This window comes from Thiothrix caldifontis, assembly GCF_900107695.1.
Classification (GTDB): domain Bacteria; phylum Pseudomonadota; class Gammaproteobacteria; order Thiotrichales; family Thiotrichaceae; genus Thiothrix; species Thiothrix caldifontis.
The window spans coordinates 57,672-172,099 of the sequence record NZ_FNQP01000005.1; the positions used below are offsets into that span (position 1 = coordinate 57,672).

At 52.6% G+C, this 114,428-nt stretch carries 114 protein-coding genes, 1 tRNA gene and 3 pseudogenes (2 of these 118 cut by a window edge); 62 read left to right on the forward strand and 56 right to left on the reverse strand.

The features are described 5' to 3' along the window. The 10 genes from tolA to BLV87_RS05355 form a co-directional block, all read left to right on the forward strand. Positions 1-560, forward strand: the final stretch of a protein-coding gene (gene tolA, locus BLV87_RS05310) for a cell envelope integrity protein TolA (RefSeq protein ID WP_093066158.1). Its footprint begins 625 nt before the window's first position; the window shows 560 of its 1,185 coding nt (coding positions 626-1,185); its start codon lies beyond the left edge, outside the window; its stop codon occupies positions 558-560. 11 nt (positions 561-571) lie between these two features. Continuing rightward, complete coding sequence (gene tolB / locus BLV87_RS05315) at positions 572-1,804, forward strand: Tol-Pal system beta propeller repeat protein TolB (RefSeq protein WP_245706923.1); 1,233 nt, start codon at positions 572-574, stop codon at positions 1,802-1,804. A 20-nt stretch (positions 1,805-1,824) separates the two neighbouring features. Further along, positions 1,825-2,403, forward strand: coding sequence for a peptidoglycan-associated lipoprotein Pal (pal, locus tag BLV87_RS05320; RefSeq protein ID WP_139282124.1), 579 nt, complete (start codon positions 1,825-1,827; stop codon positions 2,401-2,403). Positions 2,404-2,407: 4 nt separating this feature from the next. Further along, entirely contained in the window at positions 2,408-3,337 is a 930-nt protein-coding gene (gene ybgF, locus BLV87_RS05325; RefSeq protein WP_175517847.1) for a tol-pal system protein YbgF, read from the forward strand. 102 nt (positions 3,338-3,439) lie between these two features. Beyond that, positions 3,440-3,658, forward strand: coding sequence for a hypothetical protein (locus BLV87_RS05330; protein WP_093066166.1), 219 nt, complete (start codon positions 3,440-3,442; stop codon positions 3,656-3,658). A gap of 5 nt (positions 3,659-3,663) precedes the next feature. Continuing rightward, positions 3,664-5,520, forward strand: a complete 1,857-nt coding sequence (locus BLV87_RS05335) for an ATP-binding protein (RefSeq protein WP_093066168.1) — start codon at positions 3,664-3,666, stop codon at positions 5,518-5,520. Positions 5,521-5,584: 64 nt separating this feature from the next. Continuing rightward, on the forward strand, positions 5,585-6,850 hold the full coding sequence (locus BLV87_RS05340; RefSeq protein WP_093066170.1) for a YeeE/YedE family protein: 1,266 nt from the start codon (positions 5,585-5,587) through the stop codon (positions 6,848-6,850). 59 nt (positions 6,851-6,909) lie between these two features. Then, positions 6,910-6,985 (forward strand) — tRNA-Lys (locus BLV87_RS05345). 82 nt (positions 6,986-7,067) lie between these two features. Further along, positions 7,068-7,418: a DMT family protein gene (locus BLV87_RS05350; protein WP_093066172.1), complete on the forward strand. Its 351-nt coding sequence runs from the start codon at positions 7,068-7,070 to the stop codon at positions 7,416-7,418. Positions 7,419-7,527: 109 nt separating this feature from the next. Next, complete coding sequence (locus tag BLV87_RS05355; protein ID WP_093066471.1) at positions 7,528-7,872, forward strand: metalloregulator ArsR/SmtB family transcription factor; 345 nt, start codon at positions 7,528-7,530, stop codon at positions 7,870-7,872. 81 nt (positions 7,873-7,953) lie between these two features. On the opposite strand, the gene BLV87_RS05360 is transcribed toward BLV87_RS05355, so the two are convergent. The 14 genes from BLV87_RS05360 to BLV87_RS05425 form a co-directional block, all read right to left on the reverse strand. Next, positions 7,954-11,757, reverse strand: coding sequence for an HAD-IC family P-type ATPase (locus BLV87_RS05360; protein WP_093066174.1), 3,804 nt, complete (start codon positions 11,755-11,757; stop codon positions 7,954-7,956). Between the two features lie 163 nt (positions 11,758-11,920). Continuing rightward, entirely contained in the window at positions 11,921-14,554 is a 2,634-nt protein-coding gene (locus BLV87_RS05365; protein WP_093066176.1) for a PAS domain S-box protein, read from the reverse strand. Positions 14,555-14,658: 104 nt separating this feature from the next. Continuing rightward, on the reverse strand, positions 14,659-16,185 hold the full coding sequence (locus BLV87_RS05370; protein ID WP_093066178.1) for a complex I subunit 5 family protein: 1,527 nt from the start codon (positions 16,183-16,185) through the stop codon (positions 14,659-14,661). Continuing rightward, positions 16,185-17,708, reverse strand: a complete 1,524-nt coding sequence (locus tag BLV87_RS05375) for a complex I subunit 5 family protein (RefSeq protein ID WP_093066180.1) — start codon at positions 17,706-17,708, stop codon at positions 16,185-16,187. The genes BLV87_RS05370 and BLV87_RS05375 overlap by 1 nt, the downstream gene beginning before the upstream one ends. Beyond that, a complete protein-coding gene (locus BLV87_RS05380) occupies positions 17,705-19,159 on the reverse strand; it encodes a complex I subunit 5 family protein (protein WP_093066182.1) in 1,455 nt (484 codons plus the stop codon). Before BLV87_RS05380 ends, BLV87_RS05375 begins: the two co-directional genes overlap by 4 nt. After that, positions 19,152-19,451 (reverse strand): cation:proton antiporter subunit C, encoded by a 300-nt coding sequence (locus tag BLV87_RS05385; protein WP_093066184.1) that lies wholly within the window; start codon positions 19,449-19,451, stop codon positions 19,152-19,154. Before BLV87_RS05385 ends, BLV87_RS05380 begins: the two co-directional genes overlap by 8 nt. Then, positions 19,451-20,389, reverse strand: a complete 939-nt coding sequence (locus BLV87_RS05390) for a hydrogenase subunit MbhD domain-containing protein (RefSeq protein ID WP_093066186.1) — start codon at positions 20,387-20,389, stop codon at positions 19,451-19,453. The genes BLV87_RS05385 and BLV87_RS05390 overlap by 1 nt, the downstream gene beginning before the upstream one ends. After that, positions 20,376-20,675, reverse strand: coding sequence for a monovalent cation/H(+) antiporter subunit G (locus tag BLV87_RS05395; RefSeq protein ID WP_093066188.1), 300 nt, complete (start codon positions 20,673-20,675; stop codon positions 20,376-20,378). The genes BLV87_RS05390 and BLV87_RS05395 overlap by 14 nt, the downstream gene beginning before the upstream one ends. Further along, a complete protein-coding gene (locus BLV87_RS05400) occupies positions 20,672-20,932 on the reverse strand; it encodes an MrpF/PhaF family protein (protein ID WP_093066190.1) in 261 nt (86 codons plus the stop codon). The genes BLV87_RS05395 and BLV87_RS05400 overlap by 4 nt, the downstream gene beginning before the upstream one ends. Further along, the gene (locus BLV87_RS05405; protein ID WP_093066192.1) at positions 20,929-21,417 is read right to left on the reverse strand and encodes a Na+/H+ antiporter subunit E; all 489 of its coding nucleotides are present in this window, start codon (positions 21,415-21,417) and stop codon (positions 20,929-20,931) included. The genes BLV87_RS05400 and BLV87_RS05405 overlap by 4 nt, the downstream gene beginning before the upstream one ends. A gap of 163 nt (positions 21,418-21,580) precedes the next feature. Beyond that, on the reverse strand, positions 21,581-22,732 hold the full coding sequence (locus tag BLV87_RS05410) for a hypothetical protein (protein ID WP_093066194.1): 1,152 nt from the start codon (positions 22,730-22,732) through the stop codon (positions 21,581-21,583). Between the two features lies 1 nt (position 22,733). Then, the gene (locus tag BLV87_RS05415; RefSeq protein ID WP_093066196.1) at positions 22,734-23,033 is read right to left on the reverse strand and encodes a hypothetical protein; all 300 of its coding nucleotides are present in this window, start codon (positions 23,031-23,033) and stop codon (positions 22,734-22,736) included. Positions 23,034-23,065: 32 nt separating this feature from the next. Next, positions 23,066-23,695, reverse strand: a complete 630-nt coding sequence (locus BLV87_RS05420) for a hypothetical protein (RefSeq protein WP_093066198.1) — start codon at positions 23,693-23,695, stop codon at positions 23,066-23,068. Next, positions 23,688-24,677, reverse strand: coding sequence for a LysR family transcriptional regulator (locus BLV87_RS05425; protein ID WP_245706924.1), 990 nt, complete (start codon positions 24,675-24,677; stop codon positions 23,688-23,690). Before BLV87_RS05425 ends, BLV87_RS05420 begins: the two co-directional genes overlap by 8 nt. A gap of 118 nt (positions 24,678-24,795) precedes the next feature. On the opposite strand from BLV87_RS05425, the gene BLV87_RS05430 reads away from it, so the two are divergent. From BLV87_RS05430 to BLV87_RS05515, 19 genes and pseudogenes are all read left to right on the forward strand, one after another. Further along, complete coding sequence (locus BLV87_RS05430) at positions 24,796-25,032, forward strand: hypothetical protein (RefSeq protein ID WP_093066202.1); 237 nt, start codon at positions 24,796-24,798, stop codon at positions 25,030-25,032. Positions 25,033-25,053: 21 nt separating this feature from the next. Continuing rightward, positions 25,054-25,620 (forward strand): L-threonylcarbamoyladenylate synthase type 1 TsaC, encoded by a 567-nt coding sequence (gene tsaC, locus BLV87_RS05435; RefSeq protein WP_217629942.1) that lies wholly within the window; start codon positions 25,054-25,056, stop codon positions 25,618-25,620. A 182-nt stretch (positions 25,621-25,802) separates the two neighbouring features. Beyond that, the gene (locus tag BLV87_RS05440) at positions 25,803-27,221 is read left to right on the forward strand and encodes a form I ribulose bisphosphate carboxylase large subunit (RefSeq protein ID WP_210219275.1); all 1,419 of its coding nucleotides are present in this window, start codon (positions 25,803-25,805) and stop codon (positions 27,219-27,221) included. A gap of 18 nt (positions 27,222-27,239) precedes the next feature. Further along, on the forward strand, positions 27,240-27,569 hold the full coding sequence (locus BLV87_RS05445) for a ribulose bisphosphate carboxylase small subunit (RefSeq protein WP_093066206.1): 330 nt from the start codon (positions 27,240-27,242) through the stop codon (positions 27,567-27,569). A gap of 421 nt (positions 27,570-27,990) precedes the next feature. Further along, positions 27,991-28,449: pseudogene (locus BLV87_RS20050) on the forward strand (alpha-carboxysome scaffolding protein CsoS2); the annotation flags it as partial. A gap of 363 nt (positions 28,450-28,812) precedes the next feature. Continuing rightward, positions 28,813-30,120, forward strand: a pseudogene (locus BLV87_RS20055) (alpha-carboxysome scaffolding protein CsoS2); the annotation flags it as partial. 12 nt (positions 30,121-30,132) lie between these two features. Further along, positions 30,133-31,689, forward strand: a complete 1,557-nt coding sequence (locus BLV87_RS05455) for a carboxysome shell carbonic anhydrase (RefSeq protein ID WP_093066210.1) — start codon at positions 30,133-30,135, stop codon at positions 31,687-31,689. Continuing rightward, a complete protein-coding gene (csoS4, locus tag BLV87_RS05460) occupies positions 31,686-31,937 on the forward strand; it encodes an alpha-carboxysome shell vertex protein CsoS4 (protein ID WP_093066212.1) in 252 nt (83 codons plus the stop codon). Before BLV87_RS05455 ends, csoS4 begins: the two co-directional genes overlap by 4 nt. A gap of 10 nt (positions 31,938-31,947) precedes the next feature. After that, positions 31,948-32,193 carry a carboxysome peptide B gene (locus tag BLV87_RS05465; protein ID WP_093066214.1) on the forward strand — a complete coding sequence of 82 codons (246 nt, stop codon included), beginning with the start codon at positions 31,948-31,950 and terminating at the stop codon, positions 32,191-32,193. Between the two features lie 48 nt (positions 32,194-32,241). Beyond that, positions 32,242-32,559: an alpha-carboxysome major shell protein CsoS1 gene (csoS1, locus tag BLV87_RS05470; RefSeq protein WP_093066216.1), complete on the forward strand. Its 318-nt coding sequence runs from the start codon at positions 32,242-32,244 to the stop codon at positions 32,557-32,559. 28 nt (positions 32,560-32,587) lie between these two features. Then, positions 32,588-32,878: an alpha-carboxysome major shell protein CsoS1 gene (csoS1, locus tag BLV87_RS05475; protein ID WP_093066218.1), complete on the forward strand. Its 291-nt coding sequence runs from the start codon at positions 32,588-32,590 to the stop codon at positions 32,876-32,878. Between the two features lie 65 nt (positions 32,879-32,943). Beyond that, positions 32,944-33,213: pseudogene (locus BLV87_RS05480) on the forward strand (4a-hydroxytetrahydrobiopterin dehydratase); the annotation flags it as partial. A gap of 26 nt (positions 33,214-33,239) precedes the next feature. Then, positions 33,240-33,464 carry a hypothetical protein gene (locus BLV87_RS05485; protein ID WP_093066222.1) on the forward strand — a complete coding sequence of 75 codons (225 nt, stop codon included), beginning with the start codon at positions 33,240-33,242 and terminating at the stop codon, positions 33,462-33,464. Positions 33,465-33,480: 16 nt separating this feature from the next. Beyond that, positions 33,481-33,948 carry an SgcJ/EcaC family oxidoreductase gene (locus BLV87_RS05490; RefSeq protein WP_093066224.1) on the forward strand — a complete coding sequence of 156 codons (468 nt, stop codon included), beginning with the start codon at positions 33,481-33,483 and terminating at the stop codon, positions 33,946-33,948. A 19-nt stretch (positions 33,949-33,967) separates the two neighbouring features. After that, the gene (locus tag BLV87_RS05495; protein ID WP_093066226.1) at positions 33,968-36,301 is read left to right on the forward strand and encodes a nitric oxide reductase activation protein NorD; all 2,334 of its coding nucleotides are present in this window, start codon (positions 33,968-33,970) and stop codon (positions 36,299-36,301) included. Next, positions 36,298-38,097 (forward strand): SulP family inorganic anion transporter, encoded by a 1,800-nt coding sequence (locus BLV87_RS05500; RefSeq protein WP_093066228.1) that lies wholly within the window; start codon positions 36,298-36,300, stop codon positions 38,095-38,097. Before BLV87_RS05495 ends, BLV87_RS05500 begins: the two co-directional genes overlap by 4 nt. Further along, positions 38,090-39,424: a proton-conducting transporter transmembrane domain-containing protein gene (locus BLV87_RS05505; RefSeq protein WP_245706925.1), complete on the forward strand. Its 1,335-nt coding sequence runs from the start codon at positions 38,090-38,092 to the stop codon at positions 39,422-39,424. Before BLV87_RS05500 ends, BLV87_RS05505 begins: the two co-directional genes overlap by 8 nt. Positions 39,425-39,473: 49 nt before the next feature. Next, complete coding sequence (locus BLV87_RS05510) at positions 39,474-42,581, forward strand: DUF2309 domain-containing protein (RefSeq protein WP_093066230.1); 3,108 nt, start codon at positions 39,474-39,476, stop codon at positions 42,579-42,581. Next, complete coding sequence (locus BLV87_RS05515) at positions 42,578-42,910, forward strand: P-II family nitrogen regulator (RefSeq protein ID WP_093066232.1); 333 nt, start codon at positions 42,578-42,580, stop codon at positions 42,908-42,910. Before BLV87_RS05510 ends, BLV87_RS05515 begins: the two co-directional genes overlap by 4 nt. A gap of 58 nt (positions 42,911-42,968) precedes the next feature. On the opposite strand, the gene BLV87_RS05520 is transcribed toward BLV87_RS05515, so the two are convergent. Then, complete coding sequence (locus BLV87_RS05520; RefSeq protein WP_093066234.1) at positions 42,969-44,435, reverse strand: sensor histidine kinase; 1,467 nt, start codon at positions 44,433-44,435, stop codon at positions 42,969-42,971. 256 nt (positions 44,436-44,691) lie between these two features. On the opposite strand from BLV87_RS05520, the gene BLV87_RS19250 reads away from it, so the two are divergent. From BLV87_RS19250 to BLV87_RS05545, 6 genes are all read left to right on the forward strand, one after another. Then, positions 44,692-44,838, forward strand: coding sequence for a hypothetical protein (locus BLV87_RS19250; RefSeq protein ID WP_175517848.1), 147 nt, complete (start codon positions 44,692-44,694; stop codon positions 44,836-44,838). Positions 44,839-44,962: 124 nt separating this feature from the next. Then, the gene (locus BLV87_RS05525) at positions 44,963-46,036 is read left to right on the forward strand and encodes a 4Fe-4S dicluster domain-containing protein (protein WP_093066236.1); all 1,074 of its coding nucleotides are present in this window, start codon (positions 44,963-44,965) and stop codon (positions 46,034-46,036) included. Beyond that, a complete protein-coding gene (locus BLV87_RS05530) occupies positions 46,033-46,869 on the forward strand; it encodes an FAD/NAD(P)-binding protein (RefSeq protein WP_093066238.1) in 837 nt (278 codons plus the stop codon). The genes BLV87_RS05525 and BLV87_RS05530 overlap by 4 nt, the downstream gene beginning before the upstream one ends. Before the next feature lies 1 nt (position 46,870). Continuing rightward, a complete protein-coding gene (locus BLV87_RS05535) occupies positions 46,871-47,530 on the forward strand; it encodes an NADH-quinone oxidoreductase subunit B family protein (RefSeq protein ID WP_093066240.1) in 660 nt (219 codons plus the stop codon). Then, complete coding sequence (locus BLV87_RS05540) at positions 47,514-48,812, forward strand: Ni/Fe hydrogenase subunit alpha (RefSeq protein ID WP_093066242.1); 1,299 nt, start codon at positions 47,514-47,516, stop codon at positions 48,810-48,812. Before BLV87_RS05535 ends, BLV87_RS05540 begins: the two co-directional genes overlap by 17 nt. Beyond that, positions 48,809-49,261: a hydrogenase maturation protease gene (locus tag BLV87_RS05545; protein ID WP_175517849.1), complete on the forward strand. Its 453-nt coding sequence runs from the start codon at positions 48,809-48,811 to the stop codon at positions 49,259-49,261. Before BLV87_RS05540 ends, BLV87_RS05545 begins: the two co-directional genes overlap by 4 nt. Here the strand turns inward: BLV87_RS05545 and BLV87_RS20060 are convergent. Continuing rightward, positions 49,186-49,464 carry a helix-turn-helix domain-containing protein gene (locus BLV87_RS20060; protein ID WP_139282125.1) on the reverse strand — a complete coding sequence of 93 codons (279 nt, stop codon included), beginning with the start codon at positions 49,462-49,464 and terminating at the stop codon, positions 49,186-49,188. The genes BLV87_RS05545 and BLV87_RS20060 overlap by 76 nt on opposite strands. Positions 49,465-49,799: 335 nt before the next feature. On the opposite strand from BLV87_RS20060, the gene BLV87_RS05550 reads away from it, so the two are divergent. Then, positions 49,800-51,008 (forward strand): RNA-guided endonuclease InsQ/TnpB family protein, encoded by a 1,209-nt coding sequence (locus BLV87_RS05550; protein WP_093066246.1) that lies wholly within the window; start codon positions 49,800-49,802, stop codon positions 51,006-51,008. On the opposite strand, the gene BLV87_RS05555 is transcribed toward BLV87_RS05550, so the two are convergent. Both BLV87_RS05555 and BLV87_RS05560 read right to left on the reverse strand, forming a co-directional pair. After that, positions 51,005-51,652 carry an autoinducer binding domain-containing protein gene (locus BLV87_RS05555; protein WP_093066248.1) on the reverse strand — a complete coding sequence of 216 codons (648 nt, stop codon included), beginning with the start codon at positions 51,650-51,652 and terminating at the stop codon, positions 51,005-51,007. The two genes, BLV87_RS05550 and BLV87_RS05555, sit on opposite strands and share 4 nt — an antisense overlap. Positions 51,653-51,669: 17 nt before the next feature. Next, positions 51,670-52,281 (reverse strand): NBR1-Ig-like domain-containing protein, encoded by a 612-nt coding sequence (locus BLV87_RS05560; protein ID WP_093066250.1) that lies wholly within the window; start codon positions 52,279-52,281, stop codon positions 51,670-51,672. Positions 52,282-52,423: 142 nt separating this feature from the next. Between BLV87_RS05560 and BLV87_RS05565 the strand changes: the two genes are divergently transcribed. The 3 genes from BLV87_RS05565 to BLV87_RS05575 are packed head-to-tail and all read left to right on the forward strand — an operon-like array spanning position 52,424 to position 54,798. Beyond that, complete coding sequence (locus BLV87_RS05565; protein ID WP_093066252.1) at positions 52,424-52,696, forward strand: helix-turn-helix domain-containing protein; 273 nt, start codon at positions 52,424-52,426, stop codon at positions 52,694-52,696. Next, a complete protein-coding gene (locus BLV87_RS05570; protein ID WP_093066254.1) occupies positions 52,693-53,946 on the forward strand; it encodes a type II toxin-antitoxin system HipA family toxin in 1,254 nt (417 codons plus the stop codon). The genes BLV87_RS05565 and BLV87_RS05570 overlap by 4 nt, the downstream gene beginning before the upstream one ends. A gap of 36 nt (positions 53,947-53,982) precedes the next feature. Further along, positions 53,983-54,798, forward strand: a complete 816-nt coding sequence (locus BLV87_RS05575; RefSeq protein ID WP_093066256.1) for a hypothetical protein — start codon at positions 53,983-53,985, stop codon at positions 54,796-54,798. On the opposite strand, the gene BLV87_RS05580 is transcribed toward BLV87_RS05575, so the two are convergent. Beyond that, a complete protein-coding gene (locus BLV87_RS05580) occupies positions 54,799-56,325 on the reverse strand; it encodes a B12-binding domain-containing radical SAM protein (RefSeq protein ID WP_093066258.1) in 1,527 nt (508 codons plus the stop codon). It abuts the gene before it with no gap. Positions 56,326-56,746: 421 nt separating this feature from the next. On the opposite strand from BLV87_RS05580, the gene BLV87_RS05585 reads away from it, so the two are divergent. Further along, positions 56,747-57,100: a 3D domain-containing protein gene (locus tag BLV87_RS05585; RefSeq protein WP_245706926.1), complete on the forward strand. Its 354-nt coding sequence runs from the start codon at positions 56,747-56,749 to the stop codon at positions 57,098-57,100. Positions 57,101-57,182: 82 nt separating this feature from the next. Then, a complete protein-coding gene (locus BLV87_RS05590; protein ID WP_093066262.1) occupies positions 57,183-58,373 on the forward strand; it encodes a BaiN/RdsA family NAD(P)/FAD-dependent oxidoreductase in 1,191 nt (396 codons plus the stop codon). Between the two features lie 23 nt (positions 58,374-58,396). Here BLV87_RS05590 and BLV87_RS05595 read toward each other — a convergent pair whose 3' ends face one another. The 15 genes from BLV87_RS05595 to BLV87_RS05665 form a co-directional block, all read right to left on the reverse strand. Next, the gene (locus tag BLV87_RS05595; RefSeq protein WP_093066264.1) at positions 58,397-58,696 is read right to left on the reverse strand and encodes a TusE/DsrC/DsvC family sulfur relay protein; all 300 of its coding nucleotides are present in this window, start codon (positions 58,694-58,696) and stop codon (positions 58,397-58,399) included. A gap of 114 nt (positions 58,697-58,810) precedes the next feature. Then, positions 58,811-60,832 (reverse strand): lipase, encoded by a 2,022-nt coding sequence (locus BLV87_RS05600; protein ID WP_093066266.1) that lies wholly within the window; start codon positions 60,830-60,832, stop codon positions 58,811-58,813. Positions 60,833-60,844: 12 nt separating this feature from the next. Next, positions 60,845-62,248 carry an OmpP1/FadL family transporter gene (locus BLV87_RS05605; RefSeq protein WP_245706928.1) on the reverse strand — a complete coding sequence of 468 codons (1,404 nt, stop codon included), beginning with the start codon at positions 62,246-62,248 and terminating at the stop codon, positions 60,845-60,847. 79 nt (positions 62,249-62,327) lie between these two features. Then, entirely contained in the window at positions 62,328-65,090 is a 2,763-nt protein-coding gene (polA, locus tag BLV87_RS05610; protein ID WP_093066268.1) for a DNA polymerase I, read from the reverse strand. A gap of 73 nt (positions 65,091-65,163) precedes the next feature. Further along, positions 65,164-65,415, reverse strand: coding sequence for a hypothetical protein (locus tag BLV87_RS05615; RefSeq protein ID WP_093066270.1), 252 nt, complete (start codon positions 65,413-65,415; stop codon positions 65,164-65,166). Positions 65,416-65,425: 10 nt separating this feature from the next. Then, positions 65,426-66,247 carry a DNA/RNA non-specific endonuclease gene (locus BLV87_RS05620; RefSeq protein WP_093066272.1) on the reverse strand — a complete coding sequence of 274 codons (822 nt, stop codon included), beginning with the start codon at positions 66,245-66,247 and terminating at the stop codon, positions 65,426-65,428. Positions 66,248-66,316: 69 nt separating this feature from the next. After that, the gene (locus BLV87_RS05625) at positions 66,317-67,378 is read right to left on the reverse strand and encodes an amidohydrolase family protein (protein WP_175517850.1); all 1,062 of its coding nucleotides are present in this window, start codon (positions 67,376-67,378) and stop codon (positions 66,317-66,319) included. A 4-nt stretch (positions 67,379-67,382) separates the two neighbouring features. Then, positions 67,383-68,477 carry a M48 family metalloprotease gene (locus BLV87_RS05630; RefSeq protein ID WP_093066276.1) on the reverse strand — a complete coding sequence of 365 codons (1,095 nt, stop codon included), beginning with the start codon at positions 68,475-68,477 and terminating at the stop codon, positions 67,383-67,385. Between the two features lie 40 nt (positions 68,478-68,517). Then, entirely contained in the window at positions 68,518-68,937 is a 420-nt protein-coding gene (locus BLV87_RS05635; RefSeq protein WP_093066278.1) for a hypothetical protein, read from the reverse strand. A 26-nt stretch (positions 68,938-68,963) separates the two neighbouring features. Further along, positions 68,964-69,242 (reverse strand): SH3 domain-containing protein, encoded by a 279-nt coding sequence (locus tag BLV87_RS05640; protein ID WP_093066280.1) that lies wholly within the window; start codon positions 69,240-69,242, stop codon positions 68,964-68,966. Further along, positions 69,243-69,827 carry a hypothetical protein gene (locus BLV87_RS05645; RefSeq protein WP_093066282.1) on the reverse strand — a complete coding sequence of 195 codons (585 nt, stop codon included), beginning with the start codon at positions 69,825-69,827 and terminating at the stop codon, positions 69,243-69,245. A gap of 64 nt (positions 69,828-69,891) precedes the next feature. Further along, entirely contained in the window at positions 69,892-70,716 is an 825-nt protein-coding gene (locus BLV87_RS05650) for a hypothetical protein (RefSeq protein WP_093066284.1), read from the reverse strand. An 11-nt stretch (positions 70,717-70,727) separates the two neighbouring features. Further along, complete coding sequence (locus BLV87_RS05655; protein WP_093066286.1) at positions 70,728-71,114, reverse strand: hypothetical protein; 387 nt, start codon at positions 71,112-71,114, stop codon at positions 70,728-70,730. A gap of 129 nt (positions 71,115-71,243) precedes the next feature. Beyond that, positions 71,244-72,203: a sensor histidine kinase gene (locus BLV87_RS05660; RefSeq protein ID WP_093066288.1), complete on the reverse strand. Its 960-nt coding sequence runs from the start codon at positions 72,201-72,203 to the stop codon at positions 71,244-71,246. Between the two features lie 19 nt (positions 72,204-72,222). Continuing rightward, positions 72,223-72,876 carry a response regulator gene (locus BLV87_RS05665; protein ID WP_093066290.1) on the reverse strand — a complete coding sequence of 218 codons (654 nt, stop codon included), beginning with the start codon at positions 72,874-72,876 and terminating at the stop codon, positions 72,223-72,225. A 234-nt stretch (positions 72,877-73,110) separates the two neighbouring features. Here BLV87_RS05665 and BLV87_RS05670 point away from each other — a divergent pair, with 234 nt between their 5' ends. Beyond that, the gene (locus BLV87_RS05670) at positions 73,111-74,283 is read left to right on the forward strand and encodes an ATP-binding protein (RefSeq protein ID WP_093066292.1); all 1,173 of its coding nucleotides are present in this window, start codon (positions 73,111-73,113) and stop codon (positions 74,281-74,283) included. On the opposite strand, the gene BLV87_RS05675 is transcribed toward BLV87_RS05670, so the two are convergent. Genes BLV87_RS05675 through BLV87_RS05690 form a run of 4 tightly spaced genes read right to left on the reverse strand, consistent with a single transcriptional unit; the run spans position 74,280 to position 77,570 of the window. After that, complete coding sequence (locus BLV87_RS05675) at positions 74,280-75,158, reverse strand: fumarylacetoacetate hydrolase family protein (protein ID WP_093066294.1); 879 nt, start codon at positions 75,156-75,158, stop codon at positions 74,280-74,282. The genes BLV87_RS05670 and BLV87_RS05675 overlap by 4 nt on opposite strands. Beyond that, positions 75,155-75,925, reverse strand: a complete 771-nt coding sequence (locus BLV87_RS05680; RefSeq protein WP_093066296.1) for a sulfite exporter TauE/SafE family protein — start codon at positions 75,923-75,925, stop codon at positions 75,155-75,157. The genes BLV87_RS05675 and BLV87_RS05680 overlap by 4 nt, the downstream gene beginning before the upstream one ends. Before the next feature lie 18 nt (positions 75,926-75,943). Further along, positions 75,944-77,125 (reverse strand): hypothetical protein, encoded by a 1,182-nt coding sequence (locus BLV87_RS05685; RefSeq protein ID WP_093066298.1) that lies wholly within the window; start codon positions 77,123-77,125, stop codon positions 75,944-75,946. Between the two features lie 43 nt (positions 77,126-77,168). Continuing rightward, a complete protein-coding gene (locus BLV87_RS05690) occupies positions 77,169-77,570 on the reverse strand; it encodes a FliH/SctL family protein (RefSeq protein WP_139282126.1) in 402 nt (133 codons plus the stop codon). A gap of 126 nt (positions 77,571-77,696) precedes the next feature. On the opposite strand from BLV87_RS05690, the gene BLV87_RS05695 reads away from it, so the two are divergent. Then, a complete protein-coding gene (locus BLV87_RS05695; protein ID WP_093066302.1) occupies positions 77,697-77,861 on the forward strand; it encodes a rubredoxin in 165 nt (54 codons plus the stop codon). A 177-nt stretch (positions 77,862-78,038) separates the two neighbouring features. Beyond that, complete coding sequence (locus BLV87_RS05700) at positions 78,039-79,112, forward strand: Fic family protein (protein ID WP_093066304.1); 1,074 nt, start codon at positions 78,039-78,041, stop codon at positions 79,110-79,112. 27 nt (positions 79,113-79,139) lie between these two features. On the opposite strand, the gene BLV87_RS05705 is transcribed toward BLV87_RS05700, so the two are convergent. Further along, positions 79,140-81,860: a DNA methyltransferase gene (locus tag BLV87_RS05705; protein WP_093066477.1), complete on the reverse strand. Its 2,721-nt coding sequence runs from the start codon at positions 81,858-81,860 to the stop codon at positions 79,140-79,142. Positions 81,861-81,988: 128 nt separating this feature from the next. Between BLV87_RS05705 and BLV87_RS05710 the strand changes: the two genes are divergently transcribed. The 4 genes from BLV87_RS05710 (at position 81,989) to BLV87_RS05725 (ending at position 87,488) form a co-directional block, all read left to right on the forward strand. Beyond that, positions 81,989-82,738: a YebC/PmpR family DNA-binding transcriptional regulator gene (locus BLV87_RS05710; RefSeq protein WP_093066306.1), complete on the forward strand. Its 750-nt coding sequence runs from the start codon at positions 81,989-81,991 to the stop codon at positions 82,736-82,738. Beyond that, positions 82,739-83,269 (forward strand): crossover junction endodeoxyribonuclease RuvC, encoded by a 531-nt coding sequence (ruvC, locus tag BLV87_RS05715; RefSeq protein ID WP_093066308.1) that lies wholly within the window; start codon positions 82,739-82,741, stop codon positions 83,267-83,269. 19 nt (positions 83,270-83,288) lie between these two features. Beyond that, positions 83,289-83,888, forward strand: coding sequence for a Holliday junction branch migration protein RuvA (ruvA, locus tag BLV87_RS05720; protein ID WP_093066310.1), 600 nt, complete (start codon positions 83,289-83,291; stop codon positions 83,886-83,888). A 144-nt stretch (positions 83,889-84,032) separates the two neighbouring features. Next, positions 84,033-87,488: a PPi-type phosphoenolpyruvate carboxykinase family protein gene (locus BLV87_RS05725; RefSeq protein WP_093066312.1), complete on the forward strand. Its 3,456-nt coding sequence runs from the start codon at positions 84,033-84,035 to the stop codon at positions 87,486-87,488. Here the strand turns inward: BLV87_RS05725 and BLV87_RS05730 are convergent. From BLV87_RS05730 to purD, 3 genes are all read right to left on the reverse strand, one after another. Continuing rightward, positions 87,485-88,630, reverse strand: coding sequence for a GNAT family N-acetyltransferase (locus BLV87_RS05730; protein ID WP_093066314.1), 1,146 nt, complete (start codon positions 88,628-88,630; stop codon positions 87,485-87,487). The two genes, BLV87_RS05725 and BLV87_RS05730, sit on opposite strands and share 4 nt — an antisense overlap. 77 nt (positions 88,631-88,707) lie before the next feature. After that, positions 88,708-91,182 (reverse strand): DNA topoisomerase I, encoded by a 2,475-nt coding sequence (locus BLV87_RS05735; RefSeq protein WP_093066316.1) that lies wholly within the window; start codon positions 91,180-91,182, stop codon positions 88,708-88,710. A gap of 128 nt (positions 91,183-91,310) precedes the next feature. Then, positions 91,311-92,594: a phosphoribosylamine--glycine ligase gene (gene purD / locus BLV87_RS05740; protein WP_093066318.1), complete on the reverse strand. Its 1,284-nt coding sequence runs from the start codon at positions 92,592-92,594 to the stop codon at positions 91,311-91,313. 119 nt (positions 92,595-92,713) lie between these two features. Here purD and BLV87_RS05745 point away from each other — a divergent pair, with 119 nt between their 5' ends. The 5 genes from BLV87_RS05745 to BLV87_RS05765 all read left to right on the forward strand — a co-directional run bounded on the left by BLV87_RS05745 (position 92,714) and on the right by BLV87_RS05765 (position 95,626). Further along, positions 92,714-93,052, forward strand: a complete 339-nt coding sequence (locus tag BLV87_RS05745) for a hypothetical protein (RefSeq protein WP_093066320.1) — start codon at positions 92,714-92,716, stop codon at positions 93,050-93,052. A 43-nt stretch (positions 93,053-93,095) separates the two neighbouring features. Then, entirely contained in the window at positions 93,096-93,527 is a 432-nt protein-coding gene (locus BLV87_RS05750) for an FKBP-type peptidyl-prolyl cis-trans isomerase (protein ID WP_093066322.1), read from the forward strand. A gap of 133 nt (positions 93,528-93,660) precedes the next feature. After that, positions 93,661-94,455: a metallophosphoesterase family protein gene (locus BLV87_RS05755; protein ID WP_093066324.1), complete on the forward strand. Its 795-nt coding sequence runs from the start codon at positions 93,661-93,663 to the stop codon at positions 94,453-94,455. A 38-nt stretch (positions 94,456-94,493) separates the two neighbouring features. Further along, positions 94,494-95,066: a DUF1415 domain-containing protein gene (locus BLV87_RS05760; protein ID WP_093066326.1), complete on the forward strand. Its 573-nt coding sequence runs from the start codon at positions 94,494-94,496 to the stop codon at positions 95,064-95,066. Continuing rightward, complete coding sequence (locus BLV87_RS05765; protein ID WP_093066328.1) at positions 95,063-95,626, forward strand: rhomboid family intramembrane serine protease; 564 nt, start codon at positions 95,063-95,065, stop codon at positions 95,624-95,626. Before BLV87_RS05760 ends, BLV87_RS05765 begins: the two co-directional genes overlap by 4 nt. 4 nt (positions 95,627-95,630) lie before the next feature. Here BLV87_RS05765 and BLV87_RS05770 read toward each other — a convergent pair whose 3' ends face one another. From BLV87_RS05770 to BLV87_RS05805, 8 genes are all read right to left on the reverse strand, one after another. Next, a complete protein-coding gene (locus tag BLV87_RS05770; protein WP_245706929.1) occupies positions 95,631-96,071 on the reverse strand; it encodes a CBS domain-containing protein in 441 nt (146 codons plus the stop codon). After that, complete coding sequence (gene nqrM / locus BLV87_RS05775) at positions 96,068-96,301, reverse strand: (Na+)-NQR maturation NqrM (protein WP_217629943.1); 234 nt, start codon at positions 96,299-96,301, stop codon at positions 96,068-96,070. Before nqrM ends, BLV87_RS05770 begins: the two co-directional genes overlap by 4 nt. A gap of 188 nt (positions 96,302-96,489) precedes the next feature. Continuing rightward, positions 96,490-97,710 carry an NADH:ubiquinone reductase (Na(+)-transporting) subunit F gene (gene nqrF / locus BLV87_RS05780; protein WP_093066334.1) on the reverse strand — a complete coding sequence of 407 codons (1,221 nt, stop codon included), beginning with the start codon at positions 97,708-97,710 and terminating at the stop codon, positions 96,490-96,492. A gap of 13 nt (positions 97,711-97,723) precedes the next feature. Further along, positions 97,724-98,320, reverse strand: a complete 597-nt coding sequence (gene nqrE, locus BLV87_RS05785) for an NADH:ubiquinone reductase (Na(+)-transporting) subunit E (protein WP_093066336.1) — start codon at positions 98,318-98,320, stop codon at positions 97,724-97,726. A gap of 1 nt (position 98,321) precedes the next feature. Continuing rightward, on the reverse strand, positions 98,322-98,984 hold the full coding sequence (locus BLV87_RS05790) for an NADH:ubiquinone reductase (Na(+)-transporting) subunit D (protein WP_093066338.1): 663 nt from the start codon (positions 98,982-98,984) through the stop codon (positions 98,322-98,324). Further along, the gene (locus BLV87_RS05795; protein WP_093066340.1) at positions 98,981-99,781 is read right to left on the reverse strand and encodes a Na(+)-translocating NADH-quinone reductase subunit C; all 801 of its coding nucleotides are present in this window, start codon (positions 99,779-99,781) and stop codon (positions 98,981-98,983) included. The genes BLV87_RS05790 and BLV87_RS05795 overlap by 4 nt, the downstream gene beginning before the upstream one ends. After that, a complete protein-coding gene (locus tag BLV87_RS05800; RefSeq protein WP_093066342.1) occupies positions 99,778-100,998 on the reverse strand; it encodes an NADH:ubiquinone reductase (Na(+)-transporting) subunit B in 1,221 nt (406 codons plus the stop codon). Before BLV87_RS05800 ends, BLV87_RS05795 begins: the two co-directional genes overlap by 4 nt. A gap of 3 nt (positions 100,999-101,001) precedes the next feature. Beyond that, a complete protein-coding gene (locus BLV87_RS05805; RefSeq protein WP_093066344.1) occupies positions 101,002-102,342 on the reverse strand; it encodes a Na(+)-translocating NADH-quinone reductase subunit A in 1,341 nt (446 codons plus the stop codon). A 279-nt stretch (positions 102,343-102,621) separates the two neighbouring features. Between BLV87_RS05805 and BLV87_RS05810 the strand changes: the two genes are divergently transcribed. The 6 genes from BLV87_RS05810 to BLV87_RS05835 all read left to right on the forward strand — a co-directional run bounded on the left by BLV87_RS05810 (position 102,622) and on the right by BLV87_RS05835 (position 105,969). Continuing rightward, entirely contained in the window at positions 102,622-102,903 is a 282-nt protein-coding gene (locus tag BLV87_RS05810) for a type II toxin-antitoxin system Phd/YefM family antitoxin (RefSeq protein WP_093066346.1), read from the forward strand. Next, positions 102,894-103,355, forward strand: coding sequence for a type II toxin-antitoxin system VapC family toxin (locus tag BLV87_RS05815; protein ID WP_093066348.1), 462 nt, complete (start codon positions 102,894-102,896; stop codon positions 103,353-103,355). Before BLV87_RS05810 ends, BLV87_RS05815 begins: the two co-directional genes overlap by 10 nt. A gap of 68 nt (positions 103,356-103,423) precedes the next feature. Then, positions 103,424-103,666 carry a helix-turn-helix transcriptional regulator gene (locus BLV87_RS05820; protein ID WP_093066350.1) on the forward strand — a complete coding sequence of 81 codons (243 nt, stop codon included), beginning with the start codon at positions 103,424-103,426 and terminating at the stop codon, positions 103,664-103,666. Positions 103,667-103,804: 138 nt separating this feature from the next. Continuing rightward, positions 103,805-104,239: a bacteriohemerythrin gene (locus BLV87_RS05825; protein ID WP_093066352.1), complete on the forward strand. Its 435-nt coding sequence runs from the start codon at positions 103,805-103,807 to the stop codon at positions 104,237-104,239. After that, a complete protein-coding gene (locus BLV87_RS05830) occupies positions 104,226-104,783 on the forward strand; it encodes a DOMON-like domain-containing protein (protein WP_093066354.1) in 558 nt (185 codons plus the stop codon). The genes BLV87_RS05825 and BLV87_RS05830 overlap by 14 nt, the downstream gene beginning before the upstream one ends. Beyond that, entirely contained in the window at positions 104,767-105,969 is a 1,203-nt protein-coding gene (locus BLV87_RS05835; protein WP_093066356.1) for an exo-beta-N-acetylmuramidase NamZ family protein, read from the forward strand. Before BLV87_RS05830 ends, BLV87_RS05835 begins: the two co-directional genes overlap by 17 nt. A 9-nt stretch (positions 105,970-105,978) precedes the next feature. On the opposite strand, the gene BLV87_RS05840 is transcribed toward BLV87_RS05835, so the two are convergent. The 4 genes from BLV87_RS05840 to BLV87_RS05855 form a co-directional block, all read right to left on the reverse strand. After that, on the reverse strand, positions 105,979-107,256 hold the full coding sequence (locus tag BLV87_RS05840; RefSeq protein ID WP_093066358.1) for an MgtC/SapB family protein: 1,278 nt from the start codon (positions 107,254-107,256) through the stop codon (positions 105,979-105,981). Continuing rightward, positions 107,253-108,077, reverse strand: coding sequence for a transglycosylase SLT domain-containing protein (locus tag BLV87_RS05845; protein WP_093066360.1), 825 nt, complete (start codon positions 108,075-108,077; stop codon positions 107,253-107,255). The genes BLV87_RS05840 and BLV87_RS05845 overlap by 4 nt, the downstream gene beginning before the upstream one ends. A gap of 76 nt (positions 108,078-108,153) precedes the next feature. After that, positions 108,154-109,518: a glutathione-disulfide reductase gene (gene gorA, locus BLV87_RS05850; protein ID WP_093066362.1), complete on the reverse strand. Its 1,365-nt coding sequence runs from the start codon at positions 109,516-109,518 to the stop codon at positions 108,154-108,156. Positions 109,519-109,531: 13 nt separating this feature from the next. Beyond that, positions 109,532-110,266, reverse strand: coding sequence for a glutathione peroxidase (locus tag BLV87_RS05855; protein WP_093066364.1), 735 nt, complete (start codon positions 110,264-110,266; stop codon positions 109,532-109,534). A 218-nt stretch (positions 110,267-110,484) separates the two neighbouring features. Between BLV87_RS05855 and BLV87_RS05860 the strand changes: the two genes are divergently transcribed. The 3 genes from BLV87_RS05860 to BLV87_RS05870 all read left to right on the forward strand — a co-directional run bounded on the left by BLV87_RS05860 (position 110,485) and on the right by BLV87_RS05870 (position 112,731). Next, the gene (locus BLV87_RS05860) at positions 110,485-111,582 is read left to right on the forward strand and encodes a hypothetical protein (RefSeq protein WP_093066479.1); all 1,098 of its coding nucleotides are present in this window, start codon (positions 110,485-110,487) and stop codon (positions 111,580-111,582) included. A gap of 56 nt (positions 111,583-111,638) precedes the next feature. Next, the gene (locus BLV87_RS05865; protein ID WP_093066366.1) at positions 111,639-111,872 is read left to right on the forward strand and encodes a hypothetical protein; all 234 of its coding nucleotides are present in this window, start codon (positions 111,639-111,641) and stop codon (positions 111,870-111,872) included. A gap of 106 nt (positions 111,873-111,978) precedes the next feature. Continuing rightward, entirely contained in the window at positions 111,979-112,731 is a 753-nt protein-coding gene (locus BLV87_RS05870; protein WP_093066368.1) for a transglycosylase SLT domain-containing protein, read from the forward strand. 3 nt (positions 112,732-112,734) lie between these two features. Here BLV87_RS05870 and ppk2 read toward each other — a convergent pair whose 3' ends face one another. Then, positions 112,735-113,550 carry a polyphosphate kinase 2 gene (ppk2, locus tag BLV87_RS05875; RefSeq protein ID WP_217629946.1) on the reverse strand — a complete coding sequence of 272 codons (816 nt, stop codon included), beginning with the start codon at positions 113,548-113,550 and terminating at the stop codon, positions 112,735-112,737. A 351-nt stretch (positions 113,551-113,901) separates the two neighbouring features. Next, positions 113,902-114,428 carry the 3' portion of a PspA/IM30 family protein gene (locus tag BLV87_RS05880; protein WP_093066372.1) on the reverse strand. It continues 148 nt past the right edge of the window, so only the last 527 of its 675 coding nucleotides appear in the window; the start codon falls outside the window, past its right edge; it ends in the stop codon at positions 113,902-113,904.

Below are 114,428 nucleotides of genomic sequence, written 5' to 3' on the forward strand. Positions count from 1 at the left end.
CAGCAGAGGCCGCTGCCAAAGCCAAGTCAGAAGCTAAAGCAGCCGCTGCTGCCGAAGCCAAAGCCAAAGCCAAAGCTGCCTCCGAAGCCAAAGCAGAGGCCGCAGCAAAAGCTAAAGCAGAAGCCGACGCCAAAGCCAAGTCAGAAGCCCTTGCCAGTAAAAAAGCGGCTGAAGAAGAAGCCCAACTTGCGGCCGACCGTGAGCGATGGAAAGCGGCTGAAGCCAAACGCAAAGCGGCTGAAGAAGAAGCCCGTCGAGCAGCAGCGGCTGCCGCAGGCCCCAGCAACAGTGACCTCAGCTCCGCTAGGGCAGCTTGGAAATCTGCCGTCAACCGCAAGATTAAAGCCAATTGGAACAAACCAGCCGAACGCTTCGGCATGTCTGCCACGATCCGCCTAATGATCAGCCCATCCGGCGGGATTCAACGCTTTACCTTGTCTTGTGATGGCAGCGCGGCTTTTTGTGAATCAATCAAAGCGGCTGTCCACCGCTCTGATCCGTTTCCACGTCCAGAATACAAAGAACTGTACAACGATACCCACGTTATCAAGATGGATTAACAGCAATGCACATGAAAACAACCACTTTATTGGCCTCCGTCCTGTTAGTCACCGGACTTGGCTTACCACTCGCCTCAATGGCTGAAGAATTACACTCGCGCATTGACATTGATGCCACTGCCGGTGAAACCAGCATCATTATTGCGCCATTCAGCCCGCTCTCCAAAGTGATCGAAGCGGATCTGCAACGCAGCGGACGTTTTGCCCTGATGGATCCCGCCCGTATTGGGGGTAATTTATCCCCCGAAGCCTTGCGGGCGACCGGCGCAGAATACGCAGTGGTCGGCAGTCATAACGGGGATATGAATTTCCAACTGATCAATTTACGCACCGGGCAAGCGGAAGGCGCATTTCGCATTCCGTCACACCAAAACCAGCGCCGCATGGCACACAAAGCCGCCGATCTCGTTTTTGAAAAACTCACCGGTGTTAAAGGCGCATTCGATACCCGCATCGCCTACGTATCCGCCAGTGGCCCTGCAAAAAACCAAACCTACCAACTGATCGTGTCGGACGCAGACGGTTTCACCCCACGCACCATCGTTTCCTCACGCAAGCCGGTCATGTCACCGAGTTGGTCACCCGATGGCAGACAAGTGGCTTACGTCTCCTACGAAACCGGGCGACCGGTGGTATACGCCCAAGATTTAGCCTCAGGCAGTAAGCGCACCATTTCTGACCCGAACCGCTCCAGCATTTCCCCCTCTTGGTCGCCGGATGGGCGCTCCATTGCCTACAGTGTGGCGGAACGTGGCAATTACAACATTGTTGTTGCCGGTGCTAATGGTGGTGGCGCACGCCAGATTACCAATACACGCGGTATCAATGCAGAACCGCAATGGGCAGACAGCAATACCATCGTATTTACCTCTGACCGCAGCGGGCAACCCCAATTGTACAAAACCACTGCGAGTGGTGGCGGTGAAAGCCGCATGTCCTTCAGTGGCGGCTATAACGCTGGAGCCAGCATTGCAGGCAATAGCGTCGCGATGGTACGGCAAACTGGCGGTACATCCAGCATCACCATTATGGATGCTGCGACCAAACAGGAACGCACCATTTCACGCGGTACCCAAGACGATTCGCCTGCCATTTCCCCGAATGGCATGATGGTGTTATACGCAACGGATGCCGGTGGGCGCAATTCCCTAGCCGTCGCCAGTGACAATGGTAAAGCTCACCAAAGCCTGTATTCACAGGCGGGCGATGTACGCGACCCCGCATGGTCCCCCTACCTTGATTAATGAATAGCGAGATGAGTGTTATGAATAGGAAAACATTAGCAATTTCAGTATTGGTTGCTGCATTAAGTATCACTGGCTGCCAACAAGTTCCGCCGAATGGTGCAGGCACGGGCGGTACAACCGGTGGTGGCTACGGCACTGGCAGCACAACGGGCGGTGGCTACGGTACCGGCGGTTACGGCACGGGTGGCACTTACGGAAACGGCTACGGCACAGGTACTGGGCAATACACACCCGCAGAATTGCGCAACCCCAACAGCATTCTGGCGCAGCGGGTCATTTACTTCGATCTTGACCGCTCGGAGATCAAACCGGAGTACATGAATATCCTCAATGCTCACGCCTCCTTGCTTGCCGCCTACCCTAACCTGCGCGTGCGTTTAGAAGGCCATGCCGACGAACGTGGCTCACGCGAATACAACGTCGCCCTGTCTGAGCGACGTGGCTATTCGGTACTCGACTACATGCAAGTCAAAGGTAGCAGTAGCAACCAGATGGAAGTCATCGGTTATGGCGAAGAAGTTCCTGCGGTTTTCGGGCATAATGAAAGCGCGTGGGGTAAAAACCGCCGTGTCGAAATCAAATATGCCGGAGAATAATGTCATGCAAAACAAGCTAAACCGCAGCGTCCTAGCCGCTTTGGTAGCTACCTTACTGATTGCTCCCGTCGGGGCGCAACCCATGTCAGATGAAGCGGCTGTCCAGTTACTGCAACGGGTGAATGAGCTGGAGCAAGAACTGCGCAACCTGCGGGGTGATAACGAAACCCTGCAAAATGAGCTGGAAACCATCCGCAAAAGTCAGCAGGATACCTTTCAACAAGTTGACGAACGGATTGAAAAGCTGCAAAGCGAGACTCCCGACACCACGAACAGCGGCACTTCTGCTGACAAAGTGCTGGACAATACGGACGCCGCTGCTCTTAAAGCCAAGGAATCCGCCACTGACGCTACCGACAAGGTAACTAAAACAGATCCCAACGGCTTCTACAGCTACGGCACTGGCAAGTCAGATGACAAAAATCCACCTGCGAATAACGCGGCTGCTCCTCCAGCAGAGGCTAAAACAGATGCATCCACAGACGTCAAAGCAGATACGGCGAATAGCAGTGAGATAAAAACGCCTGACAAAGCAGCGCTACCCGAACAGGAAGAGCGTTCTGTTTATGACCATGCTTTCCAAACCTTGCTGCAAGATCCTAAGGAAGCGGTTCCAGAATTTCGCGCTTTCCTCAAGGATTACCCCAAAAGCCCACTGGCTGCCAGTGCACAATACTGGGTAGGTGAAGCGTTATACGCTGAAAAAGATTTCAAAGCAGCTATTGAAGAGTTCTTGGTGGTACTCAAAGAACACAAAGGTAGCGACAAAGCCCCGGATGCTGCACTCAAGTTAGGCTACAGCTTCTACGAACTCAAAGACTGGGAAAAAGCCCGCAAGACCTTGGAAGACGTGATTAGCTTCTTCCCGGATAACGCCGAAACCAGCAAATTGGCCAAAGCACGGCTCGACCAAATGCAGACTGAGGGGCACTAAGCCCCTCTTTTTTAATCAGACTGACAGCTTCTTCTGCAAAATTCTGCTTCTTTGCATATAGTTATTGGGCATGGATGACCATTAAAAATAGCGGAGATACGCATGTTCGGCAAAAAAAGCCCCAAATCCCCACCGACTCTTGATCTAACACAAGTATTACCACCCACGCCGTTAAAAACCGCCGCAGCGCGACGTTTCATGGAGTTTTGCCAACAAGACTTTCCTCGCCATACCCATGCGGATGGCTTTGATCCACACGTGTATGCGGATGCTGTCGCACTGGTGATCAGCCGCCTTGAAGCCACTCGGCATATGGAGTAAGTCAGATGATCATCACTGCCATTAACGCCGAAAACTTCCGTAAATACACCAGTCTGCAACTGGATAATTTGCCTGATCGTGGCCTTATCGCCCTGATTGGTGGCAATGAATCGGGCAAAAGCAGCATTGGTGATGCCATCCAATTCGGTTTGTTCGGGCGCACCGATCAAGTCCCCCCCGAAGAAGCAGCCAAATTGATTCACTGGGGAACCAACCAAGCCAGCGTTGCCCTACGCTTACAACACCGGGGGCACGAATACCGCCTAGTGCGCTCGATCGACACCGAGGGCAATGTTGCCGCGACGCTGTTTTCCACTGAGGAAGAAGTCACGCTTGCCGATACCCCGGAAAGTGTGGAGCGTCAGATCAAAGCGCTATTCGGCTATTATTACAGTGCATTTTCCAAAGCCTTTTACTGGGGACAACAAAGCAGCAACACCAAGGAAGGTGACAGTGATAATCTACGCGCCATTGCTGGCCTTAGAGAACACGCCAATTTAAGTAAACAACTCGAACGCGAACAACAAGAACGCCTCGATACCCTCAAGGAAATGGAAGGCCGCAGCCGCCATACACTGAATGCCATCAACACCTTGCATATTGATGACACTCAACTGCCACGCCTCAACACGATTGTTGCGGATATTGAAGCGCGTCAGCAACAACTCACCTTAATGGGACAACGGCTAGACAAGGAATCACTAGCCTACCCCGCCAATCTCGAGGCTTTTAAAGGTGTTGAGCGCAACACCCGTAAGATCGGGCTATGGACTAAAATCACCTTGCTTGTGTTTCTCGTTGCGCTACTCGTTGGCTTATTTCTGATGTTTACCCCAGAATGGGGCAGCAAACTATTGGGCAATATCTCTGCGCCCGCGCAAGACTTATTGGGGCGTGGCGCTATTCGACTCGCCTCGATTGCAGCCTTGGTCGGGGCAATCCTCTTAGTTTATGGTTGGTATGTAGAAGTCCGGCGCTTGCGTCCGCTGCAAACCCAAGCCAACCACCTTGCAGCGGCATTGGAAGATAGTTACCAAGCTTGTACCCAACCCATCAGCCGCCACTTACAAACCGATAGCATCGATTATTTAGTGGAAAAACACTTGGATTTCCCCGCAACCAGCACCAACCACCCCGATATGGTTGCCATACCAGAGTGGACACAATCAGCACGCCGGTATCAATCCAAAGCGCTATACGTGCACAGTGCCGCTGACACCCTGAATGTTGGACTGACCAACCGCCGTCAAGAACTGGCACAACACCATGAAACCGTTAAAGCCGATATTCTGACTGCCCAACAGCAACTGGAACATCGTGCTCATTTGCAAACATTAGCAACCGAGCAAGAAACCACGCTAGAAAACGAACGTCGCCAACAAGTTGTCACCAGCACAGCCATCGACCTGTTGCAACGTGACGCCAGCCATTCTATCGAACGCTTCAACCAGTTGGTCAAAACCCGTTGCCCAGAGTTGTTACAACGTTTCACCCAAACCCACTACAAATCCCTAGAAATCTTGCCTGACTTCAGCCTAAAGGTATTGTCAGAAGAAAAAGGTGATTACCTCGATTTCAATGAAATCTCCACTGGTACACAACGGCAAGTCGCTTTGGCTATGCGCATCGCACTGGCGAATGCATTAGCAGATGCCACTAAAACTGACAAACAAATGCTGTTTTTGGATGAGCCCTTTGCCTTTTTTGATCCCGAACGCACGCAAAACACCCTAGAAAGTTTGGCAGAAACCAGTAAAGGTGTAATGAGCCAAATCTGGTTGACAGCCCAAACCCAACCGGAAGGGGTCAAACTGGCACAAAGCATCCATTGCCAGCAAGGGAACCATACCCTGAAGGTATAGAGGCTTTCTTCTTTGCGATTTGTCAAACTATAATCGCCTCTGCACTACAGCTAGAGGAGTTAATATGACATTTGATAATTTTGCATCCGCACAGTCGTTTTTGCTGATCGCGGGGTTTGTGATTGCCTTCATCATGGGGGCAATCGTCAACAAGACACACTTTTGCACAATGGGCGCAGTATCGGACTGGATCAATATGGGCGATACCGGGCGTTTCCGTGCATGGGGTTTAGCCATTGGTGTTGCCCTATTAGGGGTGGTGTTACTGGAAATGGTGGGGCTGGTGAATGCCAACGGCTCTTACCCGCCCTACCGTAATGGGCAACTGATCTGGGCTGAAAATCTACTCGGTGGTATTCTGTTTGGCATCGGCATGACAATTGCTGGCGGCTGCGGCAATAAGTGCTTAGTGCGCATTGGGGCGGGCAATCTCAAATCCATTTTCGTGTTTCTGATCATTGGGGTTGTCGCCTATTTCATGTTAAACCCATTCCCCGGCTCGGATAAAACCTTGTACTCTTTATTATTCTACCCATGGCTTAATCCTTTAGCCGTGAATATGGGCAATTCACAAGACTTGGGCAGCGTCATTGCAGGCGAAGACAATGCCTTGAGCGCACGGCTGGTCATTGGTTTGATTATTGGACTATTTCTAGTATGGCTGGCATTCAAATCCAAAGATTTCCGCAGCAGTAGCGACTTCGCACTTGGCGGCATTGCCGTCGGTTTATGCGTTTTAGCGGCGTGGTATGTCACCAGCAATATCGTCGTAACCATCGACGAGCAACCTTACCCCCTTACCCAATATTACAGTGAATGGGACATGCTGGCAGAATCTGAGGAGGGCAAACCGGCTATCGGTGCAGCACTCAGCTCACAATCGTTTACCTTCATCAATCCAATGGCGCAAGCGGTGGGCTACGCAGCGGGTGGTTTCAACAGCAGTTTGTTAACCTTTGGTGTGATGGCTTTCTTTGGTGTGATGGCAGGCTCATTAGCTTGGGCATTGGTCAGCCGCACGTTCCGCATCGAATGGTTCGCTTCTGTGGGCGATGTGATTAACCACGTCTTAGGTGCAACCCTAATGGGTATCGGCGGGGTATTAGCAATGGGTTGCACAGTCGGGCAAGCAATTACCGGTGTTTCTACCCTCGCGATTGGCTCATTTATCGCCTTTGCTGGCATCGTACTGGGTAGTGCACTGACGATGAAAGTACAGTTCTACAAAATGATGTACGAAGAAGAAGCCAGTTTTGGCAAAGCGTTAATTACCGGCTTAGTCGATTTGAAACTACTGCCTGAATCTTTGCGTAAACTGGAAAAAGTTTAACCGAACCTGAAAAAAGACTTGCAAGCCAAAAGTCTTTCCTTATAATAGCGCTCTCTCACGGGCCGTTAGCTCAGTCGGTAGAGCATCTGACTTTTAATTAGGTGGTCGTGCGTTCGAGTCGCACACGGCCCACCATACAAAACAAAGGGTTGCACCCATAAAAGTGCAGCCCTTTTTTGTTTCTGACGTTCTATCGTCTTATGGAACAACTCCTACCATGCAACACCCCATTATCATCAGCATCCTACTACTGCTATGCAGCAACGTGTTCATGACGTTCGCTTGGTATGCCCATCTGAAGGAACTCAATCACAAACCATGGCTCATCGCTGCATTATTCAGTTGGGGCGTTGCCCTGTTTGAATACTTGCTGCAAGTACCCGCCAACCGCATTGGCTACACAGCACTCAGTGTCGGGCAACTCAAAATTATGCAAGAAGTGATCACCTTGACAGTATTTGTACCTTTTGCAGTGTTCTACTTGAAAGAACCACTCAAACTAGACTACCTGTGGGCAGGGGTATGTATACTGGGAGCCGTGTATTTTATTTTTCGCGATAAGCTGTAGCTGGACATTAAATCTTAGCTGTCACAAAAAGTTCATCTTTCTGCACATCTGCGCAAGCGGGGCAACCGCGCTATACTTGACTATGTTCTTCTATCGCTATCAAAATATTATGCAATTGGAAATTTTCACCAAAGCCCTTGCCGACCAGACCCGTCTACGCATCCTGTTATTACTAGCAGTAGGGCGGGAACTATGTGTCTGTGAACTGACCCAAGCATTGGAGCTAGCACAGCCGAAAATTTCCCGCCATTTGGCAGTTTTGCGTGAGAGCGGTTTACTACAAGACCGCAAAACTGGGCTATGGGTGTATTATCGCCTGCACCCGGACTTACCCCAGTGGGCAACTGCTACCTTGGACAACCTGCATTCAGGCAGCATGACTGAAACACTGTTCCTGTCAGACCGACAGCGTTTAGATAATGCCAACCGTATCGGGGAAAGCTGCACAAGCTGAAGTTACCAACTGCTTGCTTCAATCGCATGTTTTCTTCAGCAACGCGGTCAATGCCCCCAAAACACGGCACAAGTGCTCCCCCTAACCTTCCCGTAACAAAGTACCCAAATCAATCAATGCCGCATTCGCCCGTGAAATTTGCGATGCCATCACCAAAGAATGGTTAGCCACAAAACTGTAACCACTGCCATTGAGGATAACCGGACTCCAGATCATCGCTTGCGTATCTTCCAGCTTATTAATGATTTGGCGCAAACTCACCAAGGCATTTTTCTGGCGCAACACATCCTCAAAATCCGCCTCAATCGCTTTCAATAAATGCAACAGCGCCCAGGTTTGTCCGCGTGCTTGATAAAACACATCGTCAACCTTTAAACGCGGGGTTTTGACGATCACTTCATTAGGGTCATCGCTTGCCGGTAACACTTCGGGTTGCAACTCAATCCCCGGCACTTTGGCAGCACTGCCATCGCTTTCCATTGCCGCGCCTTCCTCTTTCACCTGCCGAATACCAACACTGGCACTCAAAGCAATGGATAAGGACCCCATTTGGCGCTGCACCTTGTTCAACCAGTTATTCAAGTTATCCGACCGTGAATAAAACTGTGCCTGACCTTGCTGCAAACGCTGCAAATACGCCTCCAATGCCTCTGCCCCTTCATTGAACTGGCTTTCTGCCGGAGGAAACAACCACAGCTTACCATCGGTATTGAACCGCAATTGCGCCCTCACCAAGTCCGGGTCGGCGGCTGACTGTGATTGCGAACGGCTCAAATCATCCCGCATTGCCAGCGACATATCCCGCAGTTGGGTCAATACACCCAATTCCCAGTTCGGAATATTGTCCATCACAATACCCGGCGGGGTCACATCATTACTCAAATAACCACCGGGCTTATCCAATAAGGTATTGGCAATGTGCGCCAAAGTAGCTGTGGTAATAACACCGGGGCGCAACGGCTCATTGGCACTAACACCCACCATCTGCCGCGCATTGGCACGCACGTCAAAGGTATCAGGGTCACGGCTCCACAAAAACATCAACAGCGCCTGCGTGACCAAGAAAATAATCAGGAAAAATTGCAGCGTCCAACGCAAGCCTTTTTCCCGCCAGAAACGCGGGTCAAAATACCGTAACAGGTAAATCAAAACGGCACGCCCCCAACCTTCCACATTACGTTGCATTGCCTTTTCAAACTCCACGACCACAAAGACCAATGAACCAACGCCGACTATCCAGAACCACGCATACAAATCAATTGCATCCGTGCCAAATACGCCCTGAAAAGCAGGCATATACGTGAACAAACCCTGTAACACCAACACCACGGCAATCGCGGCTAATAACCACGGATTTTCACGCAAGCTTGCCCATTGCCACCCCGGTTCACTCGCATGGCGCACACTCAACAAGTAGAAAATCTGCCCGATTACCAAGGTATTCAGCGCTGCCGTGCGAGCCGCCTCCAAGGTTTCACCGCGCTGCAATTCCCACTCGAAAATGGCTAACACGCTTACCAACAGCAGCCCCGATACCAACAACAGCCGCCACACCAAGAAGCCGCTGATTAACGATCCCACCGGCTGTGCGATGGGTTGCCCGCGAGCAACCGGTAACGCCGCTTTCTCAAACGCCAAGGTCAGCGCCAAAATACCCGCTGTCACCAAATTGACCCACAACACTTGCACCGGCATAAGCGGTAACGCCAAACCAAACCATGATGCCAACAGAATGGCAGCGGCTTGTGCGCCATTGGTCGGCAACATGAATTGCACCATTTTGTAAAAATTCTGAAAGACCTGACGACCTTCCTGCACTGCCGTCATCAGCATGGGCAACTGATCACGCATCAACACGATTTCCGCTGACTGCCTAGCGGCTTCCGTGCCATGAATACCGGGAGCCACCCCAACATCCGCCTGTTCCAGTGCGGGCGTATCGTTCACCCCACCGCCAAGCATTACTACGCGCTCACCATGTGCTTGCAAGGCTTTGACTAAACGTAATTTTTGTTCCGGGCGTAACCGCGCAAACACATCAACGTGCATCACCGTTTCTCGCAAGGCATCCTCATCCAATGCGTCCAAATCGGCTCCCGTTAACACGGTTTCACCATCACCAATCCCCACTTGCTTGGCTAATGCGCAAGCGGTCAGCGCGTGATCCCCCGTCAGCATTTTGACGGACAATCCCGCCTGCTGGCAGGCTTGTACCGCTGCCAATGCTGACGCTTGCGGCGGGTCGCCGATGCCCACCACACCCAATAGCACCATCCCGTACCCCACATCCTGATGCGTTAGGGTTTGCAACGGTGCATCGGGTTGGCGGCTGGCAATCACCAACGGCTTCATGCCCTCTTCGGCAAGCTTTTTCAGCTTGTCTTCCCAGACGTCTTGTTGCAGTGGCTCAAGACCCGTATCGGTTTGCACATGACTGCAACGCGGCAAAATGGCTTCGGGTGCGCCTTTCAATGCCACATACTGCACCCCTGTTGCGTCTTGACTTAACGTCGCAGCATAACGGTAACTGCGATCAAACGGGATACTGGCTAACCGGGTAAACTGCTGCCGCAATGCATCAGGATCAACCCCACATTTATGCGCCATCACCAGCAATGCCCCATCCAAGGGGTCGCCCAGCACTTGCCAGTGTTTCTCCAACTGCTGCAACTGTGCGTCACTGGCTAATACAGCAGCTTGAGCAAGCCGTTGCAAATCAGCGCGGTCATCGTGTTCGGGCAGCTCAAAATTTTCCCTCAAGATAGCGCCTTGTGGGGCATACCCCGCTCCCTGCAAGCGCACTCCACCACGCGGGGTAATCACCTTTTGCACGGTTAATTCATGGCGGGTCAGGGTATGGCTTTTATCCGTACACACCACGCTCACCGTTCCCAAGATTTCCACGGCAGCAAGCTGGCGCACCATCACATCTTGTCGCGCCAAACGCCTGACACTGATCGCCAACATAATCGCAAACAATGCCGGTAAACCTTCCGGCACAATCGCGACTGCAAAACTCGCCATCGCTTGCAACAACCCCTGTGGGCTATGCCCACTGACCCCTGGCGTCAACCAGCCAATGAGTAGAATCAAAGCCGCCGCGCCTGCCAATACCAAAGCCACCACATTCATCAAACGCTTTAATTCATCGCCTAACGGGGTTGCATACGGCTCATTATTGTCCAGCAAGGCATTCAGCATCCCCAATTCGGTACGTGACCCCGTAGCGACCACCACACCCCGCCCTTGTCCTGCCAACACCAGCGTTCCCGCATACGCCATATTGTTGCGGTCTGGGAGTGCGGTATCAGCGTCCAAGCGGCTAATGCCTTTCAACACTGGGGCGGAATACCCCATTAAGACCGATTCATCCAACTGCAAACCGTCGCTGTGCAGCAAACGCACATCCGCTGGCACTTGATTCCCAGTTTCCAATAACACCACATCACCCGGCACAAGCTGCTCAGCGGGCAACGCTTGTACTTGCCCATCACGCAATACCTGTGCAGTGGGGGATAATAAACGTTGCACCGCTTCCAGCGTTTTCGCCGTGCGCCGCTCTTGCAACAAACCCAAGATAATATTGAGAACGACCACCCCCAGAATCACCACGGTATCCAGCCATAACTGCAACATCAGCGTCAGGGTCGCAGCCAACAGCAAAATGTAAATAAAATGGTGGTGAAATTGGCGTAGCAAGCGCTTGAAGAAACCAGCGTGTTGCAGCGGTGTAAAGCGATTAAAACCGTGTTGGCGCAAGCGTACTTTAGCGGCTGCACTGCTCAAACCTTGATCTTGGGTATCAAGCTGTTGCAACGCTGTTTGCGGGGCAACGCTATGCCACGCCATTGAATCTGTTGTGCTTGGGGTGTCGTCGGTAGACATCAGCGTACTCCTTACAAAATAACCCTACACAAGTTCGCCTAACTCCTACCTTTTTACTAGGAATTAAATTTACTATAAATAGAGAAAAAAGTACTTTCAACAAACCCTTTGTTTGTGGTGTTTGCTAAAACATTGCACCGCTTTGGGAGATTTTTTGAGTAAACTAGGATTGTCCAAGTGAATTCATGAGTGTCTGCAATAACGCAGTGGGTTCAAACGGTTTCGCCACATGCGCATTCATCCCCACTGCCAAACAACGTTCTCTTTCTTCGCTCATGGCATTTGCCGTCAACGCGATAATCGGCATGGCAGCGTAACGGGCATCCGCACGAATCATACGGGCGGCTTCGTAACCATCCATCACCGGCATTTGAATATCCATCAATACCACGTCATACGCGGGCGATTCGCTGGCAAAGATTTTGTCCACACCCTCCTGACCGTTATCCGCGCACGCCACTACCGCCCCATATTGCGTGAGAATTTCATAAGCAATCAATTGGTTAATCGGGTTATCTTCCACCACCAAAATACGCTTACCCGATAACGGTAGCGCGACAGCCGGGCGAGTGGCTTCTAGCGCAGGTGTTTGGCTAAGCGCAGATGAAAGCGCATGTGCCAAGGTAAGCGTGACGGTGAAACGCGAGCCTCGCCCCGGTTCACTGCTCACCGTGACCTCACCGCCCATCAAATCCAGCAAGCGTTTGACAATGCTCAAACCCAAGCCCGTGCCACCGTAACGGCGCGTGGTCGAATCATCCGCTTGCGAAAATTCCTGAAACAAACCATTCACCGCCATGCTATCCATGCCGATACCGCTATCTTCGATGCAAAAGCGCAAGTGACTGCTGTTCGCCCCACGTTCCAACTCGTCGACGTACAACGCCACATGCCCTTGACTAGTAAATTTCACCCCATTGGTGAGTAAATTGGTGAGTATTTGCTCTAAACGCAAGGCATCGCCTAAGAAAAAGCCCTGTTCGCCCTCCAGATGTGGGCTACGCAGCTCAAATAACAACGCAATGCCTTTTTCCTGCGCTTGTTGACGCTGCAAGGTTAGCGCATTACTCACCACATCCTCTAAACGAAAAGGCGTCATTTCCAGCGTTAATTTACCTGCTTCGATCTTGGAAAAGTCGAGAATGTCGTTGATGATGCGTAACAATGATTGGGCAGCGTGCTGTATTTCAACCACATAATCGTGCTGCCGCTGGTTCAAGTCACTGCCCAATGCCAGGTGGCTCATGCCAATAATCGCATTCATCGGGGTGCGGATTTCGTGGCTCATATTGGCGAGAAACAGGCTTTTGGCTTTGCTGGCTTCTTCCGCTTTCGCCGCCATCGCGAGGGAATGTTCGGTGGCTTGCGCCAGCTTCAGATTGGTTTCACGCAACGCTACTTCTGAGCGATGGCGTATTACCGCCGCACCGACCGATGCTGCCATCGACGTGAGGATTGCCTGATCCTCCAGCCCCCATTGGTAATCAATGTAGCAGTTATCAAAACCGATAAAGCCCCAGAAACGCCCCTCCACATTCACGGGTACAACCATCAACGACACAATATCCTGCGCTTCGAGAATCATACGTTCCGTCTCAGGAAACGTAGCCACTAAACCCGATACCGCTCGCCCCTCTGACAATGTGTCAAACCAACGCGGAAACAAGCCGTCAAACGACAAGTTTTGTAACTCAGGGTTATCAATTTGGATGCTAATACCGTCACGTACCCATTCGTAACGCTGACTCATGAAACGTTCACCCGTGAACGGGTCAACGTGGTATTCAAATAAATACACCCGATCTTGTTTGGTCGCATTTCCCACCGCAGCCAGAGCCTGTTGCATGGCTTCATTGATGCAAGGCTCAAACAACAATGCCTGCATCGCAATCGCCACCGCTTCAAACAAGGCATCCTTGCGCAGCAATAACTCTTCGGCTCGTTTGCGTTCCGTAATATCGCGCCCAGTTTCGAGAATGTATTCGGGTCGCCCTTGCGCATCCCGAATCAGGCGGTGACTGCTGTTACACCAATAGTGGGAGCCGTCTTTGCGGATAACATCCAGATTCACCTCGAAAGCAATGTCACGCTGCGGGTCGGCTAATTTCTCTGGGGTTAAATTGTCTGCCACCAATTGTTGGAGCCGCGTCAGGGATTCGGGCGTCATCAAGTGCTCAAACGGCAGACAACGAAATTCCTCCACGCTATAGCCCGTGCGCTGATACAGCGAAGGCGTGGCGTACAATACACTCATATCGAGATTGAGCACGCCGATGTAGTCGTGCATGTTCTCGGTAATCAAATTGAACAGGCGGGTTTGCTCGCGGGCTTCCGCTTCATCTTGTTTACGCTGGGTAATGTTGCGAACATCAACCACCAATTTACCACCGTCTTCATGGCGGTTCAGTGAAGCCATAAACCAGCGTGTTTCGCCCTGAAGTACCAAAGGGTATTCGTAACGACGGTTTTCCCCCGTGCGGCGCACATGGTCGGCGCATTCCAAGTAAGGCTCACTGGCATCAGGGGGCAATACTGCGGTAATGGGTTTGCCGAGAAATGCAGCGGGGGACATCAGTAACAATTCTGGGGCGCGACACTGAACATCTAACAAGCAGTTTTCGGCATCTATCAGGAAAATCAGATCACTCATGGACGATACCAAGGTCTGGTAACGTTCCTCGCTGCGTTGAAGTGCCTGACGGGTTTGCACTAACAACTCCCGCAAGACATGCGGATCATCGGGCAAATCATCTACCACCAAGGACTTGGCAGTATGAGTATCTGAATAACAATTCATGCAGTTCCCTAGCAGGGCTTATGATTTTAATGGGTAACAGCACGTAGCATATCGCCCTAAACGCTAGGTTTCCATTTCATCTGATAAACAAGCTAACAATTGCATCAATTCGATAAGAAACGTCTGTGTTTATGCCGCCATTGCCGCACCCAATGCCACCCACGGTAGCCCGTGTGCGCTACCAACACCGGCACATCTCCCGCAGGAATACGCGGCAATAATGCTAAGGCAACCATCCCAAGACCCAGCAAAATCGGCGATACATCCCACCACTTAAACACAGGCAACGCAAACAGAAACGGCCACCACAACACCCATTCCACCAAAATCGCCCAGCCCAACCACTGCGTCAGACCGGGGGAAGTGCTGGTGTGATGGCTGGCAGCGCCCCCATGCTGGCGGCGATAACGCCACAAACTCCACACAAAACGCCCCATCAGCAAAGTGGTTGCCAAGCTACTCAGCCATAAACCCAGTGCCAAGTGTTGCCAAGCGGCTGGCAATGCCGCTTTCACACTGCCTTTTGCCAACGCCCCACTGGTCAATGGCACGCCGATCAACACCAACGCCAAGACCACCAGCACGCCCAACAACCACCAAGACAAGGTTTGCTTAAACAAGCCCACCCCAAGGAATAATGCCCCTTTTACCCAAGCGTGGTGTGCCACATACAATAACAACGCCATTGCCAACGCCGCATCCGCAGGGGCTTGCAAACCCAATCCCGTCAATAAGGTCAACACCCCCAACTGACTCATGGTCGAATACGCCAGAATCACTTTCGGCGCAGTTTGCCGCAAACCAAACACCACCCCATAAAATGCGCCCACCAATCCCAGCCACACCAACCACTCTGCCACCCATACCGTGCTGGCTGCACCCGCAGGCAGAAAGCGCAGCAAACCCAGTATCCCCGCTTTCACCATCACGCCGCTCAACAATGCCGACACCGCCGGAGGGGCAGCACCGTGCGCAATCGGCAACCACACGTGCAAGCCCGGCAATGCCACCTTAATTCCCAAGCCCAGCGTCACCAATATCACCGCAGCGAGAGGCAACTCCTTGCCCACCACCTCACTGAAATACACACTCCCGATTGCACCCGCCGTGAACACTGCACCGGCAAACAACAACACCTCACCCAACACCGTCCAAATCAGGTAAATGCGCCCAGCACGGCGCGTCGTCACCGACGCCTGTTGCGCAATTAACCCATACGCCGCCAGCCCCATTAAGGCAAACCCCAGAAAAAAGCTCCCCATGTCCTGCGCAATCACCAACAACACATTGCCGCTCAAGGTCAACAGGAAAAACACCCGAAAACGCCACCAACTTGCCCCCGCAGGCGTACCACTCACACTGTACAAACCTGCTAACAACCACAATAGTGCTGTCACCAGTAAAAATACCTGCCCTGTAGCATCAAGCCCCCATTGCGCCCCCAATAATACCCAAGGCAACGCCACCGACGTTCCCACTGGCAACACAAACGCTGCGACTAACGCAGGCAATGCTGCCACTGGCAAAAGCCATTGCCCAATACGGTCATTCCCCACCAAGGCAAAGCACAGCGGTAACAAGGGTGCTAACAGCAATAAGAACGGTAACTCCAGCAGCACAGGTTGCAGCATTATTTGTACTCCCTAGCGGTGATCAATTGCGCCCACTCTAGCGGACTAAACGGCAAAGACGCGAACAAGCCTGCCAATAACGCCAAACTCGCAGTAATCACCGGCGGCCACAACAACATGCCATGCGTTTCCCAACGCTGTGCCTGAATGTGTTCGTCTGGCCAAGAGTCGGCAGGCAAAAACCACGCGCGGTACAAAATGGGCAGAAAATACGCCGCATTCAGCAAGCTACTGGCAATCAACACTGGCATTACCCACAGCAATACCCCCGCTTCCAACGCCCCCAACCCCAAATACCATTTGGAAATAAACCCCGCCATTGGTGGAATCCCGATCATTCCCAACGCCCCCAAGGTAAACGCCAACGTGGTTAACGGCATTCGTTTGCCCACCCCATTCATCTGACTGACGCGATGAATCCCCAAGGTTTCCGCGTAATTACCGGCGGCAAAGAACAAGGTAATTTTCATCAAGCCTTGGTGAACCAAATGCACAATACCGCCCACGGTTGCCAACGGCCCTAGGATTGCCGTTCCCAACACGATGTAAGACACCTGACTCACCGTCGAATACGCCAAGCGTTTTTTCAACTCGTCCTGAAACAATGCCAAGGTCGATCCGTACACAATCGTGAACGCCGCCACTATTCCTAATGGCACTAATACCCCCAAAACATCGGCAAATTCCACCCCATACACATCGTAAACTACACGCACAATCCCAAATGCCCCCGCCTTCACCACCGCCACCGCGTGCAATAACGCACTGACCGGCGCGGGCGCAACCATTGCTTTGGGCAACCAACCGTGCAACGGCACCAAAGCGGCTTTGACCCCCAGACCCACGATCATCAGCAAGAAAATCCAACGCAAGGCACTGTGCGTTTCCGCAGGCAAGGTATCCAGAATCCCCCCTTGCACAAACGTCAACGGCCCGGCAATCGACTTCAACCACACCACTGCCACCAGCAACAGCAATCCACCCGTGAAGGTGTAAGCCAGATACAAACGTGCGGCTTTGCGGGCTTCATCCGAGCCTTTGTGCGCCACCAAGGGGTAAGTCGCCAAGGTCAAAAACTCGTAAAACATCACAAACGTCACCAGATTGCCCGCCAACGCCAAGCCCACGGTTGCCGACACGCACAAGCTGAAAAATCCAAAGAAGCGGCTGCGGTGCGGGGAATGTTCCAGATACCCAATCGCATAAACCGTTGTCACCAACCACAGCAAGGCAGATAAGGTCACAAACAACATCGACAGCGCATCGGCGTGCAACAGCAATTCCAGATTGGGCGCAATCACCCAGCGCACTTCGTACACCTGCCCGTGATACACCCCCCACAGCAAGACCCCAACCAATGCCAACTTCACCACTGCCGCCAGCAAATTCAAGGTGGTACGTAAGCGATGGCTGCTTTCTTGCACAAAGAAAATCACCAAACCGACGCTAAACGAACTCAGCACAATCCACAGCGGTAAATTTTTTCCCAGCGCTTCGGTAAGAACATTCAATAACTCGTTCATAGCCCTGCCCCCGTGCCAGTGTGCGCCAACCATGACCACAAACTCATAGCGCCTAAGCCCAGCCCAAAAGTTGCCAGCAATGCCAACGCCAAGGCAGGTATTTCCTGAGTAGCCGCCACGACTGGGCGCTTAACCGCTGGCAAATGCCCGAAAGCGTGCCCCAACAAACGGAACACATAAGCCGTTGCCAATAACGACCCCGCCACCAAGACCAGCACCCACCACCATTGCCCCGTCTTAAACGCCGCATCCAACAAATACCACTTACCCAGAAACGCCCCACTCGGCGGCAAGCCCACCAAGGCAATGCCCGCCAACGCAATCACAAACGTGGTCAATGGCAAGGCTTGCGTCGTCCCACTTAACTCGCGGATACGGTCATGCCCGGCGTATTGCAGCAAAATCCCCGCTGCCAAAAACAATGCCGATTTCGCAAACGCATGAGACAGCGCAAACAACACCATTGCCCCGAACAACCATTGCCGTGCTTCGCCTTCCAACACTGCCAACAGGGGAAAAAACATCACCAAATAGCCCAATTGCGCCACACTGGAATACGCCGCCAATAATTTCAGGCGTTCTGCCCGCAACGCTGACCAAGACCCCCACAACACCGCCATCGCGCCTAATGCGCCCAAAGCATTCGCCAGCAGCGGCGTTGTCAACGGTGCAAACACCTCAAACCACAGCCGTACCACCAAGTAAAATGCCGCTTTCACCACCAACGCCGACAATGCCGCACTCACCGGCGCGGGCGCATTAGAATGCGCTGGAGGCAACCAGAAATGCAGCGGGAATAACGCCATTTTCAACGCCAACCCTGCCAACATCAGCAACAGTGCTGCCCAGCCCAAGGGGTCAACTTGCAATGCCTCGGCAATTTGCACAGCGTTCAGCGTGCCATACGCGGCATACAGCAAAGTGATAGCCATTAGATACAGCATCGATCCCAATAGCCCCACCACCAGATAGCGCAAGGCTGCTCGCAATGCCGCCCGTTTCGCCCCTAACGCGGTGAGTGCCGACGCTGAAATTCCCAACAATTCCAAGGTGACATACACATTGAACAAATCACCCGCCAAAAACAATGCATTCAACGCCGTGGCTAACAACAACCATAACGGCCAAAACAATTCGTGCTGACGCTGCGCCCGAAAATAGTGCCGCGCATACACACTGCACCCCAACACCACCAGACTGCTCATCAGCACCATGACTGCCGCCAAGCCATCCGCATACAAACTGATGCCCAGACCGATTTCCCAGCCACCCAGCGCCAGCTCTTGCACCCCAGCGCGTTGCACCACCCACAACAGCCAGACCGCACACCCCGCCGTTAACGCGCTGCTAACCCAACCAATCGTCGCCGCGTATTGCCGCCACACCGTTGCCAGCAATGCGCCCAGCAACGGCAGGCTAATCACCCAAACGACACTTGCGGCTTCATTCATCGGTTGCATCCTCCAAACGGCGGATAATCACCAATGCCAGCGCTGTCGCACTGACAGCCACCACAATACCGGTCAACACCAAGGCATGAGGCACAGGGTCGGGGGGCAAATGCTCACCGCGATACGCCACCGCAATCAAGGTCAGAAACACCCCCGCACCCATCACATTCAAGCTAATAATTTTGCGCACATAATGGGCATGTAACCATGTTCCCCACAAACCAATAGCGAATAGGAAAATGCCTGCGCACACGTATAAAAATTGCGGATTGATTGCACTTAAGCCCACCATTACGCTGCCTCCTTCTGCGGTATTCCACCCATGAAAGCCAAGGTCAACGTCATCCCGATCGACACCGTAGCCAACATTTCAATCAATAATATCCACCATTTTGCATAAGCGATCGGGTAATGTAGGAAACCCTGCCCCCATCCCAACAGCCCCAAACCCACCAGCAAAAACACACCCGTTCCCGCCACCAAGCCCAAACGCACCAACCAGCGTGTGGTCGGTAAACCCGCATGGGAATACCCCGCCAAGCGCAATAAAATGCCCGCGCCCGCCAGCAATGCTCCCGCCTGAAACGCCCCACCCGGCGAATGCGCTCCCGCCCACAGCACATAACCCGCCATTAGAATCAATAAGGGCACTAACCACACCGCCAATTGGCTGAACGCGACTTCCGTCACATATGCCGAACGCACATACCCCAAGGCACGAATCCCAAAAATGGCCGCCAACAACACCGCCAATTCCAACAAGGTATCCCACGCTCGGAAATTCAATAACACTGCTGTTACCGGGTGGCTAACCCCGCTGAATGCCAATTGCGCATCCACCGCCGCGCCTTTGCGCCAGGTTTGTTCCACCGTGGGCAATACCGAGAACAAGCCCCACGCAATCGCCGTCCCCAGCACCATTACCAACACGCCCACGCCCCATAACACCACTGGGTGTTGTGGAAACTGATCGGTTTGCTGATGCGTATCGCGCCGCAAGGTTGCCATTAACAACGCTCCGCCCAACCCCGCCCCAATCGCGGCTTCCGCCAGCGCAATATCCGGGGCGTGTAACCGCGCCCACACCAACGCCAACACCAAGCCAAACACGATAAACAGCATCATGCTACGCCGCCGATCACTGCTAAGAACCGCCGCCATTGCCAATAACAGCAACACCGCCACCAGCAACAGATCCAAAACACCCCATAAGCCATCAAGCAGATTCATCGTGTCCCTCCTGTTGCCGGTGCAGGAATACCGCAATCAAATGCGCATTCACCGCACTCGCCACCAATGCCAGCAACCACACCAAGATGAATTTAATCGCCCACAACACATCGGGTACTTGGAATAGCAAGCCGGTCATCACCAACCCCAAGCCCAAATTATCCGCCTTCGTCAGGGCATGAAGCCGCGCAAACGTATCGGGAAACCGCCACAACCCCAACAAACCGGACACAAAGAAAAACAAGCCCAGCAACAGCAATAGCACGGAAAGCGCGTCAAGGATCATGATTTGCCTCCCCGCTGCCGGTGGGTAAAGACTGCTGTCACCACAACCGCCAACAACACCAGAACCAAGGCGGTATCCAAAAACGCCCGTTGCTGCATCACCACCGCCAGCATCAACAATATCGCGACCCCCAAAGTTCCCAACAATTGCACCGCCAACAAGCGGTCAGTCAACCGCGTCCGCGATAACATAATCAGCAAACTGATGAGTAACACCAGCGCCAAGACCACCACCACCGCCAATAGCACCGTATTCATAACGTCCTCTTATAACAAGGAAGTGCAAACAACTCACAAACCCGCTGTTCCAAACGGGATAAATCCTCCGCTACCGCGCCACGATCATCGAGCACATGCAAACGCAAGGTATCCTTTTCTGACACGCACACACTCAAGGTTCCAGGCAATAAACTGATGCAATACATAAAAAACGAGCGGATTGGCCCTTGAGGAAAAATAAGACGGTATTCATAGAAGGCCACCGACAATGACACGCGCGGTTGCCACACCCGCAACGCAATATCCAAACCACCACGCAAAGATTCGCGTAGGAAAAATCCCACAAAGCGCAATGCACCAAGGAATGAAAACGTTAACGGATAAGGGGCATGGCGCTGCAACCGATAACTCCACAGCGCCAGCATAATGAACGGCAGCCCGACCAGCAAAGAACCGAGATCACCGCTGGTCAGTAATAACCAGAGTGCCAGCAATAATATAAATACTATGATAATCAACGGCATAACATGTTACCCTTTGCTGGATTATTTCCTACAAAAACAATCAAGAATGGGATTAATATAGTAAACGTATTGAATAGCCGCTAATTTACGTAAGATTGCTTAACTGTCTTGACAAACCGCATTGGCTTAGTTATAGCAACACGATTGCCTTATGCGGATAACACTAATAAGGCAAATGCAGGTAAATCTCTTCCTCGTCTTCCATCATCTGAATCGCCGCATCCAAGCCCAATTGCTGCGGGTTATCCGCGCTACACGCCTGCAAACGCGCAAACAGCGCTTCTTGTTCCAGCACATAGCGCTCACCGTTTTTCAATTGCACATAAGCTGCCCACGGAATGAATTTGGTTAACACAAACGCCTGTTCCGGCGACGGTGAAATATCCACATGCAAGCCTGCAATGTAGAGCAAATTACGCCCCCGATAAGCGCTATCTTGTGAGATGCTGCGGTAAGCACGGTCGAATTCGGCTTGCGTATTGGCTTGCGCTGCCGTCAGCATTGGCTCAGCAGACGTCACAATCCAAGGCATTGCGCCGATTAGGTTTTGCTCCAATTGGCGCGACCCGTCGGTGTCTTCCCGCAAGCTGGTGTGGTAGGTGAAATATTCCGGCAACAAGGCATCGCCAAGCGGCTGCTTGCCAGTGCCTTCGTTGAAAAACCAGCGCATGTGCTGAAAAAAAGCGTCGGTCGCGATGAAAGTGCGCGACGTGCTTTGCATGGCAATCGGTAACATTTCACCGTCATGCTGGTGTTCCACCATTTTTTCCAGATGCAACACCAAACTGCGTTCCCTGCTACGCGACAAATATTGGTTGTCCAAGGTCAAGCGGCAATGATCCGCCCGCATATCCACGAAAATGTTTTGGCAAGCAAACTCGTATTCGCGCAAATACCATTCTAACGTGGCGTGGATTTTGCCGCAGTTACTGGAACAGCGATGATTCGCCGTCTGGATGCGCCGATAGGAACCAAAGGTCATGGCTTCGGGGTCATAACCGACGTGGCTGGAATGCACAATCACCAAATCTTTACCGTGATGCGCGTGCGGGCCATGCCTGTCACACGCCATAATCCCGCCCACTTGCCCGTGATTGAATGGAAATATCCCAAAATGTTTTGCCAGCAAAATCACCGGGTAGCCTTGACTCTCATCCGAACAAAACGCCCGTGAGGGCATGATTTTTCCCGGCTCAAACCCCAGTTCCACACACCAGTTAAACAAACGCGGCACGAAATTACTGTAACGAAACCAGTAATTTTCCATGCGAAAATGCCCCAAACTGGCTTGCACATTGTCACGGACGTTGTACATGTTAGTCGCCCTCACCCAACTCCGCATCCCACCCCTTGGCTTTCGCCTCACGAATCGCACGACTATGCATGTCGCTGTGCCGCTGCTGCAATTCCGGTGGCAAACGGCTGGGCAAATGCCCGTATTTCATCCACTCCGCGTGGACTTTTTCATACAGGTTTTGCAGCATTCCAGCACTCCAGCCTGCGCACTGTTCGGTATCGGGCAGTAAACCAAACACCCACGCATCGCGAATCAGTCGCCCGACCGGACTCATGCCAAATTGTTTATCGTTATGCAAACCTTCGTATTTTCCGCTCATGGTATTCCTCTGTATTCAATTTATCAGTGACATTACGCCGTCGCCCGCGCATTAATGTTGGCAATGGCGCGTTCTGCCGCTTGCATGGCTTGGGCGGTTTCCGCCTCACTGCCCATCATAATCAACCGCCCGAATGCGCCGTAAGCTTTCACATCCACCAAGGTGACGTGCGCGGCTTTTTCGGCTTCGTTGGCAGCGTACACAATATAACCGGCGGGTTCGGTTTCAAAAATAAACATGCTTTTGCCCGGTAACAACATCGAACCGTGCCGCAACTGGCGGTTGATCAGGGTCGCATGATCGGGGGTAATGGCACGGATAATTTCTTTCCATGCCACCCGACACGCCATGCGGTTTTCGACATCAGCGTAAATCTCACGCAATACCGCTTCGCCCGCCGAGGTGACTTCACTTTGGTTACGGTAATGAACCTCCATCGAACCGAAGGCGCGTTCTACCACCTGTTGACCGAGGCGCACATTGGTAGCTTTGAGCGCAATGTCACTGAGGCGGTGGACTGCCATGCCGGGAGCCACTTCAATCCACAAACAGGCATCGCCAGGGATCGGCAAAAACCCCTGCGAAGAGGTCGCTAAGTACGAAGCAAGCTGAGGTTGCAACGAATCAATGAAGGAATACACGCGCAAAGTGACATTATTCATCGGCATCAGGCTCAAGTTTTGGGTTCAAAAGCGAGGTTGGCAGGTGCAAGCGCTTAACGTTGATGTCTTCCCACATCCGCGCCCCGTCTTGCAACAGAAAATCGAGAAAGCGTTTGGAAGTATTGGAAAGCTTTTTCCCCTTCAAATGCACCGCGTGCCAACGGCGCATGAGCGGAAAATGTTGCACGTCCAAGATGGCGAGCAAACCCGCCTCCAGTTCAAGGCGCAAATTGTGAAACGACAGCACCGAAATGCCCAACCCGGCCATGACCGCTTGCTTGATGGCTTCGCTGCTGCCAAGTTCCATGTAGATATTGGCTTCCAGCCCATGTTCGGCAAACAGCCGCATACGGGCTGCACGTGTGCCAGAACCCTCTTCCCGTGACAAAAAGCGTTCTTGGGCAATGCGTTCCAAGGTAATGTTGCGTTCCCCAACCAAGGGGTGATTCGGCGGGGCAATCACCACAATGGGGTTATCAAGGAAATATTCAGCGGCGAGTTCCAGATTACCGCTGGTGGGAATCGTCCCCATGATCACCAAGTCATCCAGATTATCCTCCAAACGGCGGATCACTTTCGCTTGGTTGGTAATGGTGAGACGTGGCTCCACCCGTGGGTAATCCTTGAGGAAGGTGCCGAGTAAATGCGGCATGAAATACTTCGCGGTGGTAATCGCTGAAATATTCAAAGGGCCTTTGACGCCCCCTTCCATACCAATCATGTCGTCGTTGAGCACCCGCAAACGGTCTAAGACATCGCGACATGCCTCAAACAGTTCACGCCCGGCTTCGGTGAGGAATAAACGTTTGCCGATTTGTTCCGTCAGCGGGATGCCGACACTTTCCTCCAAGCGTTTAATCTGGATAGACACCGCCGGTTGGGTCAGGTGCAATTCCTCCGCTGCCCGCGTAAAGGACAAATGCTTGCCTACGCTGTAAAACAGGCGCAACTGGTGCAGGGTAATGTGGCGCAGGTTCATCATTAAGTCCGCTTTATCAAGAGCATTTACATTTACTTAGGTTAATCTAAGTAATATTAATGATTAACTTTAGTTGATTGTCAAGCTAATTTATAGTGCGCCTCAATTCGAGGAATTTACTATGTCGCAACCACAGCACGATGATCAACACGAGGCAAAACCGATGGAACATACATCCCCACCCAAGCAGTCGATCTTAAGCTGTGACCCCGCTGTATTGGCGATTTTATTGGTATTTGTATTGTTCTTTTCTGCGCTGTTACCCAGTGCATGGCCATTGATTGTTGGGGCGACCGTGGTGGGTTTAGCCATCCGCTGGGGAGTTCTTTGGTATGATCGACACCGGGAAAAACGCTAACGCCAACACGAGGAAATCGCCTTGCACCATTTTGTAAGCAATAACATTGCAGCGGCCTGCCAAGCAGTGCAACAGGGTAAAGTGATTGCTTACCCAACCGAAGCGGTGTTTGGCTTAGGCTGCAACCCGGCTAATCTTGAAGCGGTGCAGCGTATTCTTACGCTTAAACAACGCCCCGCACACAAAGGGCTGATTCTGATTGCTGCCGACTTGCAACAGCTTGCCCCTTGGTTGTTACCGCTCGAAGCGGCATTACTGCAACAAATCTTACCCACTTGGCCGGGGGCGGTGACGTGGTTGTTACCCGTGCGCCCTGAGGTTTCCCCGCTCATTCGAGGCGAACACGACACACTGGCGGTGCGGGTCACAGCGCATCCTGTTTGCCGGGAATTGTGCCACTGTCTGGGGCATCCGCTCATTTCCACCAGTGCCAATTTGAATGGGCAAGAACCCGCCCGCAACGTGACAGAAATCCTCCAGCAATTTGACCAGCAACTGGGATTTGTCTTGGATGCGCCCTTGGGCGGGCAATTACAGCCGACCCAAATTCGCGATGGGCGTACCGGGCAGGTGATCCGAGCCAGTTAACTACCAAAGCCCCCACGAACCATTAACTCCCCTTAATTCCTACCATTAACATTAACCAAAGTTTATGAAAACAATTTTTACAATTAACTTTAGTTGATCGTTTGCCTTGCTTATAGTTGCCGCATCTGACGCACCGAGGTCAGAGCAAGATTCCCTAGAGCAACTTCTGCAAGGAGAAGATGATGGCAAAGAAATACGAAGCCGGGGTGAAGGAATACCGGCAAACCTATTGGCAGCCTGACTATATCCCGTTGGATACGGATATTTTGGCGTGCTTTAAAATCACCCCGCAACCGGGTATTGACCGTGAAGAAGCGGCTGCGGCGGTTGCGGCAGAGTCTTCCACCGGTACTTGGACAACGGTATGGACAGACTTGCTGACCGACATGGATTACTACCGTGGTCGTGCGTACATGATCGAAGATGTACCGGGCGACGATGCCTGCTTCTATGCCTTCATCGCTTACCCGATTGACCTGTTTGAAGAAGGTTCAGTAGTCAACGTCTTCACCTCATTGGTGGGTAACGTATTCGGCTTTAAAGCGATCCGCGCGTTGCGTCTTGAAGACGTGCGCTTCCCGATTGCTTACGTGAAAACCTGTAATGGCCCACCACACGGCATCCAGGTTGAACGTGACAAGATGAACAAGTACGGTCGCCCCATGCTGGGTTGCACCATCAAGCCTAAGTTGGGTTTGTCTGCGAAGAACTACGGTCGTGCGGTATACGAATGCTTGCGCGGTGGCTTGGACTTCACCAAAGACGACGAAAACATCAACTCACAGCCATTCATGCGCTGGCGTGACCGCTTCCTGTTCGTGCAGGACGCGATTGAAACTTCAGAAGCGCAAACCGGCGAACGCAAAGGTCACTACCTGAACGTAACCGCACCTTCCCCTGAAGAAATGTATGAGCGTGCTGAGTTCGCTAAAGAAATCGGCTCACCGATTATCATGCACGACTTCCTGACTGGCGGGATGACGGCTAACACCGGTCTGGCACGTTGGTGCCGCAAAAACGGCATGTTGCTGCACATCCACCGGGCGATGCACGCGGTACTCGACCGTAACCCGCACCACGGTATCCACTTCCGGGTACTGACCAAAGCACTGCGTTTGTCGGGTGGCGACCACCTGCATACCGGTACTGTCGTGGGCAAGCTGGAAGGCGACCGCGCTTCTACACTGGGCTGGATTGACCTGTTACGTGAATCTTACGTCCCCGAAGACCGTTCACGCGGCATCTTCTTCGACCAAGACTGGGGTTCAATGCCTGGTGCATTCGCGGTCGCATCCGGTGGTATCCACGTCTGGCACATGCCTGCACTGGTGAACATCTTCGGTGATGAATCGGTGCTGCAATTCGGCGGCGGTACATTAGGGCATCCGTGGGGCAACGCGGCAGGTGCTGCGGCTAACCGTGTAGCACTGGAAGCGTGCGTGGAAGCGCGTAACCGTGGTGTTGAGCTGGAGCGCAACGGTAAGGAAATCCTCACCAAAGCGGCACAATCCAGCCCTGAACTCAAGATCGCCATGGAAACATGGAAAGAAATCAAGTTCGAGTTCGACACCGTTGACAAACTTGATGTTCAGAACCGCTAATCACAGGAGTTGCAAACCATGGCTGATTTTCAGGATTACAAACAAACCGTCAAGTACGAAACCTTTTCTTACTTGCCATCGCTGACGGCTGACCAAACCCGCCAGCAAATTCAATACATTGTGTCACAGGGCTGGAACCCGGCTATCGAACACGTGGAACCCTCACGTTCCCACAAGTACTACTGGTTCATGTGGAAGCTGCCCATGTTCGGTGAGCAAAGCGTTGACCGTATTCTTTCAGAACTCGAAGCGTGCCATCGGGAATACCCCAACCACCACGTGCGTCTGATCGGTTACGACAACTACACCCAAAGCCAAGGCACATCGTTTGTTGTGTACCGCGCTTAACGACTGACAGGGAGGAGACACCATGCCAGCACAACCTGCAAACAGCGCGGATAAAGCCCGCGAAGCAGCCGCCGCGCGTCGGCGGGCTGCTGCCCAGCGCAGTGCCGGTCAGTCACGCCCGGTAGCTGTTAAGGCAGCACCTGCGGCATCCACCCGACCTGAACCTGCACAAGCTGCCCCGGTGGCAGCTTATGCAGCCCCGTCCACCGCTGTTGTCGTTGCCATCAATGCCAGTGCGAACAAAGCGCGTGAAGCGGCTGAACGCCGCCGCATCGCCGCCCAACGCAGTGGTGTGCAAGCTCGGCAACGCTCGCGCCCAACAGTAGCCCCCGCACCTGCGGTTGCCGCTTACCCCACCAGCACTGCTTTGGAAGACAATCTAGGCAGTCTGTTTGGCAGTGAGCCGGTGACAGAAGAAGCGATGGATGCGCTGTGCGAACTGGTCGAAACTGATCCGAACGCTTTGGGTGTGAGTGGTAACAGTGTCCGTGCCATTTGCCGTAACCGTCGCCAACAACTGGCAACGCAAGGCAAAGCCGCCGCACCCCGTCGTCCCGGTAGCCGTCCTGTTGGTCGTAACCCACGCATGGGTGTCGTCCCGCAAGGGCGTGATGCTGCTCGCCAGCACCGTGTACAAGCGGCACGTGGGCAACGCCCCGATGCACCCGCCGCACCGCGTCCCACCGGGCGGATGCGCCCGCAGCGCGTTCCCCCCAAGGTCGAAGTTGACGAGACCCTGTTGGGAAACGCAGTGACCGGCACTCAGGTTAGCCGTATTACGGCTAATACGGTAACGGGAGGCGAAGCCGGTACTTGCCGCGCGGTAACAGGAACGGAATACCTCGGCACCGACCATTTCGACACCATTTGCGGGACACGTCCTGAACCCAACCCGCCGAAAGTCGGGTTAACGGTAACAGGTGGCGGTTTGGCAGTGTCCGGTACGGAAGTCGGTCGTTCCAACAAAGTGACTGGTGATGAAGTGGGCAGTTGCCGCGCCGTAACTGGCACGGAATACCTAGGGCTGGAGCAGTTCTCAGCGTTTTGTGAAAACAAAGGCTTAACAACTCGCGCTCCCAAGGTCGTGGCTGGGACGACGGCACGCAAACAGCTAACGGTAACAGGTGTGGATGAAGCCCGCCTGCAACCTGTCACTGGCAATGAGCCGGGGGCGGGACGCAGCATTACCGGTTCGCAATATTCGGATGCCGGTGCTTCACGCCTGACCATTAATGGGCCGCAGAAGGTTGCCTTAACGCACACCGTCGCGGGTCGTGAAGTGACAGGGACAGAAGTCGGGCGTTCGATCAAGGTAACGGGTGATGAATACGGCAGTTGCCGCCCGGTAACGGGGACGGAATACGTATCCAGCGAGCAATTCCAATCCATTTGCAAGACGCAAGCACCCGCGCGTTCTGCCAAAGTGGGGGAGGATAACAGCCAGAAAGGACAGCGTATTACCGGCAATCTCGTCAATCGTACTGAAAAAGTCACAGGAAACGAGGCAACAGCAGTGGGTAAAGTAACCGGTTCACAGTATGGCGACAGCCAAGTGGCAAATCGTGCGCCACCGAAAGCGTATCCGATGCAAACCCTTGCGGGGCGCAGTCTGACAGGCAATCGGGTGGATCACAGCCCAAAGCTCACCGGTGATGATCGTGGCGGCTGCTTGCCCGTCACCGGTACTGAATACTACGGCAAGGAACATTTTGCCGGGTATTGTGCAAGCGAACCGCCACCAGCGCCTGCCAAAGTGCACGTAGGCATGACCCAGCAAGGGCAACACGTCTCCGGCATTTCGCTGATGACGTCCAAGCATGTCACGGGAAATGAATACGGCGCACAACAACACGTCAGTGGTACACCGTACCTGAGCGTCGTTGAGCAGGCACCACACCACCATGATCATGATCACGGTGACGGTGAACACGGCTTTTGCTGCGATGAATGCGCGGCTGACCATTTGCTGAAAGTGAAAGTGGCGCAGGCACGGCGCATGTTGCCACCGCCGCCGGTGATGTGCCACGGCTGTGCTGACAGTGCCGTGGCAGAAGCGAAACAAGCAGCCCAACAAGCGGCAGCGAGTTTCAGCATTCAATCACCGGCACAAGCCGCACTGGGGCGCGTAACAGGCAATGCCTACGAAGGTGCGGGGCGCATTACCGGCCCTGGCAATCGTGGCAACCAAGTGGTTTCCGGCACACCCGAATTCCGCTACCAGCAGCCAGCAGCAGCCACGGTTGCCAGCGAACCGGTAGCGACCAGTGCCGAACCAGCCGCCTCGCGTGTGACCGGCGATGGGCGTGACAACCTGCGCATCACGGGTGACGACTGGGGTCGTAGCCAACGCATGACCGGTACGGAAGGGCGGTGGGCACAAAACCGCAACCCGACCTTACGCGGAATGCAACCAGCGATGGCCATGGTGAATGCTCACGCCAACAAGTCACTGGAACGCCCCGAAGCACCACCGGTTGCTAACGTGACCGGCAGCAGCGGCAACAGTGGCAAAGGTGCGCTCATCACCGTTTCCGGTGGAGCCAGAGGTTAGGAGGGTCGTTAAGTGAATAGCCGTCAAGCGCAACAAGCACTGCGTGTGACCCGCCAAACCCAAGGCAAGGGACACACGCCGCGCAAAGTGACACACCCCGCAACGCCAGTGGCGTTAAGGGTAGAAACGGGGACGCGCTTAACACCCGTCAACGCGGTGGCGGTGGGTTCTCACCGCCACCCGTTGGCTAACCAACACGCCAATGCCCGCTTGGCGCACTGTGAGGAAACGGTCAAAGGGCGGTTTGAAGCCATCGCCCCCGCGCTGCAAGCCATTGCCGGTTTGCATTTGGGGGCAGGTTTCAGCGCACAAGCACAAGCGATTGCGGAAGCCCAACTCGGCTACCGCTTGCCGGAACGCATCCTCAACGATGCATGGGTCAGCGGTGCGGACATGAAAGCCCTGTATGCGTATTGCACGTTTCAGGCTTTGAAGCTGGCAACCGAACAGTTTGCCAACGATTTACGCCAACAGGTGGAAGCGGTGCAGGATACCCGCAACTTCTTCCTCGACTGTGGCTTTCACGCGGTGGACATCAGCCCCTGTGCCGATGGTCGCCTCAAAGGTTTGATGCGCTACATTTTGCGTCTGCCTTTGACCTCGTTTACCCGGCGCAAGGCGTATGCCGGGGCATTATTCGACGTGGAAACGGACGTGCGCCACTGGATGGCAACCGAATTACGCCGTTTCCGCGAAGGTGTGCCAACCACTGTCGATGCAGGGACTCGTTACCTGAAAATCGCGGTGTATCACACCAGTAGCAGTTCCCCCTGCCATGAGGGATGTGCTGCCCACGGGAGTAACGACCATCAAGCGGTGGCAGCGGCTCTGGATCGCCTAAACCAGTTCCGCCAGGCTATTGAGAATTCGTTCTGTTGTGGTGCCAGCACAGATATTTTGTTGATCGGGGTGGATACCGACACCGATGCCATCCGGGTACATATTCCTGACGGCGAAGGTGAGCTTTCCCCGCAACGTTTTGTGGATAACAAGGTGCTGTTCCATGCCACGCTAGGTTTGTCAGCAGATCAAGCAGGTTTGGCAGTACACGAGGCGGTCGAAGCAGCCGTTAACCAGCACGGCTGGGGTACGGGCAAAGGCGCACCGCACGACGGGATGCGACGGCTGGTGACTAACCTGCTGATTAACAACCTGTCGCAGATGGATTACGTGATGGATTTGCACAACGGGCAATACGCCGACATCGGGCACGCCGAACGCTACATCAGCGTCGGGGATGGTTTCGAGGAAGTGCAAATCCGCAATGTGGCGTATTACGCCCACCTGCACACGCTGGAAGAAGGCGTGGCAGACATGGATGTCGGCATCAAGATTTTCAAAGGCTTGAACGTGAAACACGGTCTGCCTGTGCCGGTAGCGATTCACTACCGTTACGATGCCGGTGTACCGGGGTCACGCGAACGCACAGTGGCGAAAGCCCAGCGGGTTGCCGCCGCCATCCGCAACCGTTACGCGGCATTGGTGGAACAGGGTTTGTTACTGTGCCAGTTGTCAGTGCAGGACACGCCGACAGGTAGCCCGGTCGAAGTCGTGGAGGATGTGGCATGAAGATCATGCGCGTAGAAAAAACACTGGTATCCACCAACCGCCTTGCCGAACTGGGGCATAAGGGCTTGTTGGTGGTACAGGAAAAAGTCGGCGGAGCGCGGCAAGTGGCAGTGGATGCTATCGGTTGTGTCCCCGGTGACTGGGTAATTTGTGTGGGTTCTTCTGCTGCCCGCGAAGCCGCTGGCAGTAAGGAATACCCTTCCGACCTCACCATCGTCGGCATTATCGACCGCTGGAATGGCGAGTAAGGAGCAGCACATGGAAATCATGCGGGTACAGTCTGATTTGGTCGCCACCCAGCGCGTACCTGGCTTGAAGGCTATGTCCTTGCGGGTTTTGGTGGACAGCAAGGGGGCGAAGAATGTGGCTTGCGATCCGGTGGGCGCACCGCCCGGAGCGTGGGTTTTCACCATCAGCGGATCAGCGGCGCGTTACGCGCTCAAAGATCCCAAGGTGCTAACGGATTTGACCATCGGCGGCATTATCGACCATTGGGAAGAATGACCGCCGCTGTGTTGAGTAATGACTGATTTTTTACGAGAGGATATTCAAATGGCTGAAGTAACTGGTATTGCCTTAGGCATGATTGAAACACGCGGTCTGGTACCGGCTATTGAAGCCGCTGACGCCATGACCAAAGCGGCTGAAGTACGTTTGGTAGGTCGCCAATTCGTGGGCGGCGGTTACGTAACCGTGCTGGTACGCGGCGAAACCGGTGCTGTCAATGCGGCGGTGCGGGCAGGCGCGGATGCGTGTGAGCGCGTCGGTGACGGCTTGGTGGCGGCGCACATTATTGCCCGCGTCCACTCTGAAGTCGAAAGCATCCTGCCGAAAGCCGGTCAGCCGGTTGACAATGCAGTAATTGGTTAATGGTTAAGCGTTTATAAGGAGAATACACATGGCACAAGTAACAGGTGTTGCATTAGGCATGATTGAAACACGGGGTCTCGTTCCGGCTATCGAAGCCGCCGATGCCATGACCAAAGCGGCGGAAGTCAAGCTGATCGGTCGTCAATTCGTTGGCGGTGGTTATGTCACCGTTTTGGTTCGCGGCGAAACGGGCGCGGTTAACGCAGCGGTACGTGCGGGTGCTGACGCTTGTGAGCGCGTCGGTGACGGTTTGGTCGCGGCGCACATTATTGCCCGCGTCCATTCTGAAGTCGAAACCATTTTGCCGAAGTCGGAGTAAGAAGGTATTTCCTTCCCCCCCATCCCCACCCCTTCCCCCGCAAGGGGTGAAGGGAGCTTAAAGAGGAACTTATCATGACCGCAACCCAACCCAGCAGCGCATGGAATGTCCAGCAACGCCCAGCGGCAATGACCCGCCGTTATGAATTTGCTTCCTACGCTGAAACACGCACGTTTTTGGATCAACTTGCCGCGCTTTCCGAACGCACGGGTTTGCATCCGAACCTGAATTTCGCCCGCAATCACGTGAGCGTGAGCATCAATGCGGAAGGTGACGCATTAACGGATGCGGACTATGCCTACGCTGCCGAAGCTGATGCTTTCGCCCAACAATAACTTGGTTTAACCACGAGGTTTGGCAGATGACCCCAAAACCCAGCAAACCCAAAGCGGTGAAACCTGCCGCAGCCGCCCCAGTGGTGCTTGAAGCACCCGAAGCAGCGGTAGTGCCAGAAGAGACCGTTCCAGCCGTTGCTGATGTACCGCAACCGCCGCAAGCACCCGCGACACGACCAAGCGTGCCAGCCGCAGCCGACCTGAACCAACCGGGTTTCCCGTTGCACCCTGAGCGTGTTTGGCCTGATTAACCTGCGAGAAGACACCATGACTTCCAGAGTAACCACTTCCGCTTCCATGCAGTCACGCGCTCCGCGTGGTGCTGTCACCGGGGCTTATGTTGGCAATACCACCCCGCCACCCGTGGATGTGGATGCCCTGTTCAAACGTTGGGATGCTGCCTTGCATACCCGCAGTGTCGATGCTGTGGTTGCCTGTTACAGCCATGATGCGGTATTGCTGCCTACGGTTGCCGATGAGCCGCACGTTGGGCACAAGTCGATTGCTGACTATTTCAAGCATTTCCTCGCTGGTTCACCACGCGGAACCGTGACCGAACGTCACGTGCAAGTCGGCTGGGATATGGCGGTGGATATGGGTACGTATTCCTTTGTGTTTGCTGACGGGCGCAAAGTGACCGCACGTTATACCTTTGTGTACCGTCCGCGTGCCGGAGAGTGGCTCATTACCCATCACCATTCGTCCGTTCTGCCAGAACAATTCTGCAAGGTGTAAGGTAATAAGGAGTACTTTGATGGCGTTACAACTCAGCGATTATCAGGACATTATTGATGATTTGGGCGATACCACCAACGAAGTGCTGGAAGCCAACTGGCAAGAAGCCGCACGGGTGTTTTCCCCACGTGGGCTGGATACCTATTTGCGCGGTGCTGCGGGGTTGAAATCGCTGGGGCGTGGCACGGATTTGGTCGAATCTTTCTTGGAAGCTGCGCCACTGGTTGCCAGAGAAGTGGGCGAACAAGCCGTTTCCGAACTGTTATCCGCAGCCATCCAGATGTTTTCCAAAACCAGTGCCAGTGTCTTGGTGCTGCTGTTTGCCACCGCACCCACAGCGGCGGCACGGCTGGGCGAACTCGAACTGTTCAAAGGCTACCTGAGCCTGTTGAACCATTTGTTAGCGCAAGCCCCGCGTGCCTTGCGCCCGATGTTGGAAAAGCTCGATGTGTTGCTGGCGCACCTGACGCTGGGCGGCTTGCGGCGTTGGGCAATGTGGGGCATTTCCGCTTACCGCAACGATTTTAACGGGCAGGCGGAATATTTCGGGTTGAAAAACGATTCCGCGATGAGTGTGATGAAAAAAGAGCAGCGTGGGGTATTGTTCGTCGATGTGCAACGCCGCCTGATTATGTATTTACGCGCTTTGTGGGGACGCGACTTTTTCTTGCGCCCGACTTCCGGTGACTTTGAAACCCGCGAAGGCTACCGCCCGTATATCGAGGCGAATTTCATCCACCTGCCGGATGCGTTTGACGATTTCACCCTGCCCAATGGCGAGAAGGCCAACGGCATGGATGTGTACCGCGCCGCTGCTGCCCATACCGCCGCGCATGTGGTGTATTCGCGCTATTACCACGATGCCCAAGGTTTGACCCCGTTGCAACAAGCAATGGTAGGGGTTGTGGAAGACGCACGGGTGGAAACGCTGGCGGTGAAGGATTTCCCCGGCTTGCTGACCTTGTGGAAAAACCTGTTACCGGCGGATTCGCAAGACAACAGTGCCGCAAGTGTGTTGGGGCGCATGGCGCGTGGCTTGCTGGACAACGATTACCGCGATGATCACCCACTGGTGGAAGCAGCCACTGCCCTGTTTGCCCAACACAGCGAACGCTTAAACGACCAAACCTTGGCGTTGGACATTGGGTTGCAACTGGCGGAACAGGCAACGTTCCTCGGTTTCCAATACAACCCGCGTCAGGATCAGCCCACCAACCCGTACCGCGACGATAACCGCTACCTGTGGCAATCTCCCGACGACCCTGAAAACACCGTGCTGTTACCGGGGCAAACCCAGCAAGTACGCAAATACGTCAGCGTCATGGAAATGGTCATGGGGTTGGACGTGGAATACGCAGGCGATGACGCGCAGGAAATTTGGGTGCTGGAAACCGAATTTTTCCATGACGACGGCACGACCCTTAATGAAAAAGAGGGCAAAGAGCCGGTGGCATCGCCCGTGCATTACCCCGAATGGGATTACCAAACCCAACTGGAACGCCCCAACTGGGTAACAGTGTTGGAAAAACGCCCGAAACGCGGTGATACCGACCTCATTGAGCAAGCGGTAGCAAAGCACAAACCGATTATCCAACGCCTGAAACGCTTGATCGAAGCCGCGCAACCGCAAGGTGTGATCCGCCAGCGCAATGTCGAAGACGGCGACACCATTGACCTGAACGCCGCTGTGCAAGCGATGGTGGATATTCGCATGGGCAAGCAACCCAACCCGCGTATTAATATCCGCACCCGTTTGCAAATCCGTGATTTATCGGTGCTATTGCTGATTGATTTGTCGGAATCCACCAATGATCAGGCTCGCGGCGCTGCCGACGGCGTGAAAGTGATTGACCTTGCCCGCGAAGCCACCGCGTTACTCGCGGAAGCGTTGCACAAAATTGGCGACCCGTTTGCGATTCACGGCTTCGACTCCAACGGGCGGCACGATGTGGAATATTTCCGCTTCAAGGATTTTGATGCGCCCTACAACGACACCGTAAAAGGGCGCTTAGCCGCCATGGGTGGCAAGCTTTCCACGCGCATGGGGGCAGCATTGCGCCATGCCGGACAGTTACTATCCCAACGCGCCAGTCAGAAAAAGCTGATCCTGCTGCTCACCGATGGCGAACCGGCAGATAACGACGTGCGTGACCCGCAATATTTGCGTCACGACACCCGGCGGGCAGTGGAAGAATTGACACGGCGCGGTATCCGCACCTTCTGCATGACGCTTGACCCACAAGCCGATCAGTACGTGGAACGCATCTTTGGGGCAAAGCATTATCTGGTGCTGGACAATATCACGCGCTTGCCGGAAAAATTGCCAGCGTTGTACTTGGGCATGACTAGATGAAAGCTAACACTCAACATTGGTTACTCTCCTTGATGAAAAGCTGGGGAGGCTTTTTTACGCCCTACCGTTCTTGGCTGGGGGAGCTGAAACATCCTGCCACCATCAAGGCGGATTTGGTTGCGGGCTTGACCGTGGCAACGATTGCCATTCCTCAAGCGATGGCCTATGCGCAATTGGCGGGATTGCCTGCTTACATTGGTTTGTATGCGTCGTTCTTGCCGGTGATGGCGGCTGCGTTGTTCGGCTCGTCACGGCAGTTGAGTACCGGGCCGGTCGCACTGGCATCGTTGATGTCGGCAACCGCTATCCAGCCTTATGCAAGCCTAGGAATGGAAGTGATGATGACCTATGCTGCTTTGCTGGCGTTGATGATTGGGGTATTCCGCTTGTCATTGGGGCTGTTACGGCTAGGGGTAGTGGTGGATTTTCTGTCCAATCCGGTAGTGATCGGTTTTACTAACGCGGCTGCGCTGATTATTGCCACTTCGCAAGTCCCGAAATTACTGGGGTTGGATATTAAAGCGGATCAGTTTGACCATTATTATGAGTACCTGTGGACGGTTGCCACGAGTGTAGGGAATGCACACGGAGCGACGTTGATCATGAGCGGTGCGGCATTGTATTGTTTGTTTATCCTTAAGCGTTATGCGCCAATGTTACCGGGAATTTTGATCACGGTGACATTAACGACCGTCATTGCTTGGCTGGTGCATTACGATGCCATTGGCGGTGCGGTGTTGGGGGCAATCCCCAAAGGCTTGCCATCTTTCAATTTTCCGGCAATTGAATTCAACTTTTCGCATCTAAGTGCGCTGATGGTATCCGCTATCGTCATTGGTTTAATGGGCTTGGTGGAAGCGATCTCTATCTCGAAAGCCATTGCGTCGCAAACGCGTCAGCCTTGGTCGGTGAATCAGGAACTGGTGGGGCAAGGCATGGCGAATATCACCGCAGGCTTGTTCCAAGGGTATGTTGTTTCCGGCTCGTTTTCTCGCTCGGCAGTAAACTTTTCATCGGGGGCGGTCACAGGGTTTGCGTCCATTGTGACGGGCTGCTTGGTGGCGATTACGTTGCTGTTCCTAACAGATTTATTGTACTACCTGCCACAAGCCACCTTGGGGGCGGTAATTATCATGGCAGTATTGAATTTGCTTGCCGTGAACCCGATCAAACGCGCTTGGAAAGTAGAACGTCATGACGGGGTTGCGGCGATTGTCACGTTTGTCGCCACACTGATGTTTGCCCCGCATTTGGAAATCGGCATTCTCACCGGCATTATCCTCTCCATTGGTTTGTTCTTATACCGCACCATGCGCCCTAATTTTGTGGAACTGGCTCGTGACCAAGAAGACGGCATTTTGCGTGATGCAGAACTGCATGGTTTACCGACCAGCGACACCGTTGCCATTTACGGTTTCGACGGCGATTTATATTTTGCCAATGCGGGGTATTTGGAAGGCAAACTGTTCAACACGATGGCCAGCAAACCCGCCCTCAAAGTGGTGATCCTCGACATGGAAGGGGTCGGGCAAATTGATGCCACGGGCGAAAACATGCTAGAAAAAGTGGTGGATCGCCTGTCCACCAAAGGCACTTACTTGTATTTTGCACGTAGCAAAGCGCAGGTGTATAACGCGATGGAACGTTCAGGCTTGGTGGCACGCATCGGCAAACAGCATTTTTTCAAAGAGCGTAAGGATGCCTTGCAATATGCCCAGCAGATGTTTGGCGATGCAATTGACATCACGCCCTTGCAGCTTCCCGAATTGAAAAGAATAAGAGGTATGCATGGATAAGCTCGTTCTGCTGTTGCCTGCCCTCCCCCTGCTGTCAGCTCTCCTGACCCACCTGTTGGCGGGCGTATTGGGGCGTGGTGCGGTGCGTATCGGGCTAGTGGGCGGCATCTTGGTCTGGCTGCTGAGCGCTGGCCTGCTGTGGCTGAAACTGGCGGGGCAAGCAGCCAGCCTGCACGGTATCGGGACACACTGGGGCAGTTTGCTGTTTGACCCACTCAGCCTGTTAATGGCGTTTGTCATTGCCACCATCAGCCTGATCGTGCGGGTATACTCACTGCGTTACATGGCGGAGGAAAGCGGGTACGTGCGCTTTTTCATCCTGCTGGATTTGATGGTGGCAACCTTGCTGGTGATGGTGGCAGCAGGCGACCTGATCACGTTGCTAGTGGCCTGGCACCTGATCGGGGTATTGCTGTATTTCCTGTTGGGTCAGGACATGCGCAGCCAGTCGGCGCACCGTTACGGGTTCTGGACGCTGATCACCTACCGTATCGGCGATTTGCCCCTGCTGCTGGCGGCGGTATTGCTGTTCCACGCTTACGGCACGTGGTCGTTGCCGGAGATTTTTGCACAGGTGCAAGCAGATCCAGCGGCCACGACCGTGCTGGGCTTGCCGTTGGCGGAAGTGGTGGCGGCGCTGGTGGCACTGGCGGCGTTTGCCCGTTCTGCCCAGTTCCTGCTGCATACCTGGCTGCCGTACACCATGGAAGGGCCTTCGCCGGTATCGGCGCTGATGCACGCGGGCATCGTCAATGCCGGGGGCTTCCTGATCAACCGCTTTGCGCCGGTATTCGTGCATACCAGCGAGGTGTTGCACTGGGTGTTCCTGGTCGGCCTGCTGACCTCGCTGATTGGCTCGGTACTGATGCTGACCCAGAACGACATCAAGAAATCGCTGGGCTATTCCACCATGGGACAGATGGGGTTCATGATCATGGAATGCGGGGTGGGGGCGTTTGCGCTGGCGATTTTCCACTTGATTGCGCATGGCCTGTTCAAGGGCACGCTGTTCCTGAATGCTGGTGGGGTCATCGGCGAAGCGCGGCGGCATGACAATACGCCCAAGGATGCGCTTTACACCTTCATCATCGAAAAACAGCCGCAGGGCAACCGTTACCCGTGGCTGCTGATGGCAGCGCTGACCCTGCTGGTGCCACTGGCGGTGCTGGGGCTAGCACACTGGGCGGTAGAACCGGCGATCTTCCACCAGCAGGGTGCGGTGGTATTGCTGTTCTTTGGCTGGGTGACGGGAGTGCAGTTGCTGTTCGCCACCTACAACATGCGTTCGGAAAACTGCCGCGCGGGCTGGGCTGGGTATTGGCACTGACCCTGACCTTGCTGGCTGCTGCGGGGTTACTGGCAACAGGAGGCATGGCATGAACAATTTTCTGGGCATGAAACTGAAAATCCGTTCCATGATCCACATGGCGGCAGAACCGATCCCGTTTTTCTGGCCTATGCGCACCTTTATCCACCACAATCCGCTGCACGGGCTGGAACACCTGCCGTTTGCGGAAGCGGTGGCACAAGGCAGCAAACTGTTTCATGGGCGCGGTTACTTGCCCCGCAGCACCTATCAGGGCTATCTGGCACAAGGCAAGCTGGATACCGGGGTGCTGCAAGCGGAACTGGCAGCTTTCCTGAACGGGCGTGACGCTGTGGCGGGGTTGGATGTGCATGGCTGGTTACTGGCGTTGCTGACCCAGACCCGTGAACTGCCGCAACCCACCTTCAGGCTGGCAGAGGCCGCCGACATCCATGCACTGTTGCAGGGCAAGGAACCCGTAGCCACACCCGGCATCGGCATGGAGCGGCTAACAACCCACCTGCGCCAACACCTGTTGGCTGACTGCCCGGTTTACGAGGCCGTTGATGTATTGTACGGAACCCAGCTCGGCGAGGAACTGGATACCCTGCTGATCAAAACCTGCCTCGACTTTTTCGATGAAGGCCAGTCAGCCTGGGGAATGCCGGGGCGCGAACAGGGCTTTTTCCAGGCATGGCGGGAGCTGGCGTTGCACAACCCGCCCCTGTTACAGCGTACCCGCCAGGTACGGCGCATTCTGGCGGAAGCCGATACAGCGGAAGGCATCATCGCCTACGTGCTGGCGCAACTGGGCATCCCCGAAGCGCAATGGATGGCGTATTTCACCCGCGAACTGGCGCGGCTGCATGGCTGGGTCGGTTTCATCCGCTGGCGTTCCGGGGCAAAACGCTATTACTGGAACCAGCAATACCCCGGCGACCTGATCGACTTCATGGCCATCCGCCTGACGCTGGCACTGGCCTTGCTGCATTCCGGCAAGCTGCAACGCCGCCTCAACAACCGCACCGCCCTGGAAAAAATGATTGCAGAACGCCCACAGGAAACCTGGTTGCGTCTGGAACTGCACAGCAGGCAGATTCTGCCCGTCATGGCGCACACGGTGGAACGCACCTTGTCACGCGGCAAAGCGGCAGAAATGGAAGCCGTTTTCGCCACTTACACCCGCCAAAAACGCCACCATGAAGCCCACCAGCAAGCGGCCCAATTGCAGGAACTGGCGCAACGGGCAGGAGACACCGCGCGGCTAACCAGCCTGACGCTGGCAGAGCTACAAACCCTGCTCGACACCCTCAGCGTTTGCGCCCAGCACGAAGGCATGATGTGGTTACGCGCCATGGAAGCCACTGCTATCCAGCACCTGCTCGGCAGCCTGAGCTTGCCAGCCCCTGCTAATGACCGTAAACGCCCGTTCGCGCAGGCACTGTTCTGCATCGACACCCGTTCCGAACGCATCCGTCGCCATCTGGAAAGCGTGGGGGATTACCAGACCTTTGGCATTGCCGGTTTCTTCGGCGTACCCGTCAGTTTCATGGAACTGGGCAAGGGCAGCGAACTGCACCTGTGTCCGGTGATCCTGACCCCGCAAAACCTGGTGCTGGAAATGGCCGCCACCGGGATTCAGGACGACCCCGCCATGACCGCGCTGGAAAAAGCGGTACATGAACTGAAGGCATCCGTCCTCACCCCGTTTGTGACCGTGGAAGCCATCGGCTTGCTGTTCGGTTTCGACATGATCGGCAAAACCCTCGCCCCCAAGGGCTACCACAACTGGCGCAAGCACCTGCACGGCGGGCATCCGCAAACCCATCTGCTGCTGGACAAACTCAGCCGGACGCAAGCCGATTCCATCATCCGTGCCGCACAACGGGCCGTGATCGTCAAGGCACTTGAACTGGAATTCAAGCTGACACCGGAAACCGTGACCGATGCCGCCATCCGCGAATTGCGTGAAGCCGCCCTCGACAACGCATCAGCCTTGACAGAATGCCTGCAACACCTGGGGCTGGGGGAAGGATTCATCAAGCGCCTGCAAACCGATTACCGCATCAACACCCCGTTTGCCCAATGGCAACTGGAACGGCTGGGGCGGATTGGTTTCACCTTGGATGAGCAAACCCACTATGTTACAACCGCACTGCGGGCGATCGGCCTGACCGACAATTTTTCCCGCTTCGTGCTGCTGGCCGGTCATGGCAGCACTTCTGCCAACAACCCCTATGAATCGGCGCTCGATTGTGGAGCTTGCGGTGGCAACCACGGGCTGGTCAGTGCCAAGGTGCTGGCGCAAATGGCCAACAAGCCACCGGTACGCCGCCGCTTGCAGGAACAGGGCATCAGCATTCCTGATGACACCTGGTTTTTGCCCGCCCTGCACAATACCACCACCGACGAAGTGCAACTGCTGGATCTGGAACGGGTTCCAGCGACCCACCTGATGTACCTCGACCGCTTGCGCAAGAGGCTGACTGCTGCTTCGCGCCTGTGTGCACAGGAACGCATCCCGACCCTGAGCCTGGATTCCCATGCCTGCTGCAAACCGGCTGCCGCCGCTGCCTGCGCCCAGCGCAACGCGGTGGACTGGTCACAGGTACGCCCGGAATGGGGGTTGTCGCGCAACGCCTGGTTCGTGATCGGGCGGCGCGGGCTGACCAGCGCTGCATCACTGGACGGGCGGGCATTCCTGCATTCCTACGATTACCGTGTTGACCCCAGGCAGCGCTTGCTGGAAAACATCCTCACCGGCCCGTTGGTGGTAGGGCAATGGATCAACATGGAACATTACTTTTCTACCGTCGACAACCAACGTTTCGGTAGCGGCAGCAAGGTCAACCACAACGTCGCGGGCCGCTTCGGCGTCATGACCGGCAATATCAGCGACCTGCGCACCGGCCTGCCCGCCCAGACTGTCATGAAAAACGGCAAGCCGTACCACGAGCCAATCCGCCTGATTGCCCTGATCGAAGCCCCGTTTGCCCATGCGCAGCAAGCCGTGGAACGGGTGATTTCTGTCAAACGGCTAGCGAAAAATGCCTGGATACGCCTACTGGTGGTCGACCCTGAAACCCATACTGTCCATCTGTTCGGGGATGGCGGCTGGCACGTACACCAGCAGCTTGCCACCACCGAACCTACCCGCCTGGAGGAAGCCCTGGCATGAACAACCTTACCCTCAGCCCGCTGAAAAAACTCGAAATCATCCTAGAAGGCGCATACCAGGAATTTGCCACCGACCTGCTCGACCACGCCGGGGTGAAGGGCTACACCATCATCAACAACTTGTCCGGCAAGGGGCGGCAGGGGTTCCACGAAGGCCACCTGATGTTCAATGAAGAAGACCTGCTGATCATGATCGTCGCTGCCGTGCCGCCGGAACTGGTGGAACCGATCTTGGGTGGCTTTACCCCGTTTTTCAGCCAGCATTCCGGGGTGGTGTTTGTCTCTGACATTCAGGTGATGCGGATGGTGAAGTTCAAGGGCGGGGAATAGGCCGGGCTTCAGGATTTGGCCGCCACCGGTTCGCCGCTGGCAGGGCATGTCTGGCCGGTCATGGATGATGCCCCCCACACGGCAGGCGTAACACCACGCGCGTCCCGTGCCCTGCCTGGCTGGCGATCGCAATACAGCCGCCGTGTTCCTGAATGATTTCCTGCACGATGTACAAACCCAGCCCCATACCATGTCCGGGTTCGCGGGTAGTGAAAAACGGCTCGAATATGCGCGGCAGGGTGTCGGGCGGGATGCCGGAGCCGTTGTCTTCGATGCTGATTTCGACCATCGGCTGGCGTTTGCTGAGGTGGCAACCCAACTCGCCCACCACTGTGGCGTCCTTGGGCAACGGTGTACCTGAGAAACTGCACGCTTTGGCACTGACATGCAGGCTCAGGTTTTCACCACTTTCCGCTGCATTGCGCAACAGGTTGATGAACACTTGCTGCAAACGCTGCGGGTCGGCAGGCAGGGTCAAATCCGGCGGGATGTGGTTTTGCACGGTCGTGCCGGATTTGCGTACCTGCCCACGGATCAGTAACAGGGTACGTTCCAGCAGGTCGGCAAGGTTGACCGTTTCCAGCCGGGGTTCCTGCCTGCGCCCGAAATCCAGCAGGGCATCAACAATCCGGCGGGCGCGTTCGGTTTCGTTGTCGATGGTCTGCGCCCACTCGCGCAGGGATGCATGGTCGGCAGTGTCGAGTTCCTCCAGCAGCAACTGGCAGGAGGAGGAAATGTTCGACAGCGGGTTATTGAGTTCGTGGGCAACGCCGGATACCAGCACACCGATGGCTGCGAGCTTTTCCGACTGGATCAGGCGGCGGCGGCGGGCTTCGAGTTCATCCAGCATCCGGTTGAAAGCTTCGCGCAGGGAAATCATTTCGGTGTTGCGCGAGTCGGTTTCCAGCCGGTCAAAACGCCCTTCCGCGATGGGGTTGAGGTCTTGCATCAGTTGTTTCACTGGCGTAATAACCGAACGGTCAAGCCGCCAGCCAACCAGCAACAACAGGGCAGCAAAAATCCCGATTCCGATAACTTGCGCAGACTTAGCATTTGCTATCGCATGCTGTAACAACTCACGCTCGTGCAGAGCAAGTTTTTCAGTCAGTTGCGACAGGTGATGCCCTTCAGTACGGATACGGTTTTCTGACCCCAGATCAGCAGGTGATAGCTCAATATAATGGTTTAAGAGGTTCTGGTACTCCTGCAAACCACTGCGCAACTGTGCCAGTTGTTGTGGTTCGCCTACCGCAGCCAATGCAGCGGGGGAGGCATCCAGTTCCTGTAATGCTAATACTGCGAATTTACTCGCCTCCTGTCCAGCATTGGGATCTTGGTATAGGAACAGATTTTTTTCTTCACGGCGCATGTCCTGCACGGCAGTTTCGAGACGGGTAATCGCCATACCGTCTTCCATCCGCTGCTCCAGAAATAGCAAATCCAAGGAAGTAAAGGCAGTGATCCCAACTGCCAACACAGCCAAGGTAGAAAATGCTGTCGTGATTTTTCGGTGAATGCTGATCATCAGGGTATTTCAGACTGCAACAGAATGTTTCATTATGTAACATACAATAATACGAATAACAACCCATTATAAAACATAAGCTTATGTGAAATTCACAAATATTGCGTTGCGACTTGCAACGGTAGGTATGTGAAGTAAATATTATTGTCCTAATTAATTTTTCCATAAAAACAATAGCTTATATTCAAATTCCAGTTGGCACAGCCCTTGCTTTCAATCTCTTTAACATTATCAATACTTTAGGAAACTGGCACAAATGTCTGAAAAATTAAACCACCTGACAAGCCTGATGGCAGATCGTACTGAATCCAGCCCACCTAGGTCTGAACTACGGGAATGCCCGGCACCTTTCATTTTGTTGCTGGTCTTCCTCATGTTGTTTGCCCCGATCTTTATTAATTGACACACAAGGAAAACTAATATTAAAACTTTAACCACAGCCCTGAATATATTTGCGCATTGTTAATGACACTTTTAGAGCAAACACACTAAACTCAGTGGAAGACTCAAATTGAGCATGTGTAGTCATGAATCATTTTCTTGCGCGGGAAGACTTCCCCCACCTGCTAAGTGCATTAACACAAGCGGGATATGGTTGTGTTGGCCCGCAAATCCGCCAAGGCGCAATCGTGTTCGACCACTTACACAGCGTCACGCAACTGCCCCAAGGCTGGCAGGATGAGCAACAACCGGCGCATTACCGCCTACAGCAAACCGATTCGCCTTATTGGTTCAATTGGAGCAATGGTGCATCCGCCATTAAACCGTATACCTTTGCCCCGCAAGAAAACCTGTGGACAGTGCAACGCGACCAGAGCGGGCGCTTGCGCTTTCAAGCCACCCTGCCACAACCGCAAAAAACCGCCATCATCGGGGTACGTGCCTGTGACCTTGCCGCACTCGCGCTGCAAGATCAGCACTTTTTACACGGCAAGCATGTCGACCCGTATTACCAAGCACGGCGGGAGAGCTTGCTGCTAATCGGGGTGAATTGCACCCACGCCGCTGCCACCTGTTTTTGCGTATCAACCGGCGATGGCCCTGACATTCGCCAACCTTACGACCTGTTATTAAGCGAAATTGCGGCAGGTTTTCTGCTGAGCAGCGGCTCCACAGCAGGCGCGACCCTTGCCGCCCAATTGCCGCTTACCCCCGCCAGTGATGCGCAACAACACACCGCCCAGCAGCGAATGCAAGCCGCGACCCAGCAGCAGCGCCATTTGCCCGCTAAACCGCCCTTGTTTGCACACCTCGATCACCCGCACTGGCAAACCGTTGGCGCACGCTGTCTGGCTTGCGGCAACTGCACCAGTGTTTGCCCCACCTGTTTCTGTCATCAAGCGGTGGAAATCCCGGATCTGGATGGCGACACCAGCCGTCATGAACGCCGCTGGGATTCGTGTTTTCAACCCGGTCACAGCTACATCCACGGCTGGCAAATTCGCAGCAATGCCACCGACTATTACCGCCAATGGCTGACGCACAAACTCGCAGGCTGGCATGAGCAATTCGGGCGCAGTGGCTGCACGGGTTGCGGGCGCTGCATTAGCTGGTGTCCGGCGGGGATTGATTTGACCGCTGAGGTGGAACAACTGGTATGAAACCCAATGATTACTTACCACACGAAGTGCAAATCGTCGCACGGGTGCAAGAAGCCCCGGATATTTTCACCCTACGGCTGCGCTTCACCGATCTTGCCCACCATGCGCGTTACCACTTTGACGCAGGGCAATTCAATATGCTGTACCTGCATGGGGTGGGCGAAGTCGCGATTTCGATTGCCTCTGACCCGAAAGACACGCATTTGATTGATCACACCGTGCGGGTTGTGGGGCGTGTCACCAAAGCATTGGCGCAATTGCAAACCGGTGATTATTTGGGGTTGCGCGGCCCTTTCGGGCGAGGGTGGCCGATGGCAGCGGCGCAAGGGCGCGATGTCTTGCTGATTACCGGCGGCTTGGGTTGTGCGCCGGTGGTATCGGTGGTGCATTATGTATTGCGGCGACGCGCCCATTACGCCCGCCTAGTCATTATGCAAGGGGTGAAACACACCCACGATTTGATTTGGCGCAGGCAATACGACACCTGGGCGGCAGCTCCCAATACCCAAGTATTGCTCACGGCTGACCAAACCGGGCAAGGCTGGCCGTTCAACACTGGGCTAGTCACGCAATTGATTGGGCAAGCGCAATTCGACCCCGCCAATGCGGTCGCCATGTTGTGTGGCCCGGAAGGGATGATGCGAGCCACCGCCCAGGCGTTGCAGGAACGCGGTTTGCCCGACCATGACATCTGGTTGAGCATGGAACGCAATATGCACTGCGCCGTCGGGCATTGCGGGCATTGCCAATTCGGCAGCAGCTTTATCTGCAAAGACGGCCCGGTTTACCCGTTACCAGAAATCAGCCACCTGTTAGGGGTGAAGGGGTTTTGACATGCCACTGCCAACGGTTGCGGTACACAAATTTTCCTCGTGTGATGGCTGTCAGTTAGCCTTATTGAATGCGGGGGAGGCGCTGTTACAACTGGCGCAACGGGTCAATATCGTGCATTTCGCCGAAGCGGGCATGTTGGCTGAAACCGCGCTGGTTGATATTGCCTTGGTGGAAGGCAGCATTAATACCAACCACGATGTGCAACGCATTCGGGAAGTCCGTGCCAACAGCCGCTATTTAATCACGATGGGCGCGTGTGCCACGGCGGGCGGGGTGCAAGCTTTGCGCAATTTGCAGGACGCGCAGGGCTGGCATCAAGCCATTTACGCCCACCCCGAATACCTCGATAGCCTTGACACCGCCACTGCGATTGCCCAACACGTCAAAGTCGATCTGGAATTGTGGGGTTGCCCGGTCAATACCCAGCAAGTGCTGCAAGCGCTTAGCAGTTTAGTGCACGGCGCAACCCCCGCCATCCCTCAAGAAAAAGTCTGTGCCGAATGCAAACGCCGAGGCAATGTGTGCGTGTTGGTGTCCGAAGGCAAACCGTGCTTAGGGCCAAGTACGCACGCCGGTTGCGGGGCGATTTGCCCAGCATTTGGGCGCGGTTGTTACGGCTGCTACGGCCCGCAAGGAGTGATTTATGCCGGAATCCCGTAAGCTCAGCATTCGCGTTCCCATTCTCACCCGCGTGGAAGGCGAAGGGGCGCTGGAACTCGACATTGATAACGGTGCGATTACCCACCTTAAATTCAGCATTTTCGAGCCGCCGCGCTTGTTTGAAAAACTGCTGGAAGGCCGCGATTGTCAGGAAGTACCCGACATTACCGCCCGCATTTGTGGCATTTGCCCGGTGGCGTATCAAATGAGCGCCGTACATGCGGCTGAAATGGCGTTTGGCGTGACCATCAGCCCCTGGGCGCGGGATTTACGGCGTTTGCTGTATTGCGGGGAATGGCTTCAGAGCCATGCCTTGCACATTCATTTGCTGGCAGCACCGGACTTTTTGGGGTTTGACTCCGCGTTGGCAATGGCAAAAATTTTTCCCCATGTGGTCAAGCGTGGGCTGACGTTGCAAGGTTTGGGCAATCGCCTGATGCGAGTGATTGGCGGGCGTTCGGTGCATCCGGTGAATACCTGTGTCGGCGGGTTTTATGCCGCACCGCCGGTCGCCGAAATGCAGGCATTGCGGGTGGAACTGGCTGCCGCGCAGGAAGAGGCTTACGAATTGGTGCGCTGGGTGGCGCGTTTGCCGATGCCTGCTGATGAGCAGGATTTTGTATCAGTCGCCTTGCAACACCCCGATGAATACCCATTCAATGAGGGGCGGATTGTGTCTGATGCAGGGTTGGCAATTGACAGCGCGGACTACGCCCAGCATTTTGAGGAATTTCAAGTACCGCATTCCACCGCGCTACACGCGCATTTGCACGGCAAGGCGTATTTGGTGGGGCCATTGGCACGGGTCAATGTGTTGCATGAGCAATTGCCCGCGCATTTGCTGGCGCTACTGGCAGGCAGCGGGGTGCAATTCCCCAGCCGCAATATGTTCCACAGCATGGCAGCACGGGCGCTGGAAATCGCTTACTGCATTGATGAAGCCTTGCGCTTATTGGACAGTTACACCCTGCCCGACCAGCCGTATGTTGCGTTTACACCGCGTGAAAGTACCGGGTTTGGTTGCACCGAAGCACCACGCGGAATGTTGTGGCATCGCTATGATTTTCATGCCGATGGCACGGTGAAAACCGCGCGGATTGTGCCGCCCACCAGCCAGAATCAGGCACGGATGGAGCAGGATTTGCACCAGTCGTTACACGCTTTCGGGCTGGACAATGACGATGCGGCACTGCGCTTGCGGGCAGAGCAGGTGATCCGCAATTACGACCCGTGCATTTCGTGTGCCACGCATTTTTTGCGGCTGAAGGTCACGCGCACGTGAAAACCGCCATTATCGGCATCGGCTCACCGTTTGGGGATGATCAAGCAGGCTGGCTGGCGCTGGATGCGTTGCAACAAGAAACGTGGGTGAAAGCGCAGGAGGCAGCAGGCATCCTGACACTGCAAAAACTGGATCGCCCCGGCATGAGCTTACTGGAACACTGGCACGGTTATGACCATGTGATGCTGATTGATGCAGTCATTTCCACCCAACATGCGCCGGGGATGCTCTTCAAGCTCCAGCCAGAGGAATTAGCGTTACTTGAATTCCCCACTTCATCCCACGGCTTTGGTATTGCAGAAGTGCTGGCGCTGGGAGAAACCTTGGGATTATTACCCAAACAACTCGACATCTGGGGTGTCGCGGTGCCATTTCACAACGTTGACTCAAATTCCCTTACCACTGGAATTATCTGTACTGGTGTAGCTGACGTTCTTGATTGGAAATAAATATCCAGTAATACAGGAACGGATATGCGCAAAATAGCCGCCACCTTGATCAGGGTAGACACTTTCGCTTCCTGGATTTCGGCACGCATTAACTTGTGCCACGTCTGCCGGGATAACCCCGAACGTGTGGCAGCGTCTTTCATGCTGATATTTAAGGTTTTCATCCGACGTTGCACATAGCTTGCTAGATCTATTGCTGACATTTGGTCACCCCTCAATGACACTCAGAACCTTGGTATCAGTGTCACTATTTGGCAGGGGCGTAACAAGGTGGGAATTTCCACCCTTGACAGCATGAAGATACGTCTATAGATGATTCAACAATTGGAGTAATCCAATTTTTCTCCGTATTTAGCAGAAATACCGGGTAAGTGATCGGGTAGGGTTTGAAACAGTTACCATAAAATCTATCTAAATCTATTCAAACTTTATCATCTTGGTTAGGTTTATAAAAGCGTTGTGCCGTTTATCCGTAAAAGATAGCAGCAAAAGCACGGATGACTAGACAACTATCACACCGTGCTGCATTCTGTTTGCCATGATCATCAGCCACAAAATCCGCCTTGACCCCAACCATAAGCAAGCGACGTACTTGGCGAAAGCCGCTGGCACAGCACGGTTCGCCTACAACTGGGCGTTGGCAGAATGGCAAACCCAATACGCCGCATGGAAAGACGATAACACCCAGCCAAAACCCAACCAAATGCGCTTGCGCCGCCAATTGAACGCCATCAAACGCGAACAATTCCCCTGGATGCTGGAAGTCACCAAAAACGCCCCGCAAATGGCGATTATCCAACTCGGTGCAGCTTTCAAGAACTTCTTTGCGGGACGCACCCAGTACCCGCAATTCAAAAAGAAAGGCAAAAGCCGCGACAGTTTCACCCTCACCAACGACCAGTTCAGCCTTGACGGTTGTCGCATCCGCATTCCCAACCTTGGGTTAGTGCGGATGCGGGAAACGTTACGCTTTTCCGGTAAAATTCTCTCTGCCACGGTTTCCCGCACCGCTGACCAGTGGTTCGCCAGCATCACCGTGGATACCGACCAACATCATCTCCCGCCTGCCAAAAACCAAGGCACGGTAGGAGTGGATTTGGGCGTATCTGCACTGGCAACCCTATCAACGGGGGAAAAAGTGGTTGGGGCAAAGCCGCATAAAGCCTTGCTTTCCCGCCTAAAACGGCTCTCGCGCAGCCTGTCCCGCAAGGTCAAAAGCAGTGCCAACCGCCACAAGGCGAAGCAGAAGCTGGCAACACTTCACGCACGTATTGCCAATATCCGCCAAGACAGTTTGCACCAGTTCACCACGGATTTGACCCGCCGTTTTCACACCATCGGCATTGAAAACTTGAACGTATCGGGCATGGTGAAAAATCGCCATTTATCCCGTGCCATCAGTGATATGGGGTTTTTCGAGTTTCGGCGGCAACTGGAATACAAGGCGGAAATGCGCGGTGCGGTGGTCGTGGTGGCTGATCGGTTTTTTGCTTCGAGCAAAACCTGTTCTGCTGCTGGCTGTGAGCATAAAGTGGACAAGCTGCCACTGTCGGTACGTGAATGGACTTGCCCCGTTTGCGGTGCAGTCCATGACCGTGACGTAAATGCCGCCAAGAATTTAGAAGAATACGCCGTGAGTTACACGGTGTCTGCCTGTGGAGGGGAAGGCTCTGGTCTTGGGCGCAAGCCGAAGACGAAACCAGCCCCCGTGAAGCAGGAATTCAACACCATGACTACTTTTAGTTAGCTATAAGTAGATTTGGGTAGGTTTGAAATAACGGTTTTCATCGGCAAGCCTGTGATGAGGAAGGGAAGCAAGCGACGCTCTTTCACACTCAGCTTTTCCAACAGTGCCGTCATAAAAAAAGCATTTAACTGCGGTCGTGTCATCACATGTGCATGAAAAAGTTGGGCGCAGCAAAATAATGCTTCAGCACGCTCCCGCAACAACCGTTGGTAAGCTGCATCTTTGTCAGCACTAATGCAACTAATTCCCCCTATGCCAATGCCACTTTGGAGCGGAATCGTCATCCCATTACGGATACCGTAATCCTCCCGCGCCGTAACAACTATATTCTGCTCATGCTTGCTTAAGTGACACTTACGGCTTTCCCCCCACCAATCAATGAGCTGGCTTTCACCCTGAAGGATTTTTTTTACCGTGAAATCGTGTTGTTCAAAGCCCGCTTCCTGATAATGTTTAAGAAAACCGGGGCTGTACGAACCAGAGGTTTTGAACAGTGGCACTATCGACAAGTGAGCATCGAGGTATATTTGTGGCACAAAGGTATACATGACACTTTCCACCCCCAATGCTTGCATTTGCCGTTCATAAGCCGCAAATGCTTCATCCAGCGTTGTTGCCTGGAACAACGCTGCGATGAAATGCATCGGGTTAAACACCCCTGTCACACAGGCATGACCTTAACCATACAATACAACCCCGCATGGTTAGGCAACACCAACTCACCCTCAGCATTGACACATTTCCAGTGAGAAATAGCGGCATTGCACGGCGCACCCGGCGCACGTAAGCGTACAGCCAAACGTGCTGTTGCACCCGGCGGAGTCTCAGGAATCGCAACACTCTCATTAACCGGCAACAAGTTATCGTCCTCTTGCCCACTCACGCATTGTAAACGCCAACCAACCCAAGGCTCCTTGCCCAGATTAGCCACCTCCCAGATTTTCTCGAACTCCTGACCGACATGCACTTCACTGGTATCAGGAAAAGTCACATCAGCAACAAAGCCCAGTACAAACGCGGTATTGCCTTCTCTGTGCGCGACCTGTGAAACCTCACGACCGTTGAAAAAGATACGCAGCATACTGAGTGGATGTGTTTCCAGCGTATCGGCAACCTGAATCAGGGTAGACAGGCGTGCTTCACCAATTTCGGCACGCAGCAGCTTGTGCCATGTTTGGCGTGAAATACCGGAGCGTTTCGCCGCTTCGGTTGTGGTCATGTGCAAAGCACGTAGACGCACTCGTAAGTAATCTGCCAAATCTAATGCAGACATAGTTATTATCCCTCAATGATCAACTGACATTGGTCAATTTAACAGAAAGGAAATCAAGGCGATAGAGTGTACAATATTTTAGATATGCACTATATATAATGCATGTTTCACTAAAACCATTATTTTGCACTCTATACAATACATGGATATGACATTATTAGGGCAAACCTTACGTGATGCCCGAAAAAAACAACATTTTACCCAAGCCGATCTCAGTGAAAAGGTGGGCATGAGTCGTGCCACGCTCTCTGGTATTGAAAATGGCACCATTACCGAAATCGGTATTCGCAAAATCATGGCGCTCTGTTCGGTATTAGGGCTGGAATTAATCGCCCAACCCCTTGCGCCACGCCGCCCAACCTTACACACCCTAGTGGATGAAATCACCCAACGTAAAACAGGCCGCCACTCATGAGCAAGCAAACCAACACGGATCAAGGTAGTCTCGATATTTATGTACAAGGCGAACGCAGCGGCACACTAGGGCGTAGTGCGATGCGCTCCCTCAGCTATGTGTTTGGTTACTTAGCGGATGCCACGCCTCAACAAGCGGTATCGCTTACAATGCCCGTCATGCCTGACCAATACGGCTATCAGCAAGGCGTACACCCTATTTTTCAAATGAACCTGCCCGAAGGTGAGTTACGTGAATTATTGCGTAACCGTTTCCAGAAAACGGTGCAAAATTTTGACGACCTTGCACTGCTGGGCATTGTCGGGCATTCACAAATTGGGCGTATCCGCATTGCACCAGCCGGTATGGAACCCGATACCATGCCGTTGCAAGACATGCAGGAATTACGCACTTACTCTGGAACAGAAGACCTGTTTGCCGATTTATTGCAACGTTATGCCCGCTATTCCGGGATTTCGGGAGTGCAACCCAAAGTGTTGGTTCGTGATGCCGACACCGTAGCAACCGCCGCACAATTGGAACAATTCAGCTACCGTGACGCTACCCACATTGTCAAAGGCTGGAATCCAGAACGCTTCCCACAACTCGCGGCAAACGAATACTTTTGTATGCAAGCAGCTCGCAAAGCCGGGCTAGAAACCCCGGAAGTCGAACTCGCCGCCCAGGGGCGTCTGTTAATCGTCAAGCGTTTCGATCTGAACGACAAAGGTGGCTACCTCGGCTTTGAGGATTTTTGCGTTCTGAATGGTTTGGCAACCGATGACAAATACGTTGGCAGTTACCAAGATATTGCACAACGCATCCGCCAATTCGTCTCACCGCAACGGGTACACGAAGCACTGGAACAGTTTTTCCTCTCCCTCGCGCTTACTTGTGCAGTACGTAATGGCGATGCACACCTGAAAAACTTTGGGGTTCTCTACGATGACCCCGAAGGCGACATTCGCTTTGCACCAGCATTTGATATTGTCTCCACCACACCCTACATCCCCAACGACACACTCGCGCTGTTATTCGGTGGCAGCAAAGTATTCCCGGAACGCAAAGCGCTGCTGGCATTTGCCCGCCAGTTTTGCAATATCAATGAACGTCGTGCCAAACACCTGTTGGAATGGGTTGCCCACGGGCTGGAAACCACCTTGCCGGAATTACAGTCATACCAACAGCGACACCCCGCTTTTGCCGACATCGGCGAACGGATGCAAAGTATCTGGAAGCAAGGAATTGCCGAACTGATGGGTATCCATTAGTATTCATCACTACCTCACCACTGGATTATTAATAGTATGATGAAATACTTAGCGCATGTAGGCTGGCTAAGCTGTTGCAGCCTATTGCTGGTGCTACCCGGTTGTGATACCCGCGTTGAAACACCGCCAACCGATACACCTAAAGTCACGGTATTGGAAACCTACATCCAGTCACTGACTTTAGAAGATGAAATACTCGACACACGCTTTGGCAAGCTGGCGATTACCCACAGCAAAACCGATATGCCCCCGGATACCCTCACCCTGGATAAGCAACAGCTCTTTCAACAAGAAGGGTTTTACCTTTCACTGCATTACTACGTCAAACAAAATACCCGCGATGTGGTATTGTTTGGCTCTAATTGTGGTGGCACTGCCTGCCCGCAACACCAGTTTTACTTCCTGCTACTGAATAAAGACACCACCCCTGAAATTGTCACCCACCCCGATTTCAGCGCAATACCGGAAGATTTAACCCTGAATGTTGATGGTGATCGCCTCTTATTAGATTTAGGCTTTCAGGCAGGAAAACACAAAAATGCTGTCCTGCAAACCAACAAGCTAGGCATTGAACTGGAAACGGTTCCAAAAAGTTTTGTCGGTGAAGAAAACTGCCGCTGGCTTTACGACGAAGCCTTGGGCGCTTGCAAAGAACATCAGGAAACCGATACAAGCTGCCGTGAACCACAAATCAACTTCCCCGGCTATTTAACACGCGGCATCGCAGCCGTCAGCGAGCACCCCGGTTTTATCCATGAAGCCTTTGAGCGGCGCTGCAAAATTGCTTGCGAAAGCACCAAAATCGTCGACTACCCCACCTTTGCCAAAGAAGTATGTAGCAAAAGCGAGTAATTACTCGCTCTTGCCCACAAAGCGTAATTGCCGTTGATTACCACTTTTACCTGCCACTGATACCAGCGCTCGATTCTTACGGGCTTCGCTCAAAAACGGAATTTGCCCCTTTTGCCCTGTCACCGCATAATCTTTCAGCAAGGTATCCTCCAAGACCGCCTGCTCAATCCCTAGCACAGCCTGCCCTGCCCCGTGAACCAACACAAACAAGCGCGGTAATGCAATTTGATGCGTTTGTTGCACTTGTGCATAAATCCAAACGGATAATTCCCAGAAACGTGCAAAAGGCGCATCCCCCAAGAGCAATGGCAAGGTATGGGTGAAACGCCCGGAATTGGCAATCATGTCCCAATAACGCGCAAACCGATTCATCTGTTGCAGGGTGTCAAAATCCACCCGATCGGTACGCAAAATATTGTACGGTGGCTGCGGGTTATACACCATCCCAAACGCTGCGGTGTGGCGGATAATCGGCGTTCCCCGTAAACGCTTGAGAATTCCCACCTGAATTTCGTGTGGATTCAAACGGATCAAACGGTCAAAACCCTCCCCGAAACTGGTTAAATCCTCCCCCGGCAAACCAAAAATCAGATCCGTATGCAAATGCGCCTCAGAATGTTCACGCAACCAGCGAATATTGTCAGCCGATTTGGCATTATCCTGCTTACGGCTGATCAAGGCTTGCACCGTTGGATTGAACGTCTGAATACCAATCTCAAACTGCAAAGAGCCTGCCGGAAAACGGGCAATGCGCTCCTTCAGCACCTCCGGCAAATGATCAGGAATCAACTCAAAATGCAGAAAGGTTTCCGCATCCAAGCGTTCCAGAAAAAAATCCAGAATCGCTACCGTCGTCGCTATTTTCAGATTAAATGTACGATCCACAAAGCGGAACTGGCGTAAACCACGCTGCCAAAGCTGATCCATTTCCAGCAAAAAAGCTTGTAATTCAAATGGCAACGCAGTTTTATCCAACGCTGACAAGCAAAACTCGCATTTAAACGGACAACCCCGCGAGGCTTCCACATAAATAGAGCGTGTCGCTAAATCATCCACGGTGTAGTGCGCGTAAGGCAACACCAACTGCTGTAATGGTGCTTGTTCCCCCGGAATCACCTTGTTCAACGGCTTATACCCATTCAACAACTGCCCGCACAAGTGACGCAAACTAACCTCACCTGCCCCGGTAATCACATAATCCGCCTGCTGGACAATCGGCTGCTGCGCCGTTTCATAACTGACTTCTGGCCCACCCAATACAATCACCACCTCAGGTGCGAGCGTTTTAAGCAATGCCACCAGCGCAGTGGTTTCCGTGATGTTCCAGATATACACACCCAAACCAATAATCCGTGGCTGACTTGCCAAAAGCTGCTCGGCAATATCCAGCGGGCGCATCGCAATAGTAAATTCCATAATGCTTGTCTGTGCCTGCCATTCCCCCAGATTGGCGAATAAGTAGCGTAAACCCAACGAGGCATGGGTGTAACGCGCATTCAATGTGGCAAGAATAATACCTTTAATCATAAATAAACCATAATTTGTTAATTTAAAATTCTAATTAATAACGCGTCAGCATAAAAACCATACGCAACTGATTGTTTTAATGACATATAACCATTTATTATTAATTTATTAAATAAATCATAGAGATTTTCACAGCAAAAAAATGACAGAAAGCTGTCGCTACTATACACTCCAGCAACATATAGTATGTTGTTATATAAACACAGTGAAGTTGATTAGTGTCGTCAATCACTCACCCCCCAAAAACTGTACCGCTTGTCCTGTTTATCGCAAAATCTTCTTCATTAGAATATACCGATATGCTAATCTCGCCTCCAATCCTTCTATCAACCTTGATGAAATTTCTTTTTAAATTAAAAACTTAGGTTAATTTATGTTTACTGTAACACGTCTCCTAACAGTGGTTCTTCTGACCATTAGCATGGTTGGAATCGCCTCGGCAGGGCAGAAACGGCCAAACAGCCTAAAGGTAACCGCTACCGCTTATAACTCGGTTTCTAAACAGACCGATAGTACTCCAGATGTCGCCGCATGGGGTGACCGCCTAAAACCGGGCGTAAAAGCTATTGCCATTTCGAGTGATTTACTCAAACAGCATGGCCTAACCCGTGGTGATAAAGTCAGAATCAGTGGCCTCGACGGCCGCTATGTCGGTGAATATGTCGTACTCGACAAAATGCACTCACGCTGGCGCAAAAAAATTGACATCTACATGGGAAAAGATGTCCACGAAGCCAAGCGTTGGGGAAAACGCAAAGTCACCATTCATTGGTAAAAAAACCACACGATTGAAGGATTCTCTCAAGCCCGCACATTGCGGGCTTTTTTCTTGGTTGCCACAAGTTTATCATGCGCCCATGCAAACCCTAGAACCTTATGATGTTGTAATCCTCGGCGCTGGCGCGGCGGGTTTACTGTGTGCCGCGACAGCCGGAAAACGCGGACGGCGTGTGCTACTGCTGGATAAAGCGGACAAAATCGGCAAAAAAATCCTCATCTCCGGTGGTGGGCGTTGTAATTTCACCAATTTGCATGTCAACCCAGCCGCCTATTTGTCGCAGAATCCCCACTTTTGCAAATCAGCCCTGGCGCGTTATACCCCAGCCGACTTCCTCGACTTAATGCGTAAGCACAGCCTGAGCTGGCATGAAAAAACCTTAGGGCAACTCTTTTGTGACCAAAAAGCACCAGCCATCGTTGAGATGCTATGGGCAGAATGCCGCGATGCAGGCGTACACTTGCGCCTGAATACCGAGATTCAGGCCATTAGCCGCGCCACCGAGCGCTTTCACCTGCAAACCACCCAAGGCGCATTCCAAACCACCGCCCTCGTGATTGCCACTGGCGGGCCTTCGATTCCTCGCATGGGTGCAACCGATTTTGGCATACACGTTGCGAAACAGTTTGGCTTGAAAAATATCCCCTTTTCCCCAGCGCTCGTCCCCTTCACGTTTACCCAAACCATGCTGGATGGCCTGTTTGCGGGCTTAGCCGGTGTGAGTACCCCCGTTGCGGTCAGTTGTGGGGAAGGTTATTTCCGCGAAGACATGCTGTTTACGCACCGGGGCTTGAGTGGCCCGGCAATGTTACAAATTTCATCTTACTGGCAAAAAGGTGCAGCGGTACAGATTGATTTACTACCGGGGCGGGATGCTTTAAGTTGGCTACAAACACTACAGAAACAACGCCCAAAGGCCGAATTGAAAACGGTACTCGCAGACGTCTTACCCAATCGACTGGCACAACGCTTGTGCGAAACCGTGTTCCCCAATCGTCCCTTAGGACAATACGGCGACAAACTGCTGCAATCCATTGCTGAGCAATTACACGCTTGGGAATTAACCCCCGCAGGCACAGAAGGAATGCGTACCGCTGAAGTCAGTTTAGGTGGGGTGGATACCCGCGAACTCTCGTCTAAAACCTTGGAGGCTCGCCACGTACCGGGGCTGTATTTTATTGGTGAAACGGTGGATGTAACCGGTTGGTTAGGGGGATATAACTTTCAGTGGGCATGGGCATCAGGGTGGTGTGCGGGGCAGTACGTTTAGCCCCCCACACACCCATCATTTCATTATACGCAGCCAGTAGGCTTAGGCAGACCACCATATTTGGTAATGGGCTTCATTGGCCCAGTTTTCCACTGCGCGAACAGCTCTTTCTGATCCATATTGATGAATTTGGAGAATTTACGGATCGGTGGAACCACAGCCTGATCATCATAATACTCACGCGCTTTCATGATCTGTTCCCACTTGGCATCGGTCAGTTCGACACCATCAGCTTCTGCCATGGCTTTACCAATTTCCGGTGTCCAATCATCCATGCTCAGTAAGTAACCGTCACCATCGCGTGCTGGAATTTCTACACTCATTGTTTAAGTCTCCTCAAATTGCCTAGTAATTTAGTAGGGTATTTTACTGATAAAGGGGCGGGGCGTGTCAATACTCACACTGGCTATAAGCCATTGCTTACCCCGCCCACTGGCTCAAGGTGCTGCACCGGCAATCACCGTGCTGTCATTAATGGCAATGGCAGCTCCCCCCGCCAATTGGAAAGCTGCAATCTGGCGCTGCATTTCCACCGTTACCGCCAAATTAACACCAGGGTCAAGCACCGAACTGTGAGCGCCGCGATTGAAACGCACAATACCATCTTCACCCGCAGCGGTTGCGGTTCTGCTCGTCAATTGCATCACGCTTGCCAGTGGCTCCGTGCCGGACAGTGGCGCTCCCGTCACACGGTTAGGAATGACCTGATCCCCTAACACCTCAATCATGTGCACAGGATGCTTAGCCGCCGCCTGCGCTCCCAACACCACCGGGTCAGCCGGGTCAATCACCGTCTGTGCCACCACCATGAAAGCATCATACGCTGCTGACCCCGGCGTCAGCCCCGCACTGCCCAGACCCGCCTGAATCACCGGGCCAAAACTCGCCGAGCCATCCAACAACCGTGCAATTCCCCCGCCCGTTGTCACCAAAGATGCAGGCGTTGCAGCCGTTTCCGCTGCCAAATACCCCGTACCAATAACTCCCCCTAACGAATGCCCCACAAAACCGACCTTAGCGGTATTTAAAGGCACGGCAGTGATATTGCCCAAACTGCGCCGTAACACCAACAAATCCGCAATCCCTTGGCGGATATTGTCACGTGAGGTGAGTAAACTGCCTAAATTGATGAAATGCGTACCGGAACTGTCAATAACACCATCGGCTCCCGCTGTACCGGTCGAGGCATTTTGCACATCCAAATTAAAGGTACGTTCCACATCGTTCGCAAACGCGGCATTTTTGTCTGCACGCAAGGGATTGGCATCCTCTGTTACCCCATGCAACGGTAAGTCAATCGCAATTCCGACATACCCCGCATCCGCCAGTGTATCCGCGACTGCCAGCAAGTCTTGGCGGTTACGGGTAATCCCATGCTGGAAAATCACCACAGGCCAACCACCCGCAGGCGGTGTTGCCCCCGCCAACGCACTGGCATTCGGCACACTCATCAACACAGGCACGGTCTGCGTAGACGTCGCGACTGGAGCTGGATTATAGCGGGTTAAAAAAGAACCTGCTGCTCCCGACCAAGCCGTCGTCAACGGCGCGGTCGGATTCGCGGTACTGGGCGCTGTCAGGTAATACGGTACGTCTAATGTGCCGATATGCACATTAGCTTTTCCCGCTAACGCCGGAACAAAGGTATTGCTTGCCCCCAACGTCGGGGAAATCAGCAGTGGGCTTGCCGCTGCTTGCCGCTGCATCGCCTCCAACACTGGCGTAACCGATTGCGTAGTAAAACTCCAACTCAACACGATAGTCGCCGCACTGACACCTTGATTGGCAGCAATAGCCTCTTGGTTATTGATTAGTTGACGCAAGGGTTCTAACGCTGCGTACTCACCACTTAACGCTGTCGTGCTTTTTGCCAGCAAATAGGCCGAGTCACTGGTTGCCGCCCGTCCGTCACTGCCTTGAATCGCATTGGTTAACACCACCAAATAACTCGTGCTTTCCTTCAGCGGCTTCAATGGCACTAAGGCTAAGGTATCCTGCTGCGTTCCCACAGCGGTTGCCAACAATTCAGCCGCCGTTACTTCACGAACAACCCCGGTAATGGCTTGAGTAGCGACATCCTTACGCACCTCAAACACCCGCACACTGCTACCCGTTTGCAGCGAACCTGCTTTCAGACTCGCGCCAAACGCCGCTGTAATCGGTGCGGTCAGGCCAAAACCGTCCAAGGTATTCAGGCTGTTCACCAAGCCAAGCTGACCGGGGTTGGTGATGGTGGCAGTGGGAATATTCAAGGTGCCATCCGTTGACCCTGCCAGCAACAGGTCATTGGTTTGCGGAATCACGCCGCTACGAGGATCAAACCGTGCCACTGCCGTGCCCCTCCCCGTCGTGCCATTGGCGTTGGCACTGAAATCATAATCGCTGGAGTCGCCACAGGCTCCCAACCCTGACACAGCCAAGGCCAGCAGAATATTCCGTGATAAAAGCTGTAATTTCATGGGAAACTCCTTCTAAAACGACCAGTTCAATTGAGCGCTGACAATATCCACACTGGAATCGTACACACCACGCAGGGCATAACCATTATCCGTACTGACATTATCAATCGGGGTTTCATCCGTGAAAATGTGGGTGTAACCGACATCCACATCCAAATTCTTTTTCAGCTTGTAATTCGCACCAGCGGATACCCACGTCCGATCCGCATCCGGGGTACGTGCAGTACGCAATTGTGGGCTAGGCACGGGGGTTTCATCAAATGCCACCCCGCCACGCAACTTCAGGCGATCGTTATATTGGTAATTCGCCCCGACACTGTAGCGGTTCACATCCTCCCATGCCTGAGGCACATCCGTGACTAAGGAACCATCTGCCGTTTTTTTAACAGTCAGGCTTTCAAAGCTGCTCCAGTTGGTACGGGTCACATCGCCCATGACGTCTAAACGCTCATTCACTTTATGCGCCGCCGACACGGAAAAACTCGCAGGTAAATTAGCCTCTGCGGTCGCATCAGCCGTATTGAAACGGGTAATACCGGTTGCCGTCACAATGGGTTGCAAACTCGCATCAATGTCATACTCGACTTCACCTTCCAACTCATGATCCAGCGCGGAACGGTAATTCACCCCCACCCGTGTCTTTGGCGTTGCCTGGTATAACGCCCCCGCATTCACCCCGAAAGAGATGTCATCACCACTGATCGTCACCTTGCTATCGGTTGCCGCATTCGACAAGGCAGGCAAACGCGCCAGACACTGCGTCAATAATGCGCCACTGTTCGCGGCACTGGCAATGCTACGGCAAGCAGCGGCTGAATCAATCGCACTTTGTAACTCAACGTGAATGTATTGCGCACTCACCCCTGCGCCGACACTGAGCTTATCATTCACCTGATAGGCCAGTGCCGGGTTGACATTGACGGTTTTAATTGCAGATTTCAACGCATTGTAACGCCCAATCCAATCCTCTTCGTATTCAGTACCCAAGCCGAAGGGGGCATTGATACCGATACCGGCACTCAACTTGTCGCCATAGCTGCGTACCACGTAAGCATTCGGCACGGGTGCGGCGTGACCGCCATTCGCATCCGGCCCGGTTAAGGTTGCTTCAGCCAGTGCCACATTGCCCCCAGTCAGTGCCGGGTTAACCCGTGATGCCTTATCGGTGAAATCCGCCTTGGGAGCAATCACGTGTGCGGCGACACTGGTTTTTGTACCCTCACCCAAGGCTGTCATCGCAGCGGGATTGAACCAAACGACCGATGCATCATCAATCGCTGCTGCCCCACCCGAATACGCATTCCCTGCGCCCGAACCTGACTGGTTGGCCAACGCAAATCCAGCCGCTTGAACCGTGGTACTCAACGCGGCACTCACCACCGTCGCTAACACACTTTTCGCCATGAAGTTAACCATGATCAATCTCCTCCTATTTCACATTATTCATACGCTTCCATACAGCCATGACGCACCTCTCTTACGTCATGACACCTTTTCAATGCGCCTCGTCCCAATTATCGCCCACGCCACTCTCGACCAAGAGCGGCACAGCCAACTGAGCCGCTGCCGTCATGAGTGCCGTGACCTGTGAGCGCACGGTTGCCAACTCGGCTTCCGGCACTTCAAACACCAGTTCGTCGTGTACTTGCATAATCATCTTGGTGTGCAAACCACTGCTCCGTAGCCAGCTATCCACCGCAATCATCGCCTTTTTAATAATGTCAGCCGCCGTCCCTTGCATGGGTGCATTAATCGCTGTGCGTTCGGCGTACTGGCGTGTCGCCGCATTTTTGGACTTGATGTCCGGCAAAAATAAACGCCGCCCAAACAGGGTTTCCACATAGCCTTGCGCCCGTGCTTGTTCGCGGGTGTCATCCATGTACTGCTTCACACCAGGGTAACGGGCGAAATACAGATTCACATAATCCTGCGCATCACGGCGCTCAACCCCCAACTGCTTCGCCAGCCCAAATGCCGACATGCCGTAAATCAACCCAAAATTGATCGCCTTCGCCGCCCGCCGTTGTGCGGTCGTCACCGCCGCCAATGCGACACCAAACACTTCCGCCGCCGTTGCCCGATGCACATCCAAACCTTGTGCAAACGCCTCCAACAGCCCTTTATCGCCGGATAAGTGAGCCATGATACGCAATTCAATCTGGGAATAATCCGCCGCCAACAGCTTGCAACCGCTTTCCGCGATAAAGGCTTGGCGAATCCGCCGCCCCTCCTCATTGCGTATCGGAATATTCTGCAAATTCGGGTCAGACGACGATAAACGCCCGGTCGAAGCCACCGCCTGATGGTAGGACGTATGCACCCGCCCGGTATGTGGGTTAATTTGTTCCGGTAATTTGTCCGTGTAGGTGGACTTCAGTTTTGCCAAACCACGGTGTTCCAGAATCAACGACGGCAACTCATGCCCCATGTCTGCCAACTCTTCCAACACATCTTCGGCGGTGGACGGCTGCCCCTTCGGCGTTTTGCGCAACACTGGCAAGCCCAGTTTGTCGAAAAAGATTTCCTGAATCTGCTTGGGTGAGGCAAGGTTGAATTCCTGCCCGGCAACAGTGTAAGCCTGTTGCATAACCGTATGCATCCGCGCTTCCAGCTCCTTGCTTTGTTTGGCGAGCATCATGGCATCGACTTTCACACCGTTGCGTTCGATACGGGAAAGTACACTCACCAACGGCACTTCCACTGCTTCATACAACTGGCGTTGCCCATCGAGTGCTTGCAACTGTGACCAGAAATGCCGATGCAACCGCAACGTATAATCCGCATCTTCGGCGGCATAAGGTGTGGCCTGTTCCAAAGCGACTTGATTGAAGGTGATCTGGTTTTTGCCCTTGCCCGCAATATCTTCAAAATGGATGGTAGTGTGATTGAGGTGCTTTTCACACAAGGTATCGAAATCGTGGCGGCTGGCGGTGGAATCCAGCACGTAGGATTCGAGCATGGTGTCGTGAGCGATACCCCACAATTCGATGCCATGGTTGAGCAATACGCTGCGGTCGTATTTGAGATTCTGCCCAATCTTGCGCAGGCTAGGATTTTCTAACAGCGGTTTGAGTTGGGCAAACACGGCGTCACGGTCGAGTTGCGCTGGTGCACCGAGATAATCGTGTGCCAATGGCAAATAAGCCGCTTCGCCGGGTTGGATGGCAAACGATACCCCCACGATTTCCGCCTCCATATAGTTGAGACTAGTGGTTTCGGTATCGAAAGCGAATTCGCCAGCGGCTTGCAGACGGGTTAGCCAAGTGTTGAGGTCAGGTTGGGTAAGGATAGAAGAATACCCCCCATCCCCAGCCCTTCCCCCGCAAGGGGGGCAGGGAGCGAAGAGGTCACCGGTCGTACCCTCTTGTTCCTTCCCCCCCTGCGGGGGAAGGTTAGGATGGGGGGGTTCTTTCCCCAGTGCCGCCAACCGCGTCCGAAACCCATAGCGCTCATACAACACCCGCAACCTATCCACATCCTGCGGGTTAAACGCCAGCGTTTCTGGTTGCAAATCCAGTTCTACATCGCATTTGATCGTCACCAGCTCATACGACAGCGGCAGGTGCGCCAACGCTTCGCGCAGGTTTTCGCCGATCTTGCCCTTGAATTCGTTAGCACGCGCGATGATGTTTTCCAGTGAACCGTATTCTTCCAGCCATTTCACCGCCGTTTTCGGGCCGACTTTGGCAACACCGGGAACGTTATCCACCGAGTCACCAATCAAGGCGAGGTAGTCACGAATGCGTTCCGGTGCAACCCCAAACTTTTCAACAACCCCCGCAGGGTCAGCATAATGCCCGCTCATGGTGTTGATGAGATGGACACGTTCATCCACCAGTTGCGCCATGTCCTTGTCGCCAGTGGAAATAATGACCTTACCCGTGTATTCCTTCGCTAATGTACCGATAACATCATCAGCTTCCACATCAGGAATAATCAGCAACGGGTAGCCTTGAGCACGGATAATGTCCAGCAACGGTTCGATTTGGCAGCGCAAATCCTCCGGCATCGGTGGGCGGTTAGCTTTGTATTGCGGGTACAGGTCATCGCGAAACGTTTTGCCGGGTGCGTCGAAAATCACTGCCATGTGTTCCGGGTCGTAATCCTTGCGCAACTTATCAAGCATATTGAGCACACCGTGCATGGCTCCGGTGGGTTCGCCGTGCGCATTGGTCAACGGCGGCAGGGCGTGGAACGCACGAAACAGATAGGAAGAACCATCAACGAGGACAAGAGGCTTGCTGCTATGGGTAGTCATAAGGGCTGGCTTACGGCGTTAAAACCTTGAGTATAGCGGTTTCTCGCCGCCGCCCCTATGCCCTCAGCGCATATTACGCAAATGGATTAGCCACTTCATCACTCGTTTTAAGGCTAATTTTTTCCGGCAAAACACCGCTGGCTTGTTCAGTGCTCAATATTTGCACCACAGCATCCAGCATGTCTTTGAGTTTGAGGGCAAACGCTAAACCGGCGGCATCGTGCGTAATATCCAAACTACCGTGCAAGGACACGCGATCCAAACGGTTTTCAATGGTTAAATCCTGCAATAAGCGGGTTTCGGCTTCATTTTTGAAAAAATCCATCGGGCTATGCTCAAGGTTGCGGTAAAGGCATTACGTTAGCTTTGCTGAAAGCGTCGATGCCAGGGAAAGGGTCAATGCCTGCCGTTTGCGTCAACTCAGCAATGCTCATCATTTTGTAGTTCCTGTTAGCATCGTTTGCAACCCAATACGCCCCACTTTCCCCCGTATTGGCGTCGTAAATCGCTTTGAAGTAACTGGTTGGCACTAACACCCGATTATTGATGCGTTGCAACGAGGCTCCCGCAAAAATGGCACCAGAAACCACATACAACTCACCGCGCTGCTTGGCTAAATCGCGGGTGCGTGACTCAATGCTTGACCACAACCCCCGGTTATTCGATGGATTTTGCGGGGTCATATTCGCGAGGGAAAAACTTTCACGCATCGCCTCTACCGTCGGCATATCACCGGCTGGAACCAAATGCCCACGATCAAAACCAGAGCCTGCGTAATCAGCCAGTTCAGCACGCTCATCCACCGTTAGACGCGGCTCAGCGTAGAAATTGTCAGTCCGGTCAATATCCATCAGCAGCTCGGCATACGTCATGTGCTCACTCGCCCATAACGGGGTGCGTGTCACCCCCGAATGCAGCACCGCAAATTCCGTAAAGCACAACGCCTGCGTTTTAGCCGCCAGTTTAGAATTCACCAATTGCGGCATATCGCCGTTAGCGTGATGCTGCGGGCAAGCACTGATAACGCCAGCGGTGTTCGTCGTAGCACCGGTGTTCGTCGCACCAGAACCCGATGAGGCGGTATTATTGGATGCACAAGCCGTTAAGCTCAATAAGGTAAATAGTGTGATTAACACACGGTTAGACATCGTATTCATCAGCAAGCCCTAGCGTTATTTTCGACAAATTGTAAGTCTAACTGACAACTCACCAAGGTGTCCCCGGTGTTAAGCAGCTTCCGCTAAAAACTTTTTCGGGTTCTGGTTAGCAATTTGCCAAAACAAGGTTTCGCCCAACGCAGCTCGCAGGTCGATTGACAAACGCCGTTCAGGGTAACGTTCATTGCTGGTCATGTAAAAATCGGAACCAAACAACACTTGAGTTCGCACTCGCTCGTCTTCCAGCAGCACCTTCAACAAGGTAATGTTTTCTTGGAAATTAAACACCGTATAGGAAACGTCTGCGTACAAGTTAGGGTAATTGCCGCTGCGCATCATATCGAGGATTTTTTCCAGCCAAGTCGGGTTATCAATCGACCGGTCGCGGGTCAAATAACGCTGCCATTCTGAAATGCCGCCAAAATGCGAGAGGCATATTTTGAGATCAGGAAACTTTTTCATAACCGCAGCGTAATGTTTAGGGTCTGCTAAGCCCTGCGCCTCTTCAAACGGCAAGTGTTTGGTATTCACTGACCCCGGCGAACAATGCGCTATCAACGGCAGCTTATGCTTAACCATGTAAGGATAGATGTCATGCATCAACACAGGATCACAAGGGTAATACCCCAACGGGGGGTAGATTTTAACACCACGAAACTGCTGTTCCTCCACCAACACAGCCAAACGCTCCAAAGCAGCAGGGCGACGCGGATCAATATGCGCAAAAGGAATAATAATATTTTTATATTCCTCACGATTGGCTAAGCACACCAACTCTTGATGTTGCTTATCAATGTCTTCCATGACCTTGCCTGCTGCCATGTAAGCCATGTCCATCGGCAACACGACAAAGCGTGTCCCTTTCGGGTAATAATTCATTAACACTTTGAGGTTGTCTTCCTGACCCTTTTTATAAGCAAAACTGACAAAGTTAGCACAACGCTGAAACCTGTCGTTTGATGTCCAGGGTACAATTTTTTGCATGACCGTGTTTAATACCCCCCGTATCACCTTATTGCGTGCCAACTTCACAATAAACAACGGGAAATAACCATCGGGTATGTGCTTGTGGGTAAAAATATGCGTGTGGCAATTATAAATCACCGGCTCGATTAGATTACTGCTTGACATAAATTCACCCCTCATCCGCGCTAGAGGTACTTTCCATTGTTTTATCCTTTTGTTCTAAGTAGGGCATCTCATCCTGAGACGATGGCTTGTGCTGTTCTTTGGATTTGCTATCACCCTCCGGTTTCGTATTACCATTTTCCTCTTCAGCTTTTCTTAGCAGACTTGGCACGAAACGCTCACTAAAGCCACTCAACATCGAGATAAATGCCACAATCCAAAAGTATTTGTTATTTAAAGACGTTACTGACTCAGTATTTAAAAAACCCAGAATAATATCCGATTTTAACGCCGCATAACTCACCACTGCTGCAAATGCACCTGTTAATATCCTCACGACTGCATCGACCCAATACACTACCCTACCGGCTGAAGGGTCAACTTCTATGCTTCCTAAACGCTCTAAAATAGAAAATTGCGAGCCGATTACTCCAAAGATGATCGCTGTTGCTATTAGAAACAGTTCATTATGTAGAATCTCGTCATATTTAATGCCACCAAGATCTATTGCTTTTAGAAAATTAAATAGAGTGATCGCATAAATCACAAACAACAAAAATGAACATGCTATACTAGCTTGTACCCACCAAAATCTTGCTTTCTCTCTGGCTCGCGCATTAATAAAGCGCTTTGCCGATTTGGCTACTTTAGCAGCATCTTCGACTTTATGCATTGTCGCTAAGGAAATCGCATGAGCCAACATTTTCCCCCATGCCATCAAATGTTTTTTACTCAAATAGTCAATGGGTAAGGCGGCAATATGTTCAATTTCCATCATACAAGCATAAGCATTTACCCGGTCTTTTACATCCGCATGAAACTCCCATCGCAAATTCAGGCTATCATCAAAATACACAATGTAACGTTCTTTGTTTTGACGAATCACTGTTTTATCCTTTAATGTTTTTAATAAAAAACAAAATTCCCTGTCTTCTTTGCGTGTCGAAATACCTTGACAATCGTCATGCTCATAGGTTAGGCGCTGCATAGCACCCGAATAAACATTTGCCTGATGGCATTCGGCTTGCAAAGTAACCACCTGATTATTAGACGGATGTTTAACGCCTATTAACTTCTCTGCTTTTGCGCTACGTGTTGACATCACTTACCCCCTGTTTATGTTTAATCGCCTTAATGATTTATTAACGTTTTGCGGGCAATACCTTTTTAATACGCTCACAATTTCTCACATCAACGTGCAACCAACTAACCTCCATTTCGATCGCATTGATCCATTTAAAATCCGAGTCACTACACTTTGCCAAAATATCTTTGCGAACCTCTTCAGCGGTCGTGTGTTTAAATAAACAATCTGCCGCACGCCCAAATGTGTGTTGGCTATACAGTTTATAATCTGGGCTTTCTTTAGTACGTAAACCGCTCCATTTTCGCTGCCCGCCCCAATGGTAATTATTAACGGTTATTGGCCCATAGTGTTCACGTAACTGATCCAATGTTTCCAATAAACGTTCATCCAATAATTCCCAAGCCGCCTCACCTTTTTCTTTTAACACGGCGGGAGGAACCAACTCATGAATTTTAAAATATTTGCATTTGTACATAGCACGATCACTCCTGATATTGTTTACTATTGGACGTCAGCCAATTCTTTGACGGGTACAAGAAACGTTCCATCACAATAACCCTCGGCTTTGCCATCGTGGTTAGTATCGACCAACACCCATGACGAATTATCGACCTTAGCCATCACCCTAACAATCATGCCTCTGGCTAATTTGCCAATAGGTTCATGGTGCGTATCCGGTGATTTACGCAAATTCAAGGCAGTACGTTGGGTTGTTACGCGGTAGTCTTTGCCAACTTGCATTGCTACCGGTGACTGCGTAATCCGTGCCTGTTTAAGCACTTACCAATACTGCTGCGCATAAGTTTTAATCTCCTCAGCTTTATCAAGGCGATTCACAATGCGACGGGCATTGATCCAATCCTCCTCTGTCTCATTGATATAATCACTCAGCGCTTTACCGGTAAAGCGCCCTTCAATCATGCCGTGAAACAGGATAGTGCTTGCTACCTCTGGCTGTAAGGCGTTGTCAGGGTCATTCAACAAATCAAGGTTTAAACGCTTTGCCCAATACGCATAATTACTCCTGCCGGTTAGTTGCACAAATCCGCGCCCATGAAACTTAACGCCGTCTCCAGGATAAATATTGCCTAACTCTTTCGCTGTTTCCGGGTTATGCCCTTGAATATCATACTTATCAAAAAAGTATTGGTCAGCACCATCCTCATGAATAGGCTGCATTGATTTTCTGACTTCATGGTGTACAGTACCTAACACATAAGCTAACCAACGCAAATCTTGCTTAGAAAAATGTTGCTCCCAATAACCCAACAAAGTGTTTAGCCCTTGCCGTTGCGTATCACTAAGACGATTTTTAAATAATGCACTACCAATCTGTGCAAAAAAGGTTTCTTTTTGAATTTTCATAGCCTCACCCTCATGAATTAATTAAACATTGCATTAACACAAAACGCTTTAAATCATTAACCATTTAAAAGTTATGTGAAATACCTAACTGAAATAACTGCCCCGCTTGTCTATCAAAAGGCAATTTGCCTTCACTGTAAGCAAGGTACAGTTTGTTTTTCAACCCCAGATGTAAGGTTGTCAGCTCATATTGATCTAATCGATTAGCTTTAATAATATCCGGCGCATCTAACTCATAAAAAATCCGATAATTAAATTCAACCGTGTCAATCAGTGGATTCTTTAATGGGTATAGGTAAAGCACTTCGGCATCCACCCTATCATAATCCGCTAACGTTGCTTCACCCAACAAGGCTTCACGTTCAACATCGCTATCAACCGCAATGGTTCCATAATTGACATCGACACCCAAAAAATCATGCGATGCCAATAAACTGCTTTTACCATAGGTAGCCCCTAAACCATAACGCCATTGTTTACTATCAAACCCCTGATCCATTTCATACTTTACAAAAGCCCCACTTTTTAGCGTACCCTTATCCGTACTGTGGAGTAGTTGCGCATCTAAACCGAAAGTTTGAAAATCCTTGGGATTTTTTTCTTTATCTGTGGCTAAAGTACCGCGCATATCATAACTTAATACCACATTCCGTATTGATCCATCTGCCGCTAATAAATCAAAGCCTTCATTGTCAGACAATGCCTTAGATAACAAATTACCCTTAAATTGATACTCCAGACCTAAAACTGTTTCACCCGCATTACCTGTATCCATAACAACTGGGTTGAGATTTGCTACTTTAGGTGACAGATCAGCAGCATTTGCTTGGACATTCATCAGAACACCGCCAGATAATAAAGCAAATAACACGCCTAATTTAGTATTCATTGCGATACACCTCAGTGCTCGTCTGGAAATTTAATTTGTTCATCAACCACAGCCGCTAGATCCACAAGCGTTTTATCGCCATTCGCGAATACCTGTGCAATGGCCTGAATCACCTCAGCAGATGAACCCGCAGAATGCTGTCGCCTCACCGTAAAAATACTGATTAAGTGTTTTACAAACTTTCTAGCAATTTCCAAGGACAAAACGGCTAATAAACTGGAGTTGTTGGTGGTGCTGGGAAAATAACGCAGCTCTTTCATCGCTAATGTTGCTGCTTTATCAAAAGGCACATCTAACTGCTCAAATTGATCCAAAAACTTATCGCTTTCTAACACCGTATAGGTGGCAACACACGCTTGATTCTCACGCCATGCATTGACGGGTGTAGGGCTTGGCATCACAGCCTCCTATTGCCAGAGTGGCAATTCACTGGGGGTTTAATCTTGCCTACAGTTATACCAAAATTATTTTTATTAGCTATAGACAACAAATCATAGACGAAATTTATAGTATTTTTAATAAATGTATCAGCGTAATGCAATACCTACGTGAAATTTCATGCCTTGAACCGGCATTTTGACAAATCCACACGTGAAACCACTTTTTTCACATTCCCTGTGCACAAACCCCAGCCCCAACCCATGCCCATTCACCTTAAAACTCTGCCCATTCCCTCGCATCAGCGCCTCAATTTGCTCCGCCATCATCCCCACGCCATTATCTTCCACCGCAATAACTATCTGATTATCCAAAACTTCAGCCGTAACCCTAATCTCACCCCCCAACTGTTCCCCGAACCGCGCCTCCACCGCCTCCAACGCATTCTTCACTAAGTTATGAATAATCAGATAAGTCGCCCCGGTGCGTTCCTCAAAACGGTACTGTGCCGCATCTGCGGGGAACACCACCGACAACGCCACTTGCGGGTGGGATTGCCCATGCCCTATTAATAAACGCACATCCTCTTGCAGTTCTGCCAGCGAAAGCGTGCGGGTGGTCGTGTGCTTATTGCCTATCCCATCCAATATCAAATGGGTTACTTGAGTCATATAGCCCAAGGCTTTTTCCAAGCGGTCTATGTCTTTAGGCATAGCCACCGGGGAATAGCGCAGGTTATCCACCGACATCTTGGCGATGCCGATCAGGTTATTAATTTCATGGGTAACAACGCGGACAGAATGCCCAACGGCAGCATCACGCTGCAAACAATGCGCTTCGCGTTCAATCACGGTGCAGTGCAATTGCGCCGCAAACAATTCCTGCAATTCAGCGTGTAAAGCGTGCCCGAATCTGAAAAATAATGCCGCCAGCCCCACATAGCCCAGCAACCAATACCACCAAGGAATAGCGCTACAAAAAACCCCACCCAGCACAAACACTACCGTCGTCAGGATCAGCGGCAAAATTACTTGCACCAGTAAACGGTAATAATGCCGCCGTAAATAAGCGTCCCACGCCTCATCCTGAATCGGTGGTTGTGCCTGCATGAATCCTCACTGGGTCAAGTTACAACACGCCCAACCGTGTCGCGGCCTGCACCGCTTCCGTCCGATTACGCGCATGGAGGGTGCGCAAAATCGCACTCACATGCAGTTTCACTGTGCCATCCGAACAATTCAGCTCTCTGGCGATGGATTTATTGGGTAAACCTCGCGCCATCAAACGGATGACATCGCGCTGACGCGGCGTCAAACCACTATTATCGACAGGAGGTAGCAAATTCGGGGGAGGTGGGTCTTTCGTTTCCGCACGTTGGCGCACCTCGGCTAACATCGACGGTGAAATATAAATTTCCCCCGCCAAAATTAAATGCAACGCATTTTTGACATCGCCCACGCCCGCTGACTTGGCAATATAACCCCGCGCACCCTTGGCAAGTGCTTGATTCATCATCTCTGAATTGTCCGAGCCTGACATAATCACAATCGGCGTATCCGTCGTAACGTTGGCGTGTAACGTTTCCAAGCCCGCCACACCGCTTTGCCCCGGTAACAAAACATCCAACATAATCAAATCAAACGGTGCATATTGACGCACTACACCTTCGGCCTCTTCCACCGAGCCGACTTCAAATACCGCAGCACTGGGGTAAAAGCGCTCGAGCAAACTGCCTAACGCTTCACGAAATAACGGGTGATCATCCACAATCAAAATACGCATGATTAAGCCCCTTGATACTTCACATAACACTACACTTAAAAAGTATGCCTAATTCTATAGGTATATAGGAATAAAATTCGACAACGGATATAACCATGAACAAATTTTTTAATGACTATTTGACTTAACGCAGTATTTTTAGACATTTGTAATGGGGCGTGGCACTGTACACATGGATGATCTACAATCTGTAAGTCCAACTTACAATCTGTAAGAATGCTGCCGAGGCAAATCATGATTCCCCGTACTTTGACCGCTGTATTACGCCAACGCGCCGCCAGCAACCCCGTTGTTACTCTGCTGGGGCCGCGCCAATCCGGTAAAACCACGCTGTGTAAAGCCACCTTCAGCGACAAAGCCTACGTCTCGCTCGAACCACTCGATACCCGCGATTATGCCAAAGCTGACCCGCGTGGTTTTCTGGATCAATTCGGCGACCACGGGGTGGTGTTAGACGAAATTCAGAATGCACCGGAATTGCTGCACTACATCCAAGATCGGGTGGATAACAACGGCAACATGGGGCAATACATCCTGACCGGTTCGCAAAATCTGGTCATTTCCGCTAAAGTGTCACAATCCTTGGCGGGTCGCACCGCGATTCTCACCCTCTTGCCGCTCAGTTACACCGAAATCAGCCAAGCCGCGACACCTCCTGCCAACGTCTGGGAAGCGGTTTGGAAAGGTGGCTACCCGCGTCTCTATAATCAAGCGGTTGCACCAGAGGAATGGCTGGCAGACTACATCCTCACCTATTTGCAACGCGATGTACGCCAATTGGTAAACGTCGGAAATCTCGACCAATTTTCCCGTTTCCTGCAATTATCCGCCGCGCACACGGCGCAGGAAGTGAATTACACCACGCTCGGCAATGATGTGGGGTTGTCGCACAACACCATCCGCACCTGGTCATCGGTCTTACAGGAAAGTTTCCTCACCGCAACGCTCACGCCTTGGCTTGGCAATATCCGCAAACGGCTGGTTAAAACCCCCAAACAGCATTTTCTTGACACGGGCGTGGTGTGTTCCCTGTTGGGCATCAGCAATCCCGAACAATTACGGCTACACCCGTTACGTGGAGCTATTTTCGAGTCGTGGGTGGTTGCCGAATTGCACAAGCATTACCTCAACCAAGGGAAAAAACCGGGGCTGTACCATTACCGTGAAAACAGCGGCTTAGAATTCGACATGCTGATGGAAACACCGGAAGGGTTGACTCCCATAGAAATCAAATCGGCGCAAACCATCAACAGTGAATTTTTCAAGAATTTCACCCAAGCTGCCAGCCGCGAAGAGCTGGCAACCCAACTGAACGTCAGTCAGGGAAAAATCGTATACGCGGGCGATACACCGCAAACCCGTCACGGCGTGCGGGTAATACCGTGGGGACAACTGTCCGGTATTTAACCTACGATGGTATTGCGCAACACGCCCACGCCTTCCACTTCACATTCCACCACGTCCCCCGGCAATAAATATTCCGGCGGTTCACGCACAAAACCCACACCACTTGGTGTACCCGTGGCAATCACATCGCCCGCTTCCAGCGTCATCCCACGTGATAACCATTCAATAATGCTCGCCACATCAACAATCATATGGCGCGTATTCGATGCCTGTTTCGTTACGCCATTCACTCGACACGCAATCGCCAGCGCTTGTGGATCAGCAATCTCATCCGCCGTCACAATCCAGGGGCCCATCGGGCAACCGCCGTCAATGCTTTTGCCCAGAAAATATTGCTTGTGATTCAACTGAATATCCCGCGCACTCAAGTCATTGATCACGGTGTAACCAAACACATGCGCCAAGGCATTCTCACGCGCAATCTTTTTGCCGCCTTTGCCCAACACCACGCCCAATTCCGCCTCCCAATCCAATTGTGAACAAGTCTCCGGGTCAAACGGCACGGTAGCTTCATGCCCAATCACGCTGGTCGGGCATTTGGTAAACACAATCGGGTATTGCGGCGCTTTGCCGGTGCGCCCGATTTGGTTCGCGGTTTCTTGCGCATGTTCCAGATAATTCAGCCCCAAGCACATCACGTTTTTGCGCGGACGCGGGATCGGTGCCAGCAAGGTCACGTCCGCCAATGGCACACGCATTGCGGCCGTTAAGGTGTTACGCACGGCCTGCAAGTCGATGTCGCTATCAATCAGCGCCAACATATCGCGCCACGCGGGTTGATCAAACGCCGCATCCAACGCCGGAAGCAGCACCGTATCGCCTGCTGCTATGCACACATACGTTTGTTGTTGATACACACACGTTCCCAGTTTCATCCCAACACTCCTAAGCCTTGCATACCGTCAACCATTAACTTACAGCCAGTGAGGAACAAAAACACATACGCGACTTGGAAAAACTGTTTTTCCGGCACACGGTGATGCAGTTTGTAGCCCAACCAAATCCCGAATGCCGCAATCGGCAACAACAGCACCGACGCCCCCATGTTGGTGCTGTTGAATTGCCCCAACGCCGCATAAGGAATCAACTTCACGTAATTCACACTGGTAAAAAACAGCACCGTAGTCGCCTGATACACCGTCTTATCCAGCTTTTGTGGTAATAAATAAATATTCACCGGCGGGCCGCCCGCGTGCGCCACAAAACTGGTGAACCCCGCAATACTGCCCCAAAACAACCCCGCCTTTGCCCCCGGTTTACCCATTGCCAAATGCTGGAAGGGTTTGAACCAATAATTCAACGCAAACCCGACCGCAATCAGCCCCACCAACAACCGCACATCGCTGGCACGAAAATACGTAAACGTGAGCGCTCCAATCACAATCCCCAGAATCGCAGCAGGCAATAATTGCTGAAGGTGCGCCCATGACCAGCGTTGCCAAAAGGCTTTCAGCGCCATCAAATCCATTACGCACAAAATCGGCAGCAAAATCGCCGCTGCTTGCGCCGGGGGCATGGTCAGCGCCATTAACGGCACACCCAATACCCCCAAACCGCCGCCCATGCCACCTTTGGAAATGCCGACGATAAGCAGTGCCAACACCGCCATGGTTAGCGTTAACGGGTCAGATAATACGTTCATTCAGCTAATACACTTCACTTAACGGCACGGCTGGTAATGACCATTCGGCCAGCACGGGGCAGACAACGATTCACCCAAGTTAGCGGCCTGCAAGCGTCCGCGCACCTCCAACAAACGGCTGACCAATCCCTCTTCCACGGCAGCGTAAGCATCGGAATCGACTTGGCGTTTCACCACAATCCCCAACAATTCGGTGATCGCATTGCCCACCGAATTCTGCGAAATCGTTACCACCAAGCGCCCTTTATCGTCACGGAACAGGATTTGCTTGTACGCCGGTCGCCAGCGAATATCGTTGGCAAATTGCGGGTCTTGAATCACTTTTTCGCGCAAATCGCGTGCGACCCGTACAAAACGCTGATTACCCAGCAACACATCATCAATCTGGTTCGGGAAATTGGCATTATCCGGCACTCGCGCCTCACCCGTGGCAACCATCGAGAAAAAGGTGCGGTAGAAATCCAAAAAGCCGCGCAACACTTGCTCGTATTCGTACCAGAAATATTGGTCTTTCAGGCGTTCTGCGCCGCCCACCACTTCCCAACACGGCAAGCCTTGCGGGTAGCCAGTCAAGCGCAAGGAGGCTTCTTCGGTTGGCAATAGCTTGAGAATTTGCAGATCCAACACTTCCAGAAACTTGCGGTAAGCCTCACTCAATTGCCTTAAAAACAAGGTGTTATGCCCACTGTCGGTGAGGTTGGGGTTATTGGCATCGGCTTCCTTGGCCTCGCGCAATTCTGCCATCGGAAACACCATAAAATGGTTGTGAATCATGCGGATACTGGGAACACCCGGTTTGTTCAACGGCCAGGTCGAATCCAAGCTGGCTTCCCCGCATAAAATCAGGTGTTCGGCAGGGTCGGGGTATTTTTCAAACATGTAATCGCAGATGATTTGTGTCATCTTCGACCAGACTTTCTTTTCCTGACGTTTCATTTGATCGCGGCGCACCGGGCGACCCAGCGGGTCAAGAATGCGGCGCGAACAATCCAGAATAATCGAGGTGTCGAATTCGACGCTATGCCCCACCAGCTTGCGGTAGAGCAGCAAATCTTCCGGGGTGCGGAACAAGCCGTTTTCTTCGGCAAGGTTTTTCAGGTTGGCGGGGCTGTTGAAAAATTCCACCTGCGTCATGCCTTGCGGCACTTTCAGGGACATTTGCGGGCAAGGGGTAGCGATTTCACGGGGTGCTGTTTTCATGGGTGCTGCATCACTTTAGTTATGGGAAAACTCCCGTGTGTTTTTACCCCGATCGGAACAGGTATACAAGCAGCAAGACGAACAAAGCCAGCAGTAACCAGCCGCCGAACTCTTCCCAGAGCATGTTTACCAAACTGGGCTTGGGAGCAGCGGAGGCTTTTTTCTGTTCCGGTTTGGTGTTAATCGCTTTCAGCACCTCCTCTTTCACTTGCTGGTGCAAGTCTTCGTGCATCCCCGGAATAGGTTTGGCATCCACCAAGGTTGTGACCATGTGTTCTTTGATTCCGGCTTTGAGACCGGCTTTCATGCCGTCTTCGTGACCTTTCTTCACACCGTCGCCCATGCCTGCCTGATAACCCTCAAGGCGTCCACGGTTTAAACCTGCACGATACGCAAATCCTGCCACCAGCACCAAGATTAGGCCAAAAAAAACCCACAGCATCACAACACTCAATTCCTCTGATTCGTATGACAATGGTAACAAAATCCCTAACGACACCAGCTTTTTTGCTTCCCCCAGCCATTTACCTGAAAATCATGTCATTATTATGACTAGCAGGTAGTAGCTTAGATGAAAACATGGGTATGTGTCGTGTGCGGCTGGATTTACGAAGAAGCCAAGGGTTTGCCAGAAGAAGGTATCGTGCCGGGTACACCTTGGGAAGCGATTCCCGACGATTGGCGCTGCCCGGAGTGCGGGGTGAGTAAGGATGATTTTGAGATGATGGAAATCTAATTATGTTGTATCGTTGTTGGAGTTAATGCCCATTTTGGGTAAGAGAGGTCGACAATGGCAATGATTCAAAGCTCATTACTTAATCAAAGATTCATCTTCTCAAAAATCGCGTTTTTTGAGAAGATGCGGAACGATATACACCAAAAAGGTGTGTTTTTGAGAAGATGAGAGAAAAACATGCAACTTGCCACGTTAACAGACTTGTTACCGCAACTGGAAACACCCGCTATCCTCAAAGCATTGGTGACAGCACACCGCCACCTTGCTGAACTCAAAGGGATCGCCAAAACCATTCCCAATCAAGCCATTTTACTCTCCACGCTGGGTTTGCAGGAGGCACAAGACAGTTCCGCGATTGAAAATATCATTACCACACAAGACGCGCTCTTCAAGTACCGTTTACAAGTCGATGTGGTGGATGTGGCAGCCAAAGAAGTGTCTGCGTATGCCGATGGTTTGACAGTTGGCTTTCAGTTGGTGCAAGAACACGGTTTATTGACGCTGAATACCATTCTCGCTATTCAAGAAACTTTGGAACAGAATCGGGCAGGTTTACGTAAAGTGCCGGGGACGGTGCTGCGTAATGAGCACACGGGTGAGGTTGTGTTTGCACCGCCTTCCCCTGAGACATTACCCGCCTTAATGAGTGCCTTGGAGCAATTGCTACATGACGAACAGGTGGAACTCGACCCGCTGATTAAAATGGCAATCATCCACCACCAATTTGAAACCATCCACCCCTTCTATGATGGCAATGGCAGAACGGGGCGCATCATCAACATCCTGTACCTGGTGAAGGAAGGCTTATTGGATTCGCCGGTATTGTACTTGAGTCGCTATATCAACCACACCAAAGTGGATTATTACCGCCTGCTGCAACAGGTGCGTGATACGGGAGAGTGGCAGGAATGGGTGATCTACATGCTGCACGGTGTTGCTTCGACGGCAAAACACACCATTACCCTGATTGAAGGCATCCGTACTTTACTGCAACAACAGAAGCATCACATCCGCAGCCACCACCGTTTTTACAGCCAAGATTTAATCAACAATATTTTCCGCCACCCTTACACCAAAGTGCAGTTTCTGGAAGACGACCTCAAGGTTTCTCGCGCTACCGCCACCCGTTATCTGGATACCTTAGCGGTGGATGGCGTGCTGGAAAAGCACAAGTTGGGGCGTGAGAATTACTACCTGAATAAAGCATTGGTTGACTTGCTGTTCAATATTCCCAAGATCGCAACGGCATAGCTGGGATTTCTTGATCGTGTTTTGCGATTAGCCCACCAACCCCCGATACCGCTCAAACAACCACGTCAGCCGCTCCATATCACTGCCAAACTTTTCCTTGCGGTAACACTGATCCACCGCTTTATCCAATGCGGTATGGGCTTTGCGCAAATCCGGCGGCATGGAAGTCGGGTCGTACATATCCGCTAAGGTTGAGGTCGGGTAATTCTTCCGCGCATCCAGCACGGCTTGCGCGGCGGCTTCCACCTTTTTGCGCTGCTTATCGTCAGCATCAGGCCACGGAAAATTGTTGTAAACCAGCTTGGCAGAATAGCGGTAATCACTTTTCAGCCGCCCACAAACGGTACGCATCCACGCCATGTGAATCTTCGACTCCAACACCCCGAATTCGTACAAACTCGCATCGGGAATCATCAAATTGAGATTGGTGGAAATGGTATTGCTGTCAAAAAACCCCATCGGCACATACTCGCGCCGTTCGGATGAAACACTCGGAACAAGAATATAGGTTTTCGGTAAACGGGTATCCCGAAATTCAGTCGGACGTTCCGCATGTACTCGTGTTGAAGCGGCGACACTTGCCAGTCGGAATTTTTTCACTTGCTCAATACGTTTCAACACCTCTGGCATAGCTCGCAATTCGTTGGGTGCAATCCCAACCAGCCACAAACACCAACGCTCTTTTCCGTTGATAAATTCATCTGCTCCCAGACAAAGTTTCAACCACTTTTCCGCATTCGGCTCTTTCTCCAATAATTCAGCTTTTTCTGTGGAAGACAGCAGTAAAGCACCACCATCCAGTGGCATATTACCAAACCACATCGGTGATACATTACCCAATGGCTGATTACGACTATCCAGAACCACATCCGGGGCGTCGATCAAGTAAGGGTTAATATTGCTGGCAGCGATTTCGACAGGTTCACCCTTGATAGCCGGATAGTCGAAGATGCGTTTGCCATCGGTGTCAAAGGCAGCAAAACCAACGATAACAACATGAACTGCGGCTTTGCCGCGTGCTTCAGAATCCCACGAAAAAGTACGGTGCGCAAAATGGAGGTGGATACCAATATCTAGCAACGGTTGCCACAATGGTGCGACCTGTTCACCCTGCGTGATGGAGTTCGTGGAAACAAACGCCACACTGATACGGGTTTTCTGAATAAAATCAGCCGTTTTCTTGAACCAGCACGCCACATAATCCAATTGCTTGGCGTTTTGTACTTTTCCAAATAGCGTGGCAAGTTCCTGCTTTTGCGCATCCGACTGCATTTTTGAGCCACGGAAGGGCGGGTTGCCGATGATGTGATTCAGGTTGGCAGGCTTAACAACCGCCGCCCAATCGAGTTGCAGCGAATTACCAATCACAATATGCGCGGAGGATTTCAACGGCAGCAAATCCGGTTCGCGCCCAAACTGACGGGCAAATTCGCGGTTCATCTGATGCTGCGTCAGCCACATCGCCACTTCCGCAATCCGCACCGGCCATTCCTCAATTTCAATGCCGTGGAAATGTTCCAGCTTAATCGTCGGCTCGACCGTAATCTCCAACCCCCGATGCGCGTCACCGTGCTGCGCCTGCAACACCGCCAATTCCAAACGCCGCAATTCTCGGTAAGTAATGATCAGAAAGTTACCGCACCCACACGCCGGATCAAGGAACTGCAACGCCGTCAAACGCTGCTGAAACGCCGCCAATTTCTTGCGCTTGTCACGATTGCCACCCTGTTGAATCGCGCTGAATTCCGCCCACAACGCATCCAAAAACAACGGCTTAATCAAGCGCAAAATGTGCGTTTCGCTGGTGTAATGTGCGCCCAATTCGCGCCGCGCCGCCTTATCCATCACCGACTGAAACAGCGAACCAAAAATCGCAGGCGAAATACTGCCCCAATCAAAATGCGAACAATCCAGCAAAGCCTCGCGCATATCCGCATCAAACGACGGCAAATCCAATATTTCACGGAACAAGTGACCATTCACATAAGGGAAATCGTTCAACTCTGCCAGCAAATGCTTGCCCCGCGCATTCACCGGCTTATCCAAGGTTTGAAACAGCTTGTTTAGGCGCGAATCAGTGTCAGAACCGTCTGGCGCAGTAAAATGTTCGAGGTAGTTGTAGAACTGGTGGCGGGAAAAAATCCCCGTATCTTCCGCAAACAAACAGAACAAAATACGCACCAAAAATACTTCCAGCTCATGCCCCGCACAACCCGCATCCTGTAGCGCGTCATGCAGCTTGCCCAAGCGTTCCGCCGCCTTAATATTCAGCGCGTATTCCTGAATGCTTTCCCCGTGATTGTCCAACCCCGCCATAAAATCGAAAAACTCAATTTTGTCGGGCAAGTCGTCAATGGCAATGTCATGCTCCAAACGCCGATCAAGGTCATACAATTTGAAGCGGGCAAAATCCGACAACAGCACGTAACGCGGGCGGTCACGCTGGTCTTTTATCTGCTGGAAATAATCGAAGGCTTGCGATTTGGCTTTATCGAGGGATTTACCGCGTGATTTGTGTTCAACCAGCAACACCCCTTTCCAAAACAGATCAATGAAACCTTTGGTGTTATCGGTGCGCTCGACGGCATGTTCAAACGCCGCAACACTCTTGCGATTGACTCCGAAAATGGCAAAAAACGCATCCCAAAAGGACTTCGCTTCGGCTTCCTCCCGCGTTTCATTGCCCCATTCTTTGACGAACGCCAGCGCGTTGCCACGGATAGTCTTGCGGTTGGAAAGTGCTGCCATAAAAATAAGCCCAGAATCGAAAGCAAGGATCATAGCGCAGAACCGAGTTTTGCTGATAGCAGTCTGAAACTTTTGCCAATTATGCTAAACTGAGCGGCATTTTTTGAGATTAACGACGAGAGTTCGACATGGCCGGTCATAGCAAATGGGCAAACATCAAACACCAAAAAGCCGCTGTTGATAAAAAGCGCGGTAAAATTTGGACGAAAATCATCCGTGAAATCACCGTTGCGGCGCGTGAAGGCAAAACGTCCGACCCCAACGCTTACCCACGCTTGCGTTTAGCCGTGGACAAAGGCTTAGCGGCGAACATGACCAAAGACACCATCGAAAAAGCCTGCAAACGCGGCGCGGGTGAAACCAACACGGAAAATTATTCCGAAGTGCGCTACGAAGGCTACGGCCCCGGCGGGATTGCGGTGATCGTCGAAACCATGACCGATAACGTCAACCGTACCGTGGGCGAAGTGCGCCACGCCCTCACCAAACACGGCGGCAACCTCGGCACGAATGGCTCGGTCGCGTTCCAGTTCAAGAAAATCGGTGTGATGAACTTCGCCCCCGGTTTGGATGAAGAAAAACTCATGGAAGCCGCCCTCGAAGCCGGTGCTGACGACATTCAGATGGATGATGACGGCTCGGCTGAAATCGTCACCACCCCGGAAGATTTCGCCGCTGTCAAAGCTGCGATGATTGCCGCCGGTTTCACCCCCGACCACGATGAAGTCACCATGCGGGCGGACAACCTCACGCTGGTCGAAGGCGATACCGCTGCCAAATTGCTGAAAATGATCGACATGCTCGAAGATTTGGATGACGTGCAAGAAGTCTTCACCAATGCGGATTTCAGCGATGAAGCCTTAGCGGCGCATGGTTAAGTGACCACTCGCCGTATTCTAGGCATTGACCCCGGTTCGCGCCAGACGGGAATCGGGATTATCGACACCGATGGGCGGCACACCCAACATATTTTTAGCACTTGTTTGCGCTTGGGCGATGCGGCTTTTCCTGAACGCCTTGGCACGATTTTCACCGAACTTACCCGCATTATCCGCGAATACCAACCCATTGAAATGGCGATTGAAAGTGTTTTCGTCTCCAACAATGCCGCTTCTGCACTAAAATTAGGGCAGGCACGCGGTGCGGCGATTTGTGCGGGTGTGATATCTGGCTTACCGGTGGCGGAATACAGCCCCAAAGAAGTCAAGCAAGCCACCGTCGGCAAAGGTGGGGCGGATAAAACGCAGGTGCAACACATGGTTAAACTGTTGCTGGGTTTGCAGGGGCGTTTGCAAGCGGATACCGCCGATGCCTTAGCCGTGGCGTTGTGCCATGCGCACGCGAGCCATTTGAATAATCGCCTTGCTCGACAAATTCCCCCCACCCCAACCCTCCCCCGCAAGGGGTGAGGGCGTTAGAGGTAATCACATGATTGGATTATTGCGCGGTAAATTACTCATCAAACAACCCCCCGATTTATTGCTGGATGTGAATGGCGTGGGTTATGAAGTGCAGGCTTCGATGACCACGTTCTACGATCTGCCGGAATTGCACCAGGAGGTGACGCTCTATACCCATTTTGTGGTGCGTGAAGATGCGCAATTGCTGTACGGTTTCAGTTCCCAAACCGAGCGCGAACTGTTTCGGCATTTGCTCAAAGTGAATGGGGTTGGCCCCAAAATGGCATTGGCGATTGTGTCGGGCATGAGTCCTTTGGAATTCAATCAAGTGATTCACGCGGCGGATATTGCCCGTTTGAGCCGCATTCCTGGGGTTGGCAAGAAAACGGCGGAGCGCTTGGTGATTGAGTTACGTGACCGACTGCCCAAAACAGACGTCAGCGACAGTATCCACACGCCAACCACCTCGTCTGTCCCCAGTGTTTCCGCCAGTGACGAAGCCATCAATGCACTGCTGGCATTAGGCTACAAACCGGCGCAAGCCAGCCAAATGATTGCGGCTTACGAAGACCAAGGCTTGAGTGTGGAAGACATGATTCGCCAAGCCCTGCGTGCCAGTTTGAAATGATGGTCGGCAGGCTTACTGAAAAATCCCCTTCCATAATAAGCACTTGCTAATATTAACTCCATGCAGGGATATGGCATTTCCCCTCGCTTGTCGGTAATCTCTCGTCAACCACGACAGTTAGTACACCAAAGAGAGCCGCCCCACATGAATATGGAACAATCCTTGGGTTTGGGCAAATCGCGCCCGGACTCCGATGCCGAACGCCGCCGCCTCCAGCTTTACATCAACCTGAAACTGTCCTCTACCGGGCAACCAGCCTCCCTCGCCGGGGACAACGAATTCCTGTCCATCGCCGATGACCTGCTTGCCAGTTACCGTGAAAAGAACCGTTTACTGACTGGCTACCTGTGCCCCGCCGACCAGCGTATCCAAGATTTCCTCGACAGCTATCTCGCGGATTGTGGCGCGGAAAAAGTACGCTTGCCCGGTAACAGCATTGTCCTCGACCGCTACGGTGTGGCGCGGGAACTCTCCTTACCGTCGGATGGCGATGCCTTCAAATCCGACATCGTGTCCAGCTACCGCATCAAACAAGGCATTTTGCACAACCCTGCGAATGACCGCCGCACCACCAAAGGCTCGTTCCACATTGCCGAAGGTGGCTTGCCGATTCCCGGTGATAAAAAAGCCGTGCCGAAAATAGCGTATGCGCGGATGTTGCAACATGCCCTCAACCCGCCGGACGACTTGCTGGCACTGCCTTTCACCGCCAACGAAGAACACAAAGCCCGCCTGTTCGTTTCCTTACTATTGCGCCCCGTGGTTTGCCCCGAAATTCCCGGTAGCGAAGCTGAAAAAAGCATGGAAATCCGCTTTTTTGCCCCCGGCAATCTGGTCAGCAACCTCGATTTCGTCGAAAGCATTTTCGGCAATGCAGGCAACCCCTACCTGCCCAAACACGATGCCGCGCTCGACGTAGAGCATTGGACAGGGCATACCGGCTGCGTGATCCTTGCCCCGCATTTGACCCGCTTGACCAAACAGGAATTGGGTTTGCCGCATTACGACCAAGCCAGCGCCCGCCAGCGCAAAGATGGCATGTGCTGGAAAGAAGAAGGCGAACGTTACAACGACGGCAGTGCTTTCAAAATTGTGGCACGCGACAAACGCGGCGTGATTGTCACCATCCTCGCCGACAACTATTACGGCTATTGCAAGAAAGAAGTCAAAACCCAGATCAGCTATTCCGCCAACCTGTTCGGGCTGGCTGAAGAAGAGCACGCGGGCGGCGCACTCGCGTTCCAACGCCGCAATCATGGCGAAGAATACGGCACGGATAGCCGCACCCGCAAACGCCCAGACGTTTATAATTTCGACAGCATGGTGGCGCAATTTGGCGCGGTGATGGACGTGCAGCCCGAAGGCTACGCCATCGACAAAGCCCACCCCGACCTGATCTATTTGCCGCTCGACATCCGCATGGATTTGCGCACCCAAAGCATCCGCTGGAAAAATGAGAAGGGTGAATACAGCCTGAAATTGCGCCCCAATAAAGTCTATATGCAGCCCAACGGCTACAAGACCGAAATGCAGAAACACCCGTCTGCTCCATCATGGCGGATTATTGGTACGGATGCGGAAGGCACGTTCTGCCACAAGCCTTGTACGGTATCCGGCGGCGGCAAGTCGGAAATTTCCAAATCGCTGAATGATGCGGTGATTTACGGCCCGGTATTCGTGCAAGATTTCGAGACGGATATGGATCAAGTCGCGGCGATTTTCGACTACGATTACAGCACCCGTTTCAAACCGGAATGTGCGGATGAAGACCGTGACCCTTCCCGTCAACCGCTCAGCGAAGAACGCAGCCTTGGCTCGGTGATCAAATTGTTTACGCCATCACCCAGCCATACCGATGCCTACAATGCGTGGCTGTCGGCGATTCCGGCGCGGATTTTGTCGCAAGCTTTCATTATCAAGCGCATGTATAAACCGGAATGGGGCAAGGATTGGCGCAAGCATTTCTCGGTGGATGTCATCAACGGAATGCCCGGTAACGCGCTTAAACACAACGGACGTGATTTAGTGGCTTCGTATTTGCGGGTAGGCTTGGGGAATGGCGGCAACTGGCGCACCTACAAAGTCCGCCAGGATTTCATCGCCACCGAAAAAGTGCAGATGGAAGACGACATTAGCGCGTCGGTCGTGGTGAGCGCGGATAAATTGCCGAACCGTTCGCCGAAATCCTCCAATCCCAGCGTCAAACTGGTGAAAAACTGCGAATACCGCCTGTTCCAACGCCCCGATGAAGCGATTCATCGTGGTTTCGACAAGCAAACCGAGTTCGACATGGCGCAACCGGGCAACTTCATTGCCAATTTCGAGCCGCTCAAGGGCGATAACCTTACCGAAATCGTTGAGGATGTGGTTGAGTTCCAGAAATACACTGCGCCGATGGCGAATTTGCTGCAAGCGGCGTGTGAGTCCGGCGAATACGTGGTGTCGTCCGCCAACCCGCGTTTGGTGAATGGCAAGCCCAGCGAAAACCCGCGTTATTTGCAAATCCGCCCCGACTTGCAGCAGCCGATGCGTAAATACATTGCGGAAATGGGGGCGCGTTTCCAGCGGCGCGTGCCGTTGGATCAGCCGCTGATGACTCCGGTGGATGCGGTGCTGACCGGGCGGCGTAATAATCCGCCGGGTAAGGGCATCCGTCCACTGGCAGTGTTCAACCCGATCCATTATCAGGAATTGCCGGAACTGTTTATGGATTTCATCTGTAGCGTGACGGGCAAATCGCCTTCCACCACGGGCGCAGGTAGCGAAGGCGCGTTGACCAAAGCACCGTTCAATGCGTTGCGCACCACGGCGGATCTGAACAATGCGCTGGTGTCGTTCATGATCAGCGGCTACGCGGGCTTTTCCAGCGCGGCGGGCTATATCGGCGCGAATTTACGGGTCGATCACGACATCAGTTTGCTGATTCCCGAAATTTGGTCACGGCTGCGCGAAAACGAGCGCGATCCGGCGTATTTGATTGAACACGGCTATCTGGAAGCCTTGAGCGATTTCGAGCATCACGGGCAATGGGTGCAAGCCAGCCGCTTGGGGTATCGGATCACTGACCGTTTCGTCGCGACTTTCATGGGCAAAATCTTTGACAATCCGGCGGTGGTGTTCGGCGAAGACATCCTCAAACCCGAAACGCAAGGCATGGATGTGTTCGTGGATGGCGTGAACAATATCGTCGAAGCGCAGCAACAGGTGGCGCAGGCGTATCTGGACGATGGCAGTATTGAAGATGCTTGCCCGCCGCTGAAAGCTTTGCTGCATATCATGGCAACGGGGCAGTATGAGGGTAGGGATGCGCATCATCCCGACATCCGGGCAATGTTTACCCGCGAGGCGTTGCTGGCATCTGACTGGTATCAGCAGCGTTTGCTGACCAAGCAACAGCGCGATGCGGCGTTGTGGGAACGCCATTGCGCGTATCTGCAAGCATTCCTCGGCAAGGAAACCCATCAGGATGTGGCGGAACGGCTGGATATTGCCGGACGGTTGCAGCAGGCGCAGGATAAACTGGCACGGATTCGCACGGCGGCATATCTGAAAAGTTTGCAGGGAACGATAGGCGCGGATTTGCTGGGGTGTTACGCCTAAGTCTCTGTGGCGATACGATACGGCAAATGTTCAGTGGCAGCACGCATGTAGTCTGCCACTGAACCACGCTCATAAGCCGCGTGACGTTCCACTGCCGCACGAAAGACCGGTTCCCGCAGCCAATGCGCGGAACGTGTCAGGGTGGGAATAAAGCCACGCGGAATCTTATGCTCCCCTTGGGCACCCGGCTCAAACACCTGTAGACCGTGCCGGATGCAATACTCAATCCCTTGGTAATAACACGCCTCAAAGTGCAGGCTGTCGATTTCCTGTGTACACCCCCAATGCCGCCCATAAAGCCGGGTGGCACTGGCAAACATCAACGAACCAGCGATACAGTCGCCCTCACGGTTGTCAGCCATAATCAGCAACGCCTGTTCGCCCAAGGCCGTTGCCATTTCGCGGAAAAAGCCAACATTTAAGGTCGGGATGCCCCACTTGCTTTCAAAGGTGTGTTGGTAGAAAAAGGCAAAGCGCTCCCAATCTTCCGCTGTTGCAGTGTGACCGTTGAGTTGCCGTAAGGTGACCCCCGCATCCGCCACCTTACGACGTTCCTGCTTGATATTTTTACGCTTTTTCGCAGTGAGGACGGCGAGGAAATCGTCAAAGCTCTGGTAATCCGCATTGCGCCAGTGAAATTGGCAGTCATGGCGAATGGTTAGCCCCTGTTGTGCCAGCCAGTCAAGCTGTTCAGCAGGTGGAAACAAACAATGGAAACTGCTGGATTCCAACGCTTCTGCCACTTGCATCACCGCCGCTAACAGTACCGGCAATAATTCTGCCTCTCGCCCTGTGGCTACGAGCAAACGTTGCCCACTAGCGGGAGTGTAGGGGATGCTAGAAACCAGTTTCGGAAAATACCGCAGCCCGTGCTGCTCATAGGCACGCGCCCATGCATGGTCGAAGACAAATTCGCCGTAAGTATTGCTTTTCTCATACAAGGGCATCGCAGCAACCAACACCTCTTGTTCATAGACAACGATGTGGCGCGGTAGCCATTCAAACTCTGGAATGTTCAGGCAACCATGATGTTCGAGCGCGGTAAGAAACTCGTGACGCAAGAAAGGGTTGGCGTCTTGCACCAAAGCATTCCATTGCTCAGCGGCAACGCTATCAAGATTGGGGAGAATGTTAATTTGCATGGCAAGCAATGCTAGCCGGTTTACGCAGGGCGGACAAATTCCCTGCTCAGTCCGGGGCGGATTTCAGTTAGTATGCTTTAACTCGCTGACTTTTTGCTTGCCGTGGTTTTCTTTCCTGCTGGCTTTTTGGCTACGCTGGCTTTTTTGGGCGCGGCTTTAGCTGTTACCGGCTTAGGTTTTTCGACCTTTGCTGCAACGGGCTTATCTGCCGCTTCAGTTTCTGGTTTTACCGCTGCGGCCTTCTTCGCCCCTTTTTTGGCGCTCTTGGCCTCGGCAACAACCGCAATCAGGGCTTCGCATTCTTCCAAAGTCATGCTGTCCGGTTCGCGGTCTTTGGGCAGACGTGCCTGCACTTTAACACGCTTGATAACCTTGTTGATGTACGGCCCCCAGCGCCCTTTGAGAATCTGCACGCCGTTGCCAAAGTCCACCAGAACTTTTTCGGCATCTTTGACTTTTTTCTCGGCAATCAGCTCCAGTGCCCGTTCCAGCGTGATGGTGTGCGGGTCATCTTCTTTTTTCAGCGAAGCGAATTGGTCGCCGTATTTCACATAAGGGCCAAAACGCCCCACATTGGCGCTGATGGCTTTGCCATCTTCGGTTTCACCCAATTGGCGCGGCAATTTGAAGAGTTCGAGGGCTTCTTCCAGTGTGACCGTATCCAGCTTCATACCGGGGCGTAACCCGGCGAATACCGGCTTTTCCTCATCGTCTTTGGTGCCGATTTGCACCATCGGCCCGAAACGCCCTAAACGTACCGATACCGGCCTGCCACTGGTCGGGTCGATACCCAATTCACGGGACTGGAGCACATCGCTACGGTTGACACTTTCCATCTTTTCATCAACGAGCTGGTGAAACGGCTGCCAGAAGGCATCCATGACCGGAACCCACGCTTTTTCACCGCGTGAAATTTCATCCAATTCATTTTCAAGGTTGGCGGTGAAATCGTAATCCACGTATTGGGTGAAATGTTCCGTCAAAAACCGGATCACAATGCGCCCAATATCCGTCGGCGTGAAACGGCGATTGTCCAGCTCGACGTATTCACGTGCCAACAGGGTCGAAATAATGCTGGCGTAGGTCGACGGACGCCCAATGCCATATTCTTCCAAGGCTTTGACCAGCGAGGCTTCGGAATAGCGCGGCGGTGGCTCGGTGAAATGCTGTTCTGCTGCAATGTCGTGCAGCGTGATGCTTTCACCTTCTTCCAACGGCGGTAGCGGGCTTTCCTTTTCGCTGGCGCGATCATCCAAGCCTTCTTCGTACACCATGAGAAAACCGGGATCACGAATGGTGGAACCGGACGCCCGGAAAAAACTGCCCGTTTCTGCGTTCAAATCCGCCGATACCGTATCCAGGGTGGCGTAGATCATTTGGCACGCCACGGTGCGTTTCCAGATCAACTCGTACAGCCTGAACTGTTCTTCATTGAGATGGCTTTTGACCTGTTCTGGCGTGCGGTGTGCCGAGGTTGGGCGTACTGCTTCGTGTGCTTCCTGCGCATTTTTGGATTTATTTTTATAGAAGTTGGGGGTTTCCGGCAATTTGTCCTGACCGTAACGCTGTCCGATCAAGCCACGCAATTCAGCCAATGCTTCGTTTGCCAATGTCACCGAGTCGGTACGCATATAGGTAATTAACCCCACCGGGCCGTTACCGAGGTCAATCCCTTCGTATAATTGCTGGGCAACACGCATGGCGCGTTGCGTGGAAAACTTGAGTTTGCGCACCGCTTCTTGCTGCAAGGTAGAAGTGGTAAACGGCGGCGCGGGGTAACGCTTGCGTTGCTTTTTGTCGACTTTGCTGACTAACAATTTGCCGTTGGCTACTTGCAGTAAGCGCTGACGTACTTCAGTGGCACGTGCCTCATTATTAATATCAAACTGGTCGAGTTTGTGGCCATCAAGCGTGTGTAAGCGTGCACTGAAGGCTTGAGCGTCTTTTTCATTTTGCGCGGTCATCGTCCAGTATTCTTGGCGGACGAAACGTTCGATTTCTTCCTCGCGCTCGACAATCAGGCGCAATGCCGGGCTTTGCACCCGCCCAGCCGAAAGGCTGGGCTTGATCTTACGCCACAGCAAGGGGGAGAGGTTGAAACCGACCAGATAATCCAAGGCACGACGGGCTTGCTGCGCATCCACCAAATCGTGGGCAAGGTCACGCGGGTTGGCAACGGCCTCTTGCACCGCGTGTTTGGTAATTTCGTGAAAGACCACGCGCTGCACATTTTTGCCTTTAAGTGCACCGCGTTCGTTCAACAATTCGTATAAATGCCAAGAAATAGCTTCGCCTTCACGATCCGGGTCAGTCGCGAGATACAGGTTGTTGGCTTTTTTGAGCGCCCGCGCAATCGCATCCACATGCTTTTGGTTGCGGTCGATGATTTCATAACGCATCGCGTAGCCGTTATCGGGGTCGACAGCGCCCTCCTTGGGGATCAAGTCACGCACATGACCGTAAGAGGCCAGCACTTCAAACCCGCTCCCCAAGTACTTTTGGATGGTTTTACCCTTCGCCGGAGATTCGACGATTACTAGATTTTCGCTCATTTTTTATGCTTCAAGGCGCTACTGCCCGTGTTTCAATTAGTCACAAGGCGGCATTTTATGCTTGTAACTGGGGGGAAAGTAAAGTTTTGCAAGCAATCTAAGTGAAATCAGTGTGAATCTGCCCCCCCTCAAACCTCCCTTGCCACCGCCCGATGCCCAATATCGGTACGGTAATACACATCCTGCCAAGTAATGGCCTGCACTAGCTGATAAGCCGCTGCCTGCGCTTCGGTGACAGAGTTGCCTAAGCCTACTGCACACAAAACACGCCCGCCTTGGGTGACAACCTTACCATCCTGAACGGCGGTTCCGGCATGAAAGATTTTACCCTCAAGCGTTGCGGCATTATCCAAACCATGAATCACCGCGCCTTTTGCATAAGCATCCGGGTAGCCGCCCGCAGCCAGCACCACGCCCAATGAGGCACGGCTATCCCACTCAGCAGTCACTTTATCCAAGCGCCCCTCCAACGCCGCTTCCAGCAAGCCGACGAAATCGGATTGCAAACGCACCATAATCGGCTGGGTTTCGGGATCACCAAAGCGGCAATTGAATTCCAGCACTTTCGGCACACCTTGCGCATTAATCATCACGCCTGCGTACAAAAAGCCGGTGTAAGGAATGCCATCCGCCGCCATGCCACGCACGGTGGGGTAAATCACTTCCTGCATAATGCGTTCGTGCATCGCTGGTGTCACCACCGGTGCGGGGGAATACGCGCCCATGCCGCCGGTATTCGGGCCTTTATCGCCGTTGTCGCGGGCTTTGTGGTCTTGCGAACTTGCCATTGCCAGCACGTGTTCGCCATCCACCATCACGATGAAACTGGCTTCTTCACCCAGTAAAAACTCTTCAATCACCACGCGACTGCCCGCCGCACCAAAGGCATTGCCTGCCAGCATATCCTGCACCGCTGCAATCGCCTCGTCCTCGGTTTGCGCCAGAATCACGCCCTTGCCCGCTGCCAGCCCATCTGCCTTCACCACAATCGGCGCACCCATTTTGCGGATGTAGGCAATCGCTGGTTCAATTTCGGTGAAATTCGCGTATTCGGCAGTGGCAATGTGATGCCGAGCCAGAAAATCTTTGGCAAAGGCTTTCGACGATTCCAATTGCGCCGCTTGCTGGGTGGGGCCAAAACAACGCAAACCCGCCGCCCGGAATTTATCCACAATGCCTTTGGAAAGCGGCGCTTCGGGACCAACCACGGTCAGTTCAATCGCGTGTTGCTGCGCGTATGCCAGCAATGCATCCACGTCTTCCGCCGCAATCGGCACATTGCGCATGTTCGGCTCCAATGCCGTGCCCGCATTACCGGGAGCAACCAACACCTCGCTTACCCGCCCGGATTGCGCAATCTTCCATGCCAGCGCGTGTTCACGCCCGCCGCCGCCTACCACCAGAACTTTCATGCTGTTACTCCCGTTGAATCCTGAAAAACGCACCATTAAAGCGGGATTAGGTAGCCGTTTCAAGCGTTCATGCGTTTAATCATTCAAGTTGAGACCGGGAATAAAGGAATATCCGGGATATGAAATATTATTACTATGGGTGTCTAATCATCGCTGCATTGCTCAGCGGGTGCGGGCAGAAAATACATACAGCAACCATAACATCACCGATCACACGAATAGTTGCTACCGTCTACGCTGTGCAAACAGAAACGGATTCCGTTACCTGCCACCAACTACCCGATGCACGCTCGCTAGTCGTCACGCCCTTGCACAAGCATCAACAAGTCGACCTAGTATCACTACAGGGAAGTATGGAGCAACACGGTGAAGAGTACTGGCTGCACGTCTACCCACGCGACACCATTCACACCCCTTGTTACGTGAATGTACGCTATCTGATGCCGCTTGCTGGATAGCTCTGGTATCCTCAGCGTTTTCCCAGCAGCAAGTGCCATCACCATGAGTAAAATCGTAGAAGCCAATAGCCGTATCCGCTGGCTTTACCAACTATTCCTCGCCGACGGACACCAGGTAGAAGCCTGCGAAGACCCCGCAGGTGACATCTTGCAACTGGGTCAAGGCGAGCTTCACCCCAATATCGAAAACGCCCTGATCGGTCTGCCACAAGGCGAGCCCATCCGCCTGATTATTATGGCGGATCAAGCCTTTGGGTATCCCGACCCTGATGCCATCCAAACACTGGCACACAACGAATTTCCTGCCGAAATGCCCTTGGCTATCGGGCAAATCATCAGCTTCTCGCTACCATCTGGGCAAGAAATCCCCGGCAAAGTGCTAGAAATTAGCGCTGACAACGTGGTCGTGGATTTCAATCATCCGCTGGCTGGGCATAACATCACCGTTGAACTGGAAATTCTCGACATTTTCTAGGGTAGAAACGCAAAATCTTGCGTCTCTACGGTGCAATTACCTCAGTAAACAAGGTATAAATTCTAAAAATTTCCCCTGCACGCTCATTTGGTTGATTATAAATAGCATCAAAATTAACAACCAAATGAGTCACATGACCATAATTGCACATATTTCTGACCTGCACTTTGGATGTGAATCGCCGATACTGCGGGAAAGCCTGCTGGAAACGTTGGAACATATCCACCCCGAACTGGTGGTCATCAGTGGCGACCTAACCCAACAAGCCAGCCGCCTTGAGTTCCGTGCCGCCCGTGAATTTCTGAGTACGCTGCCTTACCCATACCTGATTGTTCCCGGCAACCACGACCTCACCGAACGCAATTTACCGGAACGCTTGCTGTTTCCTTGGCAAAAATGGCGACACTACATTTCCCCCGAACTCGAACCCACCAAAAACGATGAGGCTTTTATTGCTATCGGCATCAACACAGCACGACGCGCCAGCTTACACCCCGACTGGTCACGCGGTAGCATCAGCCGATTGCAGGTCGCCCGTATCCGTCGCCAATTGCAAACCACCCCAGCATCCAGCCTGCGCCTGTTAACCGCACACCACCCCTTCTGGTTGCCTCCCCTGTTTGTGCACCGCGAATTAGTCAGACATGGGGAAACAGCACTACAAGCCTTTCGATCCGAAGTCGACATTATTTTGAGCGGGCATGTCCACCTCGCCTACGCACAAGTGACGCAAGGGGTGATTGTCTCGCACGCGGGAACGACGCTTTCCAACCGCCTGCTGCTGCATCACACCAATAGTTTTAACGTGATTCGCGGGGATCGGGAACGCCTCAGCGTGGAATTGATGGAATGGGGCAGTCAGCGCTTTCGCTTTGCACGCCAACAAGTATTCCAGCGACACGAGGATGGCTGGCATCAGCAGCATTAGTGTTATAATAAATATCTGATCATCATAACCAAGACGCCATGCAATACCCCAACGCCACCTACATTGCCCAAACCCGCTGCTGGCTGGAAAACGTTGTCCTCAAGCACAACCTGTGTCCGTTTGCCCACAAGCCGTTCAAAGGCGGGCAAATCCGCTACGTAGTGACTGATTCCGCCCGCCCCGAATTTTTGCTGGAAGACTTGCAGCACGAACTGGAACAACTTCGTGCAACACCGGCAAGTGAAGTCGAAACCACCCTGCTGATTCACCCCGGCACGCTGGAAGATTTTCTCGATTATAACGACTTTCTTGATCTGGTCGATGCGCTGCTGGAAGACAGCGGCTTTGCAGGTGAATTCCAGGTCGCCAGCTTCCACCCCGATTACCAGTTTGAAGGCACGCGCCCGAACGACGCAGAAAACTACACCAACCGCTCACCCTGGCCAATGCTGCACTTAATCCGCGAAGACAGCCTAGCGCAAGCCGTTGACAGTTATCCTGATGTCGATGCCATTCCTGAACGCAATATTGAAACCATGAACGCGTTGGGAACGGCACACCACCGTCAGGTGTTGGAAACCTGTCTGCAAACCAAAAAAGAGCCTGAATGAAAAGCCACATCCACCGTATCCGCGAAGAATTACCGCTAGTTCTCTTGTTTATCGCCACCCTTTGGGGCGTATTTCTGTTGGATCGTATTCTACCATTGGAGCGTTTGGGGCTGATTCCGCGAGACTTAGGCGGCTTGATCGGTATTGTGACCATGCCGTTCCTGCATTCCAACTTTACACATTTGCTGAACAACACTGTGCCGCTGGCGGTATTGCTGACCTTACTGGCAGGTTCGCGCACCGATTCACGCGCGGCGGTGGCACTGGTCACGATCGTGGGTGGCGTATTGCTGTGGGTGTTTGGGCGCGGGCATTCGCTGCATATCGGTACCAGCGGGCTGGTGTTTGGGCTGGCGGTGTTCCTGATCGTATCCGGCGCATTAGAACGGCGCGTTGTGCCACTACTCGTCAGTGCTTTTGTGGCATTCACTTACGGCACAACCTTGCTCACGGGCATCTTGCCTTGGCAAGCCGGTGTATCGTGGGATGGGCATTTACTTGGTGGTATCGCGGGCGGCTTGGTGGCATGGCTCTTGGTACGCAAAACCCCAGCCGCCTAAGTGCTTACACTGGAAAGCCGGAATCACCAATGGTGCGTAAGGCTTTCAGCACATCCAAGCGCGTGATCACCCCCACCACGCGGTTATCATCCACCACCGGGTAACGGCGGTAATGGTCATCCATGAACATTTTAGCCACATCGAGAATGCTGTCTTCCGCATCCACGGTGCGCACATCCCGTGACATCCGTTCACCCACCGTACCGCGCCAGCCGGAATGGTAGCCAGAACGCAATGCCACATCAATGCAGTCAGTAACGGATAAAATCCCCACTAGATTACCCAAATTATCCAACACCGCGCCACCAAACAGGTTGCGCTCGGTAAACACCTTCACGGCTTCGCGAATATCCTGTCGCTCATACAGGGTCGCGAGACGGTTTGACATGTAATGACGCACCGACAATGAAACATCCGCCATAATCGACTCCTCCAGCTTATTCAAGATTTTAAAATATCCTGCCGTTTTAAGACGGCTTCGCGTTGTTCTTGTGCCATTTTTTGTTTGCGTTTCTCACAAGGATTAGAACAGGAACAGTCACTTTTTTCTATACCCGGAATCGCCGCTAAACCACCACAACTGCCTTTCAGGCTGCGCTGATTTAAAATCCAGCCCAAAGCTAAACCAATAATTGCCAACCCGAAAATAAGAAACGTTAATAGAAAAATTTTCACGATTATTTACCGTTAATCTTAGTAATTCCGAATATTATCATGCTGCACTGCAAAAACATTTCACGTTCATGAATTTTACGCTACTATTACCTTGGGTTAGGCAACTAACCCATTTCCTCCTAGCGGTTCGGGGTGGATGTCCACCCCGCTCTTTCCGATAATAATCAATTACTTGAATTGAAATAGCGTTAGCCACCAAAATCATCCAGTAAAATATTTTCGCGTTCTACCCCAATATCCAATAACATTCTGACGACAGCGGCATTCATCATGGGTGGCCCACACAAATAATATTCGCACTCTTCCGGTGCAGCATGATCTTTCAAATAATTTTTATAAAGCACATCGTGAATAAATCCGACATACCCCGTCCAATTATCTTCCGGCTGCGGTTCCGATAAGCCCATGTGCCAGGTAAAGTTCGTGTTTTCTGCTGCTAACGTGTCAAATTCATCCACGTAAAACGCTTCCCGCAAACTTCTTGCCCCGTACCAGAACGACATTTTGCGCTTGCTCTTCAAGCGACGTAACTGGTCGTAAATGTGCGAACGCATCGGTGCCATGCCCGCACCACCGCCGATAAATACCATTTCATTATCCGTCTTACGTGCAAAGAATTCACCGTAAGGCCCGGAAACCGTGACTTTATCGCCCGGTTTGAGGTTGAAAATGAACGATGACATTTTGCCCGGTGGCAGATCATTCTTACCCGGTGGCGGGGTCGCAATGCGCACATTGAGCATCACAATGTCGTCTTCTTCGGGGTAACTTGCCATGGAATAGGCACGCAATACCGGTTCTTCGACGTGCGATTCAATATCCCACAGCTTGTATTTGTCCCAATCGTCGCGGAACTTGGGTGGAATATCAAAGCTGGAATACTTCAAATCGTGCGGCGGGCATTCGATCTGAATATACCCCCCGGCACGGAAGTCGATTTTTTCGCCCTTCGGCAATTCCACCACCAATTCCTTGATAAAAGTGGCTTTATTGTCGTTGGAACGCACGGTGCATTCCCACTTTTTCACGCCGAATACGTCTTCTGGCACTTCGATTTTCATGTCTTGCTTGACAGCGACTTGGCAGGCTAAACGCTCGCCTTCGGCTGCTTGACGGCGGTTAATGTGGCCTTCTTCGGTCGCCAGTAACGTACCGCCGCCTTCCAGCACTTTTACGCGGCATTGCGCACACGTACCACCACCACCGCAGGCAGACGACACGAACAAGCCTTTTTCCGCCAATGCGCCCAGCAATTTCGTGCCGGGTTTCACGATCAGTTCTTTTTCACCATTCACCAGAATGCGAATATCGCCCGTTGCCACCAGTTTGGAACGCGCAAACAAAATGCCGTACACCAAGCCAATAATCATTAGGGTAAACAGGGCTACGCCCAAAATAACGGTTGTCATTGCGTGTTACCCCTTATAACTGAATGCCGGAGAAGGACATAAAGCCCAACGACATCAGTCCGACTGTAATAAAAATTATCCCCAACCCTTGTAAACCGGCGGGGACATCGCTGTATTTCAGGCGTTCGCGTACACCCGCCAGCACCACAATGGCCAACATCCAGCTAAAACCGCTGCCGAAACCGTAGACCACGCTTTCAGCAAAGGTGTAATCGCGTTCCACCATGAATAACGCCCCGCCCAAAATCGCGCAGTTAACCGTAATCAGTGGCAGGAATACCCCCAAGGCTTGGTACAGCGATGGCACGAATTTATCCAGTACCATTTCCAGCACCTGTACTATCGCCGCAATCACCGCGATGTAGCTGATCAAGCCCAAAAAACGCAGATCGACACCTTGCAATAAGGCACTGTCTTTCAAAAAGACATTGAGGATCAGGTTGTTGGCAGGTACGGTAATCGCTTGCACAATCACCACCGCAATCCCCAGCCCCACCGCCGTTTCAATCTTTTTGGAAATGGCGATGAAGGTACACATCCCCAAAAAGAAGGTGAGCGCCATGTTCTCAATGAACACGGCTTTGATAAACAGACTTAACATGGCTTCCATATCAGCGATTCCCCAGACCGTGTTTCTCATGAATCTTGAAGTCGTGGACTTCGCACTGTTCTGGGTATCGGGTGCGGATAACCCAAATCAACATACCGATGATAAAGAACGCACTCGGCGGCAATAGCATCAAGCCGTTGGGTTCGTACCACCCACCGTTTTTGACCAGAGTAAAAATTTCATACCCCAACAGTGACCCTGAACCAGACAATTCGCGGATGACTGCCACAATAATCAGTATCAGGCTGTAACCCAGACCATTGCCAATCCCGTCAAGGAAACTCATCCCCGGCGGATTTTGCATAGCGTAAGCCTCTGCCCGCCCCATGACGATACAGTTAGTGATGATCAAACCGACGAATACCGACAATTGCTTGGCAGTGCTAAACGCATACGCCTTCATCAACTGATCCACCACAATAACCAGTGACGCAATAATGGTCATCTGCACAATAATGCGGATACTGCTGGGAATGTGGTTGCGGATGGCACTGATAGAAGCATTGGAAAACGCCGTCACCGTGGTCAGCGCGACCGCCATCAACAACGCCGTTTTCAGTGAGCTGGTGACAGCCAAGGCGGAACAGATGCCGAGGATTTGTAGGGTAATCGGGTTATTGGCGACCAAAGGGGTCGTAATAACCTTGCTGGTTTCAGATTTCATGCGCCACCTCCCTTACGGAATTTTTGCAGATAGGGGCCAAAACCGTCAGCACCCATCCAGAATTTAACGAGGTTATTGACACCGTTGCTGGTAAGCGTGGCACCGGAAAGAGCATCAATTTCGTGCGTGGCTTTTTCGCCTTCCGTCGCTGCCATCTTGGTGACACGGATAGCAACGTTACCGTTGGCATCAAATACCTGCTTGCCCGGCCACTTGTCCTTCCACTGCGGATTATCGACTTCGCCACCCAAGCCCGGCGTTTCGGCGTGTTCATAGAAACCCAAACCGACTACGGTATTGGCATCGCCTTTCAGCGCGACAAAACCGTACAGGGTTGACCACAAACCGTAGCCATAGATCGGCAGGATAATTTTCTGCACCTGACCTTGCGGATCTTTCACCAAATAAACTGTGGCATATTTGGCGCGGCGTTTGATGGACGCAATGTCTTGCTCCTTCGTCAGCACCAGGTTTTGTTTGGGGTCAACCGAGGCGGCACGCGCATCGAAGGTGTTGGCATCAATCCCTTCCACGTATGCGCCGGTTTGCAGGTCAACCACTTTGGCTTCCACCTGTTTGAAGGCGTCTTCCACCGATTGCCCCGGTTTGGCTAACCCAGCGATTTGCAGAATGTTCTTTTTCTTGTCCAGCAACTTGTTTTCGTCCTGCACCGGCTTCAAAGCCACGGCAGCAGCGGAAACGGCGACCGAACACACCAGACACAGCAATAACGCTACCCCGTAGGTTTTCACTTTGCTGTCATTGGGTAAGTCTAAAAATTGACGCACGAGTTTCATGATTTAGCCCCCGCATTGGCTGCTTGACGCTTCAGGCGGCGTTTGATGTTAGCTTTCATCACCCCGTAATCCATCAGCGGCGCGAACATATTCGCAAACAAAATTGCCAGCATCATGCCTTCGGGGAACGCCGGATTCACCACGCGAATCAGGATGACCATCACCCCAATCAGCACGCCATACCACCAACGTCCGGTATCGGTATGCGCCGCTGTCACCGGATCAGTTGCCATGAAAATCATCCCGAACGCAAAGCCGCCCGTGACCAAATGCCAATACCAAGGCATGGCAAACATTGGGTTGGTATCGCTACCGATGGTATTCAGCAAAATTGTCATCATGACCATGCCGAACATCACACCCGACACAATCCGCCAACTCGCAATCTTGGTGAACAGCAAAAATGCCCCGCCAATCAGGATTGCCAATGTGGAGGTTTCACCCAAAGAACCGGGTTCAAACCCGATAAAGGCATCCCACCAGCTCACCGTTACCGCCTGCATTCCACCCGCTGCTGCCGCAGACAACGTGGTTGCACCGGAATAACCATCAACCGCGACCCACACTGCATCGCCGGACATAAACGCGGGGTACGCAAAGAACAGGAATGCCCGCCCTGCCAGTGCCGGGTTGATGAAATTTTTACCCGTACCGCCGAATACCTCCTTGCCAATAATCACCCCGAACAAAATACCCATTCCCACCATCCATAACGGAATATCGGGAGGTAACACCAGCGAGTACAGAATGGAAGTCACAAAGAAACCTTCGTTGACTTCATGCCCACGCACCAGCGCGAACACCACCTCCGCCATCCCGCCCACAATAAACGTGGTCATGTAAATGGGCAGGAAATACAAAAAGCCGTGGAAAAAATTATCGAAAAAGCTTTTTGGGTCGTAGCCAATCATATCCATGATCGTGCCACGCCAGCCTTCCGCGTGTTCCAGCCCCATGCCTTGCATCGCCAGATTCGCCTGATAGCCGGTGTTGAAACACGCCATAAACATCACGGGGAAGGTTGCCAGCCACACATAACCCATTACCCGTTTCAGATCGAGCGCGTCGCGCACATGCGGTGCGCCGATGGTGCGGTTCGGTGGGCTGTACAGCAGCGTATCGACCATTTCAAACAGGCCGTAATACTTGTGATATTTGCCGCCTTTAGTAAATTTCGGCTCAACCTTGTCGAGCAGGCGGCGTAATTTATCCGTCATCGCTTATTCCCCCTTTTCCAGCATTCGCAGGCAGTCGCGTAACGCGGGGCCGTATTCGTATTTGCTGTGACACACGAAAGTACACAGGGCGAGGTCATCTTCATCAAGTTCCAACGCGCCGAGTTGTTGCGCCATTACCGTGTCGCGTACCAGCAAGGAACGCAGCAATTGCGTCGGCAAAATATCCAGCGGCATGATTTCCTCGTAATTGCCAATCGGCACCATCGCACGGTGGCTACCGTGTTGCGTGGTCGTCATCGCAAAACTGGCGTGCCGCACATCCGGGCGCAAAAACACATTGAGGATGGAAAACTGCTTGAGCAACGGGTTCAACCAATGCAGGAACAAACGCGGCTGCCCTTCGGCAATCACCGCCACTTGCACGGTGTAACGCCCCAGATACGCACTCCAGCCCGCTGCGCGGAAACCCGCCAGCAAGGAACCGGCAATCACGCGGCATTGCTGGCAATCGAGTTGCCCTTCCACAATATCGTCGGTGCTTGCGCCCAAACGGGTACGCAGCAAGCGCGGCTTTAGTACCGTCGGGCCTGCCAGCGAAATAATGCGTTCCACATACAGCGTGCCGGTGGTGAAGAGCTTGCCAATCGCAATCACATCCTGATAGCCGATGTGCCACACGGTTTTGTGTTCGCTGACCGGATCAAGAAAATGGATGTGCGTACCGGGTAAACCCGCCGGGTGCGGCCCCGACCAACCGTTGTAACGGATATGGTTGGCTTCAACACGTGGTATCGTCGCCCCTTCTGCATGATTAACAAACACCTGTGGCGCGAGTTTGGCAATGACTTGCAAGCCACTGCGAAACGCTTCTGCCTGTTCGTTAATCACGATCAAGGGGTCGGCTGCCATCGCGTAGGTATCAATCGCGGTCACGAAAATAGAGGTGGGAATGCTGTCCGCTTTAGGGACTTTGCTATAAGGCCGGGTACGGAACGCAATCCACTGTCCGGAATCCAGCAATTGCTGGCGGATGGTATCGGCATCCAGTGTCGACAATTGCTCAGGGGAATAAGCGGGGAAACTGACGGCCTCTTCCTGCGCATCCAACTGAATGACGACCGAGTTCAGCACCCGCTTCGCGCCACGGTTGATCGCTTTGATGACACCGCCGCCCGGTGAAGTGAAATTAACGCCCGGACTCTTGCGGTCAGTGAACAGAACTTGTCCACGTTTTACCCGATCCCCTTCCTGAACTTGCAAAGCAGGGCGCAAGTCGTGGAAGTCACGCCCCAACACGGCAACCGTCTGGGGGGCAGGGTGTGCATAAACCGCTTGTTCCGGCTTACCCGTAATGGGCAAATCCAGACCTTTTGTGATTTTCATGTGCTGCAACAACGCTCTTGAGGGGAAATGCGCCCGCACCCTAAGCAGACGCTAGAAGCGGTGGATTATCAATAAATGTCGACAATGTTGCAAGCGCACATGGGAAATAATGCGGTTTTTTGGGGTTTTTCGTAAATAGTGTCAGCACTTTAATGGTGCGGGGTTGCACCATGACGGGTAGGTGTGCGCTGAATAGTGGCATGAGCAAGAACATTATTCCCACTCGTTAAAATACATATTTTATGTATAATACAAATAATAAGTAGTTGAGGTAACACAATGGCAAACCTGCTCACCCCTCGGATTTCCGCCACCGAACTGGCGCGGAATCTCGCTTCCGCCATTGATCAGGTGCGCGTATCCCGCTCTCGTCTGATCATTACACGCGGCAATCAAGACGTTGCGCAGCTTGTTCCCGTGATCAGCAATGGCGCAACTTTGGCAGATTTGGACAGGTTGTTGAAACGCCATAGCCTCAGTCAGGAAGAAAAACGCGCCTTCAGCCAAGACCTGCGCACCATCCGTGAGGCGGCAACGTTGCCGACATCAGCATGGGATTGATCATCGACACCAATGTTTTCATTGACGCTGAAAATGGGCGGCTGGAATTGGGAGCAATCCCGGTGTTGCAAACCGAGCCGGTGTTTATTCCGGCAATCACGGTATCAGAACTGCTTACTGGGGTTAAGCTTGCCAAAACCCCGGAGGAATACATGCACCGGCACGCCTACGCCGAAAGCATCCTCAATAGCATTCCGGTACTGGATTTTGATACCGAGGTAGCACGCACCTACGCTGAGTTGTATGCGCAAGCCTTGGGGCAACAGCGGCGTAGTAATTTGAATGTGCATGACCTGCAAATTGCGGCGACGGCGTTGGTGCAGGGTTATAGCATCCTGACTACCAATGTTGATGATTTCAAGGGCGTTCCTGGTGTGAGGCTTGTCAGTCCGTATGCGTTGCAGGGGAATACGATTCACGAAGATCAAGCCAGCTACAGCCAAAGTTCTTAACACGCTTGAAAAGATGTAAATATTCATCAATAATTCTAAAAACTCCTATTTTGATGAGTATAACCATCATGTTAGCAGCCATCGGTGAAACCATCCGCTCCGCCCGCAAAGCACGCGGCTGGAGCCAACAGCAACTGGCAGACCTGTGCCATCTCGACCGCACCACCATCGGCGCACTCGAACGCAACGATTTCAACGACCTTGGCATCCGCAAAGTCGAGCGGGTATTAATGGTGCTGGGCAAAACCCTCACCACCAAGGATGTAGGCTTGCCCACGCTCGACGATTTAAAGGCACAACAACGTGGCTGAAGTCGACGTTTACACCGGACACGGTTCGCAACCAGTAATGTACATTGCTAAAAACCAAGCCCACCAACAAGGATAATTGAAATTCCCCTATCCCCGCCGCACACTTTGCAGCCATCTTCACTCAGGAACAACCTCACCATGCACATTGCTGACAACGCTTTCATACCACAGGAAATCCCCGCCATGACCCAACTCCACGAAGAAGAGCGGGTCATGCTCAACGAACTCTACACCTTGCTGGCACAGACAACGCCGGATACCGCCACCATCGACGCACAACTCGACACACTGCTCCAGCACACCACCGCGCATTTCGAGCAAGAAAACCACAATATGCTGATCATCGAATTCCGCCCTTACCCGGTACACAAAGACGAACACGACCTCGCCCTCAGCGCCATGACCAGCGCGTTCGACCACTGGAAAACCACTCGCGACCTGCCCGCCTTGCGCCATTACCTCGAAACCGAATTGCCCGCTTGGTTACAACAACACATTGCGACGATGGACATGATCACCGCGCGTTTCCTAAAAATGCATCAGGACAAAGGCGGCGTGCTTGAATTCGCCTGAGTTACCCACCGTGCTAAGCCTGCATTGCCACCCCAGCACCCTCTGCCCTGTGGTCGATGCGTTGCAGGTACAAGTAACACCCACCGATGGCGGCTTGCACCTGCGTTACACTCTCAGCGGCACACTCGCCGCACTCAACATTCCCCGACCGCAAGCCCCGACCGCCACCGATGGCTTGTGGGAACACACCTGCTTTGAAACATTCATTCGCGTGTTGGGTGAAAACCGTTATCATGAGTTCAACTTTTCGCCTTCGAGCCAATGGGCAGCGTATGCATTCAGGGCTTACCGGGAACGGCTGGCATGGCAAGCGCAACAGCCGCCCGTGATCAGTACCGCAGTACGCGGCAATGAATTCGTGTTGGAAGCCTTGCTTGCCAGCGCTGATTTACCCGACAATTGCACCCAACAGCCTTGGCAACTGGGGATAACGGCGGTGCTGGAAACCACCAGCGGCGAAAAGTCCTACTGGGCATTGCAGCATCCCGCCACACGCCCGGACTTCCACCATAATGACGGATTTGTACATGCAATTTGGTCTTGACCGCTTTCTAAACGATGCCAGCCTGCGTGCGCCCTTGCATGGCAAACGGGTTGCCCTGCTCGCACACCCTGCCTCCGCCACCGCCGACTTGACCCATTCGCTTGATGCACTCGCCACGTTGCCGGACATTCACCTCAGCGCCGCCTTCGGCCCGCAACACGGCATTAAAGGCGACAAGCAAGACAATATGATGGAATCGCCCGATGTCATTGACCCGCAACACGGCATTCCGATTTTCAGCCTGTACGGGGAAGTGCGCCGCCCTACACCCGCGATGATGGATACCTTTGACGTCTTGCTGGTGGATTTGCAGGATTTGGGTTGCCGTATTTACACCTTCATCACCACCCTGCGCTATGTGCTGGAAGCTGCCGAACAACACGGCAAAAGCGTGTGGGTACTCGACCGCCCCAACCCTGCCGGTCGCCCCGTGGAAGGCTTAACCTTGCGCACCGGCTGGGAAAGTTTCGTCGGCGCAGGCGCAATGCCGATGCGTCACGGCTTAACGATGGGCGAACTGGGCTTATGGTTTATCCGCGAACTCAAGCTAACGCTCGAATACCGCGTGATCGGCATGGAAGGCTGGCAACCCAAGCAAGCACCGGGCTACGGCTGGCCCTTGGGTGAACGCGAATGGATCAACCCCAGCCCCAACGCCCCGAACCTGTCGATGGCGCGTTGTTACGCCGGAACCGTCATGCTGGAAGGCACAACCCTCTCGGAAGGACGCGGTACGACCCGCCCGTTAGAACTCTTCGGCGCACCGGATATGGATGCACGAGCAGTTATCCAAACCATGCAAGCGCTTGCCCCACACTGGTTACAGGGCTGTATCCTGCGCGAATGCTGGTTTGAACCCACCTTTCACAAACACGCGGGCAAACTGTGTGCGGGGGTGCAAATCCACGTTGAAGCACTGCATTACGACCACGCCGCGTTCCGCCCTTGGCGCGTGCAAGCCTTGGCGTTCAAAGCGATTCGCCAGTTGTACCCCAACTACCCGCTGTGGCGGGATTTCCCCTACGAATATGAATTCGGCAAACTCGCGATTGATGTGATCAACGGTTCACCACTGTTACGCGAATGGGTGGATGACCCGCAAGCCACCCCAGCGGATTTGGATGCGCTCACCCTGCCCGACGAACAGGCGTGGCTCAAACAGCGTGAACCGTTCCTGCTGTACTAATAACCCAAGCTATACCGCAACTGCCCACTGATACCAAGCCACCGTCATCCCTGTGGCGGCAGCCAACAACAGCGGAATACCTACCCGTAAACCCACACCCCATCCTCCAATACTGAGAGCCATCCCAGCTTTCACCAAAGAATTAACTGCCGCAGCCAACACAATACCAAACACCGCCGTGGACGCAGTTAAGCCGTTTAAACTCATGCGTGACAATGACAGGGTGATCGCATCCACATCCGCCACTCCTGATGCAGCGGCCAACAGCAGCACGCCCATTGCCCCGACCCAATCTTGCAGTGCCTTGCCCAGCAACATGATCGCTGCCAGCAATACCCCAAACAAGAAGGCCGTGCGCAATTCCAACGGATTACTCAAATGCACCCGTGGTTCAGCCTGTTGGCCTTTCCCCGTAAACCAATACAGCAAAGCAGGCACATAGGTCAGCACCGCCATCAACACAACCGGCAACCACAATAAATCAAATATCAGAGAGTTAATCAGACTCGCCACTAACAACATGCGCGGAAACATCGTGCCACAAGCCAGCAAAATTCCCGTTGCTAAGACCGGCACCAATGCAACCTCTTGCTTTGCAAGCCGCGAAAAACTTAAGGTTAAAGCCGTCGATGACACTAACCCACCGAGTAAACCCGTCAGTAATGCCCCCTTGCGTGCCCCCCCCAATTTCAGCGCAAAGTAACCCATGAAGGAAATGGCAGCAATCAACACCACCATCCACCACAGTTCATAAGGGTTTAACGCCTGCCAAGGCCCAAAGCCTTGATGCGGCAAAATTGGCAAAATCACGGCGGACATTAACAACAGCTTAGTGACCGCCCGCAACTCGCTTTCTTCCAACGCCTGTACCCAGCGGTGCAATTGCGGCTTGTAAGCTAACAGCGCCATGGTCACGACACCCGCCGCCACGGCCTCTTCTTCCCTGCCGCCAACCGCCAGTAGCCCAAACACAAACACCAGCAAACCCGCCACCAGACTGGTGATACTGACATCTTTACCTTGATTTTCACGCAAATTAACGCCGTAAGTAAGCGCCAAGGCCAGTGCAACGCCAACAAAGATTAAACCAATCGCTACCGTACCCAATTGCGTCCCTAGCAATGCGGTACAACCACCCAGCAACCCCAGCAAACCGTAAGTACGTACTCCCGCAACGCGCTTACCCTCGCTGGCATCACGCTGTTGCCAACCACGTTCCACCCCAATCAACAAACCAATACCCAAGGCAATCGCAAGGTGATAAAAAATAATCGGATTGGCGCTCATCGTGAATGCTCAGCCTTGATCAGTTGTGCGATATTCCACAAACTTGGCACGTATTCCACTGCTGCTTTCAGCGATCTATCACCCGGCTGTTCAAGGTGTTGTGCATGGAGAGCTTGGTAAAAATTGGCAAAACTCAACGCCACCCCACGCCTTTCCATGTCAGCCAACAAGCGTTTGACATTGCCAGCTCCCCAGTTATACGCAGTAAACGTCAGCAGCCACGCATCGCTTTCCGCGAACCCCGCCACCTTCGCAAAATAGAAATGGTAGCGGTGTAAATGGGCTTGTGCCGCTTGGGTACTCAAGGTGGCATCCGAGCGTAATTTGTTGATGCCCGTGGTTTTTAGCTTGTCGCTGATATAATCCAAGGTCTGAATTTCTTTCAACACCTCTGGGGTCAATTGCCAGTAACCGTAATCGGCGGATTTTCTACCTTTTTTGCCATGCCACTGCGATTCCAGATATGCAATCAGCAAAATGCTATCCGGCATTCCCTGCAAATCGACGTTTTTCGCAAACGGATACGAGCGGACAAAGGCATCCAAGTAATCATTGTGACCGTTATCATCACGCCACTGAATTTTGTTGCGCACGTGTTCTGCTACCTGCAAGAACGTGGTTTTACCTTCGCCATGCAATGCATTGCTCAGAAAAAACGCGAACAAATCGTAATGCTTATCCGCCAGCTGTCCGATGGAAGATTCGGCGGGTACTTGGTAGGCCACTTTGTGCCATGCGGGGGTTTCCGCCTGTGAAGTGGCATTCAGCGAAAGGATTGTGAATAGCAGTAAGGCAATAACAGTCCGTATTGAGGATGACATAAACAATCCATTTTGCAAAAGAAAGAATGAGCCTATTTTAGCGAGACTCATTCCCTCTGCATGGATTATTTTTGGCTTATTTCATCGTCACCATTTCTTCGGCACTAACGGGGTGAATCGCGATGGTATCGTCAAAGTCCTGCTTGGTTGCACCCATGCGGATAGCAACCGCGAAACCTTGCATCATTTCATCTACCCCCAAACCAATGGCATGGCAACCAACGATCTTTTCGTCTTCGCCCACCACGACCAGCTTCATCGCGGTTTTGGCTTTGTGCTTGACGAAGGAATAATACATCGGGGTGAATTCGGTGCTGTACACCTTCACCGCATCGCCGTATTTTTCCCGTGCGGCTTCTTCCGACAAACCAATCGTGCCAATCGGCGGATGCGTGAACATCACGGTTGGAATCAGGCTGTAATCGACCTTGCGGTCTTTCATGCCACCGAATAAACGATCACCGAGGCGACGACCAGCCGCAATTGCTACCGGAGTCAGTTGCACCCCGCGCTTATTGATAATGTCACCAATCGCGTAAACACCGGGAACGCTGGTTTCCTGATACTCGTTTACGTCGATGAAACCACCGGGCGCAAGCGCCAGACCGATGTTTTCCAAACCAATGTCGTCGGTATTGGTCTTGCGCCCAATCGCCCACAACAACTGATCCAGATCAGCCAACACACTGCCGTCGGTGTAATTCACGGTAAGTTTACCGTCGGCTTGTTTTTCCACACTGGCAATTTTCGCCGTGTCGTTGAACACAATGCCATCATGTTCCATTTGCGTGCGCAGCGTTTTCTGCATCAGGCTATCGAAACCGATCAACACGGGGAAACCTTGGTGCAACATGTGCGTTTCTGAGCCAAGTGCATTCAACACACCGGCCAATTCCAGCGCAATGTAACCGCCGCCAACAACCGCGACTTTCGCAGGCTGTTCATCCAGTTCAAAAAAGCCGTCAGAGGTGATGCCGTATTCCGCACCGGGAATATCCGTTGGCACAATCGGGCGACCACCCGTGGAAATCACAATGTGGTCAGCAGTATAGGTTTCACCACCGACGTCCAACGTCTTGGCATCAACAAAACGCGCTTGCCCCTGGATCAGGTCAATGCCTGCTTCGGACAAAAAGCTATCCATGTACCAATCGGTAATGCCACCGATCATGTTATCGCGCTTGTTGACCAACGTTGCCCAGTTCAATTTACCGGGCGTTGTCGCAAAACCGTAATCTTGCGCGTCGTGTTGGGCATGAGCCAGATTTGCAGCAAACCACATCACTTTTTTGGGAACGCAGCCACGGTTGACGCACGTACCGCCGAGGTCATCATTGACTTCCACGACTGCGCACTTCGCGCCATGTTTCGCAGCCTTTTCGACCACTGACAAACCACCGCTGCCTGCGCCGATGGCGATTAAATCGTAATGTTGGCTCATGCCCTACTCCTTCTTAGCGTGCTTGCAACCAAGCTTCCAATTTGTCAGAACCGCCAATCAGTTCACCGTTAATGAACACTTGCGGAACCATATCCACACCAGCGATAGCACGCAGGCTGCGGTTGGTATAATCACGGTTCAATTCCAGTTCGTCAAAGTCAATTTCTGCATCGTGCAACATGCCTTTGGCTTTCGCACAGAATGGGCAACCTTGACGGGTGAATACGGTAACATCCAGTGGTGCTTTGGCATTCGGTGCGATGTAAGCCAGCATGGTATCCGCATCGGAAACTTCAAACGGGTCACCCGGTTTGTTTGGCTCAACGAACATTTTTTCCACCACGCCATCTTTCACCAGCATGGAATAACGCCATGAACGCTTGCCGAAACCGAGGTCGTTTTTGTCAACCAGCAAACCCATGCCATCCGTGAAGTCGCCGTTGCCATCAGGAATGAAGGTGATTTTGTCGGCTTTCTGGTCAACTTTCCACTCGTTCATCACAAAGGTGTCGTTAACCGACATGCAAACGATTTCATCTACGCCCAGCTTTTTGAAGGTATCTGCCAACTGGTTGTAACGTGGCACGTGGGTAGAAGAGCAAGTCGGGGTGAATGCACCCGGCAGTGAGAACACGATGACAGTTTTTCCCTTGAATACGTCGTCAGTCGTGACATCGACCCACTCATGATTTTGACGGGTACGGAATGTCACGTTAGGGACGCGCTGGCCTTCTTTATTTTCAAACATGGGATTCTCCTTCTGAGAAAAAACAATTTAACTAATCTTTAACAATCTATAAAATTGATTGGAATGGGCACAGTATAAGCAGATCATAATACATTTCATAATGGATTGTTTCTAATATCATGTTCTGTTTATTCGATGAAGGTGATCAATACTGTTCATCGCCATGCGGACAAATTATCATGCGCCTCAACCTAATGATTACAATGACAGGGCACATCATGAAACACATTGTCGTCGACATCACTGCGCACGGCTTCGGTCATGTAGCACAAACGGCTGCTGTATTAAATGCACTCGATGGCAGCAACATCCGCTTCACTATCCGCTCCAGTGCTGCCGAAACCGTGCTGCGCGAACGTATTCGCCATCCCTTCACCTTGATTCCTTACCAACAAGATACAGGCATGTTAATGCACGATGCGCTGCGGGTAGATGCTGCTGCCAGTATGCGCTGGTATGCGGATTTCCACGCCACCTATTCCACCCGCAAAACCCAGGCCGCCGTTGAGCTAGAGAGACTGCAACCTGACTTGCTGTTTGCCAATGTTCCCTACTTGAGCTTGGATGCGGCTGGGGAGCTAGGAACCCCCGCTATTGCGCTGTGCTCCCTCAACTGGGCAGACGTGTTCCACAGCTATTGCAACGCATTACCGGGCGCGGACAAAATTCGCGACCAAATCCTCCATGCCTATGCGCAAGCTGAGATCTTTTTGCAACCCACCCCTTCGATGGATATGCACACCATGCTGCATACGCACCCCATTGCACCGATTGCTGCTATCGGTCAGCGTAAGCCTGAGTGGTTAAGGGAAGCTTCCGGGATGCCCGCTCACACCCGTTTCGTGCTGGTCGCATTGGGTGGTTTGGGCATGGAATACCCCTTAGCGCATTGGCCGCAGTTACCCGATGTGTGCTGGATTTTTCCCGATACTGCACTAACACAAGCACGCGCTGATTTTATTCCGGCCTCGCTGTTTGGCTTGGATTATGTGGATTTACTCGCGTCTTGTGATGTTGTCATGACCAAAACCGGCTACGGCACGCAAACAGAAGCGGTAGTGAATCAAGTGCCAACCCTGTGCATTACCCGTCACGGTTGGCCAGAAGAACCCAATCTACCCCACTGGCACACGCAACACGGCGAAGTCAGTTTCACCGATTGGCGCACCATTCAAGCCGGTGATTTCGGCAAGCACATTACCGCATTACTCGAAACAACTTGGCATAAGCCATTCGTTGTGCCTACGGGGGCACGCGATGCAGCGGCGGTGTTACAACAACAAATATCCCCAATGCCCGCGACAGTTCTTGTGTAAGCGGCTATATTGGTTTAATTAAATACCTTAAATTTCCATCACAAGAGGAGTGAGCTATGCAAGACGGTATTATACAAGACAGTATGAAAGGCATTGCTAATATTGCCGACAACCCTTACAAGCACTTACAAAAAATTGCGGGGGAACTGGATAACTACGATACCCGTGACAAGATTGACCGGGTACTGGATGAGCTGGATTTTATCCACGAATTAATTGATCCAGAAGCGCAGTCGATGGTGTCACAAGTGACCAAAACGTTGATGGAACGTTACCGTGCACTGGCTTAATTATTTTCAACAAAAAACTTTATCTATTAATAAATAGATATTTTTTTATTGACCACTAGTGGCTTCTTGCTTAAAAGGTTTGCTTTGAGCAAAGAGTGTCCACCTCATGAGAAAAACTATCCCCCGCGCCGTCAGCGTGTCGCTGGCGTGTGCTTCGCTAATACTGGCAACTGCCACCCTCAACCTCTCCTATGCCGCAGGCTGCCAAACCCTCAGCAGCGATAATTTGCAGGCCAGAGCCCGTGCATATAAGCCATTGATTCACAATGCCGCTATTCAACACGGTGTGAGTTCCAGTTTGGTGAAAGCAGTGATTACAGTAGAAAGCTGCTTTCGCCCCAAAGCGCGTGGCTCGCTGGGGGAAAAAGGTTTGATGCAACTCATGCCTGCAACCGCACGCCGTTTCAATATTCGCAATGGGTATAACGCTCAGCAAAATATCCACGGCGGCACCCGTTATCTCGGTTATTTGCAGCAACGTTACGGCGGTGATTTACCGCGCATGGTCGCCGCTTATAACGCGGGCGAAGGCCGTATTAAACCCGGTGGGCGTATTCCCAATAAAGCGTATGTGAGTAAAGTGATGCAAGCGTACCGCAAGTTTTCCGGCAAAAGCGGCAGTGCCGATGTAAGCGTGAAACAAGCCACTTTCAAGAACCCTGAAAAATCAGCCACTAAGCTGGTTAGTCACGAATTGCCTTGGGCTGATTTGCATACAGGCACGTATCAGGTAAAAGCGGGGGATACTGTATACGAGGCGATGCGCCAAACTGGCGTGCCAGTCAAAAAGTTAGTGCGTTTGAATAACCTGTCCGCGCCTTACACCATCAAGGCGGGACAGGTATTGCGGCTAAATTAAGCGTTAGCTGTTGTTGCCGCCAAAGCTGGCTCGCCCAACGATCAGCGGGTCAGCTTGGTTGATGTTGCGTACATCTTTGCCTTTGTAGTCCATTTTGTTCAGCACATAACGCATGGCGTTGAGACGCGCCCGCTTTTTGCAGTCTGACTTAATGATGATCCACGGGCATTCGGAGGTGTCGGTGTGAAAGAACATCGCTTCTTTAGCCTTGCTGTATTCATCCCATTTTTCGAGGGAGGCTAAGTCAATCGGGCTAAGTTTCCATTGTTTGAGTGGGTGAATTTCACGCTCTTTAAAGCGACGGCGTTGCTCTTTGCGGCTTACCGAGAACCAGAATTTAATCAAGTGAACCCCACTATTAACCAAATGGCGTTCCAATTCTGGGGCTTGACGCATGAACGCAAGGTATTCCGCTTCATTACAAAAGCCCATAACACGTTCAACACCGGCACGGTTGTACCAAGAGCGATCCATCAACACGATTTCACCGGCAGACGGCAAATGTTGGATATAACGCTGGAAATACCATTGCCCGCGTTCCATTTCAGTGGGTTTTTCCAGTGCCACTACGCGAGCACCCCGTGGATTGAGGTGTTCCATGAACCGTTTGATGGTTCCGCCCTTACCGGCAGCATCGCGGCCTTCAAACAAAATTACCACCCGTTGCCCGGTTTCGCGTACCCATGCTTGCAGTTTGAGTAATTCGACTTGTAGGTGGTATTTTTGTTTTTCGTAAGCCTTGCGTGACAGGCGATTTTTGTAAGGGTAAACCGCCGAGCGCCAGTCATCGACTAATTCATCATCGGGGCTGACTGGCATTCTGGCTTCGTATTTTTGCCAGCGTAACAGGGCGGCTTTGAGGGCGGCGGCATCATCTGGCGATGCACCTTCTAAAATCGACTCCAGTGCTTTGAAGGCGGCGGCGCTATCGGTTGGTCTAGGGTCGGTGTGTTCCAAAATGTCTTCGGCAGCACTGATTTGGGCATCTTGCGCTTCCGCACTGGCTTGCAGCACAACAAACGTTTCCACCGCTTCGGCGGTAATCGGGTCAGTTTCCATCGGTTCGGTTGCGTTAATTTGCTCTTTATCCATTAGGCACTCCACATTTTTTTCATCAAATTTTAACTTTTCCATGTTAGCAAACCTAGGGCAAACAATTGCTGACAAATATCAGGGCTGAGGGGTGTTGCGTAAGCGTGCCAATACCGCTACGGCTTGTTCGCGGGCTTGTTGTGCAGGTGGCAAGTCGCCGTTGAGGTAAGCATCAATGTCTTGTTGTGCCTGCATTTGGTCGTCAAAAGCATCGTGGCGTTGGCGAATGCGCTCTAACGAATCTTGCATCCGTGCAAATTTGTCGCTGTGCACATTGGCATGGCGGGACAGTTTGCCAACCGCTTGCTGGGCGTGTTGGGTCGCTTGTGCCATGCGCAATTCAGCGCGGTAATGTTCCAGCTTGTTGGCGGTGCTTTTCAGGGTTTGCAACAGGCGTTGTTCGTAGGCGTACAATTGTGCGTGTTGGCGCTGTTGCTGTTCCAGCCGGGTTTCGTGTTGGCTGAAATCTTCTGCCAGTGACAGCGCGGCTGCTTCATCGCCTTGTTCGAGGTGGCGGCGGATCAGGGTTTCCTTGCTTGCCAGTTGGGTTTTTTGGGCATCAAGCTGGCGTTGCAGGCGTAATTTGTCAGCCATCACTTGTGCAA

Excerpts from the sequence above, each read along its gene's own strand:
- tolB (WP_245706923.1), top strand. The coding sequence starts at position 572 with ATGAAAACAACCACTTTATTGGCCTCCGTCCTGTTAGTCACCGGACTT.
- pal (WP_139282124.1), top strand. The coding sequence starts at position 1,825 with ATGAATAGGAAAACATTAGCAATTTCAGTATTGGTTGCTGCATTAAGT.
- ybgF (WP_175517847.1), top strand. The coding sequence starts at position 2,408 with ATGCAAAACAAGCTAAACCGCAGCGTCCTAGCCGCTTTGGTAGCTACC.
- BLV87_RS05330 (WP_093066166.1), top strand. The coding sequence starts at position 3,440 with ATGTTCGGCAAAAAAAGCCCCAAATCCCCACCGACTCTTGATCTAACA.
- BLV87_RS05335 (WP_093066168.1), top strand. The coding sequence starts at position 3,664 with ATGATCATCACTGCCATTAACGCCGAAAACTTCCGTAAATACACCAGT.
- BLV87_RS05340 (WP_093066170.1), top strand. The coding sequence starts at position 5,585 with ATGACATTTGATAATTTTGCATCCGCACAGTCGTTTTTGCTGATCGCG.
- BLV87_RS05350 (WP_093066172.1), top strand. The coding sequence starts at position 7,068 with ATGCAACACCCCATTATCATCAGCATCCTACTACTGCTATGCAGCAAC.
- BLV87_RS05355 (WP_093066471.1), top strand. The coding sequence starts at position 7,528 with ATGCAATTGGAAATTTTCACCAAAGCCCTTGCCGACCAGACCCGTCTA.
- BLV87_RS05360 (WP_093066174.1), bottom strand. The coding sequence starts at position 11,757 with ATGTCTACCGACGACACCCCAAGCACAACAGATTCAATGGCGTGGCAT.
- BLV87_RS05365 (WP_093066176.1), bottom strand. The coding sequence starts at position 14,554 with ATGAATTGTTATTCAGATACTCATACTGCCAAGTCCTTGGTGGTAGAT.
- BLV87_RS05370 (WP_093066178.1), bottom strand. The coding sequence starts at position 16,185 with ATGCTGCAACCTGTGCTGCTGGAGTTACCGTTCTTATTGCTGTTAGCA.
- BLV87_RS05375 (WP_093066180.1), bottom strand. The coding sequence starts at position 17,708 with ATGAACGAGTTATTGAATGTTCTTACCGAAGCGCTGGGAAAAAATTTA.
- BLV87_RS05380 (WP_093066182.1), bottom strand. The coding sequence starts at position 19,159 with ATGAATGAAGCCGCAAGTGTCGTTTGGGTGATTAGCCTGCCGTTGCTG.
- BLV87_RS05385 (WP_093066184.1), bottom strand. The coding sequence starts at position 19,451 with ATGGTGGGCTTAAGTGCAATCAATCCGCAATTTTTATACGTGTGCGCA.
- BLV87_RS05390 (WP_093066186.1), bottom strand. The coding sequence starts at position 20,389 with ATGAATCTGCTTGATGGCTTATGGGGTGTTTTGGATCTGTTGCTGGTG.
- BLV87_RS05395 (WP_093066188.1), bottom strand. The coding sequence starts at position 20,675 with ATGATCCTTGACGCGCTTTCCGTGCTATTGCTGTTGCTGGGCTTGTTT.
- BLV87_RS05400 (WP_093066190.1), bottom strand. The coding sequence starts at position 20,932 with ATGAATACGGTGCTATTGGCGGTGGTGGTGGTCTTGGCGCTGGTGTTA.
- BLV87_RS05405 (WP_093066192.1), bottom strand. The coding sequence starts at position 21,417 with ATGCCGTTGATTATCATAGTATTTATATTATTGCTGGCACTCTGGTTA.
- BLV87_RS05410 (WP_093066194.1), bottom strand. The coding sequence starts at position 22,732 with ATGTACAACGTCCGTGACAATGTGCAAGCCAGTTTGGGGCATTTTCGC.
- BLV87_RS05415 (WP_093066196.1), bottom strand. The coding sequence starts at position 23,033 with ATGAGCGGAAAATACGAAGGTTTGCATAACGATAAACAATTTGGCATG.
- BLV87_RS05420 (WP_093066198.1), bottom strand. The coding sequence starts at position 23,695 with ATGAATAATGTCACTTTGCGCGTGTATTCCTTCATTGATTCGTTGCAA.
- BLV87_RS05425 (WP_245706924.1), bottom strand. The coding sequence starts at position 24,677 with ATGATGAACCTGCGCCACATTACCCTGCACCAGTTGCGCCTGTTTTAC.
- BLV87_RS05430 (WP_093066202.1), top strand. The coding sequence starts at position 24,796 with ATGTCGCAACCACAGCACGATGATCAACACGAGGCAAAACCGATGGAA.
- BLV87_RS05440 (WP_210219275.1), top strand. The coding sequence starts at position 25,803 with ATGGCAAAGAAATACGAAGCCGGGGTGAAGGAATACCGGCAAACCTAT.
- BLV87_RS05445 (WP_093066206.1), top strand. The coding sequence starts at position 27,240 with ATGGCTGATTTTCAGGATTACAAACAAACCGTCAAGTACGAAACCTTT.
- csoS4 (WP_093066212.1), top strand. The coding sequence starts at position 31,686 with ATGAAGATCATGCGCGTAGAAAAAACACTGGTATCCACCAACCGCCTT.
- BLV87_RS05465 (WP_093066214.1), top strand. The coding sequence starts at position 31,948 with ATGGAAATCATGCGGGTACAGTCTGATTTGGTCGCCACCCAGCGCGTA.
- csoS1 (WP_093066216.1), top strand. The coding sequence starts at position 32,242 with ATGGCTGAAGTAACTGGTATTGCCTTAGGCATGATTGAAACACGCGGT.
- csoS1 (WP_093066218.1), top strand. The coding sequence starts at position 32,588 with ATGGCACAAGTAACAGGTGTTGCATTAGGCATGATTGAAACACGGGGT.
- BLV87_RS05485 (WP_093066222.1), top strand. The coding sequence starts at position 33,240 with ATGACCCCAAAACCCAGCAAACCCAAAGCGGTGAAACCTGCCGCAGCC.
- BLV87_RS05490 (WP_093066224.1), top strand. The coding sequence starts at position 33,481 with ATGACTTCCAGAGTAACCACTTCCGCTTCCATGCAGTCACGCGCTCCG.
- BLV87_RS05495 (WP_093066226.1), top strand. The coding sequence starts at position 33,968 with ATGGCGTTACAACTCAGCGATTATCAGGACATTATTGATGATTTGGGC.
- BLV87_RS05500 (WP_093066228.1), top strand. The coding sequence starts at position 36,298 with ATGAAAGCTAACACTCAACATTGGTTACTCTCCTTGATGAAAAGCTGG.
- BLV87_RS05505 (WP_245706925.1), top strand. The coding sequence starts at position 38,090 with ATGGATAAGCTCGTTCTGCTGTTGCCTGCCCTCCCCCTGCTGTCAGCT.
- BLV87_RS05510 (WP_093066230.1), top strand. The coding sequence starts at position 39,474 with ATGAACAATTTTCTGGGCATGAAACTGAAAATCCGTTCCATGATCCAC.
- BLV87_RS05515 (WP_093066232.1), top strand. The coding sequence starts at position 42,578 with ATGAACAACCTTACCCTCAGCCCGCTGAAAAAACTCGAAATCATCCTA.
- BLV87_RS05520 (WP_093066234.1), bottom strand. The coding sequence starts at position 44,435 with ATGATCAGCATTCACCGAAAAATCACGACAGCATTTTCTACCTTGGCT.
- BLV87_RS19250 (WP_175517848.1), top strand. The coding sequence starts at position 44,692 with ATGTCTGAAAAATTAAACCACCTGACAAGCCTGATGGCAGATCGTACT.
- BLV87_RS05525 (WP_093066236.1), top strand. The coding sequence starts at position 44,963 with ATGAATCATTTTCTTGCGCGGGAAGACTTCCCCCACCTGCTAAGTGCA.
- BLV87_RS05530 (WP_093066238.1), top strand. The coding sequence starts at position 46,033 with ATGAAACCCAATGATTACTTACCACACGAAGTGCAAATCGTCGCACGG.
- BLV87_RS05535 (WP_093066240.1), top strand. The coding sequence starts at position 46,871 with ATGCCACTGCCAACGGTTGCGGTACACAAATTTTCCTCGTGTGATGGC.
- BLV87_RS05540 (WP_093066242.1), top strand. The coding sequence starts at position 47,514 with ATGCCGGAATCCCGTAAGCTCAGCATTCGCGTTCCCATTCTCACCCGC.
- BLV87_RS20060 (WP_139282125.1), bottom strand. The coding sequence starts at position 49,464 with ATGTCAGCAATAGATCTAGCAAGCTATGTGCAACGTCGGATGAAAACC.
- BLV87_RS05550 (WP_093066246.1), top strand. The coding sequence starts at position 49,800 with ATGATCATCAGCCACAAAATCCGCCTTGACCCCAACCATAAGCAAGCG.
- BLV87_RS05555 (WP_093066248.1), bottom strand. The coding sequence starts at position 51,652 with ATGCATTTCATCGCAGCGTTGTTCCAGGCAACAACGCTGGATGAAGCA.
- BLV87_RS05560 (WP_093066250.1), bottom strand. The coding sequence starts at position 52,281 with ATGTCTGCATTAGATTTGGCAGATTACTTACGAGTGCGTCTACGTGCT.
- BLV87_RS05565 (WP_093066252.1), top strand. The coding sequence starts at position 52,424 with ATGGATATGACATTATTAGGGCAAACCTTACGTGATGCCCGAAAAAAA.
- BLV87_RS05570 (WP_093066254.1), top strand. The coding sequence starts at position 52,693 with ATGAGCAAGCAAACCAACACGGATCAAGGTAGTCTCGATATTTATGTA.
- BLV87_RS05575 (WP_093066256.1), top strand. The coding sequence starts at position 53,983 with ATGATGAAATACTTAGCGCATGTAGGCTGGCTAAGCTGTTGCAGCCTA.
- BLV87_RS05580 (WP_093066258.1), bottom strand. The coding sequence starts at position 56,325 with ATGATTAAAGGTATTATTCTTGCCACATTGAATGCGCGTTACACCCAT.
- BLV87_RS05585 (WP_245706926.1), top strand. The coding sequence starts at position 56,747 with ATGGTTGGAATCGCCTCGGCAGGGCAGAAACGGCCAAACAGCCTAAAG.
- BLV87_RS05590 (WP_093066262.1), top strand. The coding sequence starts at position 57,183 with ATGCAAACCCTAGAACCTTATGATGTTGTAATCCTCGGCGCTGGCGCG.
- BLV87_RS05595 (WP_093066264.1), bottom strand. The coding sequence starts at position 58,696 with ATGAGTGTAGAAATTCCAGCACGCGATGGTGACGGTTACTTACTGAGC.
- BLV87_RS05600 (WP_093066266.1), bottom strand. The coding sequence starts at position 60,832 with ATGAAATTACAGCTTTTATCACGGAATATTCTGCTGGCCTTGGCTGTG.
- BLV87_RS05605 (WP_245706928.1), bottom strand. The coding sequence starts at position 62,248 with ATGGTTAACTTCATGGCGAAAAGTGTGTTAGCGACGGTGGTGAGTGCC.
- polA (WP_093066268.1), bottom strand. The coding sequence starts at position 65,090 with ATGACTACCCATAGCAGCAAGCCTCTTGTCCTCGTTGATGGTTCTTCC.
- BLV87_RS05615 (WP_093066270.1), bottom strand. The coding sequence starts at position 65,415 with ATGGATTTTTTCAAAAATGAAGCCGAAACCCGCTTATTGCAGGATTTA.
- BLV87_RS05620 (WP_093066272.1), bottom strand. The coding sequence starts at position 66,247 with ATGAATACGATGTCTAACCGTGTGTTAATCACACTATTTACCTTATTG.
- BLV87_RS05625 (WP_175517850.1), bottom strand. The coding sequence starts at position 67,378 with ATGTCAAGCAGTAATCTAATCGAGCCGGTGATTTATAATTGCCACACG.
- BLV87_RS05630 (WP_093066276.1), bottom strand. The coding sequence starts at position 68,477 with ATGTCAACACGTAGCGCAAAAGCAGAGAAGTTAATAGGCGTTAAACAT.
- BLV87_RS05635 (WP_093066278.1), bottom strand. The coding sequence starts at position 68,937 with ATGTACAAATGCAAATATTTTAAAATTCATGAGTTGGTTCCTCCCGCC.
- BLV87_RS05645 (WP_093066282.1), bottom strand. The coding sequence starts at position 69,827 with ATGAAAATTCAAAAAGAAACCTTTTTTGCACAGATTGGTAGTGCATTA.
- BLV87_RS05650 (WP_093066284.1), bottom strand. The coding sequence starts at position 70,716 with ATGAATACTAAATTAGGCGTGTTATTTGCTTTATTATCTGGCGGTGTT.
- BLV87_RS05655 (WP_093066286.1), bottom strand. The coding sequence starts at position 71,114 with ATGCCAAGCCCTACACCCGTCAATGCATGGCGTGAGAATCAAGCGTGT.
- BLV87_RS05660 (WP_093066288.1), bottom strand. The coding sequence starts at position 72,203 with ATGCAGGCACAACCACCGATTCAGGATGAGGCGTGGGACGCTTATTTA.
- BLV87_RS05665 (WP_093066290.1), bottom strand. The coding sequence starts at position 72,876 with ATGCGTATTTTGATTGTGGATGATCACCCGTTATTTCGTGAAGCGTTA.
- BLV87_RS05670 (WP_093066292.1), top strand. The coding sequence starts at position 73,111 with ATGATTCCCCGTACTTTGACCGCTGTATTACGCCAACGCGCCGCCAGC.
- BLV87_RS05675 (WP_093066294.1), bottom strand. The coding sequence starts at position 75,158 with ATGAAACTGGGAACGTGTGTGTATCAACAACAAACGTATGTGTGCATA.
- BLV87_RS05680 (WP_093066296.1), bottom strand. The coding sequence starts at position 75,925 with ATGAACGTATTATCTGACCCGTTAACGCTAACCATGGCGGTGTTGGCA.
- BLV87_RS05685 (WP_093066298.1), bottom strand. The coding sequence starts at position 77,125 with ATGAAAACAGCACCCCGTGAAATCGCTACCCCTTGCCCGCAAATGTCC.
- BLV87_RS05695 (WP_093066302.1), top strand. The coding sequence starts at position 77,697 with ATGAAAACATGGGTATGTGTCGTGTGCGGCTGGATTTACGAAGAAGCC.
- BLV87_RS05700 (WP_093066304.1), top strand. The coding sequence starts at position 78,039 with ATGCAACTTGCCACGTTAACAGACTTGTTACCGCAACTGGAAACACCC.
- BLV87_RS05705 (WP_093066477.1), bottom strand. The coding sequence starts at position 81,860 with ATGGCAGCACTTTCCAACCGCAAGACTATCCGTGGCAACGCGCTGGCG.
- BLV87_RS05710 (WP_093066306.1), top strand. The coding sequence starts at position 81,989 with ATGGCCGGTCATAGCAAATGGGCAAACATCAAACACCAAAAAGCCGCT.
- ruvA (WP_093066310.1), top strand. The coding sequence starts at position 83,289 with ATGATTGGATTATTGCGCGGTAAATTACTCATCAAACAACCCCCCGAT.
- BLV87_RS05725 (WP_093066312.1), top strand. The coding sequence starts at position 84,033 with ATGAATATGGAACAATCCTTGGGTTTGGGCAAATCGCGCCCGGACTCC.
- BLV87_RS05730 (WP_093066314.1), bottom strand. The coding sequence starts at position 88,630 with ATGCAAATTAACATTCTCCCCAATCTTGATAGCGTTGCCGCTGAGCAA.
- BLV87_RS05735 (WP_093066316.1), bottom strand. The coding sequence starts at position 91,182 with ATGAGCGAAAATCTAGTAATCGTCGAATCTCCGGCGAAGGGTAAAACC.
- purD (WP_093066318.1), bottom strand. The coding sequence starts at position 92,594 with ATGAAAGTTCTGGTGGTAGGCGGCGGCGGGCGTGAACACGCGCTGGCA.
- BLV87_RS05745 (WP_093066320.1), top strand. The coding sequence starts at position 92,714 with ATGAAATATTATTACTATGGGTGTCTAATCATCGCTGCATTGCTCAGC.
- BLV87_RS05750 (WP_093066322.1), top strand. The coding sequence starts at position 93,096 with ATGAGTAAAATCGTAGAAGCCAATAGCCGTATCCGCTGGCTTTACCAA.
- BLV87_RS05755 (WP_093066324.1), top strand. The coding sequence starts at position 93,661 with ATGACCATAATTGCACATATTTCTGACCTGCACTTTGGATGTGAATCG.
- BLV87_RS05760 (WP_093066326.1), top strand. The coding sequence starts at position 94,494 with ATGCAATACCCCAACGCCACCTACATTGCCCAAACCCGCTGCTGGCTG.
- BLV87_RS05765 (WP_093066328.1), top strand. The coding sequence starts at position 95,063 with ATGAAAAGCCACATCCACCGTATCCGCGAAGAATTACCGCTAGTTCTC.
- nqrF (WP_093066334.1), bottom strand. The coding sequence starts at position 97,710 with ATGACAACCGTTATTTTGGGCGTAGCCCTGTTTACCCTAATGATTATT.
- nqrE (WP_093066336.1), bottom strand. The coding sequence starts at position 98,320 with ATGGAAGCCATGTTAAGTCTGTTTATCAAAGCCGTGTTCATTGAGAAC.
- BLV87_RS05790 (WP_093066338.1), bottom strand. The coding sequence starts at position 98,984 with ATGAAATCTGAAACCAGCAAGGTTATTACGACCCCTTTGGTCGCCAAT.
- BLV87_RS05795 (WP_093066340.1), bottom strand. The coding sequence starts at position 99,781 with ATGAAACTCGTGCGTCAATTTTTAGACTTACCCAATGACAGCAAAGTG.
- BLV87_RS05800 (WP_093066342.1), bottom strand. The coding sequence starts at position 100,998 with ATGACGGATAAATTACGCCGCCTGCTCGACAAGGTTGAGCCGAAATTT.
- BLV87_RS05805 (WP_093066344.1), bottom strand. The coding sequence starts at position 102,342 with ATGAAAATCACAAAAGGTCTGGATTTGCCCATTACGGGTAAGCCGGAA.
- BLV87_RS05810 (WP_093066346.1), top strand. The coding sequence starts at position 102,622 with ATGGCAAACCTGCTCACCCCTCGGATTTCCGCCACCGAACTGGCGCGG.
- BLV87_RS05815 (WP_093066348.1), top strand. The coding sequence starts at position 102,894 with ATGGGATTGATCATCGACACCAATGTTTTCATTGACGCTGAAAATGGG.
- BLV87_RS05820 (WP_093066350.1), top strand. The coding sequence starts at position 103,424 with ATGTTAGCAGCCATCGGTGAAACCATCCGCTCCGCCCGCAAAGCACGC.
- BLV87_RS05825 (WP_093066352.1), top strand. The coding sequence starts at position 103,805 with ATGCACATTGCTGACAACGCTTTCATACCACAGGAAATCCCCGCCATG.
- BLV87_RS05835 (WP_093066356.1), top strand. The coding sequence starts at position 104,767 with ATGCAATTTGGTCTTGACCGCTTTCTAAACGATGCCAGCCTGCGTGCG.
- BLV87_RS05840 (WP_093066358.1), bottom strand. The coding sequence starts at position 107,256 with ATGAGCGCCAATCCGATTATTTTTTATCACCTTGCGATTGCCTTGGGT.
- BLV87_RS05845 (WP_093066360.1), bottom strand. The coding sequence starts at position 108,077 with ATGTCATCCTCAATACGGACTGTTATTGCCTTACTGCTATTCACAATC.
- gorA (WP_093066362.1), bottom strand. The coding sequence starts at position 109,518 with ATGAGCCAACATTACGATTTAATCGCCATCGGCGCAGGCAGCGGTGGT.
- BLV87_RS05855 (WP_093066364.1), bottom strand. The coding sequence starts at position 110,266 with ATGTTTGAAAATAAAGAAGGCCAGCGCGTCCCTAACGTGACATTCCGT.
- BLV87_RS05860 (WP_093066479.1), top strand. The coding sequence starts at position 110,485 with ATGAAACACATTGTCGTCGACATCACTGCGCACGGCTTCGGTCATGTA.
- BLV87_RS05865 (WP_093066366.1), top strand. The coding sequence starts at position 111,639 with ATGCAAGACGGTATTATACAAGACAGTATGAAAGGCATTGCTAATATT.
- BLV87_RS05870 (WP_093066368.1), top strand. The coding sequence starts at position 111,979 with ATGAGAAAAACTATCCCCCGCGCCGTCAGCGTGTCGCTGGCGTGTGCT.
- ppk2 (WP_217629946.1), bottom strand. The coding sequence starts at position 113,550 with ATGCCAGTCAGCCCCGATGATGAATTAGTCGATGACTGGCGCTCGGCG.